Source organism: Pseudomonas sp. RIT-PI-a (genome assembly GCF_001187875.1).
GTDB lineage: Bacteria > Pseudomonadota > Gammaproteobacteria > Pseudomonadales > Pseudomonadaceae > Aquipseudomonas > Aquipseudomonas coleopterorum.
Window position 1 is genome coordinate 1 of the sequence record NZ_LGIR01000001.1, and the last position, 115343, is coordinate 115343.

General features: G+C 60.3%; 89 protein-coding genes, 2 tRNA genes, 1 rRNA gene, 1 other RNA gene and 1 pseudogene (1 of these 94 running past the window's edge). 62 read left to right on the top strand and 32 right to left on the bottom strand.

Translation table 11 applies throughout. From position 1 onward, the window contains the following. The 4 genes from rrf to recD all read left to right on the top strand — a co-directional run. Positions 1–102, top strand: a 5S ribosomal RNA gene (rrf, locus tag AC788_RS00005); the annotation flags it as partial. 210 nt (positions 103–312) lie between these two features. Beyond that, the gene (gene recC / locus AC788_RS00010) at positions 313–3792 is read left to right on the top strand and encodes an exodeoxyribonuclease V subunit gamma (RefSeq protein ID WP_049858602.1); all 3480 of its coding nucleotides are present in this window, start codon (positions 313–315) and stop codon (positions 3790–3792) included. Further along, positions 3789–7484 (top strand): exodeoxyribonuclease V subunit beta, encoded by a 3696-nt coding sequence (gene recB, locus AC788_RS00015; protein WP_049858603.1) that lies wholly within the window; start codon positions 3789–3791, stop codon positions 7482–7484. Before recC ends, recB begins: the two co-directional genes overlap by 4 nt. Then, complete coding sequence (recD, locus tag AC788_RS00020; RefSeq protein ID WP_049858604.1) at positions 7481–9568, top strand: exodeoxyribonuclease V subunit alpha; 2088 nt, start codon at positions 7481–7483, stop codon at positions 9566–9568. Before recB ends, recD begins: the two co-directional genes overlap by 4 nt. Positions 9569–9596: 28 nt before the next feature. Here the strand turns inward: recD and AC788_RS00025 are convergent, their stop codons facing one another. Beyond that, positions 9597–10523 (bottom strand): LysR family transcriptional regulator, encoded by a 927-nt coding sequence (locus tag AC788_RS00025; protein ID WP_049858605.1) that lies wholly within the window; start codon positions 10521–10523, stop codon positions 9597–9599. 100 nt (positions 10524–10623) lie between these two features. Between AC788_RS00025 and AC788_RS00030 the strand changes: the two genes are divergently transcribed. From AC788_RS00030 to AC788_RS00055, 6 genes are all read left to right on the top strand, one after another. Continuing rightward, positions 10624–12150, top strand: a complete 1527-nt coding sequence (locus AC788_RS00030) for a CoA-acylating methylmalonate-semialdehyde dehydrogenase (RefSeq protein WP_049858606.1) — start codon at positions 10624–10626, stop codon at positions 12148–12150. 10 nt (positions 12151–12160) lie between these two features. Then, complete coding sequence (gene mmsB, locus AC788_RS00035) at positions 12161–13042, top strand: 3-hydroxyisobutyrate dehydrogenase (protein ID WP_049858607.1); 882 nt, start codon at positions 12161–12163, stop codon at positions 13040–13042. A gap of 64 nt (positions 13043–13106) precedes the next feature. Next, positions 13107–15944: an ATP-binding protein gene (locus AC788_RS00040; protein WP_049858608.1), complete on the top strand. Its 2838-nt coding sequence runs from the start codon at positions 13107–13109 to the stop codon at positions 15942–15944. Beyond that, positions 15941–17137 carry an EAL domain-containing response regulator gene (locus AC788_RS00045; RefSeq protein WP_049858609.1) on the top strand — a complete coding sequence of 399 codons (1197 nt, stop codon included), beginning with the start codon at positions 15941–15943 and terminating at the stop codon, positions 17135–17137. The genes AC788_RS00040 and AC788_RS00045 overlap by 4 nt, the downstream gene beginning before the upstream one ends. Before the next feature lie 123 nt (positions 17138–17260). Next, positions 17261–20146, top strand: coding sequence for a hybrid sensor histidine kinase/response regulator (locus AC788_RS00050; protein ID WP_049858698.1), 2886 nt, complete (start codon positions 17261–17263; stop codon positions 20144–20146). A gap of 28 nt (positions 20147–20174) precedes the next feature. Continuing rightward, entirely contained in the window at positions 20175–20822 is a 648-nt protein-coding gene (locus AC788_RS00055) for a response regulator (protein ID WP_049858610.1), read from the top strand. A 4-nt stretch (positions 20823–20826) separates the two neighbouring features. Here the strand turns inward: AC788_RS00055 and AC788_RS00060 are convergent, their stop codons facing one another. From AC788_RS00060 to AC788_RS00085, 6 genes are all read right to left on the bottom strand, one after another. Continuing rightward, entirely contained in the window at positions 20827–21324 is a 498-nt protein-coding gene (locus AC788_RS00060) for a fimbrial protein (protein ID WP_049858611.1), read from the bottom strand. Next, the gene (locus tag AC788_RS00065) at positions 21321–21806 is read right to left on the bottom strand and encodes a fimbrial protein (protein WP_177327933.1); all 486 of its coding nucleotides are present in this window, start codon (positions 21804–21806) and stop codon (positions 21321–21323) included. The genes AC788_RS00060 and AC788_RS00065 overlap by 4 nt, the downstream gene beginning before the upstream one ends. 10 nt (positions 21807–21816) lie before the next feature. After that, on the bottom strand, positions 21817–22695 hold the full coding sequence (locus AC788_RS00070) for a fimbrial protein (RefSeq protein WP_161804275.1): 879 nt from the start codon (positions 22693–22695) through the stop codon (positions 21817–21819). A 7-nt stretch (positions 22696–22702) separates the two neighbouring features. Beyond that, positions 22703–25285: a fimbria/pilus outer membrane usher protein gene (locus tag AC788_RS00075; RefSeq protein ID WP_049858613.1), complete on the bottom strand. Its 2583-nt coding sequence runs from the start codon at positions 25283–25285 to the stop codon at positions 22703–22705. A 24-nt stretch (positions 25286–25309) separates the two neighbouring features. After that, on the bottom strand, positions 25310–26008 hold the full coding sequence (locus tag AC788_RS00080; protein ID WP_049858614.1) for a fimbrial biogenesis chaperone: 699 nt from the start codon (positions 26006–26008) through the stop codon (positions 25310–25312). Positions 26009–26072: 64 nt separating this feature from the next. Continuing rightward, positions 26073–26645, bottom strand: coding sequence for a fimbrial protein (locus tag AC788_RS00085; RefSeq protein ID WP_049858615.1), 573 nt, complete (start codon positions 26643–26645; stop codon positions 26073–26075). Positions 26646–26864: 219 nt separating this feature from the next. Here AC788_RS00085 and AC788_RS00090 point away from each other — a divergent pair, with 219 nt between their 5' ends. From AC788_RS00090 to AC788_RS00105, 4 genes are all read left to right on the top strand, one after another. After that, a complete protein-coding gene (locus AC788_RS00090; protein ID WP_049858616.1) occupies positions 26865–28079 on the top strand; it encodes an aldose 1-epimerase family protein in 1215 nt (404 codons plus the stop codon). A gap of 199 nt (positions 28080–28278) precedes the next feature. Then, positions 28279–28860 carry an NAD(P)H-dependent oxidoreductase gene (locus tag AC788_RS00095; RefSeq protein WP_049858617.1) on the top strand — a complete coding sequence of 194 codons (582 nt, stop codon included), beginning with the start codon at positions 28279–28281 and terminating at the stop codon, positions 28858–28860. Positions 28861–28928: 68 nt separating this feature from the next. Then, complete coding sequence (locus AC788_RS00100) at positions 28929–29825, top strand: LysR family transcriptional regulator (protein ID WP_049858618.1); 897 nt, start codon at positions 28929–28931, stop codon at positions 29823–29825. A gap of 106 nt (positions 29826–29931) precedes the next feature. Beyond that, a complete protein-coding gene (locus tag AC788_RS00105; protein WP_049858619.1) occupies positions 29932–31350 on the top strand; it encodes a hypothetical protein in 1419 nt (472 codons plus the stop codon). A gap of 231 nt (positions 31351–31581) precedes the next feature. Here AC788_RS00105 and AC788_RS22080 read toward each other — a convergent pair whose 3' ends face one another. The 3 genes and pseudogenes from AC788_RS22080 to AC788_RS00115 form a co-directional block, all read right to left on the bottom strand. Beyond that, a complete protein-coding gene (locus AC788_RS22080) occupies positions 31582–32445 on the bottom strand; it encodes a methyl-accepting chemotaxis protein (RefSeq protein WP_442965505.1) in 864 nt (287 codons plus the stop codon). 39 nt (positions 32446–32484) lie between these two features. Next, positions 32485–33363: pseudogene (locus AC788_RS22085) on the bottom strand (methyl-accepting chemotaxis protein); the annotation flags it as partial. A gap of 326 nt (positions 33364–33689) precedes the next feature. After that, positions 33690–35276 carry an aldehyde dehydrogenase (NADP(+)) gene (locus tag AC788_RS00115; RefSeq protein ID WP_049858621.1) on the bottom strand — a complete coding sequence of 529 codons (1587 nt, stop codon included), beginning with the start codon at positions 35274–35276 and terminating at the stop codon, positions 33690–33692. Positions 35277–35978: 702 nt separating this feature from the next. Here AC788_RS00115 and AC788_RS00120 point away from each other — a divergent pair. Continuing rightward, positions 35979–36977: a response regulator gene (locus AC788_RS00120; protein WP_049858622.1), complete on the top strand. Its 999-nt coding sequence runs from the start codon at positions 35979–35981 to the stop codon at positions 36975–36977. Between the two features lie 3 nt (positions 36978–36980). Continuing rightward, on the top strand, positions 36981–37940 hold the full coding sequence (locus tag AC788_RS00125) for a sensor domain-containing diguanylate cyclase (protein WP_049858623.1): 960 nt from the start codon (positions 36981–36983) through the stop codon (positions 37938–37940). A 9-nt stretch (positions 37941–37949) separates the two neighbouring features. Here AC788_RS00125 and AC788_RS00130 read toward each other — a convergent pair whose 3' ends face one another. Further along, on the bottom strand, positions 37950–39293 hold the full coding sequence (locus AC788_RS00130; protein ID WP_049858624.1) for an MFS transporter: 1344 nt from the start codon (positions 39291–39293) through the stop codon (positions 37950–37952). 466 nt (positions 39294–39759) lie between these two features. Between AC788_RS00130 and AC788_RS00135 the strand changes: the two genes are divergently transcribed. After that, the gene (locus AC788_RS00135) at positions 39760–41061 is read left to right on the top strand and encodes an NAD(P)/FAD-dependent oxidoreductase (RefSeq protein WP_049858625.1); all 1302 of its coding nucleotides are present in this window, start codon (positions 39760–39762) and stop codon (positions 41059–41061) included. Between the two features lie 11 nt (positions 41062–41072). Here the strand turns inward: AC788_RS00135 and AC788_RS00140 are convergent, their stop codons facing one another. Then, complete coding sequence (locus tag AC788_RS00140; RefSeq protein WP_049858626.1) at positions 41073–41876, bottom strand: IclR family transcriptional regulator; 804 nt, start codon at positions 41874–41876, stop codon at positions 41073–41075. A 131-nt stretch (positions 41877–42007) separates the two neighbouring features. On the opposite strand from AC788_RS00140, the gene AC788_RS00145 reads away from it, so the two are divergent. From AC788_RS00145 to AC788_RS00170, 6 genes are all read left to right on the top strand, one after another. Continuing rightward, positions 42008–43342 (top strand): NAD(P)/FAD-dependent oxidoreductase, encoded by a 1335-nt coding sequence (locus AC788_RS00145; protein WP_049858627.1) that lies wholly within the window; start codon positions 42008–42010, stop codon positions 43340–43342. 122 nt (positions 43343–43464) lie between these two features. Then, positions 43465–45141: a peptide ABC transporter substrate-binding protein gene (locus AC788_RS00150; protein ID WP_049858628.1), complete on the top strand. Its 1677-nt coding sequence runs from the start codon at positions 43465–43467 to the stop codon at positions 45139–45141. A gap of 57 nt (positions 45142–45198) precedes the next feature. Further along, entirely contained in the window at positions 45199–46149 is a 951-nt protein-coding gene (locus AC788_RS00155; protein WP_049858629.1) for an ABC transporter permease, read from the top strand. A 13-nt stretch (positions 46150–46162) separates the two neighbouring features. Continuing rightward, positions 46163–47050: an ABC transporter permease gene (locus AC788_RS00160; protein WP_049858630.1), complete on the top strand. Its 888-nt coding sequence runs from the start codon at positions 46163–46165 to the stop codon at positions 47048–47050. After that, positions 47047–48075 carry an ABC transporter ATP-binding protein gene (locus tag AC788_RS00165; protein ID WP_049858631.1) on the top strand — a complete coding sequence of 343 codons (1029 nt, stop codon included), beginning with the start codon at positions 47047–47049 and terminating at the stop codon, positions 48073–48075. Before AC788_RS00160 ends, AC788_RS00165 begins: the two co-directional genes overlap by 4 nt. Further along, positions 48072–49169 (top strand): ABC transporter ATP-binding protein, encoded by a 1098-nt coding sequence (locus AC788_RS00170; RefSeq protein ID WP_082223520.1) that lies wholly within the window; start codon positions 48072–48074, stop codon positions 49167–49169. Before AC788_RS00165 ends, AC788_RS00170 begins: the two co-directional genes overlap by 4 nt. On the opposite strand, the gene AC788_RS00175 is transcribed toward AC788_RS00170, so the two are convergent. Then, positions 49082–49651, bottom strand: coding sequence for an isochorismatase family protein (locus AC788_RS00175; RefSeq protein ID WP_049858632.1), 570 nt, complete (start codon positions 49649–49651; stop codon positions 49082–49084). The genes AC788_RS00170 and AC788_RS00175 overlap by 88 nt on opposite strands. Before the next feature lie 207 nt (positions 49652–49858). Here AC788_RS00175 and AC788_RS00180 point away from each other — a divergent pair, with 207 nt between their 5' ends. Then, positions 49859–51451: an ATP-binding cassette domain-containing protein gene (locus tag AC788_RS00180; protein WP_049858633.1), complete on the top strand. Its 1593-nt coding sequence runs from the start codon at positions 49859–49861 to the stop codon at positions 51449–51451. Between the two features lie 10 nt (positions 51452–51461). On the opposite strand, the gene AC788_RS00185 is transcribed toward AC788_RS00180, so the two are convergent. Both AC788_RS00185 and AC788_RS00195 read right to left on the bottom strand, forming a co-directional pair. After that, positions 51462–53657, bottom strand: coding sequence for a TonB-dependent receptor (locus tag AC788_RS00185; protein WP_049858634.1), 2196 nt, complete (start codon positions 53655–53657; stop codon positions 51462–51464). Positions 53658–54594: 937 nt separating this feature from the next. After that, positions 54595–54894 (bottom strand): hypothetical protein, encoded by a 300-nt coding sequence (locus tag AC788_RS00195; RefSeq protein WP_152965674.1) that lies wholly within the window; start codon positions 54892–54894, stop codon positions 54595–54597. Positions 54895–54917: 23 nt separating this feature from the next. Between AC788_RS00195 and AC788_RS00200 the strand changes: the two genes are divergently transcribed. Further along, complete coding sequence (locus AC788_RS00200; protein WP_330218321.1) at positions 54918–55238, top strand: helix-turn-helix domain-containing protein; 321 nt, start codon at positions 54918–54920, stop codon at positions 55236–55238. A gap of 47 nt (positions 55239–55285) precedes the next feature. Here the strand turns inward: AC788_RS00200 and AC788_RS00205 are convergent, their stop codons facing one another. Next, positions 55286–55807 (bottom strand): GAF domain-containing protein, encoded by a 522-nt coding sequence (locus tag AC788_RS00205; protein WP_049858638.1) that lies wholly within the window; start codon positions 55805–55807, stop codon positions 55286–55288. A 343-nt stretch (positions 55808–56150) separates the two neighbouring features. Further along, entirely contained in the window at positions 56151–56999 is an 849-nt protein-coding gene (locus tag AC788_RS00210; RefSeq protein WP_049858639.1) for a hypothetical protein, read from the bottom strand. Positions 57000–57431: 432 nt separating this feature from the next. On the opposite strand from AC788_RS00210, the gene AC788_RS00215 reads away from it, so the two are divergent. The 6 genes from AC788_RS00215 to AC788_RS00240 all read left to right on the top strand — a co-directional run bounded on the left by AC788_RS00215 (position 57432) and on the right by AC788_RS00240 (position 69620). Then, positions 57432–57662, top strand: a complete 231-nt coding sequence (locus AC788_RS00215) for a helix-turn-helix transcriptional regulator (RefSeq protein WP_049858640.1) — start codon at positions 57432–57434, stop codon at positions 57660–57662. A 339-nt stretch (positions 57663–58001) separates the two neighbouring features. After that, positions 58002–58976 carry an inovirus-type Gp2 protein gene (locus tag AC788_RS00220; RefSeq protein WP_049858641.1) on the top strand — a complete coding sequence of 325 codons (975 nt, stop codon included), beginning with the start codon at positions 58002–58004 and terminating at the stop codon, positions 58974–58976. A gap of 274 nt (positions 58977–59250) precedes the next feature. Continuing rightward, positions 59251–60162 carry a WYL domain-containing protein gene (locus tag AC788_RS00225; RefSeq protein ID WP_049858700.1) on the top strand — a complete coding sequence of 304 codons (912 nt, stop codon included), beginning with the start codon at positions 59251–59253 and terminating at the stop codon, positions 60160–60162. Next, positions 60159–63065 (top strand): SNF2-related protein, encoded by a 2907-nt coding sequence (locus AC788_RS00230; protein WP_049858642.1) that lies wholly within the window; start codon positions 60159–60161, stop codon positions 63063–63065. Before AC788_RS00225 ends, AC788_RS00230 begins: the two co-directional genes overlap by 4 nt. Positions 63066–63102: 37 nt before the next feature. Next, positions 63103–66246: a site-specific DNA-methyltransferase gene (locus AC788_RS00235; protein ID WP_201777925.1), complete on the top strand. Its 3144-nt coding sequence runs from the start codon at positions 63103–63105 to the stop codon at positions 66244–66246. Continuing rightward, positions 66246–69620 carry a DEAD/DEAH box helicase family protein gene (locus AC788_RS00240; protein ID WP_049858643.1) on the top strand — a complete coding sequence of 1125 codons (3375 nt, stop codon included), beginning with the start codon at positions 66246–66248 and terminating at the stop codon, positions 69618–69620. Before AC788_RS00235 ends, AC788_RS00240 begins: the two co-directional genes overlap by 1 nt. A gap of 30 nt (positions 69621–69650) precedes the next feature. Here the strand turns inward: AC788_RS00240 and AC788_RS00245 are convergent, their stop codons facing one another. The 5 genes from AC788_RS00245 to AC788_RS21900 all read right to left on the bottom strand — a co-directional run bounded on the left by AC788_RS00245 (position 69651) and on the right by AC788_RS21900 (position 73686). After that, the gene (locus AC788_RS00245) at positions 69651–69953 is read right to left on the bottom strand and encodes a hypothetical protein (protein WP_049858644.1); all 303 of its coding nucleotides are present in this window, start codon (positions 69951–69953) and stop codon (positions 69651–69653) included. A 329-nt stretch (positions 69954–70282) separates the two neighbouring features. After that, positions 70283–71179 carry a recombination directionality factor gene (locus tag AC788_RS00250; protein WP_049858645.1) on the bottom strand — a complete coding sequence of 299 codons (897 nt, stop codon included), beginning with the start codon at positions 71177–71179 and terminating at the stop codon, positions 70283–70285. A 90-nt stretch (positions 71180–71269) separates the two neighbouring features. After that, the gene (locus AC788_RS00255; protein ID WP_049858646.1) at positions 71270–72271 is read right to left on the bottom strand and encodes a YqaJ viral recombinase family nuclease; all 1002 of its coding nucleotides are present in this window, start codon (positions 72269–72271) and stop codon (positions 71270–71272) included. Between the two features lie 78 nt (positions 72272–72349). Further along, positions 72350–73318: a DUF932 domain-containing protein gene (locus AC788_RS00260; protein WP_049858647.1), complete on the bottom strand. Its 969-nt coding sequence runs from the start codon at positions 73316–73318 to the stop codon at positions 72350–72352. A gap of 95 nt (positions 73319–73413) precedes the next feature. Then, a complete protein-coding gene (locus AC788_RS21900; protein WP_236690440.1) occupies positions 73414–73686 on the bottom strand; it encodes a hypothetical protein in 273 nt (90 codons plus the stop codon). A 489-nt stretch (positions 73687–74175) separates the two neighbouring features. On the opposite strand from AC788_RS21900, the gene AC788_RS00270 reads away from it, so the two are divergent. From AC788_RS00270 to AC788_RS00280, 3 genes are all read left to right on the top strand, one after another. Next, the gene (locus tag AC788_RS00270) at positions 74176–75936 is read left to right on the top strand and encodes an SIR2 family protein (protein WP_049858702.1); all 1761 of its coding nucleotides are present in this window, start codon (positions 74176–74178) and stop codon (positions 75934–75936) included. Between the two features lie 356 nt (positions 75937–76292). Further along, the gene (locus tag AC788_RS00275; protein ID WP_236690439.1) at positions 76293–77387 is read left to right on the top strand and encodes an argonaute/piwi family protein; all 1095 of its coding nucleotides are present in this window, start codon (positions 76293–76295) and stop codon (positions 77385–77387) included. Between the two features lie 17 nt (positions 77388–77404). Further along, on the top strand, positions 77405–77899 hold the full coding sequence (locus tag AC788_RS00280) for a DUF6998 domain-containing protein (RefSeq protein ID WP_049858650.1): 495 nt from the start codon (positions 77405–77407) through the stop codon (positions 77897–77899). Positions 77900–78030: 131 nt separating this feature from the next. On the opposite strand, the gene AC788_RS00285 is transcribed toward AC788_RS00280, so the two are convergent. From AC788_RS00285 to AC788_RS00300, 4 genes are all read right to left on the bottom strand, one after another. Continuing rightward, a complete protein-coding gene (locus tag AC788_RS00285; RefSeq protein ID WP_049858651.1) occupies positions 78031–79287 on the bottom strand; it encodes an integrase domain-containing protein in 1257 nt (418 codons plus the stop codon). A 184-nt stretch (positions 79288–79471) separates the two neighbouring features. Next, positions 79472–79864: a transfer-messenger RNA gene (gene ssrA / locus AC788_RS21100) on the bottom strand. Positions 79865–79942: 78 nt separating this feature from the next. Then, entirely contained in the window at positions 79943–80215 is a 273-nt protein-coding gene (locus AC788_RS00295; protein WP_043190822.1) for a hypothetical protein, read from the bottom strand. Between the two features lie 216 nt (positions 80216–80431). Beyond that, positions 80432–82132 (bottom strand): lactate permease LctP family transporter, encoded by a 1701-nt coding sequence (locus tag AC788_RS00300; RefSeq protein ID WP_049858652.1) that lies wholly within the window; start codon positions 82130–82132, stop codon positions 80432–80434. Positions 82133–82317: 185 nt separating this feature from the next. Here AC788_RS00300 and AC788_RS00305 point away from each other — a divergent pair, with 185 nt between their 5' ends. Continuing rightward, positions 82318–83085 (top strand): GntR family transcriptional regulator, encoded by a 768-nt coding sequence (locus AC788_RS00305; protein WP_049858653.1) that lies wholly within the window; start codon positions 82318–82320, stop codon positions 83083–83085. Between the two features lie 48 nt (positions 83086–83133). Here the strand turns inward: AC788_RS00305 and smpB are convergent, their stop codons facing one another. After that, entirely contained in the window at positions 83134–83616 is a 483-nt protein-coding gene (smpB, locus tag AC788_RS00310; RefSeq protein WP_043190812.1) for an SsrA-binding protein SmpB, read from the bottom strand. A gap of 258 nt (positions 83617–83874) precedes the next feature. Here smpB and AC788_RS00315 point away from each other — a divergent pair, with 258 nt between their 5' ends. Together AC788_RS00315 and AC788_RS00320 are read left to right on the top strand one after the other, a co-directional pair. Then, positions 83875–84309, top strand: a complete 435-nt coding sequence (locus AC788_RS00315; protein WP_043190809.1) for a type II toxin-antitoxin system RatA family toxin — start codon at positions 83875–83877, stop codon at positions 84307–84309. Continuing rightward, positions 84302–84613, top strand: coding sequence for an RnfH family protein (locus AC788_RS00320; protein WP_049858654.1), 312 nt, complete (start codon positions 84302–84304; stop codon positions 84611–84613). Before AC788_RS00315 ends, AC788_RS00320 begins: the two co-directional genes overlap by 8 nt. Positions 84614–84674: 61 nt before the next feature. Here the strand turns inward: AC788_RS00320 and AC788_RS00325 are convergent, their stop codons facing one another. Then, positions 84675–85196 carry an outer membrane protein assembly factor BamE gene (locus AC788_RS00325; protein ID WP_049858655.1) on the bottom strand — a complete coding sequence of 174 codons (522 nt, stop codon included), beginning with the start codon at positions 85194–85196 and terminating at the stop codon, positions 84675–84677. A gap of 98 nt (positions 85197–85294) precedes the next feature. Here AC788_RS00325 and fur point away from each other — a divergent pair, with 98 nt between their 5' ends. After that, complete coding sequence (gene fur / locus AC788_RS00330) at positions 85295–85699, top strand: ferric iron uptake transcriptional regulator (RefSeq protein ID WP_049858656.1); 405 nt, start codon at positions 85295–85297, stop codon at positions 85697–85699. 163 nt (positions 85700–85862) lie between these two features. On the opposite strand, the gene recN is transcribed toward fur, so the two are convergent. Continuing rightward, complete coding sequence (recN, locus tag AC788_RS00335; protein ID WP_049858657.1) at positions 85863–87536, bottom strand: DNA repair protein RecN; 1674 nt, start codon at positions 87534–87536, stop codon at positions 85863–85865. Positions 87537–87764: 228 nt separating this feature from the next. On the opposite strand from recN, the gene grpE reads away from it, so the two are divergent. The 8 genes from grpE (at position 87765) to AC788_RS00375 (ending at position 98179) form a co-directional block, all read left to right on the top strand. Continuing rightward, positions 87765–88331, top strand: coding sequence for a nucleotide exchange factor GrpE (gene grpE / locus AC788_RS00340; RefSeq protein WP_049858658.1), 567 nt, complete (start codon positions 87765–87767; stop codon positions 88329–88331). Between the two features lie 62 nt (positions 88332–88393). Further along, positions 88394–90367, top strand: a complete 1974-nt coding sequence (gene dnaK / locus AC788_RS00345) for a molecular chaperone DnaK (protein WP_269082545.1) — start codon at positions 88394–88396, stop codon at positions 90365–90367. A 186-nt stretch (positions 90368–90553) separates the two neighbouring features. After that, positions 90554–91681, top strand: coding sequence for a molecular chaperone DnaJ (dnaJ, locus tag AC788_RS00350; RefSeq protein ID WP_049858660.1), 1128 nt, complete (start codon positions 90554–90556; stop codon positions 91679–91681). A 17-nt stretch (positions 91682–91698) separates the two neighbouring features. After that, positions 91699–92502 carry a 4-hydroxy-tetrahydrodipicolinate reductase gene (dapB, locus tag AC788_RS00355; protein ID WP_049858661.1) on the top strand — a complete coding sequence of 268 codons (804 nt, stop codon included), beginning with the start codon at positions 91699–91701 and terminating at the stop codon, positions 92500–92502. A gap of 296 nt (positions 92503–92798) precedes the next feature. Further along, positions 92799–93935: a glutamine-hydrolyzing carbamoyl-phosphate synthase small subunit gene (gene carA / locus AC788_RS00360; protein WP_049858662.1), complete on the top strand. Its 1137-nt coding sequence runs from the start codon at positions 92799–92801 to the stop codon at positions 93933–93935. A 125-nt stretch (positions 93936–94060) separates the two neighbouring features. After that, positions 94061–97282 (top strand): carbamoyl-phosphate synthase large subunit, encoded by a 3222-nt coding sequence (gene carB, locus AC788_RS00365; protein ID WP_049858663.1) that lies wholly within the window; start codon positions 94061–94063, stop codon positions 97280–97282. Further along, complete coding sequence (gene greA / locus AC788_RS00370) at positions 97279–97755, top strand: transcription elongation factor GreA (protein ID WP_043190787.1); 477 nt, start codon at positions 97279–97281, stop codon at positions 97753–97755. The genes carB and greA overlap by 4 nt, the downstream gene beginning before the upstream one ends. Further along, positions 97727–98179 (top strand): hypothetical protein, encoded by a 453-nt coding sequence (locus AC788_RS00375; protein ID WP_049858664.1) that lies wholly within the window; start codon positions 97727–97729, stop codon positions 98177–98179. The genes greA and AC788_RS00375 overlap by 29 nt, the downstream gene beginning before the upstream one ends. A gap of 15 nt (positions 98180–98194) precedes the next feature. Here AC788_RS00375 and AC788_RS00380 read toward each other — a convergent pair whose 3' ends face one another. Beyond that, positions 98195–98503 carry a YhbY family RNA-binding protein gene (locus tag AC788_RS00380; protein ID WP_049858703.1) on the bottom strand — a complete coding sequence of 103 codons (309 nt, stop codon included), beginning with the start codon at positions 98501–98503 and terminating at the stop codon, positions 98195–98197. A 100-nt stretch (positions 98504–98603) separates the two neighbouring features. Here AC788_RS00380 and rlmE point away from each other — a divergent pair, with 100 nt between their 5' ends. From rlmE to AC788_RS00460, 16 genes are all read left to right on the top strand, one after another. Then, positions 98604–99248, top strand: a complete 645-nt coding sequence (gene rlmE, locus AC788_RS00385) for a 23S rRNA (uridine(2552)-2'-O)-methyltransferase RlmE (RefSeq protein WP_049858665.1) — start codon at positions 98604–98606, stop codon at positions 99246–99248. A 197-nt stretch (positions 99249–99445) separates the two neighbouring features. Further along, positions 99446–101356 (top strand): ATP-dependent zinc metalloprotease FtsH, encoded by a 1911-nt coding sequence (ftsH, locus tag AC788_RS00390; protein ID WP_049858666.1) that lies wholly within the window; start codon positions 99446–99448, stop codon positions 101354–101356. Positions 101357–101391: 35 nt separating this feature from the next. After that, a complete protein-coding gene (gene folP, locus AC788_RS00395) occupies positions 101392–102243 on the top strand; it encodes a dihydropteroate synthase (protein ID WP_049858667.1) in 852 nt (283 codons plus the stop codon). A 16-nt stretch (positions 102244–102259) separates the two neighbouring features. Continuing rightward, on the top strand, positions 102260–103600 hold the full coding sequence (glmM, locus tag AC788_RS00400; protein ID WP_049858668.1) for a phosphoglucosamine mutase: 1341 nt from the start codon (positions 102260–102262) through the stop codon (positions 103598–103600). A 66-nt stretch (positions 103601–103666) separates the two neighbouring features. Further along, a complete protein-coding gene (gene tpiA / locus AC788_RS00405) occupies positions 103667–104422 on the top strand; it encodes a triose-phosphate isomerase (RefSeq protein ID WP_049858669.1) in 756 nt (251 codons plus the stop codon). A 4-nt stretch (positions 104423–104426) separates the two neighbouring features. Further along, positions 104427–104813, top strand: coding sequence for a preprotein translocase subunit SecG (gene secG / locus AC788_RS21105; protein ID WP_082223522.1), 387 nt, complete (start codon positions 104427–104429; stop codon positions 104811–104813). A gap of 54 nt (positions 104814–104867) precedes the next feature. Beyond that, positions 104868–104953 (top strand) — tRNA-Leu (locus AC788_RS00415). Positions 104954–105053: 100 nt separating this feature from the next. Further along, positions 105054–105130: transfer RNA gene (locus AC788_RS00420), tRNA-Met, on the top strand. A gap of 131 nt (positions 105131–105261) precedes the next feature. Continuing rightward, the gene (gene rimP / locus AC788_RS00425) at positions 105262–105720 is read left to right on the top strand and encodes a ribosome maturation factor RimP (protein ID WP_049858705.1); all 459 of its coding nucleotides are present in this window, start codon (positions 105262–105264) and stop codon (positions 105718–105720) included. 59 nt (positions 105721–105779) lie between these two features. After that, complete coding sequence (nusA, locus tag AC788_RS00430) at positions 105780–107261, top strand: transcription termination factor NusA (protein WP_043190771.1); 1482 nt, start codon at positions 105780–105782, stop codon at positions 107259–107261. Between the two features lie 26 nt (positions 107262–107287). Then, positions 107288–109801 carry a translation initiation factor IF-2 gene (gene infB / locus AC788_RS00435; RefSeq protein ID WP_049858670.1) on the top strand — a complete coding sequence of 838 codons (2514 nt, stop codon included), beginning with the start codon at positions 107288–107290 and terminating at the stop codon, positions 109799–109801. Positions 109802–109912: 111 nt separating this feature from the next. Further along, complete coding sequence (gene rbfA, locus AC788_RS00440) at positions 109913–110314, top strand: 30S ribosome-binding factor RbfA (RefSeq protein ID WP_049858671.1); 402 nt, start codon at positions 109913–109915, stop codon at positions 110312–110314. 5 nt (positions 110315–110319) lie between these two features. Next, positions 110320–111237 carry a tRNA pseudouridine(55) synthase TruB gene (truB, locus tag AC788_RS00445; RefSeq protein WP_049858672.1) on the top strand — a complete coding sequence of 306 codons (918 nt, stop codon included), beginning with the start codon at positions 110320–110322 and terminating at the stop codon, positions 111235–111237. 143 nt (positions 111238–111380) lie between these two features. Beyond that, positions 111381–111650, top strand: a complete 270-nt coding sequence (rpsO, locus tag AC788_RS00450) for a 30S ribosomal protein S15 (RefSeq protein ID WP_043190760.1) — start codon at positions 111381–111383, stop codon at positions 111648–111650. A 251-nt stretch (positions 111651–111901) separates the two neighbouring features. After that, positions 111902–114007 (top strand): polyribonucleotide nucleotidyltransferase, encoded by a 2106-nt coding sequence (gene pnp / locus AC788_RS00455; protein WP_049858673.1) that lies wholly within the window; start codon positions 111902–111904, stop codon positions 114005–114007. 320 nt (positions 114008–114327) lie between these two features. Next, positions 114328–114678, top strand: a complete 351-nt coding sequence (locus AC788_RS00460) for a BON domain-containing protein (protein WP_043190755.1) — start codon at positions 114328–114330, stop codon at positions 114676–114678. Between the two features lie 99 nt (positions 114679–114777). Here AC788_RS00460 and AC788_RS00465 read toward each other — a convergent pair whose 3' ends face one another. After that, positions 114778–115083 carry a DUF2845 domain-containing protein gene (locus tag AC788_RS00465; protein WP_049858674.1) on the bottom strand — a complete coding sequence of 102 codons (306 nt, stop codon included), beginning with the start codon at positions 115081–115083 and terminating at the stop codon, positions 114778–114780. Continuing rightward, on the bottom strand, positions 115080–115343 hold the 3' portion of the coding sequence (locus AC788_RS00470; RefSeq protein ID WP_049858675.1) for a DUF748 domain-containing protein. Its footprint extends 2634 nt past the window's final position; only the last 264 of its 2898 coding nucleotides appear in the window; the start codon falls outside the window, past its right edge; the stop codon is at positions 115080–115082. Before AC788_RS00470 ends, AC788_RS00465 begins: the two co-directional genes overlap by 4 nt.

The window sequence follows — 115343 nt, forward strand, 5'->3', positions numbered from 1 at the left end:
AGCATTGGAACCACCTGATCCCATCCCGAACTCAGCAGTGAAACGATGCATCGCCGATGGTAGTGTGGGGTTTCCCCATGTGAGAGTAGGTCATCGTCAAGATTCAATTCCGAAACCCCTATCTGCGCAAGCAGGTAGGGGTTTTGTCTTTGTACGGCTTTTTCTCTAGCGCTTCCCTGTAAGACCTCTCCTACTTATCAAGTCGACATTCAGTTGTCTCTTACACGTTGAGCAGAACCGGCTGGCTCAACTGACAAAGCTACATCTGATATGGTTGATCCTTGATTCACGTTTACCTCAAGGACTTCGCACATGTCGGCCATGTCGCCCCTTACCCCCGGTTTCATGGTTGTACACGGCAATCGCCTGGACGAACTGCGCAGTCTTGTCGTGAGCTGGATGCGCCTGTATCCACTGCGTCCGTTGGAAAACGAAATCATCCTGGTGCAGAGCAATGGCATCGCTCAATGGCTCAAGCTTGCGCTCGCCGCGGACGAAAGCGCAGATGAGGAGGGAGGGGTAGGAATTTCGGCGGCGGTGGATGTGCAGTTGCCTGGCAGTTTCATGTGGCAGCTGTATCGAAGCGTATTGGGGCACGACCAGATTCCTTCTTCCTCGCTGCTCGATAAGGCACCGCTTACCTGGCGTTTGATGCGTCTGTTACCGCAACTGATCGACCGGCCCCATTTCGAACCTCTCCAACGCTTCCTGCTCGACGATAACGACCTGCGCAAGCGCTACCAGTTGTCAGAACGCCTGGCAGACTTGTTCGATCAGTACCAGGTCTATCGCGCGGATTGGCTTCAGGACTGGGCGGTAGGCAAGCATCAGCTGCGCAATGGGCGCGGTTTGAGCAAGCCCTTGCCGGTAGGCAATTGTTGGCAAGCGGAGTTGTGGAGGGCATTGCTGGAGGATGTAGGGTCCGAAGGCATGGCACAAAGCCGGGCGGGGGTGCATCAACGCTTCATGGAGGCTGCCGCGGCGCTGGATGAAGCACCTTCGACATTGCCATCGCGTGTAATCGTGTTCGGTATTTCGTCGCTACCAGCCCAAGGCCTGGAAGCCTTGGCGGCGCTGGGTCGCTTCAGTCAGGTGCTGTTGTGTGTGCACAACCCCTGTCGGCACCATTGGGCCGATATCGTGGCGGACAAGGACCTGCTGCGTCATCAATACAAGCGACAGGCTCGCAAGCAGGGCATGCCGGTCGTATTGGATTCAGACAACCTTCATCAGCACGCCCATCCCCTGCTCGCCGCCTGGGGCAAGCAAGGGCGTGACTACATCAATCTGCTCGACAGCTATGACGACCCCGCCAGCTATCAGGCTGCATTTGGCGACGGTCGTATCGACCTTTTCAGCGAAGGCGAGCCGCGACACCTGTTGGGTCAGTTGCAGGACGACATCCTCGAGCTGCGCCCCCTGGGCGAAACACAGTCGATCTGGCCCAGCGTCGATATCAAGACCGACAAGAGCATTCGCTTCCACGTTGCCCACAGTGCGCAGCGCGAGGTGGAGATTCTGCACGATCAGCTGTTGGCACGCTTCAGTGCCGATGCCGCGGTGCGTCCACGTGACGTGATCGTCATGGTGCCCGACATCGACAGCTACGCCCCCCATATTCGAGCTGTGTTTGGCCAGCTGGACCGGGATGACCGCAGATTCATCCCCTTCACGCTGACCGATCAAGGGCAACGCGGGCGTGATCCTTTGCTCATAGCGGTCGAGCACCTGCTCAAGCTGCCGGACAGTCGCTTCCCCGTGAGCGAGATTCTTGATCTGCTCGACGTACCTGCCCTGCGCAGTCGATTTGCAATTCTGGAGCGGGATCTGCCGACGCTGCGTCGCTGGATCGAAGGGGCGGGTATTCGCTGGGGTCTCGATGCACGCCAACGCACGCAGATGGGACTGCCGATCGAACTGGAGCAGAACACCTGGCGCTTTGGGCTGCGACGGATGTTGCTTGGTTATGCCGTGGGAACCGGAATAGGGTGCAGTGACATCGAGCCCTACGACGAAATCGGTGGCCTGGATGCAGCGCTTATCGGGCCGCTTGCAGCGCTTTTGGATGCGCTGGAAGTGGCCTGTCAGCAACTTGATCGTCCGGCCACCCCTGCGCAGTGGGGTATCAGACTGCATCAGTTGCTGCAGCTGTTCTTCACTGCCGACACGGAGCATGACGAATACCTGCTCAATCAGCTTGAAGAACTACGTGAAGAGTGGCTGGAAACCTGCGAAGCGGTGGGACTGGTCGAGCAATTGCCGCTGACGGTGGTGCGTGAAGCCTGGCTCGCGGGGCTGGATCAGGGGCGCTTGAGCCAGCGCTTTCTGGCAGGCTCCGTCAACTTCTGCACCTTGATGCCGATGCGCGCCATTCCATTCAAGATCGTCTGCCTGTTGGGTATGAACGATGGCGACTATCCGCGGGCGCAGCCGCCGCTGGATTTCGACTTGATGGGCAGCGATTACCGCCCAGGCGACCGTTCCCGTCGCGAGGATGACCGCTACCTGCTGCTGGAAGCGCTGCTCTCGGCGCGTGAGCAACTCTACGTGAGCTGGGTTGGGCGCAGCATCAGGGACAATAGCGAACGGCCACCGTCGGTGCTGATCGGGCAGTTGCGCGATCACCTGGCCAGTGGCTGGCGGCTGTCAGGCGATGAGGCACTGGACAGTTCCACTAGCGGACAGAGGCTCTTGCACGCGCTCACGCTGGAGCATCCGCTTCAGCCTTTCAGTGCTCGGTACTTTCACCAGGGAAATCCTGCGCTCTTCAGTTTTGCCAGCGAGTGGCAGCACTTGCACGCAGGCATAGCGGCAGCGGATGCGCAGGTACCGCTGCCTGCTCATCGTCAGGAGGAGCCATTGAGCGTGGCTCAACTGCAGGATTTTCTGCGCAATCCGGTCAGGCACTTTTTCAGCCAGCGGCTCAAGGTCTTCTTCGAGTCGGCCGAGAAGCCGGTGTCCGATATCGAGCCCTTCGTGCTCGATGCGCTGGAGCGTTACACGCTCAGTGACAGCCTGCTCAGTGCGGGCATGGCCAGTGCCGGTGAAATCACCGACACGCTGGAGAACCACGCTCGCAAGTTGCAGGGCAGCGGTCTTTTGCCAATGGCAGAGTTCGGTACGCGACTGCGGGAAGAATTGATCGAACCATTGCTCGATCTGCTCGAGCGCTATCGCCAGTTGCTCGTGCTCTGGCCTTCCCGGCTGGACAGCGCTTTACCGATCACTTTCCAAGCACAGGGCATCGTGCTGGAGGGGTGGCTGGCGGGCGTGTACCAGCGCGAGGATGGCAACTGCCTCAGTGTTTCGACGATCGCCAATGCCATCGGCGGCGTGCGCTCGCGCAAATGGCATCGTCTGATACGTCCCTGGGTCTTGCATCTCGCATCGTGCGCCGTGGGACTGCCCCTGACAACGGCGGTAGTGGCCAGCGACGATACCTTGTTGCTCGATCCATTGCCTCTGGACCAGGCTCAAACGGCGCTGAGCGATCTCTTGCTGGCCTGGCAGACGGGCATGACCCGTCCTCTGCCGGTAGCGGTGAAGACAGCCGTGGCCTGGCTTTCGCAGACTGATGAGGAGAAAGCCTTGGCGGCAGCACGAAAAGCCTATGAGGGGGATGGGGTGACCAGCAATGGCGAGCGCCGGGAGGCGGTGGCGTTGATGCGTCAGTTCGCTGATTTCGATGCACTGGTCGACAGTGAAGAATTCGAGGGTTGGGCTCAGACGCTCTACCAACCCATGCTGGAAGCGCCTTGGCGCTCGGTCGATGAGCAGGAGGCCCGATCATGACCTCTCTTGAACGTCCATTGGCGTTGGCCTTCCCCCTGCGTGGCAGTCAGTTGATCGAAGCCAGCGCGGGCACCGGCAAGACATTCACCATTTCCGCACTCTATCTGCGTTTGATCCTGGGCCACGGTGCGGACATCAACGGATTCGGTCGCGAACTGCTGCCTCCGCAGATCTTGGTCGTGACCTTCACCGATGCGGCGACCAAGGAACTGCGCGAGCGGATCCGCATACGGCTGGCCGAAGCGGCTCGTTTTTTTCGAGACGAGATCGCGGCACCGGATGCATTGATCGCGCAGTTGCGCAACGAATTCGACACCACCCAGTGGGCGGCCAGCGCAGCCCGACTGGATATTGCTGCGCAATGGATGGATGAGGCGGCTGTTTCCACCATTCATAGCTGGTGCCAGCGCATGCTGCGCGAGCATGCGTTCGACAGCGGCAGTTTGTTCACCCAGAGCCTGGAGACCGATCACAGCGACCTGCTGGGCGAAGTCGTGCGCGACTATTGGCGGCGCTATTACTACCCGATGCAAGGCGCTGCCCTGGATTGGGTAAGATCCCATCTGGGCGGGCCCGCAGCGTTGCTCACCAGAGTACGTGGGCTGTTTGCCCATGCGCACGAGGGCGCTTCGGGCGATGAACCTGGCGGGCTGATCGAGCGTGCTCTGGCCGAGCGCGAGCAGGCCTTGATCGAGCTCAAGAAACCCTGGCCGCAGTGGGCCATCGAGTTGCGTGAAATCTGCCTGCAGGCCGTGGCGGCGAAGGCGGTCGACGGTCGCAAGATGCAGGCCCGCTATTTCGAACCCTGGTTCGAGAAGATCACGGCCTGGGCGACCGACCCGGATCAGCACGAGCTGGATATCGGCACCGGCTTTACCCGCCTGACCCCCGAAGGCATGGCCGAAGCCTGGAAGGGAGAGGCCCCTGATCATCCTGGATTGCAGGCGATGGTCATGCTGCCCGCAGCGCTGGCGGCGCTGCCGACACCTGAAAGCGCGGTGCTCAGGCATGCTGCCCAGTGGATCGGCGAACGCTTCGAGGAAGAGAAGCGCAGGCGTGCGGAAATGGGCTTCGACGATATGCTGGTCCGGCTCGACCGTGCGCTTCAGGGCGCCGGTGGTGAGCAGTTGGCCCAGTTGATTCGCGAACAGTTCCCGGTGGCCCTGATCGATGAGTTCCAGGACACCGATCCGGTTCAGTACCGCATTTTCGAGCGCATCTATCACATCGAGGAGAACGAACAGGAGACCGGTCTATTCCTGATTGGCGATCCGAAGCAGGCGATCTACGCCTTCCGCGGTGCCGATATACATACCTACCTGCAGGCACGTCGTGCGACCGAGGGGCGGCTGCATACATTGGGTACCAATTTCCGGTCAACCCGGGCCATGGTCGGGGCGGTCAACCATGTGTTCATGCAGGCCGAGCAACGTGCGCAGGGGCGAGGTGCGTTCCTCTTCAGGCAGGGTGAAGACAATCCGGTGCCGTTCATCGATGTGCAGGCCCAGGGGCGCAAGGAATCGTTGGTCGTCGAGGGCCAGGCGATACCGGCGCTGACCCTATGGCAATTGCCCAGTGATCAGCCTGTTTCGGGCGTTGCCTATCGCAAGGCCCTGGCAGCTGCCTGCGCGGCCGAAATCGTGCGCCTGTTGAACGCCGGCCAAGCCGGGCAAGGTGGCTTTCAAGTGGAGGGGCGCAAAGTCAGAGGTATTCTGCCGGCCGACATCGCCATTTTGGTACGCGATGGCAAGGAAGCTCAGGCCGTGCGCGCCGAGTTGACCGAGCGCGGTGTACGCAGCGTGTACCTGTCGGACAAAGACTCGGTGTTCGCTGCACAGGAGGCCCACGATCTGCTGGCCTGGCTGAAGGCGTGCGCCGAGCCCGATTCGGAGCGGCAATTGCGCGCTGCCTTGGCGAGCATGACGCTGAACCGTTCGCTGCATGAACTAGAGCAGTTGAATCTCAGCGAGCTGGAATGGGAAGCGCGAGTCATGCAGTTCCGCAGCTATCGAACCATCTGGCGCAGCCAGGGTGTGCTGCCGATGCTGCGCAGGTTGCTGCACGACTTCGACCTGCCGTTGGCGTTGATCGGTCGCGACGATGGCGAACGTATCCTGACCAACCTGCTGCACCTGTGCGAACTGTTGCAGCAGGCATCCAGCGAACTGGATGGTGAGCAAGCGTTGATCCGTCATCTGAGCGAACAGCTGGCGCTGTCCGGCAGCGCGGCCGAGGAGCACATCCTGCGCCTGGAAAGCGACGAGCAGTTGGTGAAGGTGGTGACCATTCACAAGTCCAAGGGGCTGGAGTACGCGCTGGTTTTCCTGCCCTTCATCTGCAGCTGCAAGCCGGTGGATGGCAAGCGCTTGCCGTTGATCTATCACGATGCGGCACACCGGGCGCAAATGACGCTGAGCCCTACGCCTGAACAGGTGGCGCTGGCCGACGACGAGCGTCTGGCCGAGGATCTGCGTCTGCTCTACGTGGCCTTGACCCGGGCTCAACACAGCTGTTGGCTCGGCATCGCGGACCTCAAGCGCGGCACAACCAAGGAGTCGGTGTTTCATCGCTCGGCCATTGGTTACCTGTTGGGCGGCGGGCAGCCTCTGGTCGATGCGAGCCAGCTTGCGAGCTGGTTGCAGGCTGCGAGTGCGGGATGCCCGGACATCGTGAGCCTGCCGGTACCGGAAGCGGACGAGACCCGCTACGTACCGTTGCGCAGCGATGCCGCGCTGCTCAAGTTGCGTCTACCCAAGCGCAGTGCGCGGGAAAACTGGTGGATAGCCTCCTACAGTGCGTTGCGCATCAGCGACACCTTGAGCGTGGATGACGATCAGGCGCCCGACAGCGCGCTTGAGCAGAAGCTCATGGACGATGAGCGCCTGGACGTCCAGGTACCGCGCGAAGTGCCGGCCACCAGCGGCGATATTCATCGTTTCCCCCGTGGTCCGGGTCCAGGGACCTTTCTGCACGGTTTACTGGAGGGGGCGGGGCGCGAGGGGTTCGCCTGTGTGGCGGGGGCCCCCGACCGTTTGGCCGACACCGCCGCCCGCCGTTGCAGTCGGCGCGGCTGGACCGGCTGGATCCCGACCCTCGACGAATGGCTGCGACGTTTCATCGACGAGCCATTGCGCCTCGGATCCGAACGCGCGTCGGTACGCATGGCTGAGCTCGATCAATACCAGATCGAAATGGAGTTCTGGTTCGCCAGCCACAAGGTTGACGTGACCCGGCTCGATGCTCTGGTGCGCCAGTACACTCACCCTGGCGTGCTTCGGCTGCCAGCCGAAGGGGCAATGCTCAATGGCATGTTCAAGGGCTTCATCGACCTGTGCTTCGAGCATCAGGGCCAGTATTACGTTGCCGACTACAAATCCAACTGGCTGGGCCCGGATGATGATGCCTATACCCAGGAGGCGATGACCGAATCCATTCTGGCCAACCGCTACGACCTGCAATACGTGCTGTACCTGCTCGCCTTGCACCGACAGTTGAAAGCCCGGCTACCGGAGTACGACTACGACCAGCATGTCGGAGGTGCGGTATTCGTGTTTCTGCGCGGCCTGGGGGCGCCCAGTCAAGGGGTGTACTTCACGCGTCCGCCACGTGAGCTCATCGAGGAGCTCGATGCATTGTTCAAAGGCGGACGCCGCGATGTCCAGGCCGACCTGTTCGAGGAAAGTACACCATGACCCGCTCGTTTGCCGACCTGTTGCCGACGCCTCTGGACGCACACAGCCTTGCTCGATTGCAGCCCCGCACACATACGGCTGACCTGTTGGCGCTGCTCGAACGCTGGGTGGAGCGCGGCTGGCTGCGCGCGCTGGACAAGGCCTTCGTGGCGTTTCTGGCTGACCTCGATCCGCAGGGAGATCCCCTGGTGTTGCTGGCTGCTGCCTTGGCCAGTCACCAGCTTGGGCATGGACACGTTTGCCTGGACTTGGCAGCAACGCTGCAGGCGCCGGATTTCGCCTTGTCGCTGCCGCCCGAAGGCGACCTGCAGGGAGGCGTGGCCCTGCTGCCATCGCAGTTGCTGGAGGGTCTGAGTGCCGACGCCTGGTTGAGCAGTCTGGCGAACAGCCCTTTGGTTGGCGGCGAGGACGACACTTCTGGCAGCTCGCCCTTGGTGCTTTCGAGTCAACGTCTTTACCTGCGTCGGTACTGGACTTACGAGCGGCGCATCGGTGATGCGTTGCGCCAGCGTCTGGAGGCGCATGAGCCGATACCGGACGATTTTGCCCAGCGTTTGACGCAATTGTTCGGCACCGCCGATGGGGCGCGGATCGATTGGCAGAAACTGGCCTGCGCGCTGGCGGCCCGTGGCGCCTTCAGTATCGTCACCGGCGGCCCGGGGACCGGCAAGACCACCACGGTGGTACGCTTGCTGGCGCTCCTGCAAGGGCCTGCCGTTGCCCAGGACAAACCGCTGCGCATTCGTCTGGCGGCACCGACCGGCAAGGCGGCGGCTCGGCTGACGGAATCGATCAGCCTGCAGGTCCAGAGCCTGGAAGTGGACGCGGCGATCAAGGCACGCATTCCCACCGAGGTAACCACCGTTCACCGGCTGCTGGGAAGCCGTCCAGGTACGCGGCATTTTCGTCACGATGCGGCCAACCCTCTGCCCTTGGACGTGTTGGTGGTTGACGAGGCCTCGATGATCGACCTCGAGATGATGGCTAACCTGCTCGACGCGCTGCCGCCTCATGCGCGGCTGGTGCTGCTGGGCGACAAGGATCAGTTGGCGTCGGTCGAGGCGGGGGCCGTGCTGGGCGATCTATGCAGCCAGGCCGAGGCCGGCTATTACAGCCCGGCGACGCGAGCCTGGCTGGAGCAGGTGAGCGGCGAGGATCTGGCGCACAGTGGTTTGCTCGAAGGTAACGAGCGTGATCACGCTTTGGCACAACAGGTGGTCATGTTGCGGCACTCGCGTCGGTTCGGCGAGGACAGTGGCATCGGCCAGTTGGCTGCCCGGGTCAACCTGCAGGACGCCGAAGGTGCGCGTGCCTTGCTCCAGGAAGGTCGACACACCGATGTCCATTGGCTGCCCCTCAAAGGCGAACACGATGCAGCGCTGTTGCGTCTGCTGCTGGACGGGCAGGGTCGCAGCAGCGATGGACCACAAGGCTACCGCCGCTATCTTGAGCAGATCGACAGGGCTCGACCGCCGGCAGAAACGCCACTGGAAGATGAAGCCTGGGCAACCTGGGCCCGTGGGTTGCTGAATGCTTTCGACGAGTTTCAGCTGCTGTGCGCCGTGCGCAAAGGGCCTTGGGGGGTCGAAAGCCTGAACGCACGCGCCACCCAGGCCTTGACCCAGGCGCGCCTGATCGACGGAAGCCAACCCTGGTACGAAGGCCGGCCGGTATTGATGACCCGCAACGACTATGGCCTGGGTTTGATGAACGGTGATATCGGCATCGCCCTTATGCTGCCCGAGGGTGGCGGGCGCGAGCGAAGGGTCTTGCGCGTGGCCTTCCCGCGCAATGACGGGCAGGGCGGCATTCGCTTCGTGCTGCCCAGTCGGTTGAATGACGTGGAGACGGTGTACGCGATGACGGTGCACAAATCCCAAGGTTCCGAATTCGCGCACACGGCGCTGATCCTGCCGGACGCGTTGAATCTGGTATTGACCAAGGAGTTGATCTACACCGGAATCACGCGTGCCAAGCACTGGTTCACCCTGGTCGAAAGCCGCAAGGGTGTGTTCGAGGAAGCGGTGCGGCGCAAGGTGAAGAGGCTCAGTGGGTTGATGCTTGGGTGGCAGTCTAACGTCTGAGTGGAGCAGGACGCGGCTGGCGGCGCTGCTACAGGGGGGCGGGGGTGCCCATCAATAGCGGTGCGTTGCGGTCGGTGACGTCGCGAATGTAATCCCACAACAGCGTAATCCGTTTCAGCTTGCGCAAGTCCTCGCGGCAGTACATCCAGAACTGCCGGGTGATATCGATTTCCTCGGGCAGGACCTCCACCAGGCGTTCGTCCTGGGCGGCCAGGAAGCAGGGCAGGATGACCAGCCCGTGGCCCTGGAGCGCCGCAGTGTACTGGGCGATCACGCTGGTGCTGCGCAGTCCGGCGTTGACGTTGGGCAGCAGTTTGCTCAGGTAGAGCAGCTCAGAGCTGAACGCCAGGTCGTCGACGTAGCTGATGAAGCGGTGGCCGCTGAGTTGGGCGCTGCTGTCGATGGGCGGGTGGCGATCCAGGTAGGCGCGTGTGGCATACAGTTTCAATCGGTAATCGCAGAGCTTGCAGCAGACGTAGGGACCGTGTTCGGGGCGTTCAAGCGCGATGACGATATCGGCTTCGCGCTTGGAGAGGCTGATGAAGTGTGGCAGCGGCAGGATGTCGACCGAGATTGCCGGGTAGGTGTCGACGAAGTGACTCAGTTGCGGGGTGATGAAGAAGCTGCCGAAGCCTTCGGTGCAACCCATGCGAATGTGTCCTGACAGTGCCACGCCGGAGCCTGAAACCTGTTCGCAGGCCATGTGCAGGGTGCTTTCCATGGATTCGGCCGACGCGAGCAGGCGCTGCCCTTCGGCGGTGAGGACGAAGCCGGTGGTCCGTGATTTTTCGAACAGCAGGGTACCCAGCGCGTTCTCCAGCGAGCCGATGCGTCGCGACACGGTGGTGTAGTCCACCCCCAGGCGTTTGGCTGCGATGCTGGCCTTGCGGGTGCGGGCCACTTCGAGAAAGAACTTGAGGTCGTCCCAGTTCAGGCTGCTAAGGTCTTTTTGCATGTTGGACCGGCTTTATTGTGAGTTCTTGTTAGATGTTTGCAGCCTCTATACTCCATCGCAGAACCGTCTCGCCACAACAATAAATACGCGGAGGTCATCCATGAACGTGTCCGTTCAACCGAATGCCAGCAAGCTCGACGATGTGAAACTGCTGATCGATGGCCAATGGGTCGCGTCGACCACTCAGGAATGGCGCGACATCGTCAACCCGGCCACCCAGCAAGTGCTGGCGCGTGTGCCCTTCGCCACGACCGATGAAGTCAATGCCGCGGTAGCTGCCGCGCAGCGTGCGTTCAAGACCTGGCGTCTGACGCCGCTGGGTGCGCGGATGCGCATCATGCTCAAGCTCCAGGCCCTGATTCGCGAACACTCCAAACGGATCGCCCAGACCTTGAGTGCCGAGCAGGGCAAGACCATTGCCGACGCCGAAGGCGATATTTTCCGCGGCCTGGAAGTGGTCGAGCACGCCTGCTCCATCGGCAGCCTGCAGATGGGCGAGTTCGCCGAAAACGTCGCAGGGGGCGTCGATACCTACACCTTGCGTCAGCCCATCGGCGTCTGTGCCGGGATCACCCCGTTCAACTTTCCGGCGATGATTCCGTTGTGGATGTTTCCAATGGCCATCGTCTGCGGCAACACCTTCGTGCTCAAGCCGTCCGAGCAGGATCCCCTGTCCACGGTCCAGCTGGTAGAGCTGGCGCTGGAGGCGGGTGTGCCGCCTGGCGTGCTGAACGTGGTGCATGGCGGCAAGGAAGTGGTGGATGCGCTGTGCACCCATGCCGATATCAAAGCGGTGTCGTTCGTCGGCTCGACTGCGGTCGGCACTCATGTGTATGACCTGGCTGGCCGCCATGGCAAGCGTGTGCAGTCGATGATGGGGGCCAAGAACCATGCGGTGGTATTGCCGGACGCCAACCGCGAGCAGACCCTCAATGCGCTCGTCGGCGCTGCGTTCGGTGCAGCCGGGCAGCGCTGCATGGCGACTTCGGTGGCGGTGCTGGTGGGCAAGTCCCGCGAGTGGATTCCGGACCTGAAGGCGCTGGCGCAGAAACTCAAGGTCAACGCAGGCAGCGAGCCGGGCACTGACGTAGGTCCGGTGATTTCCCGGCGTGCGCTGGAGCGTGTCACGGGTTTGATCGACAGCGGTGTGCAGGAAGGCGCCAAGCTGGAGCTCGATGGCCGCGGCGTGCAGGTGCCAGGTTACGAGCAGGGCAACTTCGTGGGGCCGACCTTGTTCAGCGGTGTCACCACGGATATGCAGATCTACACCCAGGAGATTTTCGGGCCGGTGCTGATCACGCTGGAAGTCGACACCCTCGACGATGCCATCGCCCTGGTCAACGCCAATCCGTTCGGCAACGGTGTGGGGCTGTTCACCCAGAGCGGTGCGGCGGCGCGCAAGTTCCAGAGCGAGATCGATGTGGGCCAGGTGGGGATCAATATCCCGATTCCCGTGCCGGTGCCTTCGTTCAGCTTCACCGGGTCGCGCGGTTCCAAACTCGGCGATCTGGGGCCCTACGGCAAGCAGGTGGTGCAGTTCTATACCCAGACCAAGACAGTCACGGCGCGCTGGTTCGATGACGACAGCGTGAACGATGGCGTCAACACCACCATCAACCTGAAGTAGGAGCACCGCCATGAACATCGCTTTCATTGGCCTGGGCAACATGGGCGCGCCCATGGCGCGCAACCTGCTCAAGGCCGGCCATACGTTGCACCTGTTCGATCTCAACCAGGCTGTGCTTGCCGAACTGGCGCAGTTGGGTGGCCATATCAGCGCATCGCCGAAGGATGCCGCCGCGCAGGGCGAGCTGGTGATCACCATGTTGCCGGCAGCCACCCATGTGCGCAGCGTCTATCTGGGCGAGGAGGGCGTGCTGGCGGGTATTCGTTCCGGTACGCCGGCGGTGGATTGCAGCACCATCGACCCGCAGACTGCGCGCGACATTGCCGCCGCCGCGGCCAAGCAGGGTGTCGACCTGGCCGATGCGCCGGTATCGGGTGGCACTGGCGGCGCCCAGGCGGGCACCCTGACGTTCATGGTCGGCGCATCGGCCGAATTGTTTGGCCAGTTGCAGCCAGTGCTGGCGCAGATGGGGCGCAACATCGTTCACTGTGGTGAGGTGGGCACGGGACAGATCGCCAAGATCTGCAACAACCTGCTGCTGGGGATTTCCATGGTCGGCGTGTCCGAGGCCATGGCCCTGGGCAATGCGCTGGGCATCGATACCCAAGTGCTGGCCGGGATCATCAACAGTTCTACGGGCCGATGCTGGAGTTCGGACACCTACAATCCGTGGCCGGGCGTCAGCGAGACAGCGCCGGCTGCTCGTGGGTATAGCGGGGGCTTTGGAGCCGAGCTGATGCTTAAGGATCTGGGCCTGGCGACCGAGGCAGCGAAGCAGGCCCGCCAGCCGGTGATTCTGGGGGCGGTGGCGCAGCAGTTGTATCAGGCGATGAGTCTGCGCGGGGAGGGCGGGCTGGATTTCTCGGCGATCGTCAAGGCGTACCAACGCTGACCGCCATGAGTGTTTAAGAATCGTCTGATGGGCCGGGTGCAGTGGGGTGCGTAGTGTGCGCCCCATGAAACTCAAACACTTCCTGCAACCGCTGGACTCTTCCTTCTCGACGCCCAAGGCGGCGCGCAAACTGTTGCATCTGTTTGCCGCAGCCTTGGTGTTGGGGCTGTTCGCCGGTGCAGGCAGTTATCTGCGTACGGCCTTCAATGATGAGGTCAGTCTGCGCCGCAGCGACATGAACGCGGCCATCTCCGACGCTCAGAATTTCTTCGTCAGCCGCCAGACATTGCTCAGAAGCCTGGGGCTTTCAGCCGTGCGCAATGTGGTGCAACCCAAGCCCAACCTCAACGAGGTACCCACCGAAGAGGTGCATGTCGCCTTGGGCCAAGGTGCCGACAGTTGGAGCTTGTGGCTGACCAAGCGCATGCTCGGCCACCTGCGACAGAGCAAGGTCAACCTCCTGTATATCGGTGCGGGCCAGGGTCTGGCGCCAGACCAGACGTCCACCATCACCCGTCTGTTCAGTATTGCCGACAGCGTTTCTCCCGTACCGATGTGCGTGCCGCGCAGGCTGCGAGCCTTCGAAGGGGTTGGGCAACCGACCAACGACTACCTCTGGCTCAGCGATCAGAGCGATGCCGCTTCGCCCCTGTATATTTTCACTCGGCTGGACGAGCGCAGTCCGGCTTCAGGGTGGCTGGGCCTGGAAGTGGAGGTGCCAGACCTGATGGAAGCGCTGCGCCACGACAGCGCTGGAGATTTTCTGCTGCTCGATGCCAGGGGTGAAGTGATCTTCACCAGTGCTGTCGGTCAATCGGCGTACCAGGCGCTCGACCTGCTCAGGAGCAGCAACGCTTTTGGCCTGGTGGGCGGAGGCTGGCTTCCGCAGCATCTGGCGATCAAGAAACAGCTGGGCTATTCGCAATGGCAGATCGTCTACACCCTGAAACTGAGTGCGCTCCTTCCGGCATTGGCCGCACGTGTCTTGACCTGTCTGTTGTCGTGCCTGATTGCGACGATACTGATGTGCTGGCTGGTTCGGCGCATCGATCGGCGGCTGATCATCCCGGCAGGTCACCGTATTGAAGCGTTGGTGGAGAGTGAAGCGTTCAGCAGCACCGTCATCCGCATCGCGCCTGTGGCACTGTGCGTGCTGCGTCGCAGTGATGGCAAGGTCGTGCTGCAGAACCCCTTGGCGGAACAGTGGCTGGGCCATGGCCAGGAGCGTGAGCAGCTGTGTCATGGCTGGATTCATCGGGCCTTCGATCAACTGGACCGCAATGGCAGCGACGAAATCGAATTGGCGGATGGACGCCATCTTTACCTCGCTTTCGCGCCGACACGTTACCAGCGCGAAGAGGTTCTGATCTGTGCGTTCAGCGATATCAGTGCCCGCAAACAGGTCGAGCGAGCATTGCAGCAGGCGCGCCGCTCGGCGGACGCGGCCAATGAGGCCAAGACGCTGTTCCTGGCCACCATGAGCCATGAAATCCGTACGCCGCTCTACGGCGTACTGGGTACCCTGGAGCTGCTGACGCGAACCGAACTCAATGAGCAGCAGCGCAACTACCTGAAAGCCATCGAGGGCTCATCGGCCAACCTGCTGCAGTTGATCTGCGACGTGCTGGATGTGGCCAAGATCGAGGCAGGGCAATTGTCGCTGGAACTGACGACCTTCTCGCCCTTGGCGCTGGTTCGGGAAGTCATGCAGGGGTATGCCGGTGCAGCTCAAGGCAAAGGCTTGCGGCTGTTCAGCTGCATCGATCCGCAGATGCCGCAGCAGTTGCGTGGGGATGTCACCCGATTACGCCAGGTGCTCAACAACCTGCTCAGCAATGCGCTCAAATTCACTGACAGCGGTCGCATCGTGCTGCGGGTGCGCGTGGATACGCGAGACGACGAGCGCCCGGTGCTGCACTGGCAGATCGTCGATACCGGCAAGGGCATCAGCCGCGAAGATCAGCAGCATTTGTTCGAGCCGTTTTTCCAGGCCAGTGGCAATGCCAATGTGGTAGCCGGGACCGGTTTGGGCCTGTCGATCTGCAAGCGTCTGATTCATCTCATGAACGGCAATCTGCGAGTGGTCAGCGAACCGGGCTTGGGCAGTAGCTTCGCCTTCGATGTGCCGTTGGAGCAGGTGCGCGAGCAGCCGGGCCTGGTCAATGCCGAGCCACTCATGGCCCATAGGGTCTATGTGGTGTCGCGCATGCACGACCTGTCCGACAGCGTCTGCGGCTGGCTGCGACGCTGGGGCGCGATTGCCCAGGTTGGGGTGCCGGCAGCAGGGGAGGTGCCTGTCGATGCCGTACTGGTCGAGCTGGAGACGGTTGCCGAAGAGTCCAGCCTTGTGCCGCACTGGCTCGGTCCGAGGGTCATCGCCAGCCCCATGGAGCTGACGTTCGATGCAGCGCTTTCAGGCATCTGGCAGGCCAACCTCAACAACCTGGAAGAGATCAGGGAAGCGGTGTCCCGTGCCCAGGGACAAGCGCGCAAGCAATGCACCGGCGTGACCGAAGCTCCCGCTGAGATGGAGCTGAATCTTCGCGTGCTGGTGGTCGAGGACAATGTGATCAATCAATTGATTCTGCGTGATCAGCTCGAGGAGCTGGGCTGCAACGTGGTACTGGCCGGTGACGGTGTCGAGGCGTTGTCGCTGTGGCACGCCGCCGAGTTCGACCTGGTGCTGACCGATGTCAACATGCCGCGCATGAACGGCTATGAGCTTGCCGCGCAGTTGCGCCAGCGTGACTGCACGCTGCCCATTATCGGTGCCACGGCCAATGCCATGCGCGAAGAAGGTGACAAGTGTCTGGCCGCGGGAATGAACCAGTGCCTGATCAAGCCGGTGACGTTGCGGGCTCTGCACCAGTGTCTGCAGCACTACCCGCGGAGGGTGGCGTGAGTCCCTATCGCGTGCTCATCGTTGAAGACCACCCCTTTCAACATGAGTATCTGGTGCATGTGTTCAATGAAGCGGGTGGCTTCAACGTCGACACCGTCTGGGACGGGCAGACGGCGCTGCAATCGCTGGCTGGCGGCCATTACGATTTGCTCCTCAGTGACCTGCTCATGCCCGGCATGGATGGGGTACAGCTGATCCAGCAGTTGGCGACCCTGGACAAGCCTCCGGTACTGGCGCTGATGAGCGTGGCGTCGCGCCGCATGTTGGAGGGGGCTGGTCTGGCCGCGCGCAACCTGGGGCTGACCGTCGCCGGTCTGATCTCCAAGCCTGTGCAGGCGACGGCCGTGCAACGCCTGCGCGACTGTCTGGACCAGATCGGCGGCGCACCGCGCGGCGCGGGCGGCCAGCCGATCCTGGAGGATGTGGACGCCGTCGCGGCAGCGCTGCACAACGGTCAGATACAGGCCTGGTTCCAGCCCAAGAAAAGCCTGTGCGATGGCCGCATCGTCGGCGCCGAGGCATTGGCGCGCTGGCTGCATCCTGGTGCAGGGTTGTTGATGCCCGGGGCCTTTCTCGGATTGGTGCAGCGGGCGGGGTTGGAAGAAACACTGCTGTGGCTGACCTTGCGGCATACGTTGGCTGCGCAGCAGCACTGGCGGCGCAAGGGCTACAGCATTCCCGTCTCGATCAATCTGCCGACCCATCTGCTGGATCAGCATGACCTGGCTGACCGATTGCATGCGCAGGTCGTGGAGCAGGGTGCCGATCCACGGCAGGTGATCTTCGAGCTGATGGAAACCTCCACCACCCATCAGCTCAGCGATTACTACGCGGGCGCGTGCCGGTTGCGCATGAAGGGCTTTGGCCTGGCCCAGGATGATTTCGGTCAGGGCTTCAGCTCGTACTTCAACCTGGTGTCCACGCCTTTCAGCGAGCTCAAGCTCGACCGCTCGCTGGTGCACGGATGTGCCGACAACGAGCACTTGGCCACGGCACTGCAGAGCATTGTCGAGCTGTGCCGCAAATTTGGTCTGGCCGTGGTGGCAGAAGGCGTGGAAACCCATGCCGAGCTCATGCTGCTGCGTCGTATCGGCTGTGAGCAGGTACAGGGGTTTCTCATCTCGCCCGCTGTTGCGGTTGATCGTTTCAGCACTTTGCTGGTAGAAGATGGCCCTGCGCCAGCACTAAGCTGATCGGACGGGGTCCGATGTCTACGAAGCCCAAGGGAAGGGTTGCCTGCATTCAGGCGTCAACGGCCACGGCCACTGCCACTGCCAGGCACTACGCCTTTCATCAAGGCTTCAACGGTATTGATCATGAAGCATGCAAGCTTGCGTCTCGGGGCGCTGGCGCTCAGTTCGCAGCGCCTGAACAAGGGCCTGCTGCTGTTGGCGGGGCTGACGCTGCTGCTCACCAGCACCAGCTATTGGGCCGTCAGCCGCCTGGTCGAGGCGGAACAGGACAAGGTGGAGTTTCATTTCGCTCGGGTGATCGAGAACATCCACGAGCATGAGACGTTCCTGCGCAACGTGGCCAGTGCCTACGATCGCACCAACCACAGCCTGCTGGCCGACGTCCAACCGGCCAGCACGACGGCGCTGGGCAGCGATGGCCACCGCGAGCTGTTTCAGGGGCGCGCATTGCCACTGTCATTGCCTTTCACCTTGGCCTATGACAGTCGGCTGACCAGCATGGAGACCCGCGGTGCGCTCTCTCTGGGTACTCAGCTGACCGATTACTACAGCACCTATTGGGCTGGCTCCTATTACGCTTCGCCGCAGATGTTCGTGTTCGCCCCCAACGCTCAGTTCGACATTGCCGTGCCAGGCATTGATGGCACGCGGCAGCGTCTGCCGTTGCGCCAGGCCCAGTATCTGGAGATAGCCGGGCGTCTGCGTGAGCAATTGCAGCCACAGCGGCCGTTGCTCAGCGGCACGGGGGTGCGCTGGCTACGGGCGCCATCGGGCCTGTACAGCACTGCCAAGACGTTGGTCGCGAGCATCGGTGTCGACCTGCCTGCCAGCGTCATGCCCTCACGGCAGGAACAGGGCCTGACCACCGTAGTGGCGCTGCTGGACATGGGGCAGATCAACGAGATCGAACGACTGCTGCGACGTCCGGTGTACAACCAGTTCACCCTGATCTCGCCCCAGGGCGAGGTATTGCTCGGCAGCCTGGACGATGACAGTCAGGCGCCGATGGGCTTGAGCTTCAGCGGCAAGGGCTTGCGGTTCAAGATGAGCACTGAAAACGGCGCGCGCTGGACTGCGTTGTACGCCATCAGCTATCAGGATTTTCTGCGTTACGCCAAGTGGCCCCTGGTAGGCCTTGGCTTGACGGTATTGCTGGCGTTGCTGGTGGGGTGGTGGATCAACCGCTGGTACCGCCTGCAGATCGTGCAGCCGGCGCAGCGTGCTCAACAGCGTCTGTTCGAGGGTGAGGCGTTCAACCGGGTGATGATGGACAACGCCCCGGTCGGCTTGAGTGTCGTGCGCCGCGAAGACCACGAAGTGTTGCTCGAGAACCAGCGTGCACGTGAATGGCAGGGCACCGCCGAGCTGATCAAGTCGCTGAACCTCGGTGACGTCCCTGCCACCCCCGATGAGGTCTGGCTGGAGGTAGCCGGACGACATCTGCAGGCGTGCTTCGTGGCGACCCGCTATCAGGGCGAGGATGTGCTGCTGTGCGGTTTCAACGACATCACCCAGCATGTCGATACGGCGCAGACCATGGAGGAGGCCCGCCGCACAGCCGACCAGGCCAGTGAGGCGAAGACGTTGTTCCTGGCCACCATGAGTCATGAAATTCGCACACCGCTGTATGGCGTGCTGGGCAATCTGGAACTGCTCGGCCTGACCGATCTCAACCATCGTCAGCGTCAGTATCTGGAAGTGATTCAAGGCTCGTCGGCGGTGCTGTTTCAGCTGATCAGCGATGTGTTGGATGTGTCCAAGATCGAATCCGGTCAGATCGCGCTCGAGGCGATTACCTTCTGTCCGCAGGATCTGGTGCAGGAGGCCGTCCGTGGTTTCACGGCGGCCGCTCAGCACAAGGGCCTGCCGATTCAAACCGAGATCGAGCCACAGGTGCCTGCGCGCCTGCGTGGTGATCCGGGGCGTATTCGGCAGATCCTCAACAACCTGTTGAGCAATGCCATCAAGTTCACCGAATCGGGCCGGGTACTGGTGCGTCTGGCCGTGGTCGAAATGAGCGAGGCGCGCGTGGCGTTGCAGTGGCAGGTGTCCGATACCGGCGCGGGTATCCCGGAAAAGGCTCTGGAGCAGCTGTTCAAACCCTTTTACCAAGTGTCCGAGCGTGACCAGAGCACGGGTGCCGGGCTTGGGCTGTCGATCTGTGCCCGCTTGAGCGAGTTGATGGGCGGCAGCATGCGCGTGGTCAGCGAGCCTGGCCTGGGCAGCAGTTTTTCGCTGTTGCTGGAACTGCCCATTGTCGCACTACAAGCGCCGCCGGCGGTCTCGCAGCCCCAGCAGGGTAGCCGCTTGCCGGGTAAGCCATTGCAGATTCTGGTCGCCGAAGACAACCCGATCAATCAGGCCATATTGCAAGAGCAACTGCAGGCGCTTGGGGCCCAGGCGACGGTGACGGAAAATGGCGAGCGGGCTTTGCAGGCGTGGGCCGCGCAAGCGTTCGACCTGGTCATTACCGACGTCAACATGCCACGCATGAATGGTTACGAGCTGACTCGCGAGCTGCGTCGCATCGGCGCTACGGTGCCGATCATCGGGGTCACCGCCAACGCCATGCGCGAAGAAGGTGAGCGTTGCCTGCAAGTGGGCATGAATGCCTGGGTCGTCAAACCGTTGAGTCTGTCGATGCTGCGCGCGACGGTGCTGGCCCACTGCAGCGAAGCGCAGGGCGGCGGGCTGGCGGTGGATCTCGAGGGTTGGATCGACCTGTCGCCGGCGATGCGCCAACTGATGGAACGTACGCTGCATGAGGATATCGAGCAGATCGAACAGGGTCTGCGTTCGGGTGACGGCACCCTCGTGCAACAGCGTCTGCACAGCCTCAACGGCGGCCTGGCCACGGTACGGGCCACGGCGCTATCCATGGCTTGTGGTCAATGGGAGGCGGCATTGGAGCAAGGCCCTCTGGACGCGCGCGCCAGTGCCGGTATCAGGGTGTTGCTGGAACGCTTGCGCGTAGTGGCGATGGCTCTGCGAGAGGAGCCGCGCGCATGATCATTGGACAACGCACGGAAGGTAGCTTATGCAACAACTGAAAGTCGTCATTGCCGACGACCACCCCATCGTCCTGGTGGGGGTGCGTGAGATGGTCATGCGCGATCAACGCTTTGCCGTGGTGGCTGAGGCCGTCAGCCCCAGCCAGTTGGTGGAGCAACTACAGACCCATCGGCCGGACGTGCTCATCACCGACTACAACATGCCCGGCGATGCCGTGTATGGCGACGGATTGAAACTGATCCAGTACGTGCTGCGCCACTTCCCCGACACTCAGGTGCTGGTGCTCACCATGGTTTCCAATAGCCTGATCCTGTCGCGTCTGGACGAGCTCGGGGTGGCGGGCGTGATCCAGAAAAATCACCTTCACGAAGAGATTCAGAAGGCCTTGAGCGCCCTGAGCGATCGACGCAGCTACCGCAGCCCACAGGCCCCCGCCAGTTCGGTGGTCGGCAGTACTCAGCAGGTCGATGAGCGGTTCGCCAGTCTGTCACCCAAGGAGTTGGAAGTGCTGCGCCTGTTCGTGATGGGGTTGAGCGTCAGCGATATCGCTCGCCACCTGAGCCGCAGCATCAAGACCGTCAGTGCGCAGAAGGTGGCCGCCATGCGCAAGCTGGAAGTGGACAGCGATCAAGCGCTGTTGACGTACTGCATACGGGCCGAGCAGTTCGAGTAGGCGGCTACAGGTAGGTCATTTCGAGCATCAGCAAGGCGCTGTAGCTGCCCGCCTCGGGCAGTGCTTCCAGCATGACCGGGGTGACTCGCAATACCAGCTCCAAGGTCTTCCCGGACACGGTGAAGGCATTGCTCTGGCCCAGACCGAAATCGATCTCCGTCCCCGCCACCTGCGGCCGCAGCAGGCTCAGGCGCAAGCCCAGCTGTGCCAGGCTGGTGGCCAGGGTGCGGCGATCGCTGGTGCTGGCTGCCGACAGCTTGAGGTCGACGCGGCTGGCGTCACGGCAATCGAAGACCAAGGGCACATCGACGCTGCCGACCTTGGCGTCGTGCAGTTGATTGAGCGATACCACTCCCAGATCCACCTGCTGAACACCAGCGAAGCGGGCGCTGCAGGGCGGGGAGATCAGTTGGCCGGTCACTTCGATACGGGCGCTATCGCCTGCGGCCAGCGCACCGGATGAGCAAAGCCAGGCGAGCAGGGCAAGATGACGAATGGTCATAGGTACTCGATGTTCATCACGAAGGTGGAGGTAAAACTGCCGGGCGTGAGCTCGCCACGCTGCACCAGTCGTGCACTCAGGCTCAGGTCCACACTGCCGCTTTGACCGGTCAGGGTGCGCTTGACGTTTAGTAGGTTGGCCGCCGTGTTGTTGCTGGTCCACAACAGCGAGACACCCAGGTTGGCGGCCGTCGTCCGTGCCACGGTGTCGGTGAAGGTGTTGTTGCTCGAACTCAGGCCAACGTTCAGCGACGAGCCCGCCGGGCAGGTCAGTGTTACCGGCACCGCTATCGGTGCGGCGCTGGCGACCTGGTCGGTACGCACGTCACCGAAGTCGACCGTCAGGGTCGAACTGCTGGCCAGCACGCAAGGCGGGCGGGTCAGTGTTCCCCGAACGCTGATGTTGACGGTATCGCTGGCCGCCAGTGCGGCGGTGTCGATCATCGACGCCAAAAGAAGGGTCAGCAGGGCAGAACGTTTCATGGCCAATGCCTCAGCGGTAATCGATGGTCAGGGTGTATTGCGCCTGAAAGCTGCCGGCCGGTGATGCGCCCGCTGCCAGACGTGGGGTGAAGCCGAGGTTCAGGCTGTTGTCGCCCGCTCGCAGGTTGATACTGCGGGCGCTGTTGAGCGAGACGGCGGTGTTGCTGTCGGTCCAGCGCGCGGCCATGTTCAGTCCCGACAGCGAGGTCGTCGACAGGCCGTTGGCAGCGTCCATGGTCTGCTGGTTGGAGGCCAGGGTGACGTTGGCCTGCAAGGCCGTGGCGCAGTTGAGCGAGACGGTGGTGTTCTGGCTGACGTTCTGCAGGCTGTCATTGCGCAGCGTGCCGAAGTTCAGGTTGACGGTGCCCGGCGAGGTCAGGCTGCAGGACGGCGCCGTGACGGTGTAGCTGATCAGCAGCGCATTCATATAGTCACCGTAGGCCTGCCAGCCTCCGATGGAGGTATTGGTCAGTTGCACCGCCAGCCAGTGCTGACCGGTGGTGGCGGCTGTCATGCCTATCACAGCGACGGAGTAGCTCACGACACGGCCCACCGCCAAGGTTTGACAGGTGATGGGTATGCAGATCGTACCAGGGGTGCCGACGGGTACTTCGGACAATTGCATCCCCATGTAGAACGCCATAACGCTTGGTGGGTTGCCTACCAGTTTGTTCTGTGAGTACTGCAGCGATGCCCCTACCGGATACCGGCGTGTAACGGTGCAGCTCCCTTGCATGATCAGGCCGAACTGCGTATTGGGGGCTACATTGCCCAGATCACCGGAAGAATTGCTGTGAGTGCATTTCATGTTGTTCTCGATCAAGGCCTGAGCCGGCGCACTCAGCAGACACAGCAGTGCGCTGAGCAGGCCCAGGACGGCCTTTTTCAAACAAGCTTCATACATTGGGTACACCTTGGCTTGGCTGTTGGGCGGTCGCGGGCCGGTCGCACTGGGACTGGATCTGGGCGATGCCGGTGGTGGGCTGATCGGCCAGGTCCAGTGCCACCGCGCACCAGGATTGACCATTGACGCTGACCTGCAGTCGCGCCTTGTCCGGCACACCGCTGAGGAAGATCCGTCCGTTGTCGGCCACCATCGCGGCGTTCAGAGGAACGCCCTGCACGTCCAGCAACTGCGCACTGGCGGCGAAAGGAGCCGGGTTGCCGAACTGATCGCTCAGTTTGAGTAACACCCGGCGGCCGCGCTGGGTGTGAAAGTCCACCAGCGCAAAGGCGCCGCGGGTCGGTGCGACCTCCTGCACCAGCTGCGTGATATCGATGTCTTCGGGCAGGCTTTCGGTGTCCAGCGAAATGCGATTGCTCCGGTAGGGCAGGGCCGATGGCACCACCGTGTAGCCGTCGGCGTTGGTGTACACGCCGGTCTTGTTGAGCACGCTGACATTGGCAGCCCCGGGAGTGGCAACGATGATGTTGGTCTCGCCCAGCGGCTGGCTGAAGATCAGGCTATTGCGATGAGCAAGCACCGCGCCTTCAATGCCGTAGTCCAACTGTTGGTCATTGCCGTAGCGGTTGTAGGCGCCGTGCACCACTGCGCGGGAGCCGTCATAGCGCGCCGCAATCGATGAGCCCAGGACGTCGCTCTGGTCACTGGTTTGTTGCGAAACGCCCACGTTGTAGCTCAGTGCTCCCTCCGGCAACGCGTTGCCGCTCAGGGTTGCGGTACGTGATGCCTGGCCCGTCGAGCTCTGGCTGGTGTTGAAGGTGGCGCGCTGCCCCGACGGTCCGCCCAGCGGCAAGCTGATGCTCAGCGACACGCTGCGGCTGTCCACTTCATTGCCCCGATTCAAGCCCAGGCCCAGGGAGTAGGAAACATTGTGCGCGGTGAAGTTGTAGCCCACCTGGAGCGAGGTGTCGGCCTTGCTGTAGTTCCAGTAGGCCGATTTCGACAGGTTCGCGTACAGCCCGCCATAATTGCCCAGTTGTTGGGAAATGTTGGCGGTGAAGTTGCTTTTGACATGGCCGTTGCGATAGCTGGACAGCGCCTGCACGTTCTCTCGGCTGTTGAGTGCTTCGCTGAACGAGTAGTAGCCGCTGGTGGAATAGCGATAGCCGATCAGGCTGAAGTTGGTGTCGGTGGCGGCCAGTGACTTGGAGTAGCGAAAGCGGTAGGACTGCCCGCTTGCACTGGCTTTGCCTGCGCCCACGCCAGTGCTACGGGCGTGGGTCACATCCAGAGATACAGCGCCCAGACCGGAAAAGTCGTGCGCCAGACCCAGCAGGCCGGCGTTGTATTCGGCGCTGGTCAAGGTCCCGCCGAACACCGTGGTGCCGCCGCTCAAACCCCGGCGCAGGCTGGCCTGGACGAAAGCTGGTGCGGCGTGCTGTTGGCTGTCTTCGCTGGGACGATAGTGGCCCGCGTAGAACGAGTAGCTCTGCTGACCTTCGCGCAGCATGTACGGCACGGAGGAGAACGACTGGGTGTACACCTGTCGCTGCCCATCAGGCCCTTCTACCGTGATTTCCAGGTCGCCATTGCTGGAGGTGGGGTAGAGATCGGTCAGGGCGAAAGGGCCCGAAGGCACCCAGCGTTCGTCGATCACATAGCCGCGCTGGCGGATGGTGATCCGCGAGCGGCCGTTGGCGATGCCACGCACCACAGGCGCGAACTCCCGAGCCTGATCGGGAAGCATGTCCAGGTCGGAGGCCACCCCCACGCCGCGATAAGGCAGGGCGTCGAACAGATCACCTTCGGTGTTGGCCTCGCCCACGGTGGCGATCGCCATCAGGTTGCCCAGATCCCGCTGCGCGTAGGTTTCCAGATTCTGCCAGCGGCCCGGATTGCCGGTTCCCTTGCGCCAGGTCGAATGGTTGCGTAGCCGCCACGGGCCGCTGTTGATGCCGCTGCGCAGGGTGCCGAACTGGTTCTGACGGGCCTTTCCATCGTACTGCGCGGCACTGCCCGAGAAACTGTAGTTGGCGAACGCGACTTGCTCGCCTTCGCTCCATTGCTTGCGCCGCAGCGCAAACGGAATGCTGCCCAGATACGCCTGGGGAATCTGGATGTCGAGGTGTTGGCGATTGAAGTCGTAGTCGTAGCTCACGCCACTGAGCGGGCCGCTCAAATCCACGCAGCCGGTTTCCACCTCGGTAGCCCCCTGCAGCACGTCGGAGGAGACGCCATTGCTCAATAGAAATTCGCTGTCCACGCAGGGATACAAGCCGGTGACCGAGCGGGCTGGGGTTTGTGGGTCACGGATGAAACGCAGGTCGCTCTGGCCTGCCTGTTTCTGATTGATGCTCACGTTGACGTGGTAGATCCCGGGTAACTGCCCTTCGCTCAATGCGCTGACTTGTTCTTGCACCGCAGTCGATGTGCGACCGCCACCAATTTCCAGAAACGAGGAATCGAACCGGTAGCCGGCCTGGGCATCGGCGAGATGCAAGGCCAGGGCTGCAAAAAAAGGGCAGCCGATGACCTTCACCGCGCGTGAGCGCATGAAACGGTGCGAACGGAGCATGGGGCATCCTGAAGTCAGGGAGGGTCAGTTGACCTGGGCAGTGGGTGCGACGAGGGTGCTGCCGTATTCGTCGATGTAGCTCAGGGTGATGCGGTCGCCAGGCTTGGCTGCGACGTCGAGCTGGCGCTGTTCTGCGGGGCGGATGACATCGGGGATGTCCGCGGTGGCGACGTCGTTAACCTTCAACTCGCTGACCACCAGGTTGAATCCGGAGGGGTTGCGCACCTGCAGTTTGCCGTTGTTCGAGTGCCAGGCCACGTTGGCGGTTGCTTCCTTGAGCGTGCCCTTGAGGCCTGCAGGCCGGTAGAACAGCTTGATGGAGGTTTTCAGGGCGATCTGCAGCACGTTCTGCGCGGTTTGTTCCTGAGTCATGGCCGGAATCGCTTTGACGTTCATCAGGAACAGGCTTTCCTGGTCCTGCGGAAGCGACTGCGAACCGGTGTAGAGAATGCGCAGCACGTTTTCGCTGTTGCCATCCAGGCGAAACAGCGGTGGAGTGACGAGGAAGCCTTCGACGCTGTTTTCCGTCTGGGCGCCGTAGGCGCTTACCCAGGACTGCACCAGATAGGGCGCGTCTTCACCACGGTTGCTGACGCTGAGATTGGCCTCCTTGGCGGCACTGTCATAGATCACGCGGGTAGCGCCTACCGATACGGCGGCGCTCGCCTGACCTGCCAGCAGCACAGGCAACAGGGTCAGAAGAGAAAGGAATCTGGAACGCATGGACATACCTTCATGCTCGGCAAGGCCAGCCGGGATGCGGCCCGGGCCGGCCTTGGCCAGTGAGTTACTTGTAGATGACGTCGAAGCTGGCCAGCGCATACACCTGACCGGTGCCAATGCCCGACGCAGTGACTTCGCCCTGTTCGTTCTTGGTGTCGACCGCGGTCCGCACATACTCGGCACTGAAGTCGAAGGTGTTCGACTGCGGGCGCAGTGCGTAATCGGAGGTTGGCGTGTTCAGGGCGACCTGGTTGCCGGTGCGCTGGTCGTTGATGCGAATCGCCACGCCCTTGACCTGGTTTTCGCCGGTCAGGCCCAGCAAGGTGGAGTCCACGGCGTCCTGTTGGCCGCTGAAGCGGATGGCCACGTTCTTGCGGGTGGTGGTGCTGCAATTGTCCAGGCTGATGGAAAAGGTGTTGCCTCCGGCCGCATCACCGACCGCCGGGCCGAAATCGGCGATACGGACCTGGCCCAGCTCGACCGAGCGGTTCACGCTGCTGGTATTGATGGTGCAGGCGTTATCGGTGACCGCGCCGGTGAACTCGATCTGACCGTCGGCGGCCTGCACGTTGGCAGCGGCCAGCAACAGGCACGAAGCGCCACAGGCGATCGTGTATTTCCCTAGGTTCTTCAGCATTTGCATTGCCCTTGTAGTGGGGAGTGAGTGGAGGCCTGCACAGGTCTTGAACGCCTGATCAGCAGACGCAGCCATGGTGCCGCGTTGGGCGCGGCAACCCCATCAGACGAATCTTAAAGCGCCCTCCAGACCCATTTTCAAATCCCCCCAAGACGACTAGACTCGAAAGCTGAAACGTTTCACTCTGCTGCCTCATAACTCCAATAAAGGGCCACCCTCATGAAACTGCTCCCCCTCGCCTGTGCCATCTCCGCGTTCACCCTCAGCGCCCACGCCCTGGCCTGGGATTTCGTGCTGCTGGACAGCGACAAGCCTGCGCAGAACCAGCGCATTACCAGCGAACAGTTGGGCGTCAAAGTCGACAAGCCGTTTTCCATCACCATGCGAACCCTGCACGGCGGCCGTCAGGAAGGTGTCAGCCTGATCGATATCGATAACGGCACCATGAAGCTGACGCTGGTGCCTACGCGCGGCATGAACGTGCTGCATGCCCAGGTCGGCGATGCGCGAATGGGCTGGGATTCGCCGGTGAAGGAGGTGGTCAATCCGGCCTTCATCGAGCTCAACGGCCGAGGCGGTCTGGGTTGGCTGGAAGGCTTCAACGAGTTGGTCACCCGCTGCGGTTACGAATGGGTCGGTCACCCCGGCATGGACAATGGCGAGTTGCTGACCCTGCATGGTCGCGCTGCGAACATTCCGGCCAGCAAGGTCACGGTGCACATTGACGAAGCGCCGCCCTATGCGATTCACGTGCGCGGCGAGCTGAAGGAGCAGGCCTTCAAGAAGGTCGACTTCAGCGTACAGACCGAGCTGGTGACCGAACCCGGCGCGGCCCGTTTCGTGCTCAACGACACCCTGACCAACAACGGCGACTACCCCAAGGAATACCAGGCGCTGTATCACAGCAACTTCAGCACGCCGTTCCTGGAGGAGGGCGCGCGGTTCGCCGCAGCGGTCAAACAGGTGTCGCCGTTCAACGACAAGGCCAAGGGCGACCTGGGCGATTGGCAGACCTATCGCGCGCCGACCAAGGACTATGACGAAACCGTCTACAACGTGGTGCCCTACGGCGACGCCAAGGGTGACACGCTGACCGTGCTGCACAACAAGGCCGGTAGCCTTGGCGTGGCAGTGGGGTTCAATGTCCAGCAGTTGCCGGTGTTCTCGTTGTGGAAGAACACCGATACCCAAGGTCAGGGGTACGTGACGGGGCTGGAGCCGGGTACCAGCTTTTCCTATAACCGCCGTTACCAGCGGCCCCTGAACCTGGTCCCAACCATCGAGCCCAAGCAGCAGAAGCAGTTCAGCATCAGCTACAGCCTGCTGGCGGACAAGCCTGCCGTGGACAAGGCGCTGAAGACCATCGACACGATTCGCGACGGTCGCCAGACCGAAGTGCGGCAGACGCCGTTGGTGGACCTGAGCAAGGAATAGGAAGCGCTGTGGTCATGAGCTGAAATCCGCGCGGACATGCCGACAGGCGGATTTCGGCTCGCCAAGGAATCGCACGAATGAGCTTTCATTCGTGCCTGCCAGGCAACATACATTTGCGTATCGCTGCCTTACTCCCCGCAACCAAGGCCTCTAGACTGCGCCCATCGATATTTCTCGCACAGTCAACGAGGCCCTCTTCATGAAAAAGATTCTCCTGCTCAACGGCGGCAAGCAGTTCGCCCACTCCGACGGTCGCTACAACCAGACCCTGCATGACGCCGCCGTCGCCTACCTGGACCGCGCCGGCTTCGACGTAAAGCAGACCTTCATCGACGGTGGCTACGACATCGCCGAAGAAGTGCAGAAGTACCTGTGGGCCGACGTGGTCATCTACCAGATGCCAGGCTGGTGGATGGGCGCGCCGTGGACCGTAAAAAAGTACATCGACGAAGTGTTCACTGAAGGCCATGGCAGCCTCTACGCCAACGACGGCCGCACGCGTTCCGATGCTTCGCAGAAATATGGCAGCGGCGGTTTGCTCAAGGGCAAGCAGTACATGATCTCGGCCACCTGGAACGCGCCGCAGCAGGCGTTCGACGATCCTGCCGATTTCTTCGAGGGCAAAGGGGTGGACGCGGTGTACTTCCCGTTCCACAAGGCCAACGAGTTTCTCGACATGACCGCCTTGCCGACCTTCCTCAGCGTCGATGTGATGAAGAGGCCCGATATCGACAACGACGTCGCGCGCTATGAAGCGCACCTGGCCAAGGTGCTGGGCTGACGGTACGCTCGCCCGGGTAGCGATTGGTGTATGTTGCGCACGTCCCGGTACACCCGATGAGGCCTGCCTTGAAATCCCGATCCGATGAGCTGCAAGTCTTCGTCGCCGTCATCCAGAGCGGCTCCATTTCCGCAGCCGCCGAGCAGTTCGGGCAAACCCCATCGGCGGTCAGCCGCACGCTGTCCAAGCTTGAAGCCAAGCTGGACACGACCCTGATCAACCGCACCACACGGCGCATGGACCTGACCGAGGAGGGGCGGTTTTTCTTCGAGCAGGCCAAGGACATCCTGGCGCGCATGGATGAGCTTGAAGAGCGCTTGTCGCTGCGTCAGCAGACGCCGGCCGGGCGCTTGCGCATCAATGCCGCGTCACCGTTCATGCTGCACGCGATCGTCCCGTACGTGGCCGAATTTCGCGAGCGCTATCCGGACATTCAGTTGGAGCTCAACAGCGACGATCTGATCATCGATCTGATCGAGCACAGCACCGACGTCGCCATTCGCATCGGCGTGCTGGCCGATTCGACCTTGCATGCACGCTCCCTGGGCTGCACGCCGCTGAATATTCTTGCCAGCCCGGCCTACCTCGAACGCCATGGCGTTCCCGAGACTATCGCCGCCTTGAGCCAGCATGTGCTGCTGGGCTTCACCCAGACCGAAACCCTCAATCACTGGCCGTTGCGCCATGCCGAGGGCGATCGGTTGCAGATCCAGCCGCGGATTGCGGCGTCCAGTGGCGAAACGTTGCGTCAGTTGGCGCTGGAGGGGCAGGGGATTGTCTGCCTGTCGCATTTCATGACCCACGAAGACATTCGTCAGGGGCGTTTGCAGGTGGTGCTGGCCGAGGCCAACAGCGGCTATCGACAGCCGATCCATGCGGTGTACTACCGCAATTCGCAGTTGGCGTTGCGAATTCAGTGCTTCCTGGACTTCATTCAGGACAAGCTGGCCATTTACGCCTGCTGAATCTATGCCTGCTGAATCTACGGCTGTTGAAGAGGGAGCAGATGGATTGCACCGCTTTCGATCCGCCGCTTACCATGAAGCCTGATTGCCACTGCCAGGACTCATCATGAAGCGCATTGCATTGCTCGCCGCCCTCATCACGCTGGCCAGCTGCTCCAGCAAGGGGCCCGACGACGGCAGCCTGGGCAACGAACAGGCCAAGGACATGTTCAAGGAGGCGATGTCGCAGCCGCCCGTGCCGCAGAGCGTGATGCGCAACGGTGACCGCCTGAGCTTCATGCTGTTGCAGCCCAAGAGCGAGACATCCCCGTTCGGCTTTCTGTTGCAGGTCGATGCGGCCTGTTCCAGCCCCAGCGCCAGCCTGATCTATCTGGATGGCGTGAAGCGCATCTATTTCGCCAGCCCCGATGGCAAATACGCGCCGGCGCGTCCGATTCCTGCCGGCCAGGTAGAAGTGCTCAACGCCAGCCCCGCCTTCCAGCGTGCCTGCGCCACAACGCCCCAGCCGGATTGGAGGGTGCTCAAGGGCAAGGGTGACGAGCAGTATGTGATGATCGATCGCAACAGCCTGTCCACCATCGACGGTCAGTTGCAGTTCTGGGCCGGCTACGATTCGCCGAGCATCGGCCACGACCTGCCGTACAACGCGCCCTATGCACAGAAGCGCGAACGCTATGCGCTGGACTGCGGCAAACAGACCTTCAGCCTGCTGGCCGGGTATGACCTGGACGAACACAACACCGTGACCGATGGCGGGGTGTTCTTCGAGCCCAAGACCTACGCGGTGAAGGGCAGCGATCCTGACTATCGATTACTGTTCGATGCGGCCTGCGGTAAACCCGAGGGCCTGGCTGCGTTGCCGGCATTCAAACCGCGGACCAAGGCACCGTTGGTGCTGACCACGCCCAGGGTGCAGGCGCCGGCGTTGTCGTCTGTCAAACAGTTGAACCTGCCGGCACCGGCAAAGCAGTTGAAGCGGACAGTGGAAACCGGCACCGCTCATCTCAAGGGGCAGAGTGCGCCGTTCACCGAGGAGAAGTCGTTCAGCCAGGACAAGGCGTCGGGCCTGCTGGCGGTGCGAACCAAGGGCAGCAACTTCGAGGGGCAGGCGGTGAGCTTTCGCGGGCTGGTCGCGTTGGCCCAGCAGACCGTGTACAGCGGCGAAGCGCCGATGGTGGATAACATCGGCTTGAATGCCATTGCGTTCAGTGGCGACTGGAAGAACATGCCGGTGGGCGCTCAGTTGGGCTATGTCACCGACGGCAAGATGAGCAACAGCGTGGTGGGCGAGTACGGCAAGCCGCGCCAGGCGTTCGACTGCAGGGTCGAACAGCAGGTGCCCGCCGCGCAGGTCAACGCCCGTCTGAGCGGCCAGGCGAAGAAGCTGCGGTGCGCGCATCTGGAGGACAGTTTCAAGCGGGTGGAGACGTTGTATTACCTGGAGGATTACGGGTACTTCTTCCGCGCCGGGGTGGACCCCAATGACTTCTTTCATGAAGAGCGGGTGTTGAAGGAAGTGGAGTGAGCGGTCGGGACCGCGTTGCTGCCGGACGCGGCTTGCGCCGCTGCTACAGGGATGGGGTTGGTGCCGGACGCGGCTTGCGCCGCTGCTACAGGGATCGCGTTGCTGCCGGACGCGGCTTGCGCCGCTGCTACAGGGATCGTGTTGCTGCCGGACGCGGCTTGCGCCGCTGCTACAGGGATGGGGTTTCTGTAGCAGCGGCGCGAGCCGCGTCAGGGTTTGGGCGTGTTTTGGTCAAACTCGGAAATGGCTGACCATCATCTGCAGCTGATTACCCAGGCGGGCCAGTTCGACGCTTGAGGCAGCGGTTTCTTCGCTGGCCGAGGCGGTCTGTTCCGACACGTCGCGCACGTTGATGATGCTGCGGCTGATTTCCTCGGCGACCGAGCTCTGCTGCTCGGCGGCTGCGGCGATCTGCTGGTTCATGGCCTGGATGCTGGACACCGTGCGGGTGATGTTTTCCAGCGACGTGCCGGCGCGGCGCGTCAGTTCGACACTGCTGTCGGTCAGGCCGCGGCTGCTGAGCATGACGCTGGCGACCTGTTGGGTACCCGCCTGCAAGCCTGCCACCAGCCCTTCGATTTCCTCGGTGGATTTCTGCGTGCGCTGGGCCAGGCCGCGCACTTCATCGGCCACCACCGCAAAACCACGTCCGGCCTCGCCTGCGCGGGCCGCTTCGATGGCCGCGTTGAGCGCCAGCAGGTTGGTTTGTTCGGCCACGGCCTTGATCACGTCCATGACGCTGCCGATCTTGTCGCTTTCCTTCTGCAGCGCGTTCATCGCTTCGGTGGAACGGCGGACTTCCTCGGCCAGCTTTTCGATCTGCGCAATCGCTTCGCCGACGACCTTGTCGCCCTCGCGCGCTTCCTCGTCGGCCGTGGTCGCAGCCACCGAGGCCTGCTCGGCGTTGCGAGCCACTTCCTGAACGGTCGCGGTCATCTCGTGCATGGCGGTGGCGACCTGATCGGTCTCGACCTTCTGATTGTTGACCCCGGCACTGGTCTGCTCGGTGACGGCAGACAGCTCTTCGGCGGCGCTGGCGATCTGGGTGACGCTGTCGCGGATGCCACCGATCAGTTCGCGCAGGGTGGCGCCCATGCGCTGGATGCCTTGCTGCAGCACGCCCAGTTCGTCCTTGCGCGTTACCTTCAAGTCGTGGCTGAGGTCGCCACTGGCGATGCGCTCGACCACGTCCAGAGTCTCCTGCAGAGGGCGGGTGATCTGCCGGGTGATGATCCAGGCGGCGAGGATGCCGAAAATCAATGCCAGCAGTGCCGCGCCGATCTGATAGCTGCGCGCTTCGGCGCTTTCGGCATCGCGGCGCTGGATCTGGATCTTGTACAGCTCATCGCTGAGGCGGACGATTTCCGAGCCTTCGACGGTCATCTCGGCGCGTGCGGTAGTGATGGTGGCAATCGATGCTTTGAAGCTGGTCACCGCATTGCGGTAATTGACCAGTGCGGCAATGAGCTGCTGCATGCGGGCCTGCTCGGTAGGCAGGCGAGTGGACAGCTGTTGCAGTTCGACCGCAGCGCGGTCCATCTGCGCGAATGCAGCCTGCTCGGATTTTTCGTTGGCGTTGCTGACATAGGCAAGCACTTCATAGCGCGTCTGCTGGGTCAATTCCCGAATCCGGGCGCTGGCCTGCAATTCTTCGAAGCGCAGCTCGATGTCGGGTACGGCGAGCACGGCGTCGTTGATCTGAGCGACCAGTGCAGTGGCGGCCGCTGCCGTGTCGGTCATGTTCTGCCGCGCCACGTTGCTCGTCTTGTAGCCGTCGCGCATCTGGTTGAGCGACTTCTGGTACGCCTCGATCTGTTCCGCCTGGGCTTTGAGCCGCTGCAGGTTTTCCGGGCTCTTGAACCCTTCGATCAGCTTCTGCTGCTGAGCCTTGAAAGCGTCGAGCTGGGTTTGAACGGTCTGCGCCGAAGCGTCGTCGCCGTTGGCCAGCATGTATTGCAGCCGCACGATACGCAGCTTGGTCAGGCTGTTGTTGAGCTCGGAAATATCGCTCATCCAGTTGCTGCGCTGGATCAGGCTGCTCAAGCTGGTCCATCCGGTCAGCGCCAACAGCGCGGTCAATACCAGCACCAGGCCGAAGCCCAATGCAAGTTTTCGGGTAACGCTGATATTGCCGAACCAGCCGTTCATAAAATGTGCTCCTGACAGTAAAGGGTCAGACCTGGACGACCATAGTTGTGCTTATGGCGGTCGCCATGAAAAGGTCTCGGTGATTTCCCCATATCGGCCACGGGCGGCAGAGCTGAAACAAAAAGTGAGAACGGTGACGCAAAAAAAACGGCGCGATCAAGATCGCGCCGTTCATTGTCACCACCGATGCGTCATGCGATCGGCTGTGAACTCCACTCGCCATTGACCAGGCGCTGCAGGCCCAGCGGGTTGGCATTGCGCAGTGCTTCGGGCAGCAGCGCGTCCGGGTAGTTCTGGTAGCAGACCGGACGCAGGAAGCGGTCGATCGCCAAGGTGCCGACCGACGTGCCGCGGGCATCCGAGGTGGCTGGGTAAGGGCCGCCGTGGACCATGGCATCGGACACTTCCACGCCGGTCGGGTAGCCGTTGACCAGAATGCGACCGACTTTCTGCTCCAGCACCGGCACCAGCCACTGGTACTTGACCAGGTCCGTACCAGTTTCGCCGATCAGAGTGGCGGTCAGCTGTCCACGCAGCGATTGCAGGGCGGTCTTGAGCTCGGCATCGTCGGCGACTTCGATCACCACGGTGGCCGGGCCGAACACTTCTTCCTGAAGCAGTTCGTCGCCGTTGAGCAGCAGGCTCACGTCGGCCTTGAACAGTTGCGCCTGAGCCTGTTGGCCTTCCTGCGGGTTGCCGGCCAAATGCGTGACGCCCTGGTGCGACAGCAGGTGTTCGACGCCTTTGCTGTAGCTGCGCAGGCCACCGGCGTTAAGCATGGTTTGTGGCGCCTGGACTGCCATTTGTGCTCGCAGGTGCTCGAGGAAAGCACTGAAGGCCGGCGAGCGAACGCCGATCACCAGGCCTGGGTTGGTGCAGAACTGCCCACCGCCCATCACCACGGAAGCCGCCAGTTCCTTGGCCACGGTTTCGCCACGGGTGGCCAGGGCGTCCGGCAGCAGCACGACCGGGTTGATGCTGGACATTTCAGCGAACACCGGGATCGGCTGGGCGCGCTCGGCGGCCATCTTGCACAGCGCGTTGCCGCCGTTCAGCGAGCCGGTGAAGCCGACTGCCTGAATCGCCGGGTGCTTGACCAGCGGCTCACCGACGCCGGCACCGAAGATCATGTTGAACACGCCCTTGGGCATACCGGTTTTTTCCGCTGCGCGGATGATGGCGGTGCCCACCAGATCGGCTGTCGCCATGTGACCGCTGTGGGCCTTGAACACCACTGGGCAGCCGGAAGCCAGGGCTGCGGCGGTGTCGCCACCGGCGGTGGAGAATGCCAGCGGGAAGTTGCTGGCGCCAAACACGGCCACTGGGCCGACGCCGATGCGGTACTGGCGCAGGTCGACGCGCGGCAGCGGTTTGCGGTCCGGCAAGGCGAGGTCGATGCGGGCACCGAGGAAGTCGCCGCGGCGCAGGACCTTGGCGAACAGACGCATCTGGCCGCTGGTGCGACCGCGCTCGCCTTGGATGCGGCCGGCAGGCAGGGCGGTTTCCTGGCAGACGATGGCCACGAAGTCATCGCCCAGGGCATCGAGTTCGTCAGCGATGGCGTCCAGGAATTCGGCACGGCGAGCAGGGCTCAGCTGGCGATATTCCAGGAAAGCGTTGTCGGCGGCCTGGCAGGCGGCGTCGACTTCGGCATCGGTGGCTTGGTAGAAGGCATAAGGAAGCGCCTCGCCGGTGGTGGCGTCGACACTCTTGAGTTTGGGCTCGCCACTGGCGCTGCGGTTGCCGCCGATGAAGTTGTGACCGAGGATGTTAGGCATTGTTGTCTCCGTGTCCTGTGGGCGGGTTGTTAACAGACATCATACAACTTGGTCATATACCGGGCAAGTTGCCCCCCGAATCACCCACTGTAGCTGCCTCGGCTGCCGATGTGGTGAATCAGGCAGACCGTGGTGTGCCCGGACGCGGCTTGCACCGCTGCTACAAAAGCCCGTCGCGAGCGGTTGTGGCCTCTGTAGCAGCGGCGCGAGCCGCGTCGGCGGTTGGCGCGGTGGATCAGGCAGACCGCGGTGCGCCCGGACGCGGCTTGCGCCGCTGCTACAAACGCCCGTCGCGAGCGGTTGTGGCCTCTGTAGCAGCGGCGCGAGCCGCGTCGGCGGTTGGCGCGGTGGATCGGGCAGACCGCGGTGCGTCCGGACGCGGCTTGCACCGCTGCTACAAAAGCCCGTCGCGAGCGGTTGTCGCCTCTGTAGCAGCGGCGCGAGCCGCGTCGGCGGTTGACGCGGTCAATCAGGCATACCGCTCGCCGGGGGCGGTTGGGGCCCCCGTAGCAGCGGCGCGAGCCGCGGCGGCGGTGGATGCGGTGAATCAGGCTGAACGCGGTAACCCACATCGGCATTCGCGCCGAATGAAAGCAAATAGCCAGCACGCAAGGTAGCGGCGAACAGGGCCTTAGAGGTATGGTGGGCAATGGTGCATCAATGGCGATCATGCGCGTCGCCCCATGGAGAGAACGAGAGGACATGTTGCCCATTCCCCTGTTGATCTGCGACGACTCGAACATGGCTCGCAAGCAGCTGCTGCGCGCCCTGCCGGCGGATTGGGACACCACTGTGACCCAGGCGGTGAACGGCCGCCAGGCGCTCGAGGCCGTGCGCGAGGGGAAAGGCGATGTGATGTTGCTGGACCTGACCATGCCCGACATGGACGGCTACCAGGTCCTGGCCGCGCTGCGCGAGCAAAACCTGCCGTGCAAGGTCATCGTCGTCTCGGGTGACGTGCAGGATCAGGCCCTGCGCCGGGTCCGCGAGTTGGGCGCGCTGGCCTTCATCAAGAAACCGGCCGAACCCGAAGAACTGCGCAGGGTGCTACTCAAGGCCGGCCTGCTGGAAAAAAACACCGGCCCGGCCCTGCATCGCAGCAGCGACAGCACGCTGCACATCGGCTTCATCGACGCCCTGCGTGAAGCCATCAACGTTGCCATGGGCCAGGCCGCCGCCATGCTGGCCAAGGTGCTTGGCGTGTTCATCCACCTGCCCGTACCCAACGTCAACCTGCTCGAAGCCAGCGAGCTGCAGATGGTGCTGGCGGACGTGCAGAGTGAGCAACCGATCACCGCCATCTGCCAGGGGTTCATCGGCGGTGGCATTGCCGGCGAAGCGATGCTGATCTTCCACGATTGCGACATCGCCGACCTGGCTCGCTTGATGAACCGCAGCGCCCTCGACTACTCCGACCTCGAGATGCTGCTGGATCTGTCCTCGGTCATCATCGGCGCCTGCCTCAGCGGCCTGGCCCAGCAGCTGGACGTCATGTTCTCCCAGAGCCACCCGCACATTCTTGGCAACCATGCCGCGATCGACGACCTGATCGCCGTCGGCAAGCACCGCTGGAAAAAGACTCTCACCGTGGAAATCAGCTACGCCCTGGAAGGCCACTGCATTCACTTCGACCTGTTGCTGCTGTTCACCGAGGACTCGGTACCGTTGCTGCGCGACAAGCTCGACTACCTGATGAACTGAACCATGAGCCGACCTATCGAACTCGACGAATTTCACTGGCTGCTGGCGATTACCCAGAGCATTGACGTAGGCGTGGTGGTGCTCGACAGCGATTACCAGGTGCAGGTCTGGAACACCTTCATGGAGAACCGCTCCGGCGTGCAGCCCAAGGACGCCATCGGGCACTGTTTCTTCAGCTTGTTCCCTGAGATCGATTGCGAGTGGTTCCGCAAGAAGGTCAGCAGTGTGGTCACCCTCGGCACCCCGGCCTTCACCATCTGGGAACAGCGTCCGTACCTGCTGCGCTTCAAGAACTACCAGCCGATCACCGGGCAGGAGGCGTTCATGTATCAGAACACCACCATCCTGCCACTGCGCTCCACCCATGGTGAGGTCAAGCACATCTGCGTGGTGATCTACGATGTCACCGACGTGGCCATCAACCGGCGTCAATTGCAGGCCTCCAACCTGCAATTGCAGAAGCTGTCGAGCACCGATCGCCTCACCGGGCTGTGCAACCGTGGCCATTGGGAAGAAGCGCTGAAGGTCGAGTACGTCCGGCACGGGCGTTACGGCCACGCCACCTCGTTGATCATGTTCGACATCGATCATTTCAAACGGGTCAACGACACCTATGGCCATCAGGTCGGCGACCAGGTGATCCAGCGCGTGGCGCAGGTGCTGCGCGGACTGGTTCGTGACGCCGACATTGCCGGACGCTACGGCGGCGAGGAGTTCGCCGTGCTGCTGCCGGACACCGACAAGGAAGGCGGCGCCATATTGGCCGAGCGGTTGCGTCAGGCCGTCGAGGCTGAAGTGGTCGAGCACGAAAGCGGCCCGATCCGCTTCACCATCAGCCTGGGGGTAGCCGACCTCGGCTACCCCAGCACCGAACACCAGCAACTGATCGAATGGGCCGACCAGGCGCTGTATGCCTCCAAGCGCGCTGGCCGCAATCGGGTGACCGTCTACGAGCGGCCCTGACCGGGACGATCAATCCTTGGTGGCACGCGCCCACCGATAGTCCAGACGCGGCGCACGGACTTTGATCCGGCGCTTGGTCTTGCTGAACAACGGCTCGTGCACCGGCTCGGGATCCTTCAGGAACACCGTCAATACCGCACTCAATGCGTACAGGCCAGTAAAGGCCCAGACAACGCCTTCCAAGCCGAAGCTTTCATTGAAGATCGCCACCACCGCAGGGCCCACCCAAGTGGACGCGCCTGCACCCAGACTCAGCACCGACAGCGCGGCGGCCTTGTTGTGCGGCGCCAGGGCCGGCGCCAGTGCCGACAGCGGCACGAAGCACGCCAGGGTCAGGCCATACAGCGCGCCGAACACCGAGGCCAGCAGGAAGTTGTCGGGAAAGGCCTGCGGCATGAAGAAGAACAGCGGCGTGGTGATCGTGCTACCGATGGCACCCAGCCAGAGGATGGTATTGCGATAGCCGATCCGCGTGCTGATGACGCTGGAACCCATGTTGCCGATGATGTTGAACACGAAGACGATGGTCAGCAGTTGCAGCCATTGCTCCAGGGTGAACCCCACCGTGTCCATGAAGAACCCCGGCAGCACCACCAGAAAACCGAACATCGACGAGGTGTTGATGATGCGCACCACACCGGCCAGGGTCACCTTGGGGTGCGACCACATGATGGTGACGTTCTTGGCCATCGACACCAGCGGCTTCTCGCCCTCGGGTGCGAGGCGGCGCATGCCGTGGGCTTCACGCATGCCGATCAGGCCGATCAAACCACCGATGACCACCAGCGCGAACGACAGCCAGAAAGTCTGCAACGCGCCGATCAGCGGAATGCTCACGCTCGCCACCAGCGAACCCAGGGTCGGCAGACCCGCTGCATAAGCCACCCAGAACCAGCCAACGGCCAGACCCATCTTGCGCGACGGTGTCGCGGCGGCGATCCACACCAGAAACCCGTAGGCGAACAGTGGATAGCCGAAGCCGCGCAGACCATAGGTCAGCAGGATCATCTTGTAGCTCAGGGTTTCCAGGCCATAGATCAGGAACAGAACCTCGAACACGCTCCAGATCAACAGGCCCAGCATCATCACCCGTTTCGGCCCCCAGATGTTCGACAGTGCGCCGGCCAGCCAGGAGGAGATGCCGACGGTGACGCCATACAGCGTGAACACCATGGCGATTTCACCCTCGGGCATGCCGCGGTCACTGAGAAACGGGGAGAGGTAACCAAGCTCGACGCCGTCGCCGATCATGAAGATCAGCAGGCCGACGAAGCCCCAGAACATGGGGTAGGGGATGCCGATTTTGTCGCACAGGCGAGAGAGGGGGGTGTTCGGAGTGGATTGATTGCTCAATGGTCCGTTCCTTTTTTGCAGCACGGCGCTTGGGCGCGCCGAATGAATGGCCTCGATGAGGTTGGAAGGCAGGCTCGGTGAAGAGCAAATCGCCACGCAGTGGTGGCACAAATCGGCGGGTAGGAGGGCGCAGCAGGATCGCCGGCGTACGGCGTGCATGGGCCCTGTAATCTGCTTTATTTGAGATTTTCGCGCCGTTTGCTTATTTGTTATCGCATCTGAAACGATTCAGCGCAACCGCCCGGGCTGGCATTGCCTGCGACAACGTGCCCGGTGGTAATGGCCGCAGGCCACGTCTTATGGCGGCTAAGGTGTTGCAAAAAATGACTGAAAAAATTCGGACAATTTTCCATTGCCCCAGGCTTTGTCTCAGCATGTGAGAGCATGAGCGCGCCACGTCCCCAGGACTTGCCGCTCGCCGTTCCAAGGGGTAGATGTAGGGGCACCGACATTGGCAGGCGTTCCCATGTACCCGCTCATTTCCCACGTCGACAGCGACACTTCACTGCCCGACAGCACCGATGTGGTGATCATCGGCGGCGGCATCATCGGCGTGTGCACGGCCTTCTTCCTGGCCGAGCGGGGCGTGTCGGGAGGGCTGGTGGAAAAGAGCGGCATCGCCCACGAACAGTCGTCGCGCAATTGGGGCTGGGTGCGGACCATGGGCCGTGACGTCGCCGAAGTGCCATTGGCCATCGCCAGTCTGAAACTGTGGGACGGCTGGGCCAGCAAGTTGCGCCACGAGACAGGCTTCACCCGCTCCGGCATTCTCTATGCCTGCGAATCGGCAGCCGAGCTGGCAGCCAAGGTCAGCTGGCTGGATCAGGCCAAACCGCTGGGCATCGAGGCGCGGCTGCTCGACACCGTCCAGATTCAGACGCGCCTGCAAGCCAAGGTGCCGGCCTCGTGGACCGGTGCGCTGTTCACCGAAAGCGACGGCCGCGCCGAGCCGGACATCGCCACGGCGGCCATCGCCGAAGGGGCTCGCGCACGCGGCGCCAAGCTGTTCGTGCGCTGTGCCGCGCGCAGTGTCGAAACCACCGCGGGAAAGGTCAGCTCGGTGATCACCGAACTGGGCGAAATCAAATGCACCAGCGTCGTGCTGGCGGCGGGCGCCTGGTCGAGCCTGTTCTGCGGCAACCTGGGCATCCGCCTGCCGCAGCTGCGCGTGCTCGGTTCGGTGATGCGCACCGGGCCGCTGCCGGGCGGGCCGGAGTGCGCCGTGGCCACCGAGAAGGTCTCGTTCAGAAAGCGCGCCGACGGCGGCTACACCGTGGCCCTGCGCAACGCCAACGTGGCGGCACTGGTGCCGGACAGCTTTCGCTACCTGCCCGACTTTCTGCCCATGGTCAGGGCGCATCATCACGAATACCGCCTGCGCGTGACCCGCCAGAGCTGGCAGGAGCTCAACACGCCCAAACGCTGGAGCAATGCCCAGGCTTCACCGTTCGAGACACAGCGTTTGTACGATCCCAAGCCGGTGGACGCCTACCTCGACAAGGCCCTGAGCATGCTCGCCGAGCAATTCCCGATCTTTGCCCAGGCCCGGATCGAGCAGCGCTGGGCGGGGCTGATCGATGTCACACCCGACATCGTCCCGGTGATGGATCAGGTGCAGAGCCTGCCGGGTTTCTATCTGGCCACCGGCTTCTCCGGGCATGGTTTCGGCATCGGACCGGGCGCCGGCCACCTGATGGCCGACCTGATCACCGGCGACCAACCCCTGGTCGATCCTGCGCCGTTTCGTTTCGCCCGGTTCGCCCGGTGAGGCGCGTTCATTCAGGCGCCCAGCCGTTGCGCGATGCTGTCGGCCTCCTTGCGCATGGCCTGCACCAACCGCTGCTGGTAAAGCGGAGTCATGCGCACGCTGGGCAAGGCGCAGCTCAGCGCCCCCACCGGGGCGGCGCTGGCGTCGAGGATCGGCACCGCCACGCCGGTGTGCAGCGGCAGCACGCGATCGGCCAGGCCGCAGGCGAAACCTTGCTGGCGCACCTGCTTGAAGGTGGAGCGCAGGGCGCTGTCGCTGATGGCGTATTCACGCAGCAGGCGCGGCGCGTTGTGTTCCAGAATCTGCGCACGGGCCGCAGTGGGCAGGTGGCTGAGCAGCGCCAGGGAGCCCTGGCCAACGCCGCTCAGCACGCGCGCGCCCACGCAGTCGGCAAAACTCTGGGTGGGATTGGCGCCTTCGTGCAGCTCCAGGCACAGGGCGTAGTAGCCGTCCTGAACGAACAGAAAGAAACTGTCCTGAAAGGTCTCGCACAGGCGCAGCAAGGCCGGGCGGGCCAACTCGCGCACGCCGCCGGTGTTGCCGGCCTGGGCACCGAGGCTGAGCAATTGGTAACCCAGAAAGTAGGGACCCCGCAGCCGCGGCAGGCGCACGAAGCCGTAGGATTTCATGGCCTTGAGCAGGCGGTACAGGGTGGCGCGGCTGAGCTGGGTGTCGGCGCTGAGCGCTTCGATGGTCGCGCCCTGCGCACCGCGCGCCGCGATCGCCTGGAGAATGTCGAAGGAGCGATCCAGCGTCTGCGTGCCTTGAGTGCTGCAGCGTGGCAGGCGGCGGGCCGATGAGTCGGTGTGGGGCATGCTGACCTCTCCCGTGAAGCGACGATTGCCGAGCCATGGCCCGGCAGGCCGACTGGCACTGCAAATGCGCTGCAATATCCGGGCCCTCGCCGCGCCCATTCATTCATGATCCATCAGGAGAACAGCCAGCGATGCCAGGACCTCGCGTAGTACCCGTACAGGGCGATGAACAACTGCCGGAGCGTGTCGACGTGGTGGTGATCGGGGGTGGCATCGTCGGTGCCTCCACGGCGCTGGAGCTTGCCGAACGCGGCTTGAAGGTGGCCCTGTGCGAGAAAGGTGGCATCGGTCACGAGCAGTCCAGTCGCAACTGGGGCTGGGTGCGCATCTCGCGCCGCGACCCGCGTGAACTGCCGTTGATGGCTCATGCCCTGAACATCTGGGGCGACCTCGCCGCGCGCATCGGCAAGGACGTCGGCTACACCCGCGCCGGCATTCTCTTCACCTGTGCGGACGATCAAAGCTACGCGGAGCACGAGCGCTGGAAGGCCAATCTGGACGATTACCCGGTGCGTGCGCGGATGCTTTCGGGCACCGACCTGGCCACGGTGTTGCCCGGCGCCGAGCGTTTGCGCATCAAGGGTGCGCTGTACACTCCCGATGACGGTCGCGCCGAACCGCAGCAGGCGGCCCCGGCGATTGCCGAAGCGGCGCGGGCCAAGGGCGCGATGATCTTCACCGAGTGCGCGGTGCGCGGCATCGAGCGCGCGGCAGGCCGGGTCAGCGGCGTCATCACCGAGCGCGGCGCGATCGCCTGCACGTCCGTGGTGCTGGCCGGTGGCGCCTGGTCGAGCCTGTTCTGCTCGCCATTGAAGGTGCATTTGCCGCAGCTCAAGGTGCTCAATTCGGTGATCCGTACCACGCCGTTGCAAGGCGGCCCGGAATCCGCCATCTGGGCGATGGACTTCGCCGTGCGCAAACGCCAGGACGGCGGCTACACCGTCGCCTCCGGCCACGAGAACATCGCCGACATCGTCCCCGACTCCTTTCGCTACGCGCGGCAGTTCTGGCCTGCGCTGCAGCAGGAGCACAAATCACTGTCGTTTCGCCTGGGCCAGCGTTTTTTCCAGGAAGCGGTGCTGCCCAAGCGCTGGGCACTGGACGAAGCCAGCCCGTTCGAATACCGCCGCGTGCTCGATCCGGTGCCCTCGATCCGGCAAACCAACCGCGCCCTGGCCAGCCTGACCAACGCCTTCCCGGTGTTCGCCAACGTGCGGATCGCCCAGCGCTGGGGCGGCATGATCGATGTCACGCCCGATGCCGTGCCGGTGATCTCGGCGGTGGACGGTGTGCCCGGATTTTTCATCGCCACCGGATTCTCGGGTCATGGCTTCGGCATCGGGCCGGCGGCAGGCAGGCTGATGGCCAATCTGGTCACCGGTGAAACCCCGATCGTCGACCCGCAAGCGTTTCGCCTGTCGCGCTTCAGCGATGGTTCCAACCCACGGCCCATTTCCGGATTCTAGAAGCACCCGATCACTCGGCAACAGCCCTGCAGAAGCTCGTTCGAACGAGCCCGGGTCCAGCGTCCAAAACGCTTTCCAACGCCTGCCACCTGCCCTTTCTTCCTTACTGTGGGAGCTTCAGCATGTCGCAACGCGATGACTCGGATAAAGGCAACAGCCTGTTGAACCCGACCCGCCGCCAGGCGCTGGCCATGGCCATCATCGGTGCCGCGGGCACCCTGCTGCCCCTGGGCCGGGCCAGCCAATCCTTCGCGGCCATGGCCGCCCCGCCGTCCGGGCAGGTGATCATCGGCCTGTCCCAGGAGCCCACCGTCTTCAATCCGCACATGCCGCACATCGAAGTGGACGACGGCATCCACTGGAACGTGTTCGACCCCCTGTTCGGCATCTCGCCCAGCGGTGAATTCGTCCCGGCTTTGGCCACCGAGGTGCCGACCGTGGCCAATGGCGGCATCTCCGCCGACGGCCTGCAGTGGAAGGTGAAACTGCGCAGCGATGCCAAATGGCACGACAGCCGACCCTTCACCGCCGAAGACGTGAAGTACACCCTGGAACTGATCGTCTCGCCGAATTTTCGCAGCGGTCGCCGCGCCGGCCACGATCTGCTGCGCGACATCACCGTGGTTTCGCCCACCGAAATCCACTGGCGCATGGAGAAATCCTACGCACCCTACGCCTCGATCCTGTCGTCCACCTTCATGGTGCCCAAACACATTCTTTCAGTCGCTGCCGACGTCAACACGGCACCGTTCAACAACGCACCCATCGGCACCGGCCCGTTCAAGTGGGGCACGCGGGTGGCTGGCGACCACATCCAGCTCAAGGCCAATCCGGACTATCACGGCATCCAGCCGCAGATCGACAGCGTGATCTTCAAGTACATCCCCGACCTGACCGTGCTCTACACCCAGTTCAAGACCGGCGACATCGACGTCACCGCCATGCAGGGCATCACCCCCGACCATTACGAGGAAGCCAAGGACCTGGCCGGGCGCACCGTGGTGATTTTGCCGGTGGCCACCATCGAGTCGGTGACCCTGAACATGGAGCGCCCGCAGTTCAAGGACCCCGTCGTGCGCCAGGCGCTGTACATGGCCATCGACAAGAAGACCATCATCGACGAGTTGTATTTCGGCCTGGTGCTGCCCACCGAAACCTACATGCCGCAACAGTCGGCCTACTACAACCCGAACCTGCCCAAGCAAAGCTTCAACATCGAGGCGGCCAGCAAACTGCTCGATGACGCCGGCTGGAAACCGGGCGCTGGCGGCATTCGCGAGAAGGGCGGGGTGCGCCTCTCGTTCACCAACTCCACCACCGCCGGCAACCAGATCCGCGAGCAGGCGCAGCAGTTCATCCAGCAGACCTGGCTGGCCATCGGTGTGGAGATGAAAATCTCCAACCTGCCGCCTGCGGTGATGTGGGGCGAGTACTGGGTGCAGTCCAAATTCGACTCGGTGATCGTCGGCAACAACTTCCTCACCGGTGCCGACCCCGACACCCGCGACTACTTCGGTTCGCAATCGACCAACGCCAAAGGCGGGGCCGGGCAGAACAACTCGCAGTACGTCAACGCCAAGGTCGACGAGCTGCTGGCCCAGGGCGCAGCGATCCAGGACGTCGCCCAGCGCAAGGCGGTGTACGTGCAGGTGCAGGACCTGATCCGCCAGGACCTGCCCATCCTGCCGCTGTTTCAGTACACCTACGTGCGCGGCTACAAATCGGGCCTCAAAGGCTTCACCGGCAACATCAACCTGCGCATCGAACCCTGGAACGTCAACACCTGGTCCTGGACCTAAGCACGCCCATGCCTGGCCGCAGGGTCGGGTGTCGTTCGCACCGCAGAGGATTCAAGCATGCCGAACTACATTCTCAACCGCCTGGGGCAGAGCGCCGTGGTGCTGGTGCTGGTCTCGCTGATCGGCTTCATGGTGCTCAACCTGGCCCCCGGCGGGCCGATGTCGCAGTTCGCCCTGAACCCCGGCATGAGCCAGGCCGAGCTGGACCGCATCGCCGAGCAACTGGGCTTGAAGCGGCCACTGCTGGTGCAGTACATCGACTGGTTCAGCCATCTGTTCGTCGGCGACTGGGGCCACTCGTTTCGCGACGGCCGCCCGGTGCTCAGCGTGATCGCCGGGCACCTGCCCGCGACGTTGCTGCTGATGGGCACCTCGACACTGCTGTCCATCGTCATTGGCACCTGGGTCGGCGTGCTGGGCGCGGTGCGCCGCTATTCGGTGTTCGACACCCTGGCCACGGTCGGCGCGATGGTGGCGCTGTCGATTCCCACCTTCTGGTTCGGGCTGGTGGCGATCTTCTTGTTCTCCCTGCACTTGGGCTGGCTACCGGCGGGCAACATGTACACCATCGGTGACCAGTCCCTGGGCGACTACGCCGTTCACCTGGTGCTGCCGGTGCTAGTGCTGGCCTTGGTCAACGTGGCGATCTGGAGCCGCTACATGCGCTCCGCCACCCTGGACGTGATCGACCAGGACTTCGTCCGCACCGCCCGCGCCAAGGGCGTGCCCTATCGCCGAGTGCTGACTCACCACGTGATTCGCAACGCCCTGCTGCCGATGATCACCCTGGCCGGGCTGCAGATACCCACCATCCTTGGCGGCGCGCTGGTCACCGAAACGGTGTTCACCTGGCCCGGCATGGGCCGGCTGTTCCTCGACAGCCTGGGCTACAGCGACTACCCGGTGATCATGGGCATTCTGATGTTCTCCGCCGTACTGGTGCTGCTGGGCAACCTGCTCGCCGATCTGTTGATAGGTGTCGCCGACCCCCGTGTCCGGCTGGCCTGAAGGAGTACCGCCCATGACCACCGCCACGCACTACCTGCCCGCCAGCCGCCGCTGGGCCTGGCTGGCCAACCCCACCCTGCGCCGTTTCATGCGCCACAAGTTGGCCGTGCTCGGCGTGGTGATGATCACCGTACTGATTCTGGCCTGCGTGTTCGGCCCCTACCTGCTGCACTACAACGACCTGAGCATCGACATCCGCAACCGCTTCGCGCCGCCGTTCACCGGCAATCACTACCTGGGCACCGACGCGCTGGGCCGCGACACGGCTGCCCGCTTGCTCAACGCCGGACGCATCTCCCTGATGGTGGGCTTTTGCGCCATGCTCATCAGCATCGTCATCGGCACCCTGATCGGCGTCATCGCCGGTTACTACCGCGGCTGGGTCGGCGCCGGGCTGATGCGCTTCGTCGATGCCTTCCTGTCCTTTCCCAGCGTGTTTCTGGTGCTGGTGCTGGCGGCGTTCACCAAACCCAGCCCGATGATGATCACCCTGATCATCGCCGTGACCAGCTGGATGGAAATCTCGCGCATCGTCGAAGCCGAGATCCGCTCGCTGCGCGAACGCGACTTCACCCTGGCCGCCCGCATGATCGGCGCCAGCAACCGCTGGATCATGTTCCGCGAACTGATGCCCAACGCCATCGGCCCGATCATCGTCGCGGCCACCCTGACCATCGCCAACGCCATCCTGCTGGAAGCCTACATCAGCTTCCTCGGCTACGGCATCCAGCCGCCATTGCCCAGCTGGGGCAACATGCTCAACGCCGCCCAGCAGTACCTGGGCAAGGCGCCCTGGCTGGCGATCATTCCCGGGCTGGCGATCACCCTCGCGGTGACCAGCTTCAACTTCATCGGCGACGGCCTGCGCGACGCGCTGGACGGCAGGAGCGACCTGAAATGAACGCAGATGAAAAGATCGCCGTGGCGCACCTCAACGTCGCCTTCCGCAAGGGCGCCGGCTACGTGCCCGTGGTCCACGACATCAACTTCACCATCGCTGCCGGCGAAACCCTGGCCCTGGTGGGCGAGAGCGGTTCGGGCAAGAGCGTCACCAGCCTGGCCATCATGAAGCTGCTCGCCGAAGCGCCGAAAACCCGCATCGACGGCAGCGCCATCGTCGCCGACCGCCACGGCGCGCCCATCGACCTAGTGGCCATGGGCGAGCAGCAGATGCGCCACGTGCGCGGCAACCGCGTGGCGATGATCTTCCAGGAACCGCTGACCTCGCTGAACCCGGTGCACCGCGTGGGCGACCAGATCGCCGAAGCGATCCGTTTCCATCAATCCCTGAGCAAAGCCGCCGCCCGCGCCCGCGCGCTGGCCCTGCTGGAGCAGGTCGGCATTCCGGAACCGGTGAAGCGCCTGGACTGTTATCCCCACGAGCTGTCCGGCGGCATGCGCCAGCGGGTAATGATCGCCATCGCCCTGGCCATGGAGCCGGACGTGCTGATTGCCGACGAACCCACCACCGCGCTGGACGTCACCGTGCAGGCGCAGATTCTCGACCTGCTGCGCAACCTGCAGAAGAAGAACGGCATGGCGATCCTGTTCATCACCCACAACTTCGGCGTGGTCGCGGAAATCGCCGACCGGGTCATGGTGATGTACGCCGGGCGCATCGTCGAACAGGGCAGCGTCAGCCAGGTGCTGTCCTCGCCGCGCATGCCCTACACCCGCGGCTTGCTGGCCGCAGTGCCGCGCTTCGAACAGGCCGGTCTGGCGCAAGGCGAACTGGGCACCATCGCCGGCTTCGTCCCCGACCCCAGCAGACCGCCCGGCGGCTGCGCCTTCCACCCGCGCTGCGGCTACAGCATCGCTGGCCGCTGCGACCAACAGGCACCCGTGCTGGAAGAAATCGAAATGGGCCACCAACTGCGCTGCGTGCGCTGGCGGGAACTGGCGACCGAACAGGAAGGTGCACGATGAAAGAGCGTCCGCTGATCGACGTCGTCGGCTTGAAGAAATACTTCCCCGTGCGCAAGACCTTTCTCGCCCACCGCCGCGACCGTGACGACAACCTGGTCCGCGCCGTGGATGGCGTCGACCTGAGCATCGCCCGTGGCGAAGTGCTCGGCCTGGTGGGCGAAAGCGGCTCGGGCAAGAGTACCCTGGGCCGCAGCCTGATGATGCTCGACCCGCCCACCGAAGGGCACATCGTCTTCGACAACGTCGAAATCACACCCTTCAACGACCGCCTGCTCAAGCCCTATCGCAAGCGCATGCAGATGATCTTCCAGGACCCCTACGGCTCGCTGAACCCGCGCATGAGCGTGGGCGACATCCTCGCCATGCCGCTGCGCTTCCACAACCCCGAGCTCGACGCCGCCGGGCGCCGGGAAAAGGCCGGGCAGGCCCTGGAAACCGTCGGCCTCGCCGCCCAGTACCTGGACCGTTACCCCCACGAGTTCTCCGGCGGCCAACGCCAGCGCATCGGCATCGCCCGCGCTCTGACCCTGGAACCTGAATTCATCATGGCCGACGAACCGGTGTCGGCCCTGGACGTCTCGGTCCAGGCGCAGGTGCTCAACCTGTTCGCGCGCATCCGTCGGCAGATGAACCTGACCATGCTCTTCGTCACCCACGACCTGGCCGTGGTCGGCCACATCGCCGATCGCGTTGCGGTGATGTACCTGGGTCGCATCGTCGAAATAGCGCTTACCCGCGAGCTGTTCAGCCATCCCCGCCACCCCTACACCGAAGCGCTGATGTCGGCCATCCCCATGCCCGAACCTGGGCAGCGGCGCCAGAGAATCGTGCTTCAGGGCGATATCCCTAGCCCGATCTCGCCCCCCTCAGGCTGCGCCTTTCGCACCCGCTGCCCCTACGTCCTGCCCGCCTGCGCACAGGATCGGCCGCTGTTGCGCGAAGTGAGCGCGGGTCATGGTGTGGCGTGTATACGGGATGATCTGGAGTTGGTGTCGCCGCTCACCGCTCACCCCAACCCGAGCGCCTCGACCACATCGCTGGCTAGCACCACCTCGGCGTATTCGCTACCGAGTATCGCCAACGTCAGATCGTGAACGGTACCCGCATCCCAAACCGTTCCATCCGCGCCGGTTACCGGGACCGCTGTAGTGGCATCCGAGGGGAGGGTAATGCTGAAGCCCAGTGCCTTTCCGGCGCGAACGGTGGCATCCACGCTGTTATGAATGACCACGCCCGTCAGCACGAAGCGTGTCACCTGCATAGCCTTGAGCACCGCATCCAGCTCCGTGCCAATGAACGCACAGTTCTGCTGCTTGGTGATCACCCGTTCGCCCTCCACCGGCGCAACTTCCTGCTTGATCCCATTCCACGGCCCATGGGTGTGGTACGTCGACGTAGGCGTCGGCTCATCGTGCTTCACATGCAGCACCGGCCAGCCATTCGAGCGCCACAGCTGCAGAAGCCGCTGGATGGTTTCCAAGTAGCCAGGGTTGCTCTTACCCTTCCATCTCGGCTGGTCGATGGCGTCTTGCACATCGAGGATGATCAGGGGGATGGGGCTTGGTGGGTTGCTCATGGACGGCCGTTTTGTTGGAAAGGAATCGCGTCAGTGTGCGGTAAGGGGCAGGGGGCTTCAATGGGTAGTGGGAGGTGTGGGGGGCGTGGCAGGCGTGGCAGGCGTATCTGAAGGGGCTATGATCTTGATCGATGTAGCCGCCTGTTGTTTCTCATCATTGGCCGCTACGCCAAACCCAACAACAAGACTCCATCACAAGGGAGCACTATGACCCAACGACAACTTCATCTCGATCACCTTTGCCTCACCCTCCCGGATGGACGCCTACTGCTGGACAACCTCAACCACAGCTTCCACGCCAAAGCCACCGGCATCGTCGGCGCCAATGGCAGCGGTAAATCCCTGCTGGGCCAGTTGCTGGCTGGCGACCGTGCGCCGAGCAATGGCTACGTCCGCCACGAGGGGCATGTCTATGTCGTCTCTCAACAGCTTGAGCCCGAGCGTTTTCCCACCGTTGCTGCGCTGGCGGGCGTCGAGCACATCCTGCAAGCCCTGCAGCGGATCGCCGAAGGCAGCCTCGATGATCACGACCATACGCTTGCGATGGACCAGTGGGATTGCGCAGCACGCCTGCGCGCAGAGCTGGACCTGAACGGCTTGGGCCACTTGACCACCGACACACCGACGCACACCCTCAGCGGTGGCGAGCGCCAACGCATCGCACTGCTCGGTGCCTGGCTGTCCAAGGCCGACTGGCTGATCCTCGACGAACCGAGCAACCACCTCGATCGCGAGCAACAGCAGAAACTGGCACAGCAGATCCAGCGCTGGCCGAACGGCTTGGTGATGATCAGCCATGACCGCACCCTGCTCGAACTCATGGATGAAATCGTCGAGCTCTCGCCCATCGGCCTCGCCGTTTATGGCGGTAACTACAGCCATTACGTTGCCGCCCGCGAACAGGAGCAGCAAGCCTTCCAGGCAACCTTGCAAGGCGAACGCACCCAAGCCAAGCGCGAGCAACGGGAAATGGCCGTGCAGATGGAGCGGCAGCAACGGCGCAATGCACGCGGTGATCGTAACGCCCGTGATGGTAGCCAGACCAAGCTGATCACCAATGCCCAGAAAGAGCGCAGCGAGAACAGCCAAGGCAAACTGCGACTCAATCAACAGCTCGCCCGCGAGCAGCAACAACAGCGCATTGCCGATGCCCGTGCGCGCTGCGCCGCCGATATCCAACGCGTAATGCTGCCCCCGGAAACCGTCGTACCCAACGGCAAACTGGTGCTTCAGCTCAATGATCTGGTATTACCCTTCGGGCATGTCGCGCCGATCAGCTTTACCCTGACAGGCCCCCTGCGCATGGCCATCACGGGCGCCAACGGCAGCGGTAAATCGACACTGCTTCAGGTCATCGCCGGTCGCCTGGCGCCACGCGCCGGCGAAGTCATTTGCACGGTGGAAGTGGGTTGGCTGGACCAGCACGCCGGCCTCGAACATCCTGATCGGACCGCCGTGCAGTGGCTGCACGAAAGCAATCCGGAACTGAGCGAAGCCGAAGCCAGAACTCGGCTGGCCCAGTTGGGCATCGACGCCGATCGCGTCCTACTACGGACCGCGCAGCTCAGCGGCGGCGAGCGTCTCAAGATAGCCCTGGCGGCACTGCTGCACGCGCACCGCCCACCCCAGCTATTGCTGTTGGACGAGCCCGACAACCACTTGGACCTGCCCAGCAAGCTTGCACTTGAGCAGATGCTCGGTCAGTACCAGGGCGCGCTGCTGGTGGTGTCCCATGACGATGCCTTCATCGAGGCGCTGGGCGTGGATCAGACACTGCATCTTCTCCGTCCACGCCCATAAGCATCATATTTTAGAAATCAACCGTCCCGGAAAACTTCACCAGCCGCGGCTCACCCTGGGTCAGGTAGCCGCCGTTGGCCGATGCCCAGTAATTCTTGTCGGTGATGTTCTCCACGTTCATGCGCAGGGTGATGTCCTTGCGCTCGACCTTGAAGGTGTAGCGTGCGCCCGCGTCGAAGCGGTTCCAGGTGGGCAGGCTCAGGTTGTTGGCCTGGTCGGCATACTGGCCACCGGTGCGCAGCGCACGGGCGTTGAGCGCCAGGCCGTTCAGGCCCGGTACGTCCCAATCCACCGTCGCGTTGAGCTGGAAGGTCGGCACACCGATGGCGTGGTTGCCGTCATTCGCGCCGCCCTGCGTGTCTTCGAGCTCGGACTGCAGGCGCGTGCCGCCGGCCATCAGACGCAGGCCTTCCACGGGTTCGCCGAACACACTCAACTCGACACCGCGATTGACCTGCTTGCCGTCGCGCACGTACACATTAACGCTGCCGCCTCCGGCCGTCGCGAAGCTCTGGGTGTAACCATCGGTAGGCCGCTCGATTCGGAATGCCGCCAGCGTGGCGCCCCACGATTGCTTGTCCAGTTTGATCCCCGCTTCCACCTGCTTGGTGCGCCCCGGCGGGAACGCCTCACCCACGTTGACGACCTGGCCCGACGCCGTTGGCCCTGCCGCCAGCCCCTCGATACGGTTGGCAAACAGCGACACCGACTCCACCGGCTTGTAGACGATGCCATACACCGGCGTGGTGATCGCCTCGTCGTACATGGAAGTGCGCGAGCCGCCGACACCGGTGGTGGACTCATAGGCATAGTTCTGCACCAGCAATTGCTGGCGGCGCAGGCCGGCCGTGAACAGCACCGTGTCGTCGAAGAAACCCAAGGTGTCCGACACCGCCAGGCTGCGGTTGCGCGTCTTGCCGGTGATGCCCGGGTCGCTCATGTCACCGGCTTCGAAGTTCACCGCAGTAGGCTTGGGCAGAGGTCCGGTGTTGTAAATGTTGGTAGTGCCCGTGGGCAGGTAGAACTCGTAGGCATTGCGCTGCTCGGTCCAGATGCTCGACGCACCCACGCTGATCTGATGGCTGACCGGCCCCGTCTGCAGGTTGCCGTTGATGCCGGTCATGACAGTGGTATTGTCCTCGTCGTGCGGAATCTTCGACCCGCCGATGGTCGCCGCGCCCGTGCTCGAATCGGTCAGCACCGGCGTGCCATACACACCATTCTCCCGCGTGTGCTTCGCCCCACCCGCCACGTACGCCGTCCAGTCCTCGTTCAGGTCCCACTCGCCACGCAGCATGCCAAAGGTGTCCTCAGTCTCGCTGTAGGTCCAATCCTGCCCATAGTTGTGGCTGGCATCCGGCGCCCGTGGGATGCTCGTAATCGTGCCGAAGCGCACCGAGTTGCGCAGCCCATTGATGCGCTGCTTCTGATAACCGAAATCGCCGGACAGGCGGAAGTTGTCACCCCGATAATCCAGCCCCAGCGTGAACAGCTTGGTGCGCTGCGACTCGTCATCGACCGCCGTATCACCCTCACGCTGAGCCAGATTGACCCGCGCACCAAAACGGTTGCCCTCACCAAAGCGCTGACCGATATCCAGATGCTCACCCACACGGCCATCCGTACTGATGTCCTGCGTGTAGCGACGAATGGGCTCATCGCCCGCCCGCTTGGGCACCAGGTTCACACTGCCGCCCAACCCGGTCCCGGTTGGGCTCACGCCGTTGATGAACGCGTTCGGCCCCTTGAACACCTCGACTCGTTCCACCGCATCGGTGGAAATGATCTGCCGCGGCAACACCCCATACAAACCGTTGTAGGAAATGTCATCGCTGGACAGCGGCAAACCACGAATCACGAACACCTGCGCCTGGTTACCGAACCCGAACGACTGCCGCACCGACGGATCATTCAGCAGCACATCGCCCACGTCCTCCGCCTGCTGATCCTCGATCAGCTTCGAGGTGTAGCTGGTCAGTGTGAACGGCACATCCATGTTGTCCTGGTTGCCCAGCACACCCATCTGCCCACCGCGCGCCACCTGCCCACCGGCAAACACCTCGGGCGAAGCGCCTTTGGCAGCCTTGGTGGTTTGCGCATCGATCGAGGTAGCGTCCAACACGAGAGCGTCCGCCCCATGGGCGCCGAGGCTCAGAGAGCAGCACACCGCCAGAAGGGTAGGGCGAGAAGGAAAACGAAGGGCCATGGGAGCAATTCCGGGAATAGAAGAGGTCAATGAAGCGCCTCCCTGGCAACTGAGAATGTGTCTCAGTGGCGCGTATCCTAACAAGAGTTTCACAAAGCGTTAACGCTTTTTTGAGGGGATTTTCACGAAGTGCGATGAGGTGGCTCGGCAGGCGCTCTACCTAAAGAATGGCAAAGGGCTACCGATAGGTATTCAGTGATGGCATTTCAGCCTTTGCTTTGGAAATGGAATTCAAATGAGTCTGCAAGACGACCTGCACGATGGACCCATTGCGCCACGTCCGCGCGTTCAACAACGGGCGCATCCGGGGTGGCTGTTGTGGCTACTGGTGCCAGCGATTGCGGTGGGGATGAACTGGGCGCGGATTGCCGCGTACTTTGAGCCTGCGCATGTAGAACCGCCTGCTGAGGTGGTTGAGCGATATGAATCGCCGGTTGTTGAATCTGCGCCGGTATCTGCACCCGTTGTGCGGGCAGTGGCTCCGGTTGTGCCTAAAACCCTGCAGGAGTGCATGGGCGCTGACAATCTGGTCAACGATCAGGTATTGCGGTGTCGGTACGGGGACCGTCCTCAGCCGATGCGTGAAGAGCGGGCGGTACAGGGGATGGTGTCGGCGCAGTATTTGGCGGAGTACAAGGCAGGGCAGGGTGCGCGGCCGGTTAGGCGGGCTGTTAGTGGTGGGTTTGAGTCACACCGCATAAAGGGCTGGGATGGCGGCGGGCCGTACATAGCTTCGTGGAGTGTCAGTGATAACCGGGTTGATTACGGCAGTGTTTGCACTAGTTACCGAGGTGGCTCGATTGAGTATCGGGAATGCAGGAAGGGGGCGAAGCAGTGGTTTAAGGAGCAGTGCCGTGTAAAGCGGGATCCGGCACTGCGGGAGCGGTATTGTTCGGCGGCTTCGGGGTTTAGCCCGATGGGATAGAGCTCTTCACCGCTAGTAATCGGCAGCGTCCAACCGCTTGTTGTACGCCTGCCTAGCCTTTTGCGCGGCCAAACTCGCGGCCTCCAGAAGCAGCCAGGTCACCGACTGGAGTGCTTGCTCATCGGGTGATTCGGCAGTGCGGGTATCCAGACCCAGTGCCGTCTGGTTATCAGGAGCAAGCTGATGCCAGCGCTCCAGCACGCAGTGGCAAATGCCCTCGAGGATCTCATCTTTGGTAATCGGAGTCGGCCCTCGACTGCCTGCAGAGAAATCCGAACCAACGAGCTTGAGCGACTGTGATGGACGTTCCATGACCATTCCCCTTCTTGGCTGATGTGAAAGCTGAGGCCAACCACAGCACCTATATCCTATTTTGGGATAATCCTGTTTTGGGTTTACTTAAGGAGCCGAATCGTCATTCGGCAGTCCTTATGAACTCCATCCACACAGAACGCTATTCCACGCTGATCCGGGCACTCATCGCGTGCAGGAAAGAGAAGGGCTTGAGCCAGACCGAGCTCGCGCGGCGAGTGGGAAGGCCGCAGTCGTATATCTCCAAAGTGGAGAATGCAGAGAGAAGGTTGGATGTGGTGGAGTTTCTGGAGATTTGCGAGGCGATTGGGGTGGAGGGAGGGGAGGTGATGCGGGGGGTGTGAAGGGAAGGTGTGCATGTGTAACTGACCCTAGCGTCACCTTCCGAAAATCACTCCAACTCAATCGCGGCACTCTCGACCTTCACCGCCAAGCTCGCAAAAAATATGCACCCGATCAACCGGGCAAAAATCTCGAGCGTTTCGCACACATCGGGATCTTCGAACAGCACAGGCCGAGAATCGATCGCACAAAGCGCCCCGTACAGCCGGCCGTCAGGCAGGAAGATGGGCACGCCTACGTAACTGTCCAGATCATAGGTCTTGACGATCAGTCGTGAGGCGAAGCTTTGGTCATGGCTGACTCTCTGGATTAGCAAAGGCGCGGGGTCCCGCTGAAACTCGCTGCAGATCGTGTCTTCCAGCGGAAAAGCCTCACCTGCGCCGATCCCCAGGTCGGCGGAATCGTGCACGGAGCAGATGACCAATTCGGCGTCGCCGAACTTGGTGATCGCGGCGAAGCGCATGTTGGTGAGCCTAGTCACCAGACGTAGGATGTTGGTGGTGGCTTCGATTTCAGCAATGGCTGAGCGTTCTTCCTGGGACAGGAGGCTGGGCGGGTAGTCGAGTGCCATGGTGTACCTCGTCGTTTGGTGCAGTTTCGACCTGTGAGGGAGGTTCTGCAAGGGGGAGATGGAGCGATGTTTTGCCGCTGGCGCTAGGCGGCCGATACCGATCATTCAGGCACGAAAAACGGTAGTTGCGAGCTACCCGAGGTGGTTGGTTTGTGGCGCCGAAATTAGTGAGCCGGGGTGATCTGAACTGATTACCTATCTATCTGAAAAATAAATAGAAAATCCGGTAAAATAATCCAATGGAATACCATTTGGAATACCGCTTGGCTGGACTTGAACCTAAGATTCCAGGGCGGGATGGAGGAAATGTCCCGCCTCTAATCTGTTGCACGACCATAGCCCCTCAAGCACCAGTAAGGTAGGTGCCCGCCTCAACCTCCATCTTCACGAGCGTCTCAATCACCTGTGAACGCTTCACGCCATTCTGTTTGGCCAGCATATCCAGTTGATCAACCACGGCTTTCGACAGCATCACGTTAACCTGCTTCTTGTCTGCGTTGCGTTCGTCGAACTGCTGGCGATGCCAGCGATTTTTGATCTCCTGGATCATTGCCTTCTGTTCATGAGGGCCGAGTTGAGCTTGGTCGAAGAAAATTAGCAACTCCTTGTGATTGCTGATGGGGAGCTGTCGGGAGCGTGGAGAAAGATGGTTCTTCGCAAGCCATTCCCAAGCACAGACGCAGCGCTTCGAGCCTTCTTTCTTGTCAGCAAACCATTCGAATTGACTATCCAGGGCTATATGTCGGCGCCACAATTCGTGAAGATGCCTTACTTCATCAGCTTTCTCTTCGATGTTCACCTGCCATACGTCGAGCATGGCTATGAGCTCGCTCCTTCCAGTTAGATGGGCGAGCCTTGTTGGGAGAATACGCCCTGTGATCTCGTCAATCTGAGGCAGCAGCCAGTGATACTGCCGCTCATCTTTTGCGATCCACGCCAGCAAATCGTCACGCAGTAGGAAGCGATCTCTTTCAGGCCGAATACGCGATATGAGGTCGGGGTGGCGTGCCAGTACATGGGCGATTTCATCTCTCATGGTGGTGCCATTGCATGTGCTGCGCTCTAAATCCAGTTTCTCGTAGATGTACAGACAAAGCCAAAGCCATACGTCTCGTCGATTGTTTTGCGTCGAGTCATTCAGAAGTTGAGCGAGCTTGTCTGGCTCATCACCACCATCAACCCAGAGCACCATAATTAAAGCCTATTAAGTTAAAAATTTCGGTAGATATACTCAATCTTTAAGGTGAGAGATCTGGCCTCCACGTTATGATTCTATTCTAGATTCATCAAAATTCCGATGTAATTCTATGTTCTTTGAGTGTTGGTTATAGAGCAATTCTATGAATTTTCTATGCTAGAGCTATCCTGTAATCACCCGGGTTTTATTGGCTTAAAGCCTGATTTCTACAGATCTGCAGGCTCTCTATGCGTATCCTGCCTCTAGTGTTCTAGGCAGAATTTGATCGGGGTCGAGTCTCTCGGCCCTAGCCTCTTTCCAGAATGAATTGGTATGTGGCGTGATGGCTGGAAAGAGAGGCCTTGAAGGGGGAGTGAGGAAAACGGTCGATCCAGTGTTTATTTACAAACCCTGCCAATCCTCTGGACGAATACGAGGAGCCCGTTCATGAGGATCATCCGCCTGAAAGAAGTCATCGATTCGACCGGTCTGGCACGGTCGACCATCTACAAGCATATCGGGGAAGGTACTTTTCCGAAGCCCGTGTCACTGGGCGACCGCTGCGTCGGTTGGGTCGACAGCGAGGTGCACGATTGGATCCTGGCCAGGATCGAAGAGCGTGACCTGGCAGAGGGTACTGCAGTGCACTCCACTGCCCACCTGAGTGTAACCAGCTAGACCTGACCATTTGCGCCATGACCGGCTACAGCTGGTCATGGCGCTTATGCCACTTGGGAATGTTCTGTGTTCTCAGCTAACTCTCCCAGACTGCGATTCGGCAAATCTCTCGGCGGGCCGGCAATGTTGCTCCCCATCGGCAGCTCTCGCCGGGAGAGTTTGTAATGGGTTAGGCTGCTTCTAGTGATATAGCATAGTTTCTGACTATCAGTACTTAATCGCTCAATAGCCATTGCCACTTATTCAGTCAGGCACCTACTGCACGGCAAGAATGCATAATCGGTTAAAAAATATACAACACGCACCTGGTATGCACAGCACTCAACCAGGTAGCCATCCATGACTAATCGCAAGGTTTACACCTATCTTTCCCAGTCAGACATTGCCCTCAACATCGAGCGACTAGTCGAGGCTATCGAAGACTCCGATTCGCCGGCATTCCGCATCCGGCAAGCCCGCACAGGGTACGAACGCGTCCAAGAGACCAAGATCTCTCAATACCTCGATCATATTCAGCAGATGGTCGACCTATTCGAAGGCCGTATCGAATATAGCTACAGTGAGCACCTGCAAGCTTTCAGGGCTGCATGTCAGGACATCGGGCTGGAGCACCACCCTGATGGCCTTGCCTGTCTGAATGAGGAGGGTACGGCCTACCTGGGTCACCATTACAGCATGAACGTCTTGGTCGCCCGAATCCGTCAGTTGACTCGTGAGAGGTGGTATCTCCGCAAGAAGCATGACCTCCGCCACCAGGCCAAGGAGCAGGAAATCCAAGTCTGCGACTACGCCGATGCCTTATGTGAATTCTACTCGCGCATCACCATCATAAGGGTCGACTTCCACTACCGTTCTGAGGTGCAGGCCAGGCTACTTGTTGAGCAGGTGTTCGAAGACTTAGATGAGCTGGTTGCCAAGCACAAGCGCAATGCGATCTTTGACCAGCTTATCGGCTACGTTTATTCGGTGGAGCAGGGCGAAAGGCATGATGGCGGGGGCTATCACATCCATGCTGCCTACTTCTTCAACGGCAACGTGGTGCAACGCGACGTCTACAAAGCCATCCAGCTCGGCGAGCTATGGGAAGACATCACACATGGTCAGGGCTACGCTCATAGCTGTAACCATGACAAAAAGAAATATGGTGACGAGTGTGGTATAGGCCGGATCCCGAGAAGTGATCGAGCAGTTCGGCCCCATGTGCACAAGGCAGTAAAATACCTCGTCAAAGACGATCAGCATCTGCGTTTGAGGCCAAAGGGGGCTCGAAGCTTGCGGATGGGGCAGGTGAAGCAGTCTCGTCGAGGCGGTTGACGGAGCGCGGTCCGGATGCATGCAAATAGAGGCTAAGTCTGTTCTGTTCACCGTGGCCCTCGGCAGCAGCTTCAGCAAGATGTGTTTGCTGAATGGTTACGAGCATTCTTTGGAAGGCGAATAGCCGCGATTAAGGCGCTATGTGCACTCCCCAATAGACGAGTCTCCATAATCAAAATGATCGCTACCATGTTTGTATAATGCAATGGTGGACATGCGCCTAAGGCATACAATAAGATCCTTTGAAACCCAAGATCAGGTGCCTTTAACTCACATGACGCCCATTAACCCCCTTGCCGAACTCGCTCAGCCCCAGCGTGATCGCTTAGCCTTCATTGAGCTTCGAGTGCGTTTCGTTGGTGAGATTCGTCGGCAGGATTTAGTAGAGCGTTTTGCCATTCAGTCTGCTGCCGCGACCCGGGATCTTGCGCTGTACAGGGAGCTGGCTCCTGGAAACATCGATTATGACCCCAAGGGCAAGAGCTATGTCCTAGGAGTGGATTATCGTTCGCTGTTCGATTACCCAGCCGAAAGAGTCATGTCATGGCTGACACAGGCCTTCGGTGATGGCGAGCCGCTGCAGCTCAAAACCTGGGTGCCCAGTGAGATTCCTTTCCGTCTGACGAACCCTGATTTGGATGTGCTGGCGAGTGTTACGCGCGCCATTCATCAAGGCTGCCCCCTGGCTATCGAGTACCACTCTATTTCCAGCGGTAAGTCCAAATGCGAGATTGTGCCTTTCGCCTTGATCGATACAGGGCTGCGTTGGCATGTACGAGCCTTTGATCGCAAAAACCAAGAGTTTCGTGACTTTGTAATCACGCGAATCAAACGCCCGCGCTTGCTCAAAGAGGAGTCGCCGGCATCCCATGAGCTGAGCAATCAAGATATCCAGTGGACTCGCATTGTTGAGTTGGAGTTGGTGCCGCACCCGAATCAGCCGCACCCGGAAATTACCGAGATGGATTACGGCATGCATGGAGGCGTATTGCGAATGAAACTGCGTGCTGCAACGGTGGGCTATGTGTTGCACAAATGGAGCGTGGACTGTACCCCGAATCATAGCCTGCGAGGGCCAGAACACCGTCTTTGGCTAAAGGACTCATTGGCGATATATGGCGTTAAAAACGCTGTGCTAGCGCCAGGATATTCGGAGCCAGAGCGTACGGTCGGAGCGAAGAAATGATTTCTGCCTACCACGCCAAGTACTACGCGCACGAGTTAACGAGACGCCATGCTGCCGATGGCGTTGACCGACTGTCTCAGTCCCTATTCGACGCCAGTGTTGATCTGAACCCTCATCAGATCGAGGCCGCGCTTTTTGCTTTACGCAATCCCTTGCAGCAAGGAGTCTTGCTTGCTGATGAAGTTGGTTTGGGAAAAACCATCGAAGCGGCACTGGTTGTCTGTCAGTTATGGGCTGAGCGCAGCCGCAGGTTACTGATTATTGCTCCGGCCAGCCTGCGCAAACAGTGGGCGCAAGAGCTGTCAGAGAAGTTTGCCGTGCCTTGCACTGTGCTGGATGCCGTGGCACTCAAGAAGCAGTCATTCGGCAGCGCACTTGAGACTTTGCAGCATCTTGCTGGTAAATCAGTTCTGATCATGTCCTACCAGTTTGCTGCTCGTCTTGAGGCTGAACTGCGTGCCATTCCCTGGCATGTAGTGGTTCTCGACGAAGCTCACAAGCTTCGCAATGCTCATCGTCAGAGCAACCGAACCGGACAGGCCTTGCGCCGAGCGTTGGAAGGGCGCAAGAAATTGTTGTTAACGGCCACGCCGATGCAGAACTCGCTGATGGAGTTGTATGGGCTGTCTACCCTCATCGATGAGCATCTATTCGGCGATGAAAAGGCCTTTCGCAAGCAGTATCTGAATAACCCTGCTGGGCTGGAGGAGCTGCGGGGGCGGCTTGCTGGCTTCACTCAACGCACTTTGCGTAAGGATGTGTTGGAGTACATCCAGTACACCGAGCGCAAGGCTGTAACCCAGCCATTCAGCCCCACTGATGACGAGCACGCGCTTTACGACCAGGTGTCTGATTTTCTGCTACGCGAACATTCTTTTGCGTTGCCCAAAAGTCAGCGCCATCTCACAGGTTTGATTCTACGCAAATTGCTCGCTTCCAGCACTCCGGCCATTGTTGCTACGCTGATTACCGTCCGAGCTCGACTGGAACAAATGCTGGTAGACGAAGCCTCGGCAGAGCAGATCAACCTGCTGGAGCAATGGGTAGAAGAGGACGACCTTGAAACCGACTATCTCGAAGAAGAAGAGCCTGAGTCGGATGAACGGCTGCCCTCACAGCCGGTTGTGCAAAGCCCAGAGCATAAAAAACAGTTTATCCAGGCAGAGATAGATGAGCTGACGGCCATCATTGAGCTCGCACATGGGCTGCGTACTGATACCAAAGCTCAGTCCCTGCTCACTGCTTTGCAACTAGGCTTTGCCAGCATGGCTGAGCTAGGGGCCTCGCGTAAGGCCATCATATTCACCGAATCAAAACGTACTCAGGAGTACTTGCATCAGTTTCTGTCTGCAAGCGGTTATGACGGCAAGTTGGTGCTGTTCAGTGGCACGAACAACCATTCCGACTCCACCCTTGTCTACCAGCAATGGCTGACTGAACATAAAGGCACTGATCGGATAACCGGATCACCCCAAGTAGACCGCCGCACTGCGCTGATTGATCACTTTCGCAAGATCGATGGCAGCGGTGCGGAAATCATGATCGCCACAGAGGCTGCTGCTGAAGGTGTGAACCTTCAGTTTTGCGCCTTGCTAATTAACTACGATCTCCCATGGAATCCACAGCGGGTCGAGCAGCGCATAGGTCGCTGCCACCGCTACGGTCAGAAATTCGATGTGGTAGTTATTAACTTCCTCAATACCCGAAATCAGGCAGATCAGCGCGTATTGGAGTTGCTGACTGAAAAATTCAGCCTGTTTTCTGGTGTGTTCGGTGCCAGTGATGAGGTGCTAGGCAGCATCGAAGGTGGCCTGGACTTCGAGAAACGCATACAGAAAATCTACGATACCTGTCGCCAGCCAGATCAGATAGAAGCTGCCTTTAATGCGTTGCAGACAGAGCTAGAAGAAGCGATCAATGATCGCATAAAGGACACCCAGTCCCAGCTGCTGGAGAACTTCGATGAGGATGTTCACGACCGCCTCAAGCTACGACTGGACGAAGCTGAAGCCCGGCTCGACAGACTAGGGCGCTGGTTCTGGGGGGTGACCCGCTATGCCTTGTGTGAGCGGGCACGCTTTGATGATCAAGCGTATGCCTTTTCGCTGACCAGCCCGCCAGATGTTGAGGCTCTGCAAATTATGCCTGGCCGCTATCAGCTCATCCGCGGTGCTGCTCAACCCGATATATTGGCGCACGCCTACCGACTCAGCCATCCGCTGGGCGAGTGGAGTATTGCCACAAGTCTCAACGCTTCTACTCCGATCGCCCTTCTTAAGCTCGATTACGCCAAGCACGGCACACGCATCTCAGTCATTGAAAAGCTCCTCGGCAAGTCCGGCTGGCTTACTTTGGTGCGACTTGAAGTTACAGCCTTTGAGACAACCGAGGCACTGCTGTTCTCAGGTCAGACTGACGATGGTGAACTGCTTGATCAGGAGGTCTGCGAAAAACTGCTGACCATTCCTGCAGCTGGTAAGCCCGTCGCTATTGATGATGCAGCACCCAATGCCCTGGCGGCGAACAGTCAGCGTTTGGCGCAGGCCACCATTGCCAGCGTGCTGGAAGCCAACCAGCGGCTGTTCAATGAAGAGCGTGACAAGCTGGAGCGTTGGGCAGATGACAAGCTCGTCGCTGCTGAGGAAGCGCTTAAGAATACCAAGGCCAGCATTGCCCAACTAAAGCGCGATGCCCGCAAAGCCGCGACGCTGCAAGAGCAGGAGGCCACCCAGCGTGAGCTGTCTGAGTTGGAGCGTAAACAGCGCCGTCAGCGCCAGGAAATTTTTGCCGTTGAAGACGAAATCATCGAGAAGCGCGATGCGCTGATTGAGACTCTGCAGCAACGGCTGCAAGAAAAAACCGATACCCATTCGCTGTTCACCCTGCGCTGGCAGGTGGTGTGAACCGAGCACTGGAAACGAACGAATTAAGGCCCGAATGATGAACACAGCCGTGACCGCGAAACAGAACGTTAAATTCCAGCAACTCGTGACTAAGCTGCGCGAGATATTTCAGATCGATCGACCAGATCTCGACTTTGGCATCTATCGCATCCTCAGTGCCCGCGCCGATGAGATTAACGATTACCTGGAGAACCGGCTGACAGAGAAAGTGCAGGCCGCTCTCGCGGTAGGTAATGCCGCCAACACCCAGCAGCTGCAAACTGAATTACAGGAGGCGGAAAAGAATTCCCAAGCACTGGGTGTCAGCCCTGATGGCGTGCCCAAAGTACAGGAATTGCGCAGCAAGCTAAAAGCAGCCACTACCGGCTATGGCGAACATGAAAACGCCGTGTTTTCGCACCTGCTCACGTTCTTCTCGCGTTATTACGACAACGGCGACTTCATCAGTCAGCGCCGCTACAAGGGCGACACCTACGCAATTCCCTATGCCGGTGAAGAGGTGATGTTGCATTGGGCCAATAAGGACCAGTACTACACCAAGAGCGGCGAGAGCTTCGCTAACTACAGCTTCAAGCTGCCTAGCGATGACGGCCGATCAGGCCGCACGGTGCATTTCAGGTTAGTGTCGGCAGATACGGCGAAAGACAACCGTAAGGACAATGATAAGGAGCGTCGCTTTGCCCTCCTTGAGCACAAAATCGTTACTCGCATCGATGAGCAGGGTGACGAGTATGATGAAGAACTCCTGCCCATCGAGGAAGTAGATGGCGCGAGCGGTAAAGAGCTGATCGTGCGCTTTGAATACAAGGTCGTAGCTAAAGGTGCCAAGCAAGACGCACTGGTTCAAAAGGCTGTCGAAACTGTACTGAATGACGCGGCCGTCAAGGCTCGCTGGCTGGATTTGGGTAGCCGAGCCCCTACCGAGAGCAATCCTCAGCGCACCCTGCTGGAAAAACAGCTGAGCGACTACACCACAAAGAACACCGCTGACTATTTTATCCACAAGGATCTGGGTGGTTTTTTGCGTCGGGAGCTGGACTTCTATATCAAGAAAGAAGTCATGCACCTAGATGACTTACAGAATGCCGGTGCCTTTGCCGACATCGAGAAGTCGCTGCGCATGATCCAGTGTCTGCGCGCCATTGCGATAGAGCTGATCGCATTCCTGGCCCAATTGGAAGACTTCCAGAAGAAGCTGTGGCTGAAGAAAAAGTTTGTCGTATCCAGCCACTACTGCATCACTCTAGACCGAGTACCGGAAGAATTCTATACGGGAATTTTGGCAAATGAGAGGCAGTGGGGCCGTTGGACGCAGCTAGGGATTTGTGACGCCAATGCAGCCCGCACAAGTGAAAATTTGAAGGCTTGGCCATATCGGATGGTGGACACAAGCTTATTTGAGATCGAGTTCACGCAGAAGTTGCTGGCAGCCATCGATGACATCGACGCCAGTCTGGGCGGAGTAGTTATTCACAGCGATAACTTCCAAGCGCTGAACTTAGTCAAAGAGCGTTACAGGGCGAGCATAGACTTTACGTATATTGACCCCCCGTACAACACCGTTCACTCGAAGATCGCCTACAAAAACCAGTTTGAGCATTCTAGCTGGCTAGCACTGATTTCGAACACCCTCCCGTTCACCCGGAAACTGTTTGGTGATTCGTACTCATTCGGGTTCGCTATCGACGATTATGAATATAACAACGCATTTACGTGCCTGCGCGATCATTTCTCAGGTTGCGATGTTTCGACTATCGTCATCAATCACCATCCGCAAGGTTCAGGCGGCCGACTCTCTCGGACGCACGAGTACTACATCGTCGCTTCTCCAACCAATGGGCCTCAGTACCTTGGTTTCCCCAAGGAGGACGAGACGGAGGATCGTAGTTTCATGCGTAGCGGGACCGCTGATAACAATTACCGTGCTCCGCGTGGTGGGGGTGTCGGTCGTTGGCGCAGTTTTTATGCTCTGCTTGTCGATCCTACTAGCCGTACAGTTGTAGGTACCGAACCACCGCCTCCGCTCGACTCCGAATATCCAACCGGTCTCACACCTGAGGGTTTTGAGAGAATCTACCCGATCAACTCTAGTGGGGAGGAGCGAGTCTGGCGCTCGTCCTATGAGACGGGCAAGCGGCGCGTGGAAAATGGTGAGATCGTTCTGACCGATCGCGGAGCTGTAAAGCAGATGATCGACCACGAGGGCAAGCGAGAAACACTATTTAGCAACTGGGTTGGCACTGATTACAACGCTGGAACCAATGGTACTACCGTCTTGGATAACTTAGGACTTGGTGGTGTGTTTGACTATCCGAAATCTGTCAAAACGCTTGAGCAAGCATTCTGGATGCAGTCGTTTGGAAAGAGTAACTTTACTGTACTCGACTACTTTGCCGGATCAGGAACGACTGCTCACGCTACCCTGTCTTTGAATCGAAAGGATGGCGCGAAGCGAAATTATCTTCTTGTTGAGCAAGGGGAGTATTTTGAGACCGTATTAAAACCAAGGCTTCAGAAGGTTGTTTTCTCCTCTGACTGGGCAGGTGGGAGACCCACTGCGCCGGAAACAGGTCTCTCCCACTGCTTCAAAGTTATCAAACTCGAAAGCTACGAAGACACGCTGAATAATCTGCAACTGCGCCGTGATGCCAAGCAGGGTGAAACACTGTCCCTGTTGAATCAGCAGACCAAAGACGACTATCTACTGAATTACATGCTGGATGTAGAGAGCCGCGACTCGCTGCTTTCCGTGCAGGATTTCAATAAACCTTTCGACTACACACTGAACGTGGCGGTCGATTCTGCGGGCGCGTTTGAGCCGCGCAATATTGACCTAGTCGAAACATTTAACTATCTGATTGGGCTACGCGTCCGGCATATCGATGCTCAACCAGAGCGTGGGTTTGTGACCGTCACTGGTGCGCTGCCTAGCGGAGAGAGCTGCCTGGTGCTGTGGCGTGACTGCGAGACACTGAATTACGAAGGCGTGAGTAAGCTCTGCGACCGGCTTGCCATTAACCCGGCAGATAACGAGTTTGACGTGGTTTACATCAACGGTGACCACAACATCCCGACCGTACTGACGCAAACCGCAGAGGAAGGCGGTGCCACCCGCGTGCTCAAGCTTCGTCAGATTGAGCCTGAATTTCTGCAGCGTATGTTCTCTGTGGAGGACATCTGATGGCGCGTCCCCGCAAGGCTATCGCAACTGCCGGCGCCAAAGCTGTCGGAAAAAAGCGCAGCTTTCACCAGGAGTTGGTGCTCAATCGCTGGATGATGGGTTTTTTCAAAGGCGGTAACTTGGGAGCATTGAAGCTGCGCCTAGGTGATGACCGACATGAAGGTGTCGACGAGGACGGCCAAACCAAATTCTTCCACGAGCTGACTCGCAATCTGTTCGAAGTAGATCGGGTATCTGAAGCTGACTTACGACGCTATGACCTGAGCATTGTTGACCACTGGCAAACCATCACCGTTCAGCGGAATAAGCTGGAAGGCCATGAGCTGCAGATGAAGTACTTTCAGTACCTGTCTCTGTTGTTCACCGAGATTTATCTGGACTGGTATTTCAACAAGCTTCAGGCCCTGCTGGATGGTCTAAATGAGGAGATGTTGCGCTACCGTTCCGAAGCCGGTGCGGAGCAATTGAATGCCTTTGAGGCAGACGATCTGAACAAGATCGCCTTCTGGAACGCCACAGGCAGTGGTAAGACGCTACTACTGCACGTCAACATCAGGCAGTACCTGCACTATTTCCAAGCAGGTCAGCATGACAGCTACCCGAGCAAGATCATTCTGCTCACGCCCAATGAGGGCTTGTCGCGTCAGCACTTGGAAGAGCTGCATCTGTCGGGTTTTGGTTTTGCTCAGTTCTTCAACAAGGCGCAGAACCCAGCGCGCGGAACCATCGAGATCATCGACATCAACAAGCTTGGTGATGAGATGGGGGACAAGGTTGTAGCGGTGGATGCCTTCGAAGGCAACAACCTGGTGTTGGTGGACGAAGGCCATTCCGGCACAGGTAAGGCCGGTGGTGCCTGGATGAGCCGGCGTGATGCACTGGTGCGCGGCGGCTTTGCCTTCGAGTACTCGGCTACTTTCGGCCAGGCTGTAGCCAAAGGAATGACCGTGGCTGCGGCGGAGGAAGACATCCGGAAAAAGAAATCCAAGATGCTATTCGAGACAGTCAGTCTGAAGAAGCTGGATGACATCCAGCTGGCGCAGCTTGCTCTGAGCAACGATGAAAAACGCCTAGCGCGTATCTCCGCAACCCGTGAGATCTACGCCAAGTGCATCTTGTTCGATTACTCCTACAAGTTTTTCTACGAAGACGGCTACGGCAAAGAGTCGTTGATCCTGAACATGAACGGCGAGGCCTACGAGCAGGAGGAGTACGCCCGCAAATACTTCACTGCCTGCCTATTGGCTTTCTATCAGCAGCTTTGGCTTTGGAGCACTCATCGCGACAAGCTGACCGACTTCAACATCGAAAAGCCACTTTGGGTGTTCGTGGGCAACAGGGTGTCTGGTGAGGAGTCGGATATCCTGGAAGTGGTCAATTTCCTAGCCTACTTTCTGAACAATGATGCGCAGATCAGAGTATGGCTCGGCGACCTAATTGCGGACAAAGCTCAGATTCTTGATGCGAAGGGCAACAATATCTTCAAGGGGCGTTTCAGTCCTCTTATGAGCTTCGTTGGTAAGCCGGAAGATCTGTATGCCGACATCCTGTATCGAGTGTTCAATGCGCCGGCTAAGCAGCGGCTGAAGCTGGTCAATATCAAGAGCAGCAAAGGTGAGCTGGCATTGCGTGTGGGTGATGCTGAGCCTTTCGGCCTGATCAATATTGGTGACGATGCGGGCTTTTTTGGCCTGGCAGAGAATGTCGATGATTTCGATAGTGAACGTGACGATTTCGGTGGCGCTCTTTTCGGTACTCTGAATAACAGAGATAGTCGGCTCAACATGCTGGTCGGCTCGCGCAAGTTTACTGAGGGATGGAGCAGCTGGCGTGTCTCTACCATGGGCTTACTCAACATGGGGCAAGGCGAAGGCTCGCAGATCATCCAGTTGTTCGGGCGCGGCGTGCGCCTCAAGGGCAAGGGCTTTTCGCTAAAACGGAGTTTGCCAAATGAGCGGCCAAAAGGCTTGCATCTGGACAAGCTGGAGACGCTGAATATTTTCGGGGTGCGTGCCAGCTATATGGCCACCTTCAAGGATTATTTGCGCGAAGAGGGCATCACACCCAGTGACGAAATCCTGCATCTGGATTTTGAAACCAGGCCGAACCTGCCTGCCTGCACGCTCAAGACGTTGACCTTAAAAGATGGCTACAAGGACAACCAGAAGCTGGGGTTTAAACGTACGCACTTCCCGCTGTTGTACGAAATTCCCGAAACGTTCAAGGACAAGATCAAAAACCCTCATGTGGTACTTGATCTATATCCACGAGTCGAAGCGCTGTCCACGCAGGATAAGGCCGTGGTGGCTACGGTTGAAGCACGCCATAAGGGCAAGCTGAACGGAGCGCTGTTCACGCTATTCGACTGGGATCGCATCTATCTAGCCTTGCAGGATTACAAGCTGCAACGTAGTTGGAGCAACCTACGGCTGGATCACCAGAAACTGATCGATTTCTGCGCGAGCTCATCTGACTGGTACACGCTTTACGTTCCGGCGGCGGAGTTGTCGCTGGGGGGGTTCAACGACATTCGTAAGCAGGAGGACATCCTCATTCGTCTGCTGACGGATTACACCGACCGTTTCTACAAAGCGTTGAAAACCGGCTACGAGGGACAGTTTTACGATGTAATCCGTATGGAAGAAGATCACGGGTCGATGCTGAAGCTCTATCAGTTCGAGATCGAAAACACAGATGACGGTCTGGAGTATCAGAAACGGCTAGAAGTGCTGAAGAAATTGGTAGCTGACGGCAAGATCGGTGAGGCCAGTAAGTGGAATGCGCCTCACATGGTCGCCATAAGCTTTGATCGCCATCTGTACTATCCGCTGTTATCACTGGAAGACAAAGACGCGGTTCCTTTGAAGATGCGCCCTCTGGCTTTTGATGCGCCAAGTGAATGGGATTTTGTTCGGGATCTGGAGGAGTTTTATAGCTCCCCAAAGGGCCAAGCTGCCATCGGAGGGCGCAGTCTTTATTTGCTGCGCAATGCCGATAGTCAAGCGAAAGGTCTAGGTTTCGCGCTGGCTGGTAACTTCTATCCAGATTTCCTGCTGTGGCTTGTTGATGATGCCACGGGCGAGCAATGGCTGAGCTTTGTGGATCCTAAAGGTCTGCGAAACCTGAATCTATCTGACCCCAAGCTTGGGCTTTACACGGAAGTGAAGAATCTAGAAGCGACACTTGCTGCTCAGGCTAAGCCTGGTGAGCCTTCCTTGGTCTTGAATGCTTTCATTCTGTCACCAACGAAGTTTGCTGATCTGCTCAATGTCGCCGAGGCAACGAAGAAGGCTGACCTGGAAGATCGTCATGTACTGTTTATGGAGGACGGACGCGACAGCTATCTGAGCAATATGTTTGCACGGATAGTTTGAAATGACTGATGGCTCACTGGCTTTCAGGAATTAAAGCCAGTGAGCTGGGATGTCAATCGCATGGTTTTTCGCAACCGTATTCAGCGTAGCGACAATTTCGGCGTGCCGGATCTGCTCGGCAGCCTGCCAACTGGCACGGCGATCCAAAAGGCTTTTCAGCTCGCTCAGGTTGTACATGCCCAGGCGATGGAAGTTGCCCCAACTCGGAATGCCGAACAGGTTATAGATAACAACAGTGGCATCACGCTCGCTTGCCAGACGCTTCTCGCCTGTTAGCTTTTCCGCAGCCTCCTCAGCTTCGTCGCGGTCGTCGTAGGTGTTGAGCAGTTTCATAGGTTTTCGGGTGCTAGCTTAAGGGGCCGTAGATTCTGCCTGACTGGCAAAAAAAAAACAGCCACAGGATCTGGTGCGAATCAGTGGCTTACCGGCCACTGACTCGGGTAGGCCCATTTATCTGGTTAACCTTCGTTGTAGCCAGCTTAAGATCCAGCATGCCAGCACTACCGTGATCAATAGTGTCGGGAAACGTAGCATCAGCACAATGCTCACGACCAGCGCCCCGCCTGCCGCCAGTGCGCCAATAACACAAACAGACAGAGCAGGAACCGTAATAAATTCTTCTCCGCTCTCCAAAATCCTGGCGAAACCAGGTTGGCGATAGGTCAGTGGGTTTGGGTGGCAAGCACTTCCAATTTGCCGGCCAGTGAGCTGTGGGTGGGTTGCGGTGGCTCGATTTGGGTATTGATGGGTTCCCTAGTCGAGGTGGAAAAGAACTCTTCCATTGCCAGGCAGCTTTCGTCCTCGCGGTCCTCGAATGCGCCGTTGCCAAAGCCACGTCGCGCCGCCTCATCCAGTGCGATCTGATCGAAGCCAGCCGCTTGCCGTTGTGTATCCTGTTCATTGGCAATTAGTAACGCCTCGCCTATGTCCATGCCGCCGCGTACGGTCAAGTCGACGTAGAATATCGGCGTGCCATGACTCTGGTGGGTCGACTTGCCACGCAGGCGTAGCTCCAACGGCAGGCAGGCCAGTCGATTTCCAGAAATAGCCTGGAAGTAATGCAAGCGTGCGGCCAGAGTGCGGATGCTGTTGAAACCGGTGGTGCGGAACAGGAAACTGCCCAGCGGATCGTCATCACCGATAAGCACATTCAGCCGGCCATAAGGTTTGCAGGCGCCACCCTTGGCCAGTGGGCAGGCATCCGGCGACGGGCATGGCAAGGATTGCATCCCGTCTTGGGTGAGCCGCTTGCATGTATCGCCATTGCCCACGCACAGCGGTCGTCCGGACTGTCGATCAAACAACGTGTAGTCAGCGCGAAAGTCCAGATCCGGTTCGTTGAACAGCAGGCGTATCGGGATGCTGCGCAGTTTATCGTCCTTGTTGTTACGCAGCTCATCATTGAGCGGGTGCAACAGCCAGCCGTCCTTGCCTTGTACCTGTGATGTGATGGTGAACTGGTCATCCTTTTCCGGCAGGCGTTTGCCGTTTTTCTCGATGACCTTACCAATAGAAATCCGTCCGAGAACCGGCGGGGTAATTGCCAGACCTTTGAGCATGGTGGTTCTCCCGTAAACGAAAAAAGGCCAGCCACGCAGCGCTAACTGCATGGACTAGCCAATTAGAGGAAATGGTTGAGTGGGGTTGGATTAGCCGACCAGGAAACGGCGGCTGCCTTCCTTGAGTTTGGTGTAGCGAACCTGCAGGTACGGTTTGTCCTTCAGCATGCGTTCAACATCGAGCACGTTGCTGTCCTTGGACTTTTTCCAGCTGATAAAGCCGTGGCTGAACTCCGCGCGGGTGGCACCGCCCATGGCTTGTTGCAGCATCTGCTTGAGCTGGGCTTCGCGGGTTTCCTTCTCGCTGATGGATTGGCGCACCGCCTTGAGTTCCAAATAGGCCGCTGCCAAACCAGCACGGCCACTGAAGTCGGCGGTCTGGCCGTTGTCTTCTGGATAGAGCGCGCGTAGTGCCATTTCAGCCGAGGCTGAGCCATCAGCAGGCGGTGGCGTGTCGGTCTCGACGTAGTGCCAAAACTTGCGTTCCAGCTCGACCAGGCAAGCAATCATCTGCTCGTCCCGTTCGATACGGTGGATCTCCACCGTCTGACCGCCCAGCAGCACGGCCACGTCCGCAGCCTGCTTGCCGGTGACAGCGAGCTGGTGCATCACCTGCAGTTGCACATACTCGGGCACGCCTTCTTTCCAGAAGCGTGCGCCGTTTATGCCGGCTGTCTTGCATTCGAGGATCTGCACATCGTCAGCACCAATGACCTCGCGGTCGATGTTGGCCAGCATCCAGGGCAGCTCAGGATCAGGGTGCTGCAGCACAGCGTTGATGCGTCGGACCTTGTTCTTCGTGCGTTTGCTGTAATGCCAAGCTACGACTGGTTCCAGCACATTGCCCCAGTACATCGGGCTTTCTTCATCATGTGGGTCGGCTTTTGGCAGAGTGGTATCGCGACCGGTTTTCTCCATCCATAGTTCGAGCTGCGATTTATAGGGGTTTAGGCCAACGGCCGCGCCAGCATCAGAACTGCCAATGCCCTGCTTGCGCACCGCCAACCAATCTTCACGCGGTAGTTCCTTGGTACTGATCAAGCGCAGCGCTGGGCGTGGCTTGCTGGTGCTGCTCAACGGAGTTGCTGTCAAAGCGTTCACCTTGCGGAAATAGAAACGCCCGATCAGCGGCTAGGCTGATCGGGCGTTATGGAGTGGGTAAGTAAGCGGTCAAGCGACCAGTTGTAGAGCGGTGTCCAGGGCACGTTGCTTGATCTGCGCACCCTGGCCGAACCAGGCCGAGTCCATGCGGTATTCGTTGCTACGTGCACGGCGCTCATGATCCACGAACTCGGTCACGGAGTTGAGGAGGCCCCAGGCGGTGCCGCGTGCCGAGTCGAGCTGACTACCACGACCACGGCCTTCGTACAGTTCCTGGACCTTGCGGAGCGCACGCTCGTTGGGCAGCGCCTCAGGTAGTTGGCCGTTCGGATTGGTCTCGCACAGCACGCTCATGAAGAAACCCAGCGCCTCATGCCACTGCACCTTGCGCTCGGCTAGTGCACGCATACGGTACATAAAGTCGTCCCATTGCGAGACGGCGATGCCGAGCTGTTTCTTCACCACCGTTGAGTCAAAGCGGGTGTTGTGTGGCACCTTAATTGCGCGGCTGGCGCCGTCCACGGCAATGCTCAGGGTGTTGTTGCATACCACGCGCACCGTGGTCGGGGTTGCTGTGGTCGCCAAGGTGCCGTCGCAGGACGTGGCCAGCAGCAAGTAGCCGTTCACCTGGTCGTTACCCTTGATCGCAGCACCCTGGCCGGTACGCGCCAGCGCCCAGAACTTGCGGCCCCCTTTGAGTACGCCCGCCGTTTCCAGCTCATAGCCAGAGACCTCGGTGAGATCCCGGTAGAACTCCAGCACCTCGCGCGGCTGCACTGTGTGGTAACGGTTGGAGACCACCGATAGCGGTGCCTTGGTGTCCGAGCGGAAAAGCACTTTTTGCTCAGGGAACGAGTGGATAGTGCCCAGGTGGCCAATAGCGTCCGATTTAAAATGCACGGGGCTTTCCTGGATCTGCCAGTCCATACCGGCTTCGTGTTGCCAGACTTCGATAGGTTGTTTTTGCGTGAGCTGATTGCCCAGGCCGTGCCAGGGAGTCGCGCCAGCGTAGGCTATTGTTTCGACGAGATGAGCCATGGTTGAGATTCCTTAGGGTGCAAGCCGGCATAAAGCGCCGCGCCCAGCGCAGCAGCGTCCGGACGATATGAATAGAAAAGGTTGGTGCGGCCCGATCAGGCCGGCAGGTTGAAGCGATGGCCGCAGAGCAAGCAGAGGTTGTGGGCCAGGACGTGTCGGTCAAGCGTATCGCCGAGCTGAGCGCCGAGCGCACAACCACCAACCCCGCCGGCCAGCCCACCGAGGATGGCTCCCGATACCGAGCCAAGGGTGATCCCGACAGGACCGGCGAGAGCGCCAATAAGCGCACCTGCTTGGCCACCGGCCAGCGCAGCGCTGGCGCCACGCGCAGCACCACCCACGGTGCCGATGGCCGCGCCGATTTTCATGGCGTGATGGAATGAAGCGACTTTGGGTGAGTGACAGCGAGGGCAGTGCAATGACATGGGTCGAACCTTCTTGGTGGTGATGTCATTGCAGTTATGTAGGGCTGAGATTTTTTCGAATTGAATCAGCACGCTTTGGGACGAGTGATTAGGTTACTACGGCAGAATACGCCCGATTCTGCCTGCGGTCGCTTTGGATCGGGCCCACATCAACCAAGCTCGGAAAAGGTGCCTTTCACGTCGTCTCGCAAAATCCGAAGCAGTTAGCCGCCGAAGTTAGCTAAAAATATCAATGTAGGCCGTTTGCGTTATATTGAGTTTTAAGAGGGTGTCTGCCACACCAAAAAGAGACAAGGAAATGTCGTGACGCAATCAATCCAGACAATGTCGGCAAGCAGTTTCGCGACTGCGTTAGCGTTGAGGCCTAATCTTGTAGCATGGTTCCTCGGAGCCGGAGCGTCAGCAGCTTCGGGAATTCCCACGGGCTACGCCATGATCCGTGACTTCAAGGCGCAAATATTCTGTCGTGAGAACAACCTCTCCAAACGGGAAATCGACACCGGGGATCAGGTTTGGATTGACCGGATCGACGATTTCTTTCGAAGGACATCAATCTTGCCGCCCGGCGGTGATCCGACTGAGTACGCCGCTGCGTTCGAGGCCGTCTACCCGCAGCCCCGGCACCGCCGGCAATATATCGACGACGCCATTTCCAAAGGCACACAATGTTTCGGGCACAGGGTGCTCGGAAGCTTACTTGCTGCGAGGAAGGTGGACTGCGTGTTCACCACGAACTTCGATCCGCTGATTGAAGAGTCTGCTTCATCCGCTAATGCCCTCCTACCGACGACTGAGCAGGCCCGGCCGATAGTTGCGGCCATCGACTCGAGTGAGCGCGCAATGCAGAGCTTCAACGAGTCAGACTGGCCCCTGGTAGCGAAGCTACATGGCGATTATCAATCCACTGCCATCAAGAACACCGGTTTGGAGTTGGAGAATCAAGACGAGCATATGAGGCATGTGCTGGTCGAGGCCAGCAAGCGCTTCGGCATGGTGTTTGTCGGCTACAGTGGTCGGGATGCCTCTGTCATGGAGGCGCTGAATTCTGTCCTGCGGGAGGCGGTGCCCTTTCCGAATGGTCTGTATTGGGTAACGTCTTCGACTTCTCGGCTTCTGCCCGAAGTTACCCAGTTCCTTGAACACGCTCGCCTTGCTGGCGTCGATGTTGCGGTGGTCGAGTGTAAGACGTTCGACGAACTGGCTGCTGATGTGATCAAGCATATCGACCTGCCTCCTGTGCTGATGGATCACGTAATGCAAGGGCGAGCCGTCCCTCGTTTTGCGCCGGTTCAATTGCCGAATGCTGAGGCACGGCAGTTTCCTGTACTCAGGTACTCTGCAATCTTGATCGAATCATTGCCGCTAGTAGCACGCCGGATGACCCTTGCGAACTCCACAACTTCTCCGGCTGTCAGGGCGCTGCTTAAAGAAAAAAGATGCAGGGCGGTAGTGGCGGCGAACGGCCGCGAGCTGGCGGTGTTCGGGAGGGATGAGGAGTTAGTGGCTGCGCTCGCCCCTCTTGGTGCGCAGATTGCGGGGACGGTGGCACTGGATGCGATCAAGGACAGCTGGGCGCTTGGATTACTATACGATGCGCTGATCAAGGCTCTCTCACGTCATCGCCCCCTTATTCCCAGATTCAAGCGATCTGGTCATTCGCTGGTCGTCGCCGCTCCTCAACAAAGCGAGGGCCAGGATAAAATTAGTCTGCGGACCCAGAAGCTTTCCCGGTTGCGTGCTGCGTATGAGAGTGCCCTGACAGGAAGTGTTCCAAACCTGGGCTTCCCCTTCTATGAAGGCGTCCTCCTGAAGCTTGAGCATGTTGAGGCGCGCTGGTGGTGCGGCTTTGAACCGTACACGTTTGTAGACACTCCCAGGTTGGAGCTCTCTGAGCAGACTATGCGAGTCGATCCGGGGAGTGGTGAGCGAAACTCACTGATAATGCCGTTTGGACGCCAAGGGGGAGATCCTGCTGGTGACTGGCGTAGGGAGCGCTGGGCCCCAAAGTACAACAAGCAGTGGGCAGCAATAATTGACGCATGGGCGACTATGCTCGCCTCAACTCAGAATGGCACGGTGAGTGCTTTCGGTTTGGACGGAAGCGCAGGCATCGACGCGGTATTCAGTATCTCGCAGGTCACCGGTTGGAGCCGGCCTGGCCACCATCATCCGTACTTCGAGAGGACCAAGTGATGGCCAGTCCTGCGCATGCATCGAGGCTTCCGCCGTTCACTTTGCTGGACGAACCGCTACTTTCCTTTTCTCCCTCAGATGCTGCGCAGATAGACGTGCATCCGTTGAGAGGACTTGTCAACTTCGGGCCGTATTCCAAGGACTCATTTGGCGGATACACCCCACAGGTGCGGATCGCTACTGTTGGCCCTGAGAGTGCGTTCAGGCGTCGCGGAGAATTGATGGCGTCTCTAAGAGCGTCGTACCGCCCCACTGATCGCTCAGAATACGTGCCTCCGTACCCTGGCTTCGAAGCTCTATTCCGGGTGAGACTGGAATCCGCACCTGGCAGTGCGCACATCAAGTGGCCGGACTCCTTGAACCACCTCCCCGGCGATGGCGAACCTCAAGATCGGCTGTTCCAGGCGATGGACGCAGCTTTCCGGCGCCTTGACACGTTACGAAACGAATTCGATGTCGTCCTGGTGCACTTACCGGATTCTTGGGCTCCAGCGACACGCACCAAGTTCTTCGATGCGCACGATGTACTTAAGGCGCTTGGGGCAAAGTACAACATCCCGACCCAGGTACTGAATGACCGGGTGTTCACGTTCAATTACAAAGCATCGCTCGCTTGGCGTCTTGCAATTGCTCTGTATGTGAAAGCGGCAGGTACACCCTGGAAGTTGGCCCCGCTAAAGGGTGTGCCAGTTGACACGGCCTACATCGGCCTCGCCTATGCATTACGCGGAGACCAACGCAACGCTCACTACGTGACGTGTTGCTCGCAGGTGTTCGACATGGATGGCGGCGGAATGCAGTTCGTCGCCTTCGAGGCACGCGACCCGGTTGTAGACGTAGCTGAGGCCCGTCGCAATCCTTTCCTGAGTCGAGACGACATGCGCGCAGTGCTTGCTCGAAGCCTTGCGCTTTATCAAGGTCGAAACGGCGGAAACTTGCCCAAGCGGCTGGTCATCCATAAAACCACCGCGTTCAAGCCAGAGGAAATCGACGGTGCATTCGACGCATTGTCGGGCGTGCCCGAAATTGAATGCATCGAGGTCGGTGCGGCATTGTGCTGGAGAGGTGTCTGGCTAATTGAGTCTGGTCGAGCGAAGCCGCTAACCAAACCGTCGGGCTACCCGGTCCCGCGGGGGACGATGGTTGTTCGATCAGGTAACTCGGCCCTCGTTTGGGTAGCGGGCAATGCGCCAGAGGTGTCCAACAAAGGCGATTACTACCAAGGAAAGAAGAGTATTCCCAAACCGCTCCAGCTCATTCGGCACGCGGGGAGTGGCTCACTCGAGCTTATAGCCCATGAAGCCCTAGCTTTGACCAAGATGGACTGGAACAACGATGCGCTTTACGACCCTGTGCCCGTGAGTATCCGGTACTCACAGCGATTGGCTCGGACCATAGCCAACGTCCCTGACCTGCCGGGCAATGTGTATCCCTACCGCCTATTCATGTAGCGGAGCTGTTTTCTCTCATGACTGAACCCAATGTACAGATACCGTCAGAGTCTGACCGTGCTGAGCTACTTGAGCTTGTGGAGCAGGCAAAAAGACTTGCGACTCGATACCGGCGGCTGACTGGGAAACCGCTAGGTATCACCGGTGAAATTGCCGAGTGTGAGGCTGCTGCGATACTTGGTTTAGACCTGCATGCGGCGCGTACAGCCGGCTACGACGCCACAGAAATAAGGGATGGGGTTCCTGTCCTGGTGCAGATCAAGGGGCGGGTGATTCCCAATGCGAAGAGAATCACTGGCCGAGTAGGCTCCATTGACCTAAGGCAGCCGTTCGACGTCGTTCAGTTGGTTCTGCTGGATTCCGACTTAAACGCATTTGCAATCTATGAGGCCGAACGGCCTGCTGTTGAAGAGTTGCTGAATAGGCCTGGCTCAAAAGCACGGAACGAGAGAGGGTCAGTCGGAATCTCACAGTTCAAGGCGATCGCACGATTGCGCTGGTCGCGCTCATAGCCACATTGCGGCCTTGGCGATTGTTCCCAGCGAGCCTCATCACTCGATAGTCTTGCACCAGCACTAGGCGCACCATCATCTCGAACTCTGGATGACTGCCCATGTACTTTCGGCTTGGAGCAGCCTCTTGATTAGCGTATTGAAACGACTTTTCTGTCCCGATTTTCTTTGATGGCGGACATCGACAGATTGCCGGTAGCGGCCTCCTGAATGTGGTCGCTCCACCATGCCATCATCGGTCGCCTGCGTTCGATATAGTCTGCCCGGTTGTAGGCGCTGCGAACCTCATCTTTGTCGACGTGGGCAAGCGCCACCTCAATCAGCTCAGGATCCCAGCCGTGTTCGTTGAGGATCGTGCTGGCCATTGAGCGCATGCCATGGCTGACCAAGCGGCCTTCGAAGCCCATTCTCTTCAGCGCCATGTTGGCGGTTTGGCTGTTGCAGTGGGTTCTAGGATTCCGGTCTGCAGGGAACACGTACTCTCTGTGCCCGCTGTAGGGTTTAATCGCACCCAAAAGCGCCAGTGCTTGATCCGTGAGCGGCACGATGTGTATACGTCGTTTCTTCATGCGCTCAGCTGGGATCGTCCAGATACGTTTTTCGAAGTCGATGTCGGCCCAGCAGGCAGTCGCCGCCTCTGCCGGCCGGGTCATGGTGTGAAGCTGCCATTCGATAAGGCAGCGCGTAGTTCTTTTTATGCTGGCATTGGCAATTGCCACCATGAGTTCTTTCAGCTCATCGGGGGGCAGTGCCGCCATGTTTTTCTTTTTTGGCTTCTTAAAGACGGAGCGTATCCCGCTGAGTGGATTTGCGTGAATCAGTCCAGAATTGACTCCGTAAGTCATGATCTCGTTTAGCCGCTGAGTAAGCCGTTTGACGGTCTCAAGGCTTCCCTTGGTTTCAAGCGGCCGGAGCAAGTTGATGACTTGCGGCGCACTAATGGTGGAGATCGGTGTGCTACCCAGGTCCGGGAAAATGTGCAGTGTTAAGGAGCGCCAGATGTCCTCAGCATACGCTTGGGTTACTGAGTCCTTCTTGAGCTCGAACCACGCTGAGGAGATGTTCTCGAACGTGTGTTCCGTGGCTGCTTTTTTCGCGTTTCGTTCAGCGTCGCGTTTCTCTTTAGGGTCCAGTCCCAGGGCGACTAGCTCTCTAGCTTCAACCGTGCGTTTTCTTGCCAGGGCCAGACTCACCTCAGGAAAGGTCCCTAGCCCCATGTTGACCCGTTTCTTCGTCACGGGATGGATGTAATTAAAATTCCACAGCCTTGAGCCATTGCTTCTCACTCGCATTTGCAAGCCATTGCCATCGGTGAGAATGTAGTCCTTCTCTTTTGGCTTTGCGGCTTTCACTTTCACGTCTGAGAGGTGCGTGGCTTGGGAACCCATGGTGTATTCCAGCGCTGGTTGTGTATTCCAAAAAATAGCAGGTGAAGGCTTGGAATACCACGTGGAATACACGAAAACGTAGATGGTCTCGGACGTCTTCGGACGCTAATGTACGCTAAGTCATTGATTTTTGAACGTTTCAGGCACAAAAAAAGACGCCCTTGGACGTCTTTAGATGTAAAAATGGTGGAGCCGGGGGGATTTGAACCCCCGTCCGCCAGTACTCCGCTGTCGGTACTACATGCTTAGCCGTGTCTATTGAGTTAATCCGCAGCCGCCCGACTGGCAGGGTGCATTGGACGAGCTGTGTAAGTTTTAGTCGCTTTGCCCACAGCGTGCTACACGACGATCCTGTTCTGCGTGACGATCACTTTGGGTTTACAGGCATCCCCTGATGATCGCTGGCACCGAAGTAGCCAGAAGAGCGGCTCAGCTACCGTTAGGCAGCGAGAGCTTGGCCCTCGTAGGTTTCGTCATTGGCAACTATAGAAAGTTGCAACAGTGGATTTACGACTTCTGTTACCAAGTCGGCATGCACCTAAAGTTTCGCAACCGGCGTCGAATCCTAATCGGCCCCAGTCCCTGCGGTTAGGCAGGGGAGACGTAGTCTACGTCATTTTGCGGCGTCAGGCCAACCCTATGGTTGGCTTGGCGGTCAGCCTTTGCTTTTCTGAGCATCCATCAGGATGTTCATGGCATCGGTGGAGTGCGAGATGCAGGCTTTTTCGTCCTTGGCAGCGTGGGCGGCCATGGCTGCTTTGTAGGCGTCGTCGTATTGGCTCTTGGCAGGGTCGCCCAGTTGCATGGAAGTGGTCTTGGCGTCGTTCAGCTTCTGCATGTTGACGGCGCACAGGTCTTCAGCTGCGAACACAGGGGATGCTACCAGGGCGGAGGCTACGATCAGGCCGGACAGATAGGTACGCTTCATAAGAATCTCCTTACTCAAGGTGGACTCGGCGCTCCTCGGTAGGATCGGCGTCCGCAGTCAGAAATAGCCCGATTGCTTGCGGGCCTGATGAATGGACTTCGCGCCAATGCAGGGGTTCTACGCAAAACGTGTGCGGATGTAAAAAAATTCATAAGGCACCAAAAGGGGGCATGTTAGCCCCCAGGTTTGGTGTGATAGACGTAGATCGGCTGCCGATCAGTGCACCAGCATGCCGGTGAACCAGTACGCTTGAGCCAGGGTGATCAAGCCGATGATGGTGGCGAACAACAGGCTGTGCTTGAGCGTGAAGCGCAGCAGGTCGGACTCACGTCCTACCAGCCCGGTGGCGGCGCAGGCGACGGCGATGGACTGCGGCGAGATCATCTTGCCAGTCACGCCGCCGCTGGAGTTGGCGGCCACCATCAGCACGTCACTCACGCCCAACTGGTGCGCGGTGGTGGCTTGCAGTGAGCCGAACAGGGCGTTGGACGAGGTGTCCGAGCCGGTGAGGAATACACCGAGCCAGCCCAGGAACGGCGAGAAGAACGGGAACGCGGAGCCGGTACCGGCCAGGACCAGCGCCATGGTGGAGGACATGCCCGAGAAGTTGGTGACGAAGGCGAAGGCCAGCACCATGCCGATGGACAGGATCGGCCAGCGCAGTTCGAACAAGGTTTCGCCGAATGTCTTGAACGCGGTCTTGATGTCGATGCGCAGCACCATCATCGAGATGATCGCGGCAAACAGAATCGCCGTGCCGGTGGCCGAGATCGGGTCGAACTTGAACACGGCGGGCATCGGTGTGGCGGTGGCGACGATGGGCGCGGTCTTGAGCACCATTTGGTCCAGGTGCGGGATGGCGAAGTTGAAGACGAAGTTGTACATGGCGCCGCCTGGGGCGAACATCGCCTTGAACGGCTTCAGGGTCCAGATGGTGACGAGTACGGTCAGGATCAGGAACGGCGACCACGCCTTGAGAATCTGACCCAGGCTGTAGGGCGTTGGCGTCGAGCCACCGACGGCGCTGGCTTTGCCTGTTGGCCCGCCGCCAATCACGGCTGCGCCACCGCTGACGGCAACCGTTTCACTGCTGGCGGCGCGCTTGGGTTGCCACACTTTGAGGAACAGGGTCAGGCAGACGATGCTGGCCAGGGCCGAGGTGATGTCGGGCAATTCCGGGCCGATGAAGTTGGAGGTCAGGTACTGCACAATGGCGAAGCTCAGGCCTGCGACCAGCGCCGCTGGCCAGGTTTCCCGAACGCCGCGCAGGCCGTCCATGATGAACACCAGCCAGAACGGTACGATCAGCGACAGCAACGGCAGTTGTCGGCCGGTCATGGCGCCGATCTTGAACGGGTCGATGCCGGTCACCTGACCCGCCACGATGATCGGGATGCCCAGGGCACCGAAGGCCACCGGCGCGGTGTTGGCGATCAGGCACAGGCCTGCGGCGTAGAGCGGGTTGAAGCCCAGGCCCACCAACAGGGCAGCGGTAATCGCCACCGGCGCGCCGAAGCCTGCCGCACCTTCCAGAAACGCGCCGAAGCAAAAGCCGATCAGCAACACCTGCAGGCGTTGGTCGTCGGTGATGGACAGCACCGAGCTGCGGATGATTTCGAACTGGCCGCTCTTCACCGTGAGTTTGTAGAGGAACACGGCGGCAACGATGATCCAGGCAATCGGCCACAGGCCGTACATGAACCCGTAACCCGCGGCGGCCAGCGCCATGTCGGCGGGCATGCCGTAGGCGAAGATGGCCAGGATAATGGACAGCGCCAGCGTGATACTGCCGGCGATGTACCCCTTCATGCGGAACACGGCCAACGCCAGGAAGAAGAACACGATGGGAATGACGGCAACCAGGGCGGACAGCCCGAGGCTGCCGAGCGGGTTGTAGATCTGCTGCCAGGTTTGCATAAGCTGAGGCCCCTTGTTTTTTTTGGAAGGCTTGGCGCTGTCGTGCGGCTGTTTGATTGCAGAAATTGGTAATACCAATTTACAATAGATCCAAGTCAGGTTAGGGCGCAGCCGTGGGGCTGTCAATTTCCTTGTCTATGACTTTGGTCGAGTGCGGCCGAAGCAATCGTGTGTTGGAGCCACCCATGGGTATTGATCAAGTCCGCCAGCGGCGTTTGTCCGATGGCATTGTCGAGCGTCTGGAAGCCATGATCCTGGAGGGCACGCTGCGTGCAGGCGAGCGTTTGCCGGCCGAGCGGGCGCTCGCCGAGCAATTCGGCGTGTCGCGCCCCTCGCTGCGCGAAGCCATCCAGAAGCTGGTCGCCAAGGGCATGCTGGTCAGTCGTCAAGGCGGCGGCAACTATGTTTGCCACAAGCTGGGCTCGACCTTCAGCGATCCATTGCTGGCGCTGCTGGAAAGCAATCCGGAGAGCCAGCGCGATCTGCTGGAATTTCGTCACACGCTGGAAGCGTCATGTGCGTTCTATGCGGCGCAGCGCGCCACTGAGATCGATCGTGAGCAGCTGAAGCTGGCCATGGATGTTCTGGAAGACTGTTACCGGCGGGTCGACAGCGTGACGCGGGAGGAGGAGGGCGTGGCCGATGCCAACTTCCATCTGGCCATCGCCGAAGCCAGTCACAACGCAGTGTTGCTGCACACCGTGCGCGGGCTGTTCGACATGCTCAAGCGCAATATGGTGGTGAACATCGGGGGGATGCATCGGCACAGTGTCGAAACCCGCGACAAGCTCATCGCGCAGCATCGGCGGCTGTTTCAAGCAATCGTCGAGGGGCAGGCAGAACAGGCGCGGGAGTTGGCCAGTCTGCACATCACCTACGTGCAGGGCGTGCTCGACGAGGCGCGGCAGACGGTGCAGCGAACCGCTCGCGCGCAGCGGCGCAACGGCTTGTGAAAGCAAGCCGGAAAAAGCGGTGAAACCGGCGCTGCAAAGGCGGGGAGATTAGTCTTCCTTGCCCTTGTTGCGCACGGCACGCTGCAACTCGCGGTTGGAATCGCGCTCGCGTTCGGTGTCGCGCTTGTCGTATTCCTTCTTGCCCTTGCCCAGAGCGATTTCGCACTTGATCAAGTGCTTGCTCCAGTAGATCGACAAGGCCACGCAGGCATAGCCCTTCTGCTGAACCTGGGCGAACAGCTTTTCCAACTCGCGGCGGTTGAGCAACAGTTTGCGGGTGCGCGTCGGGTCGGCGATCACGTGGGTGCTGGCCGTGGTCAGGGGGGTGAAGTGGCTACCCATCAGCCAGGCTTCGCCATCCTTGAGCAGCACGTAGCTGTCCACCAGTTGCGCCTTGCCGGCACGCAGGCTTTTTACTTCCCAACCGGCCAGGACCAAGCCAGCCTCGAAACGGTGTTCGATGAAGTAATCGTGTCGCGCTTTCTTGTTCTGCGCGATGGTCCCTGTAGGGTGTTTCTTTAATTTGGCCATAGGGCGCGCATTATAGGCAGTCGTTGCGCTCTCGGCTACGGTATTGCGGTGTGCTTGAGCGGTTGCAATGAATACCGGACAATACGTGATCTTTTTGGATAGCCTGCGCTCTGCCGCTGTCGACAAAGAAGCCCCATGATTTCGTTGGCATGCCCCCTGTCTGCTGGCATGCCTACCTTATTTTCAAGGCGCCGTTGGCGTCGTCCGGCCGGCGCGTGATGCTCGCGTCCGCCGCCCAGCTTTGGAAGTGACGCTCGCATGACTACCCATATTCAACGCTCGGCTTTGCTGCCATATCCTGCTCAGGCCTTGTACGACCTGGTCAACGATGTGTCGCGCTATCCCGAGTTCCTGCCCTGGTGTTCGGCCACCACCATCCTCGAAGAAACCGACACCTTGATGCGCGCCAACCTGGACATTGCCAAGGGTGGGTTGAGTCAGCACTTCGTGACCCGCAATACCCTGGAGCCTGGTCGCTCCATCGAAATGAACCTAGAAGAAGGCCCGTTCAATCAATTGCACGGTATGTGGGTATTCAAGCCATTGGGCGAGAAGGCCTGCAAGATCAGCCTCGATCTGTCCTTCGACTACGCCGGCCCCATCGTTCGTGCCACCTTGGGTCCGCTGTTCAACCAGGCTGCCAATACCTTGGTCGATGCCTTTTGCCAGCGCGCCAAGCAGTTGCATGGCTGACCGGTCGATCGAGATTGAAGTGGTCTATGCCGCTGTCGGTGACCAGGCATTGATCTCGCTTCAGGTACCCATAGGTACCACGGTGGCCCAGGCCATCGAAATATCGGGCATCGCCGCACGCTTTCCTGACGTGGATTTCTCCCAATGCCCGGTAGGCATCTTCGCAAAGCTTGTGGATTCTCCTGCCGAGTACGCGCTGCAGGCAGGTGATCGCATCGAGCTCTATCGACCTTTGTTGGCGGACCCGAAAGAAGTGCGGCGATTGCGCGCAGCCAAGGCGGCGCAAGCGCGCAAGGCACGCTGAGACCTGTTTTCTTCGCCCATAAAAAAGCCCGGCATCACCGGGCTTTTTTCGTATCGCCTGCTTACTGCGGCGAAACGTCCAGCGGCTGGGGCGTTGGGACGGGAACCGTCTTCACGCCGTCCACATCGCGCTGGATGTCTTCGAGCATCGACCCGGGCTTGGGTGGCTCTTCGGCTTTCTGTGGCTCGCCCTGCTGAGGCACGACGTTGGTGTCGGTATCGCTGCCCAGAATCGCCTGATCCTTGCTGACGCCGGGCATGAAGTCGCCGGACAGGCCAACCAGCTGGTCGTTGCCGTTGAACAGGACACTCATGCGTTCCTGCTGACGTTCACCGCCGCCTGGCTGCAGGCTGTACAGATAATCCCAGCGATTGGCGTGGAACGTGTCGACCAGCAGAGGGTTGCCCATGATAAACCTTACTTGCCGACGGGTCATTCCGGGCCTTAACTGGTCTATCATGTCCTGCGTGACGACATTGCCCTGCTGGATGTCGATTTTGTAAACCCCGGGGAATGAACAACCGGCGAGTGCGAGCAGTCCCACGAAGGTGAGGCTGGTTAGCAAGTGCTTGGTGTTTTGCATCGGTGGGCGACTTCCACTATCTTGGCTGGGACAACGTAAACCCCGATCATACCCGTATTAAGAGATGCTGCGAAGCCGCATCGTTGAGAAAGCTGACCATGGTTGATAATAGCGAACTGCGTAAAGCCGGCCTCAAGGTGACCCTTCCACGGGTCAAGATTCTGCAAATGCTGGAATCGGCACAGCAACGCCACATGAGCGCCGAAGAGGTCTACAAGGCGCTGATGGAGGCTGGCGAGGATGTGGGTCTGGCCACGGTTTACCGTGTTCTGACTCAATTCGAAGCGGCCGGTCTGGTAGCACGTCATAACTTCGACGGCGGCCATGCCGTGTTCGAATTGGCAGACGGCGAGCATCACGACCACATGGTCGATGTGGAGTCGGGTGAAGTGATCGAGTTCACCGATCACGAGATTGAACGGCTCCAGAAGGAGCGTGCGATCCAGAACGGCTACGAGTTGGTCGATCACAACCTGGTGCTGTACGTGCGCCGGCCCAAGTAATCTCGGGCTTGATGCAGAAAGGCGACCCTAGGGTCGCCTTTTTTGTATGCGGTGTGTCAGTGAGGGCCTCTTCGCGGGCAGAGCCCGCTCCCACATGGAGCAGGGTTGCATTGCAGCATTGTGGGAGCGGGCTCTGCCCGCGAAGAGGCCGGACCTGCCATCATCACCCCTTGGCGGTCACCACCATCTTCTTGGCATGGGCCAACGATTCCTTGGTCAAATCGATCCCGCCCAGCATCCGCGCCACTTCTTCCACGCGCTCGCCCTTGCCCAGGTTCGACACCGCAGTACGCGTCTCATCGCTGCCACGCACCTTGTGCACGAACAGATGATGATGCCCTTGAGCCGCCACCTGCGGCAGGTGGGTCACGGTCAGTACCTGGCCACGTTCACCCAGGCGACGAAGCAACTGGCCGACGATTTCTGCGGTAGGCCCGCCGATGCCCACGTCCACTTCGTCGAACACCAGCGTGGGGACCCGCGAGGTCTGCGCCGTGATCACCTGGATCGCCAGACTGATCCGCGACAGCTCACCACCCGAAGCCACCTTGGCCAGGGGCTTCATGGGCTGGCCCGGGTTGGCGCTGACCAGTAGCTCGACCTGCTCCAGACCATTTGGGTGTAAATCCTCATGAGCGTTGGCGCGTAGCTCGATAGTAAAGCGCCCGCCAGGCATGCCTAGGCGCTGAATCTCCACTTCCACCGCAGCGGCCAGTTGCGCTGCCGCATGGGTGCGCAGGCCGGTCAGCTCGCGCGCTTTTTCCTGATAGTGACGGGCATAGGCCGCCAGTTCCTCACCCAGTTGCTCGATCGACTCGTCGCTGGCATTCAAGCCTTCCAGCTCTTCGAGCAAGCGGTGTTGCAATGCCACCACCTCGGTTGGGTGTACGCGGTGTTTGCGCGCCAGGGTATAGATAGTGTCGAGGCGCTCCTCGATATGCTGCAAACGCGCCGGGTCTGCCTCGAAGTGATCGAGAAAGCGATTGAGTTCGCCAACCGCTTCTTCCACCTGGATCTGCGCCGTGGCCAGCATCGAGGCGGCTTCGCCCAGTGCGTTCGGTGCATTGCTGACGCCGCCCAGGCGATTCAGACTGGCGGTCAGCGCGCTGAGCACGTTGCCCGAATCGTTTTCGCTGCAGTGGTCGATGACCTGGCGGCAGATGCCGAACAGCGCTTCAGCGTTGGTCAGGTTCTTGTGTTCCTGTTCCAGCTGCTCCAGCTCGTTTTCACCCAGGCCGAGATTCTCCAGCTCTTCCAGCTGATAGCTGAGCAGTTGGTGGCGTGCGCGCTGCTCGTCGCCGGAATCCGACAGGCGTTCGAGTTCCTGGCGAGTCTGCCGCCATTTCTGCGCGGCTAGTTGCACTTGGCGAGCCAGGTCGCTGGCGCCGGCATATTCGTCGAGCAGGCGGCGATGGGTGTCGGTCTTGAGCAGCGACTGGTGCTCGTGCTGGCTGTGGATATCGATCAGCAGCTCACCCAGAGATTTGAGGTCGCCCAGCGGGCAGGGGGTCCCATTGATGTAGCCGCGCGAACCGCCCTTGGCGGTGATCACCCGGCGCAGAATGCAGGGGCCGTCGGTTTCCAGGTCGCGCTCGGCCAGCCAGCCGCTGGCCTCGGGGATGTCGACCAGGTCGAACGTGGCCAGAATGTCGGCCTTGTCGGCGCCTGGGCGAACCACGCCGCTGTCGGCACGGTCGCCCAAGGCAAGGCCCAGCGCATCGAGCATGATCGATTTGCCGGCGCCGGTTTCGCCCGTGATCACGCTCATCCCGCGCTCGAGTTCGAGGTCGAGATGTTCGACGATGGCATAGTTGTGTACGGACAGGTGCACCAGCATAAGACCGCCCCCAGGCATGAATGTCTGGTTATTTATACAGTGTTTCATGCAGGGCTGACAATATTCGTCCTTAGCTCGTTTTCGCCTGATCCCGGGATTTTTTATTGCTGACTCGCAAAGCTCGCGTGTCGCCACTTGTCGTCAGCCCTTGAAGCGCGGATTTGCGACCCCATATACCGGTCAGAAGCGCGAGTCGACCTCGCGGACGTAATCGAGAGGAGAGAACCAATGGCTGACGAACAGAACCTGGACGATCAGAATCTAGACGCTAATCAGGCTGCCGACGCCGGTGCCGAAGACCTCGCCGCGCGCGTGCAATTGCTCGAAGAGCAGCTCGCCGCCGCCCAGGACCAGTCCCTGCGCGTAGCCGCCGACCTGCAGAATGTTCGCCGCCGCGCCGACCAGGACGTGGAAAAGGCGCACAAGTTTGCCCTCGAGAAGTTCGCCGGCGACCTGCTGCCTGTGCTCGACAGCCTGGAGCGCGGCATCGAACTGTCCAGCCCCGATGACGAAAGCATCCGTCCGATGCGCGAAGGCATGGAACTGACCCTGAAGATGTTCCAGGACACGCTCAAGCGTTACAACCTCGAAGCCATCGATCCGCACGGTCAGCCGTTCAACGCCGAGCATCATCAGGCCATGGCCATGCAGGAAAGCGCGGACGTCGAGCCCAACAGTGTCTTGAAAGTTTTCCAGAAGGGCTATCAGCTCAATGGACGCCTGCTGCGCCCGGCCATGGTCGTGGTCAGCAAGGCCGCCGCGCCGGTTTCGCCTTCGATCGACGAGCAGGCTTGAAATCGGCCAAGTGGCCCCCATCTTAGTGTCAAGCGTTTAAGTGCTACCGCAGACAGCCACCACTGTCGCGGCAACCAAATCCAAAATTTTCGGGCCTTAGTGCCAGGAGAAGAAACATGGGCAAAATTATCGGTATCGACCTGGGGACCACCAACTCCTGCGTCTCCATTCTGGAAAACGGCAAGGCCAAGGTCATCGAGAACGCCGAAGGCGCTCGCACCACACCCTCGATCATCGCGTATGCCAACGACGGCGAAATTCTCGTCGGTCAGTCGGCCAAGCGTCAGGCGGTCACCAACCCGCACAACACCCTGTACGCGGTGAAGCGTCTGATCGGTCGTCGTTTCTCCGAAGACGTCGTGCAGAAAGACATCCAGATGGTGCCTTACAAGATTGTCGAAGCCGACAACAAGGACGCCTGGGTTGAAGTCAACGGCAACAAAATGGCTCCGCCACAGATCTCGGCTGAAATCTTGAAAAAGATGAAGAAGACCGCCGAAGACTACCTGGGCGAAGCGGTGACCGAAGCGGTCATCACCGTGCCGGCCTACTTCAACGACAGCCAGCGTCAGGCCACCAAAGACGCCGGTCGTATCGCCGGTCTGGACGTCAAGCGCATCATCAACGAGCCGACTGCTGCGGCACTGGCTTACGGCATGGACAAGGCCAAGGGCGACCACACTGTCATCGTTTATGACCTGGGTGGCGGTACCTTCGACGTGTCCGTGATCGAAATCGCCGAAGTCGATGGCGAGCACCAGTTCGAAGTGTTGGCCACCAACGGCGACACCTTCCTGGGTGGTGAGGACTTCGACATCCGCTTGATCGACTACCTCGTCGACGAGTTCAAGAAAGAAAGCGGCATGAACCTCAAGGGTGATCCGCTGGCCATGCAGCGCCTGAAGGAAGCTGCGGAAAAAGCCAAGATCGAACTGTCCTCGAGCCAGTCGACCGACGTCAACCTGCCGTACATCACTGCAGACGCGACCGGTCCCAAGCACTTGAACGTGAAGATCTCCCGCGCCAAGCTGGAATCGCTGGTCGAAGACCTGGTTCAACGCACCATCGAACCTTGCCGCACCGCCATGAAAGACGCCGGTATCGACGTTGGCGCGATCAACGACGTGATCCTGGTCGGTGGTCAGACCCGTATGCCGCTGGTACAGAAGCTGGTGACCGATTTCTTCGGTAAGGAAGCTCGCAAGGACGTCAACCCTGACGAAGCCGTTGCCATGGGTGCTGCCATCCAGGGTGCCGTACTGGCCGGTGACGTGAAAGACGTGCTGCTGCTCGACGTCAGCCCGCTGACCCTGGGTATCGAAACCATGGGTGGCGTGATGACCGCGCTGATCGAGAAGAACACCACGATTCCTACCAAGAAATCGCAGGTATTCTCGACTGCCGACGACAACCAGGGCGCCGTGACCATCCACGTCCTGCAGGGCGAGCGCAAGCAAGCCGCGCAGAACAAGTCGCTGGGCAAGTTCGACCTGGCCGAGATTCCACCGGCTCCACGTGGCGTACCGCAGATCGAAGTGACCTTCGACATCGATGCCAACGGCATCCTGCACGTCGGCGCGAAGGACAAGGCCACCGGCAAGACTCAGTCGATCGTGATCAAGGCCAATTCAGGTCTGTCCGAAGACGAAATTCAGCAGATGGTTCGTGACGCTGAAGTCAACGCCGAGGAAGACCGCAAGTTCGAAGAGCTGGCCGCTGCCCGCAACCAGGGTGATGCACTGGTGCACTCGACTCGCAAGATGGTCGCTGACGCAGGTGACAAGGTCACCGCCGACGAGAAGACTGCCATCGAAGCGGCCGTCGTGGCGCTGGAAACTGCGGTCAAGGGCGACGACAAGGCAGCGATCGATGCCAAGGTCGAAGAACTGTCCAAGGTCTCCGCTCCAGTGGCGCAGAAGATGTACGCCGAACAGGCCGAGAAGCCTGAAGGTGCCGCTGCTCAGCCAGCGGAAGAAGCCGGCAAGCACGACGACGTCGTCGATGCCGAATTCGAAGAAGTCAAAGACAACAAGTAATTCTTGTTGGTCGGCCGGTTGACTGTGCTCGCACGGTGACTGGTAGGATGTCGCCGCGCGGGGGCTTGCTCCCGCGTTGGCGTGTCTGGAATACACGAATTTTAACAACATGCGACAGCGATCGGATGTTGGCGGCGCGGTCAGCGGCGCCCCTGCGTGCTGGCTCCCAAAAGAGTAAAAAGACTTATGGCAAAGCGTGACTATTACGAGGTTCTGGGGGTGGAGCGAGGCTCCAGCGAAGCGGATCTGAAGAAGGCCTATCGCCGCCTCGCGATGAAGCATCACCCGGATCGCAACCCCGACAGCAAGGAATCCGAGGAAGCCTTCAAGGAGGCCAACGAGGCCTACGAAGTGCTGTCCGACGCCAGCAAGCGCGCGGCATACGACCAGTATGGTCATGCTGGCGTCGACCCGAGCATGGGTGGCGGTGGTCAGGGCTTCGGCGGGCAGAATTTCTCCGACATCTTCGGTGATGTGTTCAGCGATTTCTTCGGTGGCGGCCGTGGCGGCAATGGCCGCGGTGGCGCCCAGCGTGGCAGCGACCTGCGCTACACCCTCGAGCTGAACCTGGAAGAAGCCGTGCGCGGCACCACGGTCAGTATCCGTGTGCCGACGCTGGTCAACTGCAAGCCCTGCGACGGCAGTGGCGCGAAGAAGGGCTCGGCGCCGATCACCTGCCCAACCTGTGGCGGTATCGGCCAGGTGCGCATGCAGCAGGGCTTCTTCTCTGTGCAGCAGACCTGCCCGCGCTGCCATGGCCAGGGCAAGATCATCTCCGACCCGTGCGATTCGTGCCACGGCGAAGGCCGTGTCGAAGAGTACAAGACCCTCTCGGTCAAGGTGCCTTCGGGCGTCGACACCGGCGACCGCATTCGCCTCTCCGGCGAAGGCGAGGCGGGCATGCAGGGCGGTCCGACCGGCGATCTGTACGTGGTCATCAACGTGCGCGAGCACGCGATCTTCCAGCGCGACGGCAAGCACCTGTACTGCGAAGTGCCGATCAGCTTCACCGATGCGGCCCTGGGCGGCGAGCTGGAAGTGCCGACCCTCGACGGTCGGGTCAAGCTGAAGATTCCGGAAGGCACCCAGACCGGCAAGCAGTTCCGTCTGCGTGGCAAGGGCGTTGCGCCCGTGCGTGGCGGTGGTGCTGGCGACCTGATGTGCCGAGTGGCGGTGGAAACCCCCGTCAACCTCAACCGCCGTCAGCGTGAGTTGTTGGAAGAATTCCGCACTTCTCTGGAAGGCGACGAATCCCATTCGCCGAAGGCCAATGGTTGGTTCGAGGGTGTGAAGCGTTTCTTCGGCGACCTGTAAGGCATAAGGATTCGAGCATGCGACGTATAGCTGTGATGGGCGCCGCCGGGCGCATGGGCAAGACGCTGATCGAAGCGGTCCAGCTGGCGCCCGGCGCCGGTCTGACTGCTGCGATTGATCGGCCGGACAGCACGCTGGTCGGCGCCGATGCCGGTGAGCTGGCGGCGCTGGGTCGTATCGGCGTGCCGTTGTCGGGTGACGTGGCGAAGGTGGGGGAGGAGTTCGATGTATTGATCGACTTCACCCACCCGACCGTGACCCTGAAGAATCTGGCGTTCTGCCGCAAGGCCGGCAAGGCCATGGTCATCGGCACGACTGGTTTCAGTCCCGAGGAGAAGGCGTTGCTGGCCGATGCGGGCAAGGACATTCCGATTGTCTTCGCTGCCAACTTCAGCGTCGGCGTCAACCTGTGCCTGAAGCTGCTCGACACCGCTGCACGGGTGTTGGGCGACGATGTCGATATCGAGATCATGGAAGCCCATCACCGGCACAAGGTCGATGCTCCGTCGGGCACGGCAGTGCGCATGGGTGAAGTGGTTGCCAATGCCTTGGGGCGTGATCTCAAGCAAGTGGCGGTCTACGGCCGTGAAGGCCAGACCGGCGCCCGCGAGCGTCAGACCATCGGTTTCGCCACCGTGCGGGCCGGTGACGTGGTGGGCGACCACACCGTGCTGTTCGCCGCTGACGGCGAGCGCGTCGAGATCACCCACAAGGCCTCCAGCCGCATGACGTTCGCCAAGGGTGCGGTACGCGCCGCCCTCTGGCTCGACGGCCGTGCCCCAGGCTTCTACGACATGCAGGATGTGCTCGACCTGCATTGACTTCATCGCCCTAGTCACGCTCCCAAGGGTAAACGCTACCCCTGTGGGAGCGGGCTCTGCCCGCGAAGAGGCCCGCCCTATCTCCACAAATCCCTGCCCCCTGTCGCATCACGCGAACTTCCCACCGCATTCGCGGTAGACCAAAACCCCTCTTTTCTGTAAGCTACAGCTTTAGTGTGTCCACTAAAAGCGCGCAGATAATTCGATGAAAAGAAGCGGGGTGACGTATCCATACGGCATTCCGCTTTTTTACAACCTGCGATCGCCCTTTCAGGCTTTATTTACGGGAGGTCTTCTTGACTAAGCCAGCCATACTCGCCCTTGCCGATGGCAGCATCTTTCGCGGCGAAGCCATTGGAGCCGACGGGCAAACCGTTGGTGAGGTGGTGTTCAACACCGCCATGACCGGCTATCAGGAAATCCTTACCGATCCTTCCTATGCCCAGCAAATCGTTACCCTGACCTACCCCCACATCGGCAACACCGGCACCACGCCCGAAGACGCCGAGTCCGATCGCGTCTGGTCCGCAGGCCTGGTGATCCGCGACCTGCCACTGGTTGCCAGCAACTGGCGCAACACGCTGTCCCTGGACGAATACCTGAAAGCCAACAATGTCGTCGCCATCGCCGGCATCGATACTCGCCGCCTGACCCGCATCCTGCGTGAGAAGGGCGCGCAGAACGGCTGCATCATGGCCGGTGACGACATCAGCGAAGAGGCCGCCATCGCCGCCGCTCGCGCCTTCCCTGGCCTCAAGGGCATGGACCTGGCCAAGGAAGTCAGCACCAAGGACACCTACCAGTGGCGCTCCAGTGTCTGGGACCTCAAGTCCGACAGCCACCCCGACGTGCCCAACAGTGAATTGCCGTATCACGTGGTTGCCTATGACTACGGCGTCAAGGTCAACATCCTGCGCATGCTCGTCGAGCGCGGCTGCCACCTGACCGTGGTGCCGGCGCAAACCCCGGCCGCCGACGTGCTCGCGCTCAACCCCGATGGCGTGTTCCTGTCCAACGGCCCTGGCGATCCAGAGCCCTGCGACTACGCTATCCAGGCGATCAAGGAAGTGCTGCAGACCGAGATCCCGGTCTTCGGTATCTGCCTGGGTCACCAGCTGCTGGCCCTGGCCGCCGGCGCCAAGACCGTCAAGATGGGTCACGGCCACCACGGCGCCAACCACCCGGTCCAGGACGTCGACAGCGGTGTGGTGATGATCACCAGCCAGAACCATGGTTTCGCGGTAGACGAAGCGACGCTGCCGGGCAATGTGCGTGCGATCCACAAATCGCTGTTCGATGGCACCCTGCAGGGCATCGAGCTGACCGACAAGGCCGCCTTCAGCTTCCAGGGTCACCCTGAAGCCAGCCCCGGCCCCAACGACGTCTCGCCACTGTTCGACCGCTTCATCGAATCGATGGCCAAACGCCGCTGATTCCTGTCGGACCCGTGTGTAACGCGCGCCCCGGCCGGCCCCGTCGAAGACGGACAGGCCGCCAGGGCGCCGCCCAATAAAGTCCAGGCGGGCAGCCGGCTGGACTGCGCAATTGAGTGAGAACCATGCCAAAACGTACAGACTTGAAAAGCATCCTGATTCTTGGTGCCGGCCCGATCGTCATCGGCCAGGCCTGCGAATTCGACTACTCCGGCGCCCAGGCCTGCAAGGCTCTGCGCGAAGAGGGTTACCGCGTCATCCTGGTTAACTCCAACCCGGCCACCATCATGACCGACCCGGACATGGCCGACGCCACCTACATCGAACCGATCAAATGGCAGACCGTGGCCAAGATCATCGAGAAGGAGCGTCCGGACGCCGTGCTGCCGACCATGGGTGGCCAGACTGCCCTGAACTGCGCCCTGGACCTGGAGCGCGAAGGCGTGCTGGCCAAGTTCGGCGTGGAAATGATCGGTGCCAACGCCGACACCATCGACAAGGCCGAAGACCGTTCGCGCTTCGACAAGGCCATGAAATCCATTGGCCTGGCCTGCCCGCGCTCGGGCATCGCCCACAGCATGGAAGAAGCCAACGCGGTACTCGAGAAGCTCGGCTTCCCGTGCATCATTCGTCCTTCGTTCACCATGGGCGGCACCGGTGGCGGCATCGCCTACAACCGTGAAGAATTCGAAGAAATCTGCGCCCGTGGTCTGGACCTGTCGCCGACCAAGGAACTGCTGATCGACGAATCGCTGATCGGCTGGAAAGAGTACGAGATGGAAGTGGTCCGCGACAAAAAGGACAACTGCATCATCGTCTGCTCGATCGAGAACTTCGACCCGATGGGCGTGCACACCGGTGACTCGATCACCGTCGCACCGGCGCAGACCCTCACCGACAAGGAATACCAGATCCTGCGCAACGCCTCCCTGGCGGTCCTGCGCGAGATCGGCGTGGAAACCGGCGGTTCGAACGTGCAGTTCGGTATCTGCCCGAACACCGGCCGCATGGTCGTCATCGAGATGAACCCGCGCGTGTCACGTTCCTCGGCGCTGGCTTCCAAGGCCACCGGTTTCCCGATCGCCAAGGTCGCGGCCAAGCTCGCCGTTGGTTACACCCTCGACGAACTGCAGAACGACATCACCGGCGGCAAGACCCCGGCGTCCTTCGAGCCGTCGATCGACTACGTCGTCACCAAGCTGCCACGCTTCGCCTTCGAGAAATTCCCCAAGGCCGACGCACGCCTGACCACCCAGATGAAATCCGTGGGTGAAGTCATGGCCATCGGCCGGACCTTCCAGGAATCCCTGCAGAAAGCCTTGCGCGGCCTGGAAGTGGGCGTCTGTGGCCTGGACCCGAAAGTCGACCTGAGCAGCCCTGAAGCCAGCGGCATCCTCAAGCGCGAACTGACCGTGCCGGGCGCCGAGCGCATCTGGTACGTCGCCGACGCCATGCGCGCCGGCATGAGCGTGGACGCTATCTTCGACCTGACCATGATCGACCGCTGGTTCCTGGTGCAGATGGAAGACCTGATCAAGGAAGAAGAGAAGGTCAAGACCCTGGGTCTGGCCGATATCGACAAGGCCTTGATGTTCCGTCTCAAGCGCAAGGGCTTCTCCGATCAGCGCCTGGCCAAGCTGCTGGGCATCACCGACAAGAACCTGCGTCGCCACCGCCACAAGCTGGAAATCTTTCCGGTCTACAAGCGCGTCGACACCTGCGCCGCCGAGTTCGCCACCGACACCGCCTACCTGTACTCCACGTACGAGGAAGAGTGCGAAGCCAACCCGTCGGACCGTGACAAGATCATGATCCTGGGCGGTGGTCCGAACCGTATCGGCCAGGGCATCGAGTTCGACTACTGCTGCGTTCACGCGGCCCTGGCCCTGCGCGCCGACGGGTACGAGACCATCATGGTCAACTGCAACCCGGAAACCGTCTCCACCGACTACGACACCTCCGACCGTCTGTACTTCGAGCCGTTGACGCTCGAAGACGTGCTGGAAGTGGTACGCGTCGAGAAGCCCAAGGGTGTCATCGTCCAGTACGGTGGCCAGACCCCGCTGAAACTGGCCCGCGCGCTAGAAGAAGCCGGCGTGCCGATCATCGGCACCAGCCCTGACGCCATCGACCGCGCCGAAGACCGCGAGCGCTTCCAGCAGATGGTCCAGCGCCTGAACCTGCTGCAGCCGCCGAACGCCACTGTGCGCAGCGAAGAAGAAGCCATTCGTGCTGCCGGCACCATCGGTTATCCGCTGGTCGTGCGTCCTTCCTACGTGCTGGGCGGCCGTGCCATGGAAATCGTCTACGAGCTGGACGAGCTCAAGCGCTACCTGCGTGAAGCCGTGCAGGTGTCCAACGACAGCCCGGTGCTGCTCGACCACTTCCTCAACTGCGCCATCGAGATGGACGTGGACGCGGTGTGCGACGGGACCGACGTGGTCATCGGCGCGATCATGCAGCACATCGAGCAGGCCGGCGTTCACTCCGGTGACTCGGCGTGCTCGCTGCCACCGTACTCGCTGCCGGCTCACGTGCAGGACGAAGTGCGCGAGCAGGTCAAGAAGATGGCCCTGGAGCTGGGCGTTATCGGCTTGATGAACGTGCAGCTGGCCTTGCAGGGCGACAAGATCTATGTGATCGAAGTCAACCCGCGTGCCTCGCGTACCGTGCCGTTCGTGTCCAAGTGCATCGGCACCTCGCTGGCGATGATCGCGGCGCGCGTCATGGCCGGCAAGACGCTGAAGGAAATCGGCTTCACTCAGGAAATCATTCCCAACTTCTACAGCGTCAAGGAAGCGGTGTTCCCGTTCGCCAAGTTCCCAGGCGTCGACCCGATCCTCGGCCCGGAAATGAAATCCACCGGTGAAGTGATGGGCGTCGGCGACACCTTCGGCGAAGCCTTCGCCAAGGCCCAGATGGGCGCCAGCGAAGTATTGCCAACCGGCGGCACCGCGTTCATCAGTGTTCGCGACGACGACAAGCCGCTGGTGGCAGGCGTCGCTCGCGACCTGATCGCCCTGGGCTTCGAAGTGGTCGCCACCGCAGGCACCGCGCGCGTCATCGAAGAAGCCGGGTTGAAAGTACGTCGCGTGAACAAAGTGACCGAAGGCCGTCCGCACGTGGTCGACATGATCAAGAACGACGAAGTCACCTTGATCATCAACACCACCGAAGGTCGTCAATCGATCGCCGATTCTTACTCGATCCGTCGCAACGCCTTGCAGCACAAGATCTACTGCACCACGACCATTGCCGCTGGCGAAGCGATCTGTGAAGCGCTGAAGTTCGGTCCGGAAAAGACCGTGCGCCGTTTGCAGGATCTCCACGCAGGACTCAACGCATGATCAAGTATCCAATGACCGTCCAGGGCCATCGCGCCCTGGAGCAAGAACACGAGTTTCTCAGCAAGACCGAGCGTCCGCGCTTGAGTCAGGCCATCGGTGAGGCGCGCGAATTGGGCGACCTCAAGGAAAACGCCGAATACCATGCCGCCCGCGAGGAGCAGGGCATGGTCGAGGCACGTATCCGCGACATCGAAGGCCGTTTGCAGAATGCTGTGGTGATCGACGTCACCACGATTCCGAAAACCGGCAAGGTGATCTTCGGCACGACTGTGGAAATCGCCAATGTCGAGACCGACGAGCGCGTGAAGTACAAGATCGTGGGAGAAGACGAGGCCGACATCAAGGGCGGCAAGCTGTCCCATGGCTCGCCCATCGCACGTGCCCTGATCGCCAAGGAAGAGGGCGATGTGGTCACGGTGAAGACGCCCGGTGGCGTGATCGAGTATGAGATTGTCGAAGTCGCCCACATTTGATCGGCCGCAGTCCCGGCAGGTGAGCGCCGTCATCTGGCAACTGACCCAGACGCTTTGGGTCGGTGGCCTGTGGATGCTGCATTTCGGTGTGCTGCCAGCGCTGGTCAAGGTTGGCCTCGCTCCGCTGCTGGTGGAAGATATCGGTAGCCAGACTGGCTCCATGCTGATGGGTTTCGCCGGTTTCTGCGCGGTGCTGCAACTGCTGTTGCTGGCACGATTGCAGGGTGCGGCGTGCCTTGTGCGCGACGCGCGCGGGCAGCTGTTGTGGGCGGTATTGGTGGCGTGCGCGGCGTATTTCGCCGTGGCCTGGATGCTGGCCGATGCAGTGCGCTGGCAGTTGTTGTGCTATCTGGTGGCGGGCGTTACCGGCCTGGTGCTGGTGGTGCAGCCGGTGCCCTCGAGGGCGCGCAGGGCGCGACCTTGAGGATCGGCATGAGCATCAGCGGAATCGATGCACGTTCGACAGCTGCTTGTTCACTTGCGGGTTCTTGCGGTAAACCAGTGCCATCTTGCCGATGACCTGGACCAGATCGGCACGGCCGACCTTGCACAGTTCGGCAACGGCTTGCAGGCGTTGTTCGCGGTCGAGGATGTTGAGTTTGATCTTGATCAGCTCGTGATCGCTCAAGGCGCGTTCGAATTCTGCTAAAACACCTTCAGTCAAACCGTTGTCGGCAACCATCAAAACCGGCTTGAGATGGTGACCAATCGATTTGTACTGTTTCTTCTGCTCCTGAGTGAGCGGCATAATCTGACCCTTCATCTGATCTTGTAAAAAGCGGCGGCCAGTTTACCCGAGCGCCCTCGGCTCCGCCCAGTTAATCACGACCCGTTATTCGAGGTGCCCCGTGGCCCGTTCCAAGACAAGCCTCAATTGGCTGAAAGAACACTTCAACGATCCCTACGTCAAAATGGCGCAGAAAGACGGGTATCGTTCGCGTGCAAGCTACAAGCTGCTGGAAATACAGGAACGCGACCGCCTGATCCGTCCCGGCATGAGCGTCATCGACCTGGGCGCAGCGCCCGGCGGCTGGTCCCAGGTGACCAGTCGTCTGATTGGTGGCCAGGGTCGCCTCATTGCGTCCGACATCCTGGAAATGGACAGCATCCCCGATGTCACCTTCATTCAGGGCGATTTCACCGAAGACGCGGTGTTGGCGCAGATCCTGGCAGCCGTCGGCAATTCGGAAGTCGACCTTGTGATTTCCGATATGGCCCCCAATATGAGTGGACTGGCCGCAGTCGACATGCCTCGTGCGATGTTTCTCTGCGAGCTGGCGCTCGACCTGGCCAGCCGGGTCCTGCGTCCGGGCGGTGATTTCCTGATCAAGGTCTTCCAGGGTGAAGGCTTCGACGTGTATCACAAGACCGTTCGGCAGATGTTCGAGAAGGTACAGATGCGCAAGCCTTCCTCGTCCCGTGACCGCTCCCGCGAGCAGTACCTGCTGGCCCGCGGTTTCAAGGGTGTGGAAAAGCCGGACCAAGAGGTCTGAGGCTGTCGATAGCTTTTATTAAATGGCGCGGCATGCTGAGCATAAACGAAGATTACGCAGTCAAAGTTTCACAAAAGGTTACAGACGCCGCCTGCGGAGCCGCAGGCAATGTAGTAAGTTTGGCCGGTGAACATCATGCGAAGCACGCCTGCGCGGGTTGCGGGTAGCAGGCTTCAGAGGGTAGCGAATTGAACGATATGGCAAAGAATCTGATCCTGTGGTTGATCATCGCCGCCGTCCTGGTGACGGTCATGAACAACTTCTCCAGCCCCAACGAGCCGCAGACCCTCAACTATTCCGACTTCATCCAGCAGGTGAAGGACGGCAAGGTAGAACGCGTGGCGGTCGATGGCTATGTCATCACCGGCAAGCGCACTGACGGCGATGCCTTCAAGACCATCCGCCCGGCCATCCAGGACAACGGCCTGATCGGCGATCTGGTGGACAACAAGGTCGTGGTCGAAGGCAAGCAGCCTGAACAGCAAAGCATCTGGACCCAGCTCCTGGTGGCCAGCTTCCCGATCCTGGTGATCATCGCGGTGTTCATGTTCTTCATGCGCCAGATGCAGGGCGGAGCGGGCGGCAAGGGCGGCCCGATGAGTTTTGGCAAGAGCAAGGCGCGCCTGCTGTCCGAAGATCAGGTCAAGACCACCCTGGCTGACGTCGCCGGTTGCGACGAAGCCAAGGAAGAAGTCGGCGAGCTGGTCGAGTTCCTGCGCGACCCAGGCAAGTTCCAGCGCCTGGGCGGTCGTATCCCTCGTGGCGTGCTGATGGTCGGCCCGCCCGGTACCGGTAAGACCTTGCTGGCCAAGGCCATCGCCGGTGAAGCCAAGGTTCCGTTCTTCACCATTTCCGGTTCGGACTTCGTCGAAATGTTCGTCGGCGTCGGTGCCAGCCGTGTGCGTGACATGTTCGAGCAAGCCAAGAAGCATGCGCCCTGCATCATCTTCATCGACGAAATCGATGCCGTGGGTCGTCATCGTGGCGCTGGCATGGGTGGCGGTCACGACGAACGCGAGCAGACGCTCAACCAGTTGCTGGTCGAGATGGACGGTTTCGAAATGAATGACGGGATCATCGTCATTGCTGCGACCAACCGTCCTGACGTACTCGACCCTGCGCTGCTGCGTCCAGGCCGCTTCGACCGTCAGGTCGTGGTAGGGCTGCCGGACATCCGTGGGCGCGAGCAGATCCTCAAGGTCCACATGAAGAAAGCGCCTTTGGGCGACGACGTGAACCCTGCTGTCATCGCTCGCGGCACGCCAGGCTTCTCCGGTGCCGACCTGGCCAACCTGGTCAACGAGGCCTCGCTGTTCGCTGCCCGTAATGGCAAGCGCCTTGTCGAGATGAAAGAGTTCGAACTCGCCAAGGACAAGATCATGATGGGCGCCGAGCGCAAGACCATGGTCATGTCCGAGAAGGAAAAGCAGAACACTGCCTATCACGAAGCGGGCCACGCCATCGTCGGTCGCGTCGTGCCTGAGCACGATCCGGTCTACAAGGTCTCGATCATTCCCCGTGGTCGTGCCTTGGGTGTGACCATGTTCCTGCCTGAAGAGGATCGCTACAGCCTCTCCAAGCGTGCGCTGATCAGCCAGATCTGCTCGCTGTATGGCGGCCGTATCGCCGAAGAGATGACCTTGGGCTTCGATGGCGTCACCACCGGTGCCTCCAACGACATCATGCGTGCCAGCCAGATCGCCCGGAACATGGTCACCAAGTGGGGCCTGTCGGAGAAACTCGGCCCATTGCTCTACGCCGAAGACGAAGACCAGGGCTACCTGGGTCGTGGCGGCGGTGGTGGCGCAGCAGCCGTATCGGGTGAGACCGCCAAGGTGATCGACTCCGAAGTGCGCAGCATCATTGACCAGTGCTACGGCACGGCCAAGCAGATCCTCACTGACAACCGAGACAAGCTGGACGCGATGGCAGATGCACTGATGAAGTACGAAACGATCGATGCCGATCAGATCGACGACATCATGGCCGGCCGTACGCCACGTGAGCCTCGCGACTGGTCTGGTGGTGGTTCGGGTCCTTCGGGCACCACCATCGCACCGGATCCGCGTCCTGAGACACCCATCGGTGGTCCAGCGGCCGAAGTCTGAAACAGACGTCTCGCGCTTGATACCTAAGGTTTGACATGACCCCTTCGCAATACCCCACTCGGTTGCCTTGCGGCAACCGAGTTCTCGATCTGACCCAGACGCACGTCATGGGTATCCTCAATATCACTCCCGACTCTTTCTCCGATGGCGGCCGGTTCAACCAGCGCGATCTTGCCCTGCGTCATGCGCAGGCAATGGTCGAGGCGGGTGCGACCCTCATCGACATCGGTGGCGAGTCGACACGTCCGGGTGCTCGCCCGGTCTCCGTGGTCGAAGAGCTGGAGCGTGTCGCGCCATTGGTCGAAGCGATCAGCCGCGAACTCGATGTGATCATCTCCGTTGACACGTCCACTCCGGCCGTCATGCGCGAAAGTGCACGGCTTGGCGCTGGCCTGATCAACGATGTGCGTGCGCTACGCCGTGACGGCGCGCTGGACGCTGCGGCGGCCACCGGCCTGCCGGTTTGCCTGATGCACATGCAGGGCGAGCCTGGCACCATGCAGGATCATCCCCATTACGACGACCTGTTGGGCGAGGTGTCGAGCTTTTTGCTCGAACGAATGCAAGCCTGCGCTTCGGCAGGCATCCCGGCTGAGCGTATACTCCTCGACCCAGGCTTCGGCTTCGCCAAATCGCATGCGCACAACCTGAGCCTGTTCAAGCATATGCAGGCACTGCATGCGCTCGGGCGGCCCTTGCTGGTGGGCGTTTCGCGCAAGAGCATGGTTGGCCTGGCCCTGAACAAGCCCGTGACCGAGCGCCTCAACGGCAGCTTGGCCCTGGCTGCCCTGGCGATGACCAAGGGGGCAAAGATCCTGCGCGTCCACGATGTGGCCGAAACGATCGATGTCGTTCGGATGATCGCCGCCGTTGAAGCGGCCGAATAAGAATTACGGAGTACTTATGAGCAGGAAATATTTTGGCACCGACGGCATTCGTGGCCGTGTCGGCGAGTACCCGATCACCCCTGACTTCATGCTCAAGCTGGGCTGGGCGGCGGGCATGGCGTTCCGCAAGATGGGCGCCTGCCGCGTACTGGTCGGCAAGGACACGCGCATCTCCGGCTACATGTTCGAGTCCGCGCTGGAGGCCGGCTTGTCAGCGGCTGGCGCCGACGTGCTGCTGCTTGGCCCGATGCCAACGCCTGCCATTGCCTACCTGACGCGCACGTTCCACGCCGAGGCCGGTATCGTCATCAGTGCCTCGCACAATCCGCACGATGATAACGGCATCAAGTTCTTCTCCGGTCAGGGCACCAAACTGCCTGACGAAGTCGAATCGATGATCGAAGAGCTCATGGATGCACCCATGACCGTGGCCGAGTCCAGCAAGCTGGGCAAGGTTTCACGCATCAACGACGCGGCTGGTCGCTACATCGAATTCTGCAAGAGCAGTGTGCCCACCACCACCGATTTCGCCGGTCTCAAACTGGTGATCGATTGTGCACATGGCGCCACTTACAAAGTTGCCCCGAATGTTTTTCGCGAGCTGGGTGCGCAGGTTACGGTGCTGTCCGCAGCGCCCGACGGCCTGAACATCAACGACAACTGTGGCTCCACCCACATGGAAGCGCTGCAGGCTGCCGTACTGATCGGGCACGCGGACCTGGGCATCGCTTTCGACGGTGACGGCGACCGCGTCCTGATGGTCGACCATACCGGCGCTATCGTCGATGGCGACGACCTGCTGTTCATCATCGCCCGCGACCTTCAGGAGCGCGGCAAGCTGCATGGCGGCGTTGTGGGGACGCTGATGAGCAACCTGGGGCTGGAGTTGGCCTTCAAGGATCTCTCCATCCCGTTCGTACGCGCCAGCGTCGGTGACCGCTACGTCATGGCCGAGCTCAAGGAGCGTGATTGGCAGCTGGGCGGCGAGAATTCCGGGCACATCGTGTGCTGCCATCACACCACCACGGGTGACGCGATCATTGCTGCGTTGCAGGTGCTGCTGGCCCTCAAGCGTCGTGATGAAACCCTTGCCCATGCCCGCCAAGGGCTGCGCAAGTGCCCTCAGGTATTGGTCAACGTGCGCTTCGCCGGTGGCGACGTCAATCCGGTCGAGCATCCGTCGGTCAAGGAGGCGTGCGAGCGCGTCACCCAGGCCATGGGTGGCCGTGGGCGGGTGCTGTTGCGCAAGTCCGGTACCGAGCCGTTGGTGCGGGTAATGGTCGAAGGCGACGACGAAAAGGTCGTGCGTGGCTATGCCGATGAGCTTGCCAGACTGGTGAGTGAAGTTTGCGCCTGAATACGGCTTGCCAGTGAACGTTGCGTTGGGTAACATCTGCGCCCACTTTGATCGACGAGGTACAGCATGCGTCGCCCCATGGTAGCTGGTAACTGGAAAATGCATGGTACCCGCGCCAGCGTCGCTGAGCTGATCAAGGGTCTGTCTGATCAGTCCTTGCCCGACTCTGTCGAGGTTGCGGTGTTCCCACCTCTGCTGTTCATCGACCGTGTGGTCGAGGGTCTGCAGGGGAGCAAGGTCGCCGTCGGTGCTCAAAACTGCGCGGTTCAGGCCGAGCAGGGTGCGCTGACCGGTGAAACGGCTTCGAGCCAGTTGGTCGATGCCGGGTGTTCACTGGTACTGATCGGCCATTCCGAGCGTCGCCAGGTCATCGGCGAAGGTGAACAGCAGCTGATCGAGAAATTCCGCGCCGCGCAAGCGGCCGGCCTGACGCCAGTGCTGTGCATAGGGGAAACCCTGGAAGAGCGCGAAGCCGGTCAGACATTGGATATTGTAGGTCGTCAGCTGGGCAGTGTGGTTACAGCCCTGGGTATCGAAGCGTTCACCCGTGCGGTGATCGCCTACGAACCGGTCTGGGCCATTGGCACCGGGCTGACGGCCACGCCGCAACAGGCTCAGGATGTGCACGCTGCCATCCGCGCCCAGTTGACGGCAGAAGATGCCAAGGTCGCACAAGCTGTGCGGCTGTTGTACGGCGGTAGCGTCAAAGCGGCCAATGCGGCCGAACTGTTCGGCATGCCGGATATCGATGGGGGCCTGATTGGTGGTGCTTCCCTGAATGCAGATGATTTCGGTGCGATCTGTCGCGCCGCGGGAAACTGAGAAAATGCTGGAAACAGTCGTAGTCGTTCTTCATCTGTTGGGTGCCCTGAGCGTCGTCGCTCTGGTTTTGCTGCAACAGGGTAAAGGTGCGGACGCTGGCGCGTCGTTCGGGGCAGGTGCATCAAATACTGTCTTCGGAAGCCAAGGTTCCTCTACCTTTCTTAGTAAGTTTACTGCTATACTTGCCGCCTGTTTCTTCATAACCAGCTTGGGGTTAGGTTACTTTGCTAAAGAGAAAGCTCAACAGCTGACTCAAGTAGGTTTGCCAGATCCAGCGGTTATCGAAGCACCACGGCAGAAGCCGGCTACAGATGATGTTCCGGTGCTTCAAGAGCAAAAGACCGATGCGGCTCCTGCTGCTGACGTTCCTCAGGCTCAAGAGCAAAAATGATTCTCGAAAGAGCATCAGGGTTACAAAAGCGGTAAGGGTTTCAAACGTTGTATTGCCGAGGTGGTGGAATTGGTAGACACGCAACCTTGAGGTGGTTGTGCCCATAGGGTGTAGGGGTTCGAGTCCCCTTCTCGGTACCAATTAGTAATCAGGAGAGCCCGCTGTTGCGGGCTTTCTTGTCGGTGGAAGCTTGGATTGACCCAAAACGGGTTCGGTCGTATACTTTCGCCCCAGCTTTGTCGCGGGATGGAGCAGTCTGGTAGCTCGTCGGGCTCATAACCCGAAGGTCGTTGGTTCAAATCCAGCTCCCGCAACCAGTTTTAGCAAGGCCCCTTTTCAAAGGGGCTTTTTGTTAGCTGGACAGTTCTTAGCGCCGGTATTCAACGGCGTATCCGGGATGGGCGCTTCGCCCATTTTTTATTTGCACAGCATGCACGAGGGGGTTCAGGTGTCGAGCAAGCTAGAACAGTTGCAGGCCTTGTTGGCCCCGGTGGTCGTGGCCCTAGGCTATGAATGCTGGGGTATTGAGTTTTCGGCTCAAGGCCGCCATTCACTTTTGCGTGTCTATATCGATAAAGAGGGCGGCGTGCTGGTGGACGACTGCGCCATCGTCAGTCGCCAGCTCAGTGGTGTGCTGGATGTCGAAGATCCCATCACGGTCGAATACACCCTTGAAGTTTCTTCTCCAGGCATGGAACGCCCGCTGTTCACCATCGAACAGTTTGCAGCGTACGCCGGAGCACAAGTAAAGATAAAGCTGCGCGCGCCTTTCGAAGGACGACGCAACTTTCAGGGCCTTCTCCACGGTGTGGAGGATCAGGATGTCGTGATTCGAGTAGACGAACACGAATTCCTGCTGCCGATCGATTCGATCGACAAGGCCAATATCATTCCCAGTTTTGACTGAGACGTGCCAGATACTGCGGGTCCCGCGGATCCAATGGCTTGCGAAAGGCGAGGCGTACGATGAGCAAAGAAGTACTGCTGGTTGTTGAGTCGGTATCCAATGAAAAGGGTGTACCGGCAGGCGTAATATTCGAAGCGCTGGAGATTGCTCTGGCGACCGCGACCAAGAAACGCTTCGAAGACGAAGTGGATCTTCGCGTGGAAATCAATCGCCACACCGGCTCCTATGAAACCTTCCGTCGCTGGACGGTCGTCGAGGAAGCCGATCTGGACGATCCGGCCATCGAAACCTGGCCGAGCAAGGTTGTATTGACCCATCCCGAAGCCAAGGTGGGTGACGTCATCGAAGAGAAGATCGACTCCATCGAGTTCGGTCGTATCGCTGCACAGACCGCCAAGCAGGTCATCGTGCAGAAAGTTCGCGAAGCCGAGCGCGCCCAGGTGGTCGACGCTTACCGCGAGCGTCTGGGCGAGATCATCTCGGGTACGGTCAAGAAAGTGACCCGTGACAATGTCATCGTCGACCTGGGCAACAACGCCGAGGCCCTGTTGGCTCGGGAAGATATCATTTCGCGGGAAACCTTCCGTGTCGGTGTGCGCTTGCGTGCACTGCTCAAGGAAATCCGTACCGAAAACCGTGGTCCTCAACTGATTCTTTCGCGCACCGCGCCGGAAATGCTCATCGAGCTGTTCCGCATCGAAGTGCCGGAAATCGCTGAAGGCCTCATTGAAGTCATGGCCGCATCCCGTGATCCGGGTTCGCGCGCCAAGATCGCCGTTCGCTCCAAGGACAAGCGCATCGACCCGCAGGGTGCCTGTATCGGCATGCGCGGATCGCGTGTGCAGGCTGTGTCCGGCGAGTTGGGCGGCGAGCGCGTCGACATCGTCCTCTGGGACGATAACCCGGCACAGTTCGTCATCAATGCCATGTCCCCGGCGGAAGTCGCGGCCATCATCGTCGACGAAGACGCCCATGCCATGGACATCGCCGTGGGCGCCGACAACCTGGCTCAGGCCATCGGTCGTGGCGGTCAGAACGTGCGTCTGGCCAGCCAGTTGACCGGCTGGACACTGAACGTGATGACCGAATCGGACATCCAGGCCAAGCAGCAAGCGGAAACCGGTGACATCCTGCGCAACTTCATCGACGAGCTGGAAGTCGATGAAGAACTGGCCCAGGTACTGGTTGACGAAGGTTTCACAAGCCTGGAAGAGATTGCCTACGTACCGTTGGAAGAGATGCTCAACATCGACGGCTTTGACGAAGATATCGTCAACGAGCTTCGCGCTCGGGCCAAGGATCGCTTGTTGACCAAAGCCATCGCTACAGAGGAAAAGCTGGCAGACGCCCATCCGGCCGAAGACCTGCTCTCGCTTGAGGGTATGGACAAGGATTTGGCGATGGAACTGGCGGTGCGCGGCGTAGTTACCCGCGAAGACCTGGCCGAGCAGTCGATTGACGACCTGCTCGACATCGACGGCATTGACCAAGATCGTGCCGGCAAGTTGATCATGGCCGCCCGAGCCCATTGGTTCGAGTAATTGGCGCGGCCTGAGGAGAGAAGTGCATGACGCAAGTCACGGTGAAAGAATTGGCCCAAGAGGTCGCCGCACCGGTAGAGCGCCTGCTTCAGCAGATGCGTGAGGCAGGTCTGCCGCACACCGACGCCGGACAAGTTGTGACCGACAATGAGAAGCAGGCTCTGCTGGCTCATTTGAAAAGCAGCCACAAGGCGAAAGCGGAAGAACCGCGCAAGATTACCTTGCAGCGCAAGACCCAAAGCACCCTGCGTGTGGCCGGTAGCAAGAGCATCAGCGTAGAAGTACGCAAGAAGAAAGTATTCGTTCAGCGCAGCCCGGAAGAAATCCAGGCCGAACAGAAGCGTGAGCTCGAAGAGCGTCGCGCAGCGGAAAATGCTGCCCGTCAGAAGGCTGAGCAGGAAGCCCGTTCGCGTGCCGAAGAAGAAGCACGCAAGCAGCCTGGCAGCACCGTTCAGACGGACGCCCCTGCCGCACCGGCACCAGCTCCATCGGCACCGAGCGTCGATGTGGCTGCCGTTGCTCCGGCACCGGCGCCCGAGCGCAAGAAGGAAGAGCCCCGTCGCCCCGACAAGCCGCGCAACGACGACCGTCGCAGCGGCAGTGGCAACAGTGATGGCGAGCGCAAGAACCAGCCTCACCGTGCCACCGTCAAGGAGAAGGCTCCGACTCCGCGCGCCGCGCCTCGTACCACCGACGAAGAAAGCGATGGCTTCCGTCGTGGCGGTCGTGGCAAGGGCAAGCTGAAGAAGCGCAACGCCCACGGCTTCCAGAGCCCTACCGGTCCTCTGGTGCGTGACGTGAAAATCGGCGAGACCATCTCTGTCGGCGATCTCGCTGCGCAGATGTCGGTCAAGGCTGCCGAGATCATCAAGTTCATGTTCAAGCTGGGCACTCCGGCCACCATCAACCAGGTGCTGGATCAGGAAACTGCTCAGCTGGTTGCCGAGGAGCTGGGCCACAAGGTGACCCTGGTCAGCGACACCGCCCTGGAAGATTCCCTGGCCGAATCGCTGAAGTTCGAAGGTGAAGCCTTCGCTCGTGCTCCGGTCGTGACCGTCATGGGCCACGTTGACCACGGCAAGACCTCGCTGCTCGACTACATCCGTCGTGCCAAGGTCGCTGCTGGCGAAGCCGGCGGCATCACTCAGCACATCGGTGCCTACCACGTCGAAACCGAGCGTGGCATGGTCACCTTCCTCGACACCCCGGGCCACGCCGCGTTTACCGCGATGCGTGCCCGTGGTGCCAAGGCGACGGACATCGTGATCCTGGTGGTCGCGGCGGACGACGGCGTGATGCCGCAAACCATCGAAGCCGTTCAGCATGCGAAAGCCGCTGGCGTGCCATTGGTGGTCGCGGTGAACAAGATCGACAAGCCGGGTGCCGACCTGGACCGTATCCGCAGCGAGCTGTCGGTTCACGGCGTCACTTCCGAAGAGTGGGGCGGCGACACCCCGTTCGTACCGGTTTCGGCCAAGCAGGGTACCGGCGTCGACGAATTGCTCGAAGCTGTGTTGCTGCAGGCTGAAGTACTGGAATTGACCGCAACGCCTTCGGCTCCTGGCCGTGGTGTGGTCGTCGAATCGCGCCTGGACAAGGGCCGCGGTCCGGTAGCCACCGTGCTGGTTCAGGACGGTACGCTGCGTCAGGGCGACATGGTGCTGGTCGGTTCGAACTACGGCCGTGTACGGGCCATGCTCGACGAGAACGGCAAGCCGATCAAGGAAGCCGGTCCGGCCATCCCGGTCGAGATCCTGGGCCTTGACGGTACCCCGGATGCTGGCGACGAGATGAGCGTGGTTGCCGACGAGAAGAAAGCCCGTGAAGTGGCTCTGTTCCGTCAAGGCAAGTTCCGCGAAGTCAAGCTGGCCCGTGCTCACGCCGGCAAGCTGGAAAACATCTTCGAGAACATGGGCCAGGAAGAGAAGAAGACGCTCAACATCGTCCTCAAATCCGACGTCCGTGGATCGCTGGAAGCGTTGCAGGGCGCCTTGAACGGCCTGGGCAACGACGAAGTGCAGGTGCGTGTGGTCGGTGGCGGCGTCGGTGGTATCACCGAATCCGATGCCAACCTGGCCCTGGCTTCGACAGCGGTACTGTTCGGCTTCAACGTGCGGGCCGATGCTGGCGCGCGCAAGATCGTCGAGCAGGAAGGTCTGGATATGCGTTACTACAACGTGATCTACGACATCATCGAAGACGTCAAGAAAGCCCTGACCGGTATGCTCGGCAGCGATGTTCGCGAGAACATCCTGGGTATCGCCGAAGTGCGTGACGTGTTCCGTTCGCCGAAGTTCGGTGCGATCGCCGGCTGCATGGTCATCGAGGGTGTGGTCTTCCGCAACCGTCCGATCCGTGTACTGCGCGAAGACATCGTGATCTTCGAAGGCGAGCTGGAATCGCTGCGTCGCTTCAAGGACGATGCGTCCGAAGTGCGTGCCGGCATGGAATGCGGTATCGGCGTCAAGAGCTACAACGACGTCAAGGTCGGCGACAAGATCGAAGTCTTCGAGAAAGTCCAAGTGGCTCGTACCCTCTAAGCCGCGACCTCCAGGAACCGGTCCGGCCACAGCCGGGCAGGTTCTAAACGCAACGCCCGATCCGGCCCAGCCTGATCGGGCGTTTGCCGCTCTAGTTACAGGTAATGAAACATGGCAAAAGAATACAGCCGTACCCAGCGCATCGGCGATCAGATGCAGCGCGAACTGGCGCAACTGATCCGTCGCGAAGTCAAGGATCCACGCGTCGGCCTGGTCACCATCACGGCGGTGGAAGTCAGCCGCGATGTCGGCCATGCCAAGGTGTTCATCACCGTGATGGGTCAGGACAGCGCTGCCGATATCGCCCAGAGCATCAAGGTGCTGAACTCGGCCGCCGGCTTCCTGCGCATGCAGTTGGCCAAGGAAATGAAGCTGCGCAGCGTGCCGCAACTGCATTTCCACTACGACGAAAGCGTGAGCCGTGGGGCTCATCTCTCGGCGTTGATCGAGCGTGCCGTGGCCGAAGACAGCCAGCATCACGCAGACGATTCGGCCGAAGAGTCCAAGGAGTAATCCCGGTGGCTCAGGTCAAGCGTATCCGTCGCAACGTCAGTGGCATCATCCTGCTGGACAAGCCACTGGGGTTCACTTCCAACGCCGCTTTGCAGAAAGTGCGCTGGCTGCTCAATGCCGAGAAGGCCGGTCATACCGGCAGTCTCGACCCCTTGGCTACCGGCGTGCTGCCGCTGTGCTTTGGCGAGGCGACCAAATTCTCCCAGTACCTGCTCGACTCCGACAAGGGCTATGAGACATTGGCCCAGTTGGGGAAGACCACGACCACGGCCGATGCCGAGGGCGAGGTTCTGCAGACCCGCGAGGTGACCGTCGGTCAGTCCGACATCGAAGCCGTGTTGCCTCGATTCCGCGGGCAGATCAGCCAGGTACCGCCGATGTACTCGGCGCTCAAGCGTGACGGCCAGCCGCTCTACAAACTGGCGCGTGCCGGTGAAGTAGTGGAGCGCGAGCCGCGTTCTGTTACTATTGCGCGGCTCGAATTGCTTGGCTGCGAGCAGACCACCGCGCGGTTCGCCGTGGACTGCAGCAAAGGCACCTACATTCGGACCCTGGTCGAGGACATCGGCGAGGCGTTGGGGTGTGGTGCGTACGTCGCCGAGCTGCGTCGGACCCAGGCGGGCCCGTTCAGCCTGGCGCAAACCGTGACGCTCGAAGAGCTTGAAGCGGTGCATGCCGAGGGCGGAAACGAGGCGGTGGACAAGTTCCTGCTGCCATCGGACAGCGGCCTGCAGGATTGGCCACTGCTGCAGTTCTCGGAGCACAGTGCGTTCTACTGGCTTCATGGCCAGCCGGTAAGGGCTCCGGAAGCCCCCAAGTTCGGCATGGTGCGGGTACAGGATCACAATGGTCGCTTCATCGGTATCGGTGAAGTGAGCGAAGACGGGCGCATTGCGCCGCGTCGCTTGATTCGGTCGGAATGACCGATCCCGGTCGTCACGGTGTTCGTGACGGCTGGTCGAGGACGGCTGTCAACAGGCACGGTCGCACCTCTTCTCATGAATACAGGGTTCTGCCCTGGCCTGTTGGACACTGCATGCAGTGCCCTTGATAGTGGAGATGCCTCATGGCTCTTAGCGTTGAAGACAAAGCTCAAATCGTTGCCGACTACCAGCAAGCCGTTGGTGATACCGGTTCGCCAGAAGTGCAGGTTGCACTGCTGACGCACAACATCAACAAGCTGCAGGGTCACTTCAAGGCCAACGGCAAAGACCACCACTCGCGTCGTGGTCTGATCCGCATGGTCAACCAGCGCCGCAAGCTGCTGGACTACCTGAAGGGCAAGGACGTCACCCGTTACAGCGCCCTGATCGGTCGTCTGGGTCTGCGTCGCTAATAGCGGCTCGACACGCGGTGACAAGCGTGGTTCGCCATGTTCGCAGGCCTGGGCACAAGCTCGGGCCTGCGAGGGCGCCACGCGCAATCCTGAGGTTGGTTGTCTGTCGTACCCCAGCGGGTTTCTCGCAGGGGCGGGCAGGCTCCCAGCCTCAAGTTGTATCTGGACGGTCAACGGGGCCGATTCCCCGCTCTGCCCAAGAATTTCGCAAGAAACCAGTTCCCCCAAGAGCCAACAGAAGGTAGGAAACCGTGAACCCGGTAATCAAGACGTTTCAATTCGGTCAATCGACCGTAACCCTCGAAACGGGCCGCATTGCCCGTCAAGCCTCCGGCGCCGTACTGGTCACCGTCGATAACGACGTGACTGTGCTGGTCACCGTGGTAGGTGCCAAGCAAGCCGATCCAGGCAAAGGCTTTTTCCCGCTGTCCGTGCACTACCAGGAAAAGACCTACGCTGCCGGCAAGATCCCCGGTGGTTTCTTCAAGCGTGAAGGCCGTCCTTCCGAGAAAGAAACTCTGACCTCGCGTTTGATCGATCGCCCGATCCGCCCCCTGTTCCCAGAAGGCTTCATGAACGAAGTGCAGGTCGTCTGCACCGTCGTTTCCACCAGCAAGAAAACCGATCCGGACATCGCTGCGATGATCGGTACCTCGGCAGCCCTGGCCATTTCCGGCATTCCGTTCGACGGTCCGATCGGCGCTGCGCGCGTGGCTTTCCACGAGAGCACTGGCTACTTGCTGAACCCGACCTACGAGCAGCAGCAGGCGTCGAGCCTGGACATGGTCGTGGCCGGTACCAAGGACGCCGTGCTGATGGTTGAATCGGAAGCCAAAGAGCTGACCGAAGACCAGATGCTGGGCGCTGTGCTGTTCGCCCACGACGAGTTCCAGTCGGTCATCAAGGCCGTTGGCGAGCTGGCTGCCGAAGCCGCCAAGCCTACCTGGAGCTGGACGCCAAAAGCCTGGAACACCGAGCTGCTCGGCGCGATCCGTGGCGAATTCGGCGACGCCGTTTCCCAGGCCTACACCATCACCGTCAAGGCCGATCGCTACGCCAAGCTGGGCGAGCTGCGTGAGCAGGTAATTGCCAAGTTCTCCGGCGAAGAAGGTCAGCCGACCGCAGCCGAAGTGAAGGAAATCTTCGGCGAGATCGAGTACCGCACCGTTCGCGAAAACATCGTCAACGGCAAGCCACGCATCGATGGTCGCGACACCAAGACCGTGCGTCCGCTGAACATTGAAGTCGGTGTACTGCCCAAGACCCACGGTTCGGCCCTGTTCACCCGTGGTGAAACCCAGGCGCTGGTCGTCGCGACCCTGGGCACCGCCCGCGACGCACAGTTGCTGGACACCCTGGAAGGCGAGAAGAAAGACCCCTTCATGCTGCACTACAACTTCCCTCCGTTCTCGGTGGGCGAGTGTGGTCGCATGGGCGGTGCAGGCCGTCGCGAAATCGGTCACGGCCGTCTGGCCCGTCGTTCGGTACAGGCCATGCTGCCCGCCGCCGACGTGTTCCCGTACACCATCCGCGTGGTATCGGAGATCACCGAGTCCAACGGTTCAAGCTCCATGGCGTCGGTCTGCGGTGCTTCCCTGGCCCTGATGGACGCCGGTGTGCCGATGAAGGCGCCGGTGGCCGGTATCGCCATGGGTCTGGTCAAGGAAGGCGAGAAGTTCGCCATCCTGACCGACATCCTGGGTGACGAAGACCACCTGGGCGACATGGACTTCAAGGTCGCCGGTACCGCCAAGGGCGTCACTGCGCTGCAGATGGACATCAAGATCAACGGCATCACCGAAGAGATCATGGAAATCGCCCTGGGCCAGGCCCTGGAAGCGCGCCTCAACATCCTCGGCCAGATGAACCAGATCATCGGTACCTCGCGTACCGAGCTGTCGGAAAACGCTCCGACCATGATCGCCATGAAGATCGACACCGACAAGATCCGCGACGTGATCGGCAAGGGTGGCGCAACCATCCGTGCCATCTGCGAGGAAACAAAGGCTTCGATCGACATCGAAGACGATGGCTCGATCAAGATCTTCGGCGAGTCCAAGGAAGCCGCTGAAGCTGCTCGTCAGCGCGTTCTGGGCATCACCGCAGAAGCCGAGATCGGCAAGATCTACGTCGGCAAGGTCGAGCGTATCGTCGACTTCGGTGCTTTCGTCAACATCCTGCCGGGCAAGGACGGTCTGGTTCACATCTCCATGCTCAGCGATGCACGCGTAGAGAAAGTGACCGACATCCTCAAGGAAGGTCAGGAAGTCGAAGTACTGGTACTGGACGTGGACAACCGCGGCCGTATCAAGCTGTCCATCAAGGACGTTGCTGCTGCAAAGGCCTCGGGCGTCTAAACCCGCAGGTGTGAAGAAAGAGCCCTTCAGGGCTCTTTTTTTTCGCCTAGAGTTCACTAAGTAGCGGTTGAAACGCTGAAGGCTGCGCAGGTGAAAGATTGAAGTGAGCAGGGAACTTTTGCGGACTTGCAACTTGCACGCAAAAAACTGTACGAGCGTGCAAACTGCACGATAGTGCGGTTTTCATATAATTATAAGTCATTGATTATTAAGGATTTTACAGGGCGAGGCGGGTTGGCATGACGCCTGCAATATCCCTGTCACCTGCGACCAAGACATTAAATGGTCGCAGACCTTTTCAAAAAACAGGAGTGAATCGTATGAAGAAGTTCGCTATTGCTGCCGCTACTGCTACCGCGCTGACCCTGACCATGGCCAACGCTGCTTTCGCTCAACAGTCCACCCAGGCTCCTATGGTGGTTGCTGCTGGTGAAGTTACTCACGCCAAAGAAGCAACTTCCGACACTTGGATCACCACCAAGGTCAAATCCGATCTGGTCACCGAGAAAGGCATTCCAGGCACCGACATCAAGGTAGAAACCAACAAAGGCGTGGTTTCCCTGTCGTCGACCGTTGCTGTGACTGAAGCTCAGAAGGCTACTGCCGTGCGTATCACCAAGGCAATTAAAGGCGTGAAAGCTGTCTCCGCCGATGGCCTGAAAGCCGAGTAAGTTTCATGCGAAGGCCACAGGGATGTGGCCACTCAAAGCCCTGACGTAAAACGTCGGGGCTTTTTTATGGGCGCAGAACAGCGGTGAGTTCGTACTCGATCAGTTACGGCTGCTCTCGATCTCCACCAGACGGCTACCGACGAACTTCAAGTACTGACTCATGCCGTTGGACGGTCCGTACACCCATTCTTCGATGGGCAGTTCAACGCGCCGATTGATCGGGCCCGAGCGCTCATAGCCAGTCTGTGCCTTGCTGGTGGGAGCACCACACTTCTGCTCGACCTGAACCGTACGATCATTCAGCGACACCAGAGTGCTGCCGCAGCGCATCGTCGAGGCGGCGCCCGCCGTGTCGCACAGCGCCAGCAACAAAGGCGCGCAGCTCATCCAAATCAACTTGTTCATTCGGCATCCAGATGCAGTGGGGTAATGATGCGTCCGTCTTTTTCAGCCTGACCCAGGGCCGCATCGATGAAGTACACACGCTCGTCAGCCAGTTGGCCCTTATCGACCAGGAAGTCCTTGATGCTGCCCGCGCGCGCCTGACCCAGCTGGCGCAGCAACGCGTTGTTCGACGCCCACGACTTGAGCACTGCTTCACGCAACTTGTCGGCGCGTGCTTTGCTGTCCAGCTGTTGCCATTCCGCCGGCGGCTGGCCTTTGAG

Coding starts and splice junctions, on each gene's coding strand:
- AC788_RS00460 (WP_043190755.1), top strand. CDS start 114,328: ATGAAGAAGTTCGCTATTGCTGCCGCTACTGCTACCGCGCTGACCCTG.
- dapB (WP_049858661.1), top strand. CDS start 91,699: ATGCGACGTATAGCTGTGATGGGCGCCGCCGGGCGCATGGGCAAGACG.
- recC (WP_049858602.1), top strand. CDS start 313: ATGTCGGCCATGTCGCCCCTTACCCCCGGTTTCATGGTTGTACACGGC.
- AC788_RS00155 (WP_049858629.1), top strand. CDS start 45,199: ATGCCGAACTACATTCTCAACCGCCTGGGGCAGAGCGCCGTGGTGCTG.
- AC788_RS00160 (WP_049858630.1), top strand. CDS start 46,163: ATGACCACCGCCACGCACTACCTGCCCGCCAGCCGCCGCTGGGCCTGG.
- AC788_RS00260 (WP_049858647.1), bottom strand. CDS start 73,318: ATGGCTCATCTCGTCGAAACAATAGCCTACGCTGGCGCGACTCCCTGG.
- AC788_RS00040 (WP_049858608.1), top strand. CDS start 13,107: ATGAAACTCAAACACTTCCTGCAACCGCTGGACTCTTCCTTCTCGACG.
- AC788_RS00315 (WP_043190809.1), top strand. CDS start 83,875: ATGACTACCCATATTCAACGCTCGGCTTTGCTGCCATATCCTGCTCAG.
- fur (WP_049858656.1), top strand. CDS start 85,295: ATGGTTGATAATAGCGAACTGCGTAAAGCCGGCCTCAAGGTGACCCTT.
- AC788_RS00295 (WP_043190822.1), bottom strand. CDS start 80,215: ATGAAGCGTACCTATCTGTCCGGCCTGATCGTAGCCTCCGCCCTGGTA.
- AC788_RS00195 (WP_152965674.1), bottom strand. CDS start 54,894: ATGGAACGTCCATCACAGTCGCTCAAGCTCGTTGGTTCGGATTTCTCT.
- AC788_RS00075 (WP_049858613.1), bottom strand. CDS start 25,285: ATGCTCCGTTCGCACCGTTTCATGCGCTCACGCGCGGTGAAGGTCATC.
- AC788_RS00235 (WP_201777925.1), top strand. CDS start 63,103: ATGAACACAGCCGTGACCGCGAAACAGAACGTTAAATTCCAGCAACTC.
- AC788_RS00215 (WP_049858640.1), top strand. CDS start 57,432: ATGAGGATCATCCGCCTGAAAGAAGTCATCGATTCGACCGGTCTGGCA.
- greA (WP_043190787.1), top strand. CDS start 97,279: ATGATCAAGTATCCAATGACCGTCCAGGGCCATCGCGCCCTGGAGCAA.
- AC788_RS22080 (WP_442965505.1), bottom strand. CDS start 32,445: ATGGGCGCCACCCTGCGCGAACTGATCGGTGGCATCCGCGACAGCGTC.
- AC788_RS00065 (WP_177327933.1), bottom strand. CDS start 21,806: ATGAAACGTTCTGCCCTGCTGACCCTTCTTTTGGCGTCGATGATCGAC.
- AC788_RS00285 (WP_049858651.1), bottom strand. CDS start 79,287: ATGGGTTCCCAAGCCACGCACCTCTCAGACGTGAAAGTGAAAGCCGCA.
- AC788_RS00165 (WP_049858631.1), top strand. CDS start 47,047: ATGAACGCAGATGAAAAGATCGCCGTGGCGCACCTCAACGTCGCCTTC.
- AC788_RS00230 (WP_049858642.1), top strand. CDS start 60,159: ATGATTTCTGCCTACCACGCCAAGTACTACGCGCACGAGTTAACGAGA.
- mmsB (WP_049858607.1), top strand. CDS start 12,161: ATGAACATCGCTTTCATTGGCCTGGGCAACATGGGCGCGCCCATGGCG.
- AC788_RS00025 (WP_049858605.1), bottom strand. CDS start 10,523: ATGCAAAAAGACCTTAGCAGCCTGAACTGGGACGACCTCAAGTTCTTT.
- carB (WP_049858663.1), top strand. CDS start 94,061: ATGCCAAAACGTACAGACTTGAAAAGCATCCTGATTCTTGGTGCCGGC.
- AC788_RS00060 (WP_049858611.1), bottom strand. CDS start 21,324: ATGACCATTCGTCATCTTGCCCTGCTCGCCTGGCTTTGCTCATCCGGT.
- dnaJ (WP_049858660.1), top strand. CDS start 90,554: ATGGCAAAGCGTGACTATTACGAGGTTCTGGGGGTGGAGCGAGGCTCC.
- AC788_RS00205 (WP_049858638.1), bottom strand. CDS start 55,807: ATGGCACTCGACTACCCGCCCAGCCTCCTGTCCCAGGAAGAACGCTCA.
- AC788_RS00325 (WP_049858655.1), bottom strand. CDS start 85,196: ATGCAAAACACCAAGCACTTGCTAACCAGCCTCACCTTCGTGGGACTG.
- recB (WP_049858603.1), top strand. CDS start 3,789: ATGACCTCTCTTGAACGTCCATTGGCGTTGGCCTTCCCCCTGCGTGGC.
- recD (WP_049858604.1), top strand. CDS start 7,481: ATGACCCGCTCGTTTGCCGACCTGTTGCCGACGCCTCTGGACGCACAC.
- AC788_RS00125 (WP_049858623.1), top strand. CDS start 36,981: ATGAGCCGACCTATCGAACTCGACGAATTTCACTGGCTGCTGGCGATT.
- AC788_RS00220 (WP_049858641.1), top strand. CDS start 58,002: ATGACTAATCGCAAGGTTTACACCTATCTTTCCCAGTCAGACATTGCC.
- recN (WP_049858657.1), bottom strand. CDS start 87,536: ATGCTGGTGCACCTGTCCGTACACAACTATGCCATCGTCGAACATCTC.
- AC788_RS00080 (WP_049858614.1), bottom strand. CDS start 26,008: ATGCGTTCCAGATTCCTTTCTCTTCTGACCCTGTTGCCTGTGCTGCTG.
- AC788_RS00120 (WP_049858622.1), top strand. CDS start 35,979: ATGTTGCCCATTCCCCTGTTGATCTGCGACGACTCGAACATGGCTCGC.
- ftsH (WP_049858666.1), top strand. CDS start 99,446: ATGGCAAAGAATCTGATCCTGTGGTTGATCATCGCCGCCGTCCTGGTG.
- AC788_RS00090 (WP_049858616.1), top strand. CDS start 26,865: ATGAAACTGCTCCCCCTCGCCTGTGCCATCTCCGCGTTCACCCTCAGC.
- AC788_RS21900 (WP_236690440.1), bottom strand. CDS start 73,686: ATGAAAATCGGCGCGGCCATCGGCACCGTGGGTGGTGCTGCGCGTGGC.
- nusA (WP_043190771.1), top strand. CDS start 105,780: ATGAGCAAAGAAGTACTGCTGGTTGTTGAGTCGGTATCCAATGAAAAG.
- AC788_RS00250 (WP_049858645.1), bottom strand. CDS start 71,179: ATGCTCAAAGGTCTGGCAATTACCCCGCCGGTTCTCGGACGGATTTCT.
- AC788_RS00030 (WP_049858606.1), top strand. CDS start 10,624: ATGAACGTGTCCGTTCAACCGAATGCCAGCAAGCTCGACGATGTGAAA.
- grpE (WP_049858658.1), top strand. CDS start 87,765: ATGGCTGACGAACAGAACCTGGACGATCAGAATCTAGACGCTAATCAG.
- AC788_RS00240 (WP_049858643.1), top strand. CDS start 66,246: ATGGCGCGTCCCCGCAAGGCTATCGCAACTGCCGGCGCCAAAGCTGTC.
- infB (WP_049858670.1), top strand. CDS start 107,288: ATGACGCAAGTCACGGTGAAAGAATTGGCCCAAGAGGTCGCCGCACCG.
- AC788_RS00140 (WP_049858626.1), bottom strand. CDS start 41,876: ATGCCCCACACCGACTCATCGGCCCGCCGCCTGCCACGCTGCAGCACT.
- rbfA (WP_049858671.1), top strand. CDS start 109,913: ATGGCAAAAGAATACAGCCGTACCCAGCGCATCGGCGATCAGATGCAG.
- AC788_RS00280 (WP_049858650.1), top strand. CDS start 77,405: ATGACTGAACCCAATGTACAGATACCGTCAGAGTCTGACCGTGCTGAG.
- AC788_RS00150 (WP_049858628.1), top strand. CDS start 43,465: ATGTCGCAACGCGATGACTCGGATAAAGGCAACAGCCTGTTGAACCCG.
- tpiA (WP_049858669.1), top strand. CDS start 103,667: ATGCGTCGCCCCATGGTAGCTGGTAACTGGAAAATGCATGGTACCCGC.
- AC788_RS00175 (WP_049858632.1), bottom strand. CDS start 49,651: ATGAGCAACCCACCAAGCCCCATCCCCCTGATCATCCTCGATGTGCAA.
- folP (WP_049858667.1), top strand. CDS start 101,392: ATGACCCCTTCGCAATACCCCACTCGGTTGCCTTGCGGCAACCGAGTT.
- AC788_RS00225 (WP_049858700.1), top strand. CDS start 59,251: ATGACGCCCATTAACCCCCTTGCCGAACTCGCTCAGCCCCAGCGTGAT.
- AC788_RS00135 (WP_049858625.1), top strand. CDS start 39,760: ATGTACCCGCTCATTTCCCACGTCGACAGCGACACTTCACTGCCCGAC.
- AC788_RS00055 (WP_049858610.1), top strand. CDS start 20,175: ATGCAACAACTGAAAGTCGTCATTGCCGACGACCACCCCATCGTCCTG.
- AC788_RS00245 (WP_049858644.1), bottom strand. CDS start 69,953: ATGAAACTGCTCAACACCTACGACGACCGCGACGAAGCTGAGGAGGCT.
- AC788_RS00465 (WP_049858674.1), bottom strand. CDS start 115,083: ATGAACAAGTTGATTTGGATGAGCTGCGCGCCTTTGTTGCTGGCGCTG.
- AC788_RS00185 (WP_049858634.1), bottom strand. CDS start 53,657: ATGGCCCTTCGTTTTCCTTCTCGCCCTACCCTTCTGGCGGTGTGCTGC.
- secG (WP_082223522.1), top strand. CDS start 104,427: ATGCTGGAAACAGTCGTAGTCGTTCTTCATCTGTTGGGTGCCCTGAGC.
- AC788_RS00380 (WP_049858703.1), bottom strand. CDS start 98,503: ATGCCGCTCACTCAGGAGCAGAAGAAACAGTACAAATCGATTGGTCAC.
- AC788_RS00145 (WP_049858627.1), top strand. CDS start 42,008: ATGCCAGGACCTCGCGTAGTACCCGTACAGGGCGATGAACAACTGCCG.
- AC788_RS00050 (WP_049858698.1), top strand. CDS start 17,261: ATGAAGCATGCAAGCTTGCGTCTCGGGGCGCTGGCGCTCAGTTCGCAG.
- AC788_RS00320 (WP_049858654.1), top strand. CDS start 84,302: ATGGCTGACCGGTCGATCGAGATTGAAGTGGTCTATGCCGCTGTCGGT.
- AC788_RS00270 (WP_049858702.1), top strand. CDS start 74,176: ATGATCCGTGACTTCAAGGCGCAAATATTCTGTCGTGAGAACAACCTC.
- AC788_RS00170 (WP_082223520.1), top strand. CDS start 48,072: ATGAAAGAGCGTCCGCTGATCGACGTCGTCGGCTTGAAGAAATACTTC.
- glmM (WP_049858668.1), top strand. CDS start 102,260: ATGAGCAGGAAATATTTTGGCACCGACGGCATTCGTGGCCGTGTCGGC.
- AC788_RS00085 (WP_049858615.1), bottom strand. CDS start 26,645: ATGCTGAAGAACCTAGGGAAATACACGATCGCCTGTGGCGCTTCGTGC.
- smpB (WP_043190812.1), bottom strand. CDS start 83,616: ATGGCCAAATTAAAGAAACACCCTACAGGGACCATCGCGCAGAACAAG.
- AC788_RS00105 (WP_049858619.1), top strand. CDS start 29,932: ATGAAGCGCATTGCATTGCTCGCCGCCCTCATCACGCTGGCCAGCTGC.
- AC788_RS00095 (WP_049858617.1), top strand. CDS start 28,279: ATGAAAAAGATTCTCCTGCTCAACGGCGGCAAGCAGTTCGCCCACTCC.
- AC788_RS00210 (WP_049858639.1), bottom strand. CDS start 56,999: ATGGTGCTCTGGGTTGATGGTGGTGATGAGCCAGACAAGCTCGCTCAA.
- AC788_RS00180 (WP_049858633.1), top strand. CDS start 49,859: ATGACCCAACGACAACTTCATCTCGATCACCTTTGCCTCACCCTCCCG.
- AC788_RS00375 (WP_049858664.1), top strand. CDS start 97,727: ATGAGATTGTCGAAGTCGCCCACATTTGATCGGCCGCAGTCCCGGCAG.
- rpsO (WP_043190760.1), top strand. CDS start 111,381: ATGGCTCTTAGCGTTGAAGACAAAGCTCAAATCGTTGCCGACTACCAG.
- AC788_RS00300 (WP_049858652.1), bottom strand. CDS start 82,132: ATGCAAACCTGGCAGCAGATCTACAACCCGCTCGGCAGCCTCGGGCTG.
- AC788_RS00305 (WP_049858653.1), top strand. CDS start 82,318: ATGGGTATTGATCAAGTCCGCCAGCGGCGTTTGTCCGATGGCATTGTC.
- AC788_RS00115 (WP_049858621.1), bottom strand. CDS start 35,276: ATGCCTAACATCCTCGGTCACAACTTCATCGGCGGCAACCGCAGCGCC.